Origin of the sequence: Enterococcus sp. DIV0774 (genome assembly GCF_050539095.1) — a bacterium.
Lineage (GTDB): Bacteria > Bacillota > Bacilli > Lactobacillales > Enterococcaceae > Enterococcus > Enterococcus faecalis.
The window spans coordinates 1,965,930-2,081,272 of the sequence record NZ_CP172923.1 but is presented as its reverse complement, the minus strand read 5'-3'; the positions used below and the strand labels follow the sequence as shown (position 1 = coordinate 2,081,272).

Here is a 115,343-nt window from a genome sequence, read left to right as displayed (position 1 = left end):
GGCTGGGTTACTGTCAAAATGTTAAATGATGGTGTTGATATCTTTGATGATGTGATGTCTTTCAAAGGACAATTTTCAACATTATTTAAAGCCATCCAAAATGCTAAAAAGAAATAATCGCTGTATCGATTAACTAGGATGAGACAGATTTAAACTTTTTTAAGTAATTCGTAGCAAATTTCCAAGGTTTTCGTCACAAATTATTCACAGGTTCTCGTTAATATATAAGCATACCAACAAAACACCCAACATAAACACTTTTCATTTTTACTCCTCAAGTAAAAATAACTCCTTTCCACTCAGTCTACCCAACTGAGTGGTTTTTTTGGCGAAAAAAGAGGGCGTTGAACAATTTGTTCAACGCCCTCTTTTAATAGATGGGGAAGTCATTTGTTAAGAATTATTTTTTCCATTCTGCTACTTGGTCTTTATGTGAATCAACCCAATCACGTGCAGCTTCTTGTGGGTCTTTGCCTTCGTTAATTTCTAACATGACAGATTCCATATCCTTAGTGGTCCAATGGAAATTATCTAACACTTTGTAAGCTTCTGGTTGATCTTCTTTTAGGCCTTGGCGAGCCATTGTGTGAATCGCTTCTTCGCCGCCCATAGTGCCTTTTGGATCAGCTAAATATTTTAAATCATATTTTGCAAACATCCAGTGAGGAGACCAGCCAGTAATAACGATGTCTTCGTTGTTTTTAATTGCTTGTCCTAAGGCGACAGTCATGGCACCTGATGAAGAAGTTTCAACAGACCAATCTTTCAAATTAGGATAAGCTTCTTTAGTTTTCTCTGCTGCTGCAACAACACCAGCCCCAGGTTCAATTCCAGTAATCTTTTTCCCAGCTTGATCAGATAAATCTTCGATAGAATCAACATCCATATAAGAAGGGACGACAATTCCTAGCTTCGCACCTTTAAGGTTTTCACCAAGGTCGTCTAATTTATCTTTATATTGTTTATATTGCTCTGCGTGTGTTCCTGGTAGCCACGCACCAACCATGGCATCTGTTTCACCTTTAGCTACAGATTCCCACATAATTGCGTTATCTAAAGGAGTCGTTTTAACATCATACCCCATATCTTTTAAGACTTCGGCAACCACATGTGTGGAGGCTACTTCGGTATCCCATTCCACATAAGAAAGGGAAATTTGCTTATCATTTGTTGTTGTAAAAATTGAAGCACCGACTAAGCCAGCGACAATTACAACAACCGCTGCAATAATCCCATATTTTTTCTTTTTAGAGGTGGCACCAGCTGCTTTAGGGGCTGCTTTTTTATTATTTAAATGTTGAGTAAAACGGTCAATGATAATCGCTAAAATAACTAAAGCCACACCATTTACGAAACCGTTCCCGACTTGCGCACGTTGTAAAGCAGAAAGGACGCCACGTCCTAATCCAGGTGCACCAATCATTGAAGCAATAACTACCATTGATAGGGCTAGCATGGTTGTTTGATTAACACCAGCCATAATCGTGTTTTTGGCTAAAGGTAATTCTAATTTGAATAATTTTTGCCAGCCAGTACTACCGTAAGAATCAGCTGCTTCAACAAGTTCATTTGGTACTTGTCGAATTCCTAAATTCGTAAAGCGCACGGTTGGTGGTAAAGCGAAGATAACAGAGGCGAAGACCCCAGGAACCATACCAATTCCGAAGAATGCAACGGCTGGAATCAAGTAAACGAAACCAGGCATTGTTTGCATGAAGTCCAAAATCGGTGTAATAATACTCTTGGCTTTTTCGCTTTTCGCCATTAAAATCCCTAGTGGCACACCAATGATAATGGAAATAACACTAGAAAGTAAAACTAACGTAACGGTACTCATTAAATCGTTCCATAAGTTTTGATTATAGATAAACATTAAGCCGATAAACGTGAATAAACTTAAGCCGATTTTTTTATTAGAAATAAAGAAAGCAGCAATCGTTAATAGCACGATCAGCACAAGTGGTGGTACGGCTGTTAGTAAGGCAGTAATGTTGTCCATTACACTTTGACCAATTGTTTGTAAAAAGCTGAATAATCCAGCAAATGTTGAAGTTAACCAATCAGTAAAACTTTCAACCCAAGACGCGACAGGTAATTGATACTTATTCATGTTCGTTCACCTCTGTTTCTGCAAGTGCTTCAAGTACGCTACCACGGATGACCACGCCTAATAGTTTGCCGTTATCAGTCACGGCAAGAGGTGTTTGTGCATCATAAATCAGTGGAAAAATATCATTCACTAACATATCTTTGTCGATTGTTTGAATTTCTGGATCCACACATTCTACAAGAGAAGTCCCGTTTTTACGCGCTTCTAAAGCTTTTTCTGCGCGTACAACGCCTTTTAGTTGGCGTTTTTTATCCACGGCAAGTAACATACTCACTTCTTCTTGACGCATCCGTTTTAAAGCAACAGTTGGGCCATCAATTTCAATGTTAGTAGTTAAAGCAGGTACCATAATATTTTGGGCAGTTAAGACTTTTGAACGATCCACATCTTCCACGAAGGTTCGCACATATTCGTTGGCTGGGTTGGTTAAAATTTCTTCTCCAGTCCCAATTTGCATAATTTGACCATCTTTCATCAAGGCAATCCGGTCGCCGATTCGTAAAGCTTCATTCAAATCATGTGTGATAAAGATAATGGTTTTTTTGACATTTTCTTGTAAATCTAATAGTTCGTCTTGCATTTCACGACGAATTAACGGATCAAGAGCAGAGAACGCTTCGTCCATTAATAAAATTTCTGGATCGTTAGCCAAGGCACGAGCAAGGCCGACACGTTGTTGCATCCCACCAGATAATTGACTTGGTAATTGGTCTTTAAAAGCAATTAAGCTAGAATTTTCTAAGGCTTTTTCAGCTTTTGCTTGGCGTTCTTCTTTAGGAACACCACGAATTTCTAAACCATATTCCGTATTTTCTAAGATAGTTCGATGGGGGAAAAGACCAAAGTTTTGGAAAACCATGCTCATTTTATTTCGACGTACTTCACGTAATCCTTCTTTATCTAAAGAAGAAATATCTTGTCCATCAATATAAATATTTCCTGAAGTTGGTTCAATCAAACGATTTAATAAACGAATTAATGTTGATTTCCCACTTCCTGATAACCCCATAATAACGAAAATTTCGCCTTCTTCAACTTCGAAATTTACATCATAAACACCGACTGTGGCACCCGTTTTTTCTAAAATTTCTGTTTTGCTTTTGTTGGCACGAATCATTTCAAGTGCCGGTTTGGTTTTCTTACCAAAGATCTTGGTAAGGTGATTTACTTTTACTTTTGGCAAATCATTGTTCCTCCTCATTAAAAAAAGTGACTACATCAGACTACTATAAAGTTGTCACTTTGTCAAATTAGATGAAAATCTTTCTGAAAATGAAGAAAAACAGTATTTTAACTAGGTTTTATAGTGGTTTTTTATGAAAAATAGAAATAATAAATAAAAAAAGTGACTATTTACCGCAAGATAAGTAGTCACTTTTTTGTTTAAGGATAAAAGAAATTCTGCACTCGTTGTAAGGTTGATTCGTCATGTCCAACAAAATAAAGTGTGTCGTTCAACGAAATCTTTGCATATGGACCAGGTGAGACCAGAAGCTCTTCTTTGTGTTTGATGGCGATAATCGTTGCCGAAGTGTTTTGCCAAAAATTCATTTCGCTAATCGTCGCCTCAAGATAAGCAGCTTCTTCTGTTAAAACTAATGAATAAGGATTCATTGGATTGAAAGAATCAAAACGCTTTGTTTGTTCAACAAGAGTATCTAGAATGCTAGAAAAATGAGTAAGTTCTTCTTTTTGTTTCGCTACGCTATCTAGCAATTCTTCTTTAATTTCAGCAATCGTTTGAACGTCTTGATATTGTGTCACAAAGTCCTGCGCTTTTTCTTTTGATGCCACATAGAAGCCGCTGCCGTGTTTGGCTTTAACGATTTCTAAATCGACTAAAACGATAATGGCTTTGCGAGCTGTTTCTGGCGACACTTGGTATTGGTTAGCTAGGGTGGAACGGGCATGGATTTTATCTCCAACATGTAATTTGCCTTCTGCAATTTTTTCCGCAACATCAACGGCGATTTGTTGATATTTGGGCTTCGTTAAACTGATTTTTTTGGAAGCCATAGTGAATCCCTCCGTTAATTGTTATTTTCCATTTCTTCTAATTCTAAACTGAAATTTTCCCATTGCTCAAGTAGTTCATCTTGTTGCTGACGAGCGTCATCTAATTGTTGGTTTAAAGCCAGCAATTCAACATGATTTTCTAGAATGTCTGGTTGACTCATTTGTGCTTCTAATTGTGCAATTGTCGTATCTAACTGAGCAAGATTTTCTTCGACTTGTGTTATTTTTCTTTGCAAAGTACGGAGTAATTTTTGTTGCTCCTTGTTTTGATAAAAGGTATTTTTGGCTGTAACTGGTTCGGGTTTTTTCGCCGCTTCTTCATTAGCTAAGAGGGCAGCGATTTCTTCTTCCTCTTGTTTCTTTTCTAAATAATAATCATAGTCGCCTAAATAAAGTTTGCTGCCTTTTTCAGAAAGCTCAACAACTTTTGTTGCAATTCGATTGATAAAGTAACGGTCATGGGAAACGAAGAGGATGGTTCCTTCATAATCAATCAGCGCATTTTCTAAAACTTCTTTATTATCGATATCCAAGTGGTTGGTTGGCTCATCGAGAATCAAGAAATTGTCACGATCCATCGCTAGTTTTGCTAATGCCACACGTGCTTTTTCACCACCGCTTAATAAAGGAATCGTTTTTTCAACATCATCTCCACTGAAGAGAAAGCCGCCTAAAATACTTCGAATCTCTTTTTCAGGTGTGGTTGGGTGTTCATCCCATAATTCCGCTAAGACCGTTTTATTGCCATGTAAATTGGCTTGCTCTTGGTCATAGTAACCTACAGAAACATTGGTGCCAAAAGTTTTACTTCCTTTAATGAAAGGAATGCGGTCAATAATTGATTTCAAGAGAGTGGATTTACCAATTCCGTTCGGTCCGACTAAGGCAATGGCTTCTTTACGACGAATATCCAAGTGAATAGGTTCGGATAAAATATGTTCTTGGTCGTAACCAATGGCGGCATCTTCGACTTGTAAAACAACATTTCCCGAGACTTTTTCACTATCGAAAAGAAAATGCGCCGATTTTTCATCTCCTTGAGGTCGGTCTAAACGGTCCATTTTTTCTAATACTTTTCGGCGACTTTGTGCACGTTTCGTTGTAGATGCACGAACCAGATTTTTGGCAACGAAATCTTCTAACTTATTGATTTCTTCTTGTTGCTTTTCATACGCTTTCCATTCACTGGCTAATTGCTCTGCTTTTAACTCTAAGTATTTGGAATAGTTTCCTTTGTAGTGAGTCATTTTTTTGCGACTCAGTTCATAAACTTCATTAACTACCTTATCTAAAAAATAACGATCGTGGGAAACAATCAATAGGGCGCCGGCATAGCTTGGCAAATAAGATTCCAGCCAAGAAAGCGTCTCGATATCTAAGTGGTTTGTAGGCTCGTCCAGAATTAAAATGTCTGGTTTTTGTAAAAGCATTCTCGCTAATGCAAGCCGGGTTTTTTGACCACCAGATAAGGTTTGAATATCTTTCGTGTAAAAGGATTCATCAAAGCCAAAGCCGTGAAGGACTGAGCGAATTTCATTTTCATAGCCGTAGCCATTTTTTTCAGAAAACGTATGTTGCAATTGATCGTACTCTTTTAAAATTCCTTCATAAACGGAAGTGGTTGGCTCCATTTCACTAATTTTGGTTTCTAATTCTCGCATACGCTGTTCCATTTCTAGGATGTCAGCAAAGGCTTTTGTCATTTCTTCCCAAACGGTTTTATCTGATTCTAAGCCGGTATTTTGAGCTAAATAACCTAACGTAGCAGTTTTATTTTTGGCAATGGTTCCGCTATCGGGAGCATCAATGCCTGCAATGATTTTTAAAAAAGTCGATTTTCCAGCACCATTACGACCAACTAAGGCAATCCGACTTTTTGTTGCAATTTCTAAATGTATGTTTTCAAACAATGTTTCCGAGCCAAAATGCCGGGCAACTTGATTTGCTTGTAATAAAATCATCAGTAGTCCTCATTTCTAAATTCATTGCCCTTAGTGTAGCATAAAATCTGCTAAAATAGCACGTATCAAAAAATGCTTTGTGAAGGTTTATACCTTTTATCACAAACTTTTGAAGAAAAATGCTATTTTTGAGCCATAGAATTGCTTTTTATTGTGAAAAACTGCTATTATGTTAATGGATAAGATTTAAGTGAAAGTATTGGAGGTCCAATTGTGAAAGATCAAGTTATTCCAAAAGCAACGGCGCGACGCCTTCCTTTATATTATCGCTACTTAAGAATGTTACATGATACAGGAAAAAATAAAGTCTCATCAACTGAATTAAGTGAAGCGGTACAAGTAGACAGTGCGACTATTCGTCGTGACTTTTCATATTTTGGTGAATTAGGTAAACGTGGGTACGGCTATGATGTTGAAAACTTAATGAACTTTTTTGCAAAAACATTGAATGAAGATGAGTTAACCAATGTCGCATTAATCGGGGTTGGTAATTTAGGAAGTGCTTTATTAAAGTACAAATTCCATCAAAGCAACAGTATTCGTGTAAGTTGCGCATTTGATGTGAATGAAGATATTGTGGGACGCATTGTTGACGGTATTCCGGTTTATCCAATGGAAGATATGATGGAACAAATTCGTGTTCAACAAATCGAAGTAGCTATTTTAACTATCCCAGCTCGCAAAGCGCAAGAAGTTGTAAACAAACTTGCCGAAGCAGGGGTTAAAGGAATTCTAAACTTTACGGCTGCGCGTTTAGTAGCGCCACCTGAAGTATTAATTCAAAATGTTGACTTAACCAACGAATTACAAACATTAATTTATTTCTTACATCATGACAACGAATTGATTGACGAAGAAGAATAAGCAAAAGAAAAGGGCCTAGTCGTTTAGACGAAGGCCCTTTTCTTATTGAATTGCACCATTATGCAAAAGTAATTGAACAATAATCACAATCGTATTCATGCCGCAATGGGCAATAATTGAGGTCCAAATTTTTCCAGTTTGCTTGTACAAAAGAGCAAAGAAAAATCCCATAAAGAAATAAACAAAAAAGTGACCATCGGCATGTGCGAGTGAAAAAATCGCCGAACTAACAGTAGCCGCAATCCAGAAATTTGTAAAAGGCTGGATTAAATGGATAAATGCATAACGAAAGACGAATTCTTCCATAATCGGACCACCGATAGTAGTTGCCAAAATAAATAAAGGATTTGCCAAAATCACCGCTACAATAGCTTGCGTATTTTGAGAAGTAGCTTGTTCTCCTGTGATGGCTACTTCAATGGCAAAAGTAACCCCTTGAATCAGCATGGCAATGAAAATCCCACTAACACCTAGTAAAAAAATAAAAATAGGTGATTTCAAGGTTGCGGTTTCCTCTAAAGGAGAAGGTTCTGTGGTTTTTAAAAAGATGCCAATCATTACAAGGGCGCCAATAATGTAGAGAGCAGTTGTCACATTAATCGCTGCATTGGGGGAAATACCCGAAAAAAGTAACGGCCCGAAAAAAGCGATAATGTATGTGACTAAAATAAATAAACTTGATTTTCTTAAGGTCATGGTTAATCCTTTCTATAATTATTTTTTACGATTATTGCGATATCCTAATAAAAGAAAAACGAATAAGAAAAAGAAAAGAGATTCCCAAAGTGTCGAAACAATTCCTTCTGTGACACTGAAAACAAGATTTCCTAAATTCGCTATCACAAAATAAACGAATGTTGCTATTAGTGCTGTAAGTAAACGTTGTTTCATTTTATTCGCCTCCAATCGTAGTCAACTTATTTTACCATGAATTAAAGGATTGGAAAAACATTCCATGAAAAAAAGAATACGCAATAAAAAATGCGTATCTTATAATTGACAAGAAAAAGAGAGAAAAGACTTGCATTTTTAGAGTGAAATGAGTATTATAAATAGTGTGAGTTAGCACTCTTGTGTATCGAGTGCTAAAATAAGCGAAAACTTTTTATTTGGAGGGATTTATTGTGTTAAAACCATTAGGCGATCGCGTCGTAATTAGAGTCGCGAAAGAAGAAGAAAAAACTGTTGGAGGAATTGTTCTTGCATCCGTTGCAAAAGAAAAACCACAAACAGGTGAAGTTATCGCAGTAGGTGAAGGTCGTGTGCTTGAAAATGGCACAAAAGTTCCGATGGAAGTAAAAATTGGTGACACAGTAATGTTTGAAAAATATTCAGGAACAGAAGTGAAATACGAAGGCGTAGAATACTTAATTGTATCAGCCAAAGACATTATTGCCACTGTTGAATAATAAACAACTTTTACAGAATAATATAATAGAAGAAAAAAATTATGAGGTGAAGAAATCATGGCAAAAGAGATTAAATTTGCAGAAGATGCACGTGCAGCAATGCTACGCGGAGTAGATGTATTAGCAGATACAGTGAAAGTGACATTAGGCCCTAAAGGTCGTAACGTTGTTTTAGAAAAATCATTTGGTTCACCATTGATTACTAACGATGGAGTAACAATTGCTAAGGAAATTGAATTAGAAGATCATTTTGAAAACATGGGCGCAAAATTAGTTTCAGAAGTTGCTTCTAAAACGAATGATATTGCTGGTGACGGAACAACAACAGCGACTGTTTTGACACAAGCCATTGTTCGTGAAGGCTTAAAAAACGTAACTGCTGGAGCTAACCCATTAGGTATTCGTCGTGGGATTGAATTAGCAACAAAAACAGCAGTAGAAGAATTACACAATATTTCATCTGTAGTTGATTCAAAAGAAGCGATTGCACAAGTCGCTGCTGTTTCATCAGGTTCTGAAAAAGTCGGCCAATTAATTGCTGATGCAATGGAAAAAGTTGGTAACGACGGCGTAATTACCATTGAAGAATCAAAAGGGATTGAAACAGAATTAGATGTGGTTGAAGGAATGCAATTCGACCGCGGTTATTTATCTCAATACATGGTTACTGACAACGATAAAATGGAAGCTGTTTTAGAAAATCCGTATATCTTAATTACCGACAAAAAAATCTCAAATATTCAAGATATCTTACCTTTATTAGAACAAATTCTACAACAAAGCCGTCCACTATTGATCATTGCGGATGATGTTGATGGGGAAGCTCTGCCAACATTAGTATTGAACAAAATCCGTGGTACATTTAATGTTGTCGCAGTAAAAGCGCCAGGATTTGGTGACCGCCGCAAAGCGATGCTTGAAGATATTGCTATTTTAACAGGTGGTACAGTAATCACTGACGACTTAGGATTAGAGTTAAAAGACACAACTATTGAAAACTTAGGAAATGCTAGCAAAGTAGTTGTCGACAAAGATAACACAACAATTGTTGAAGGTGCTGGTTCAAAAGAAGCCATTGATGCCCGCGTTCATTTAATTAAAAACCAAATCGGCGAAACAACGTCTGATTTTGATCGTGAAAAATTACAAGAACGTTTAGCTAAATTAGCTGGCGGGGTTGCTGTCGTTAAAGTCGGTGCTGCAACTGAAACAGAATTAAAAGAATTAAAATTACGAATTGAAGATGCGTTAAACGCAACACGTGCCGCTGTAGAAGAAGGCATGGTTTCTGGTGGTGGTACCGCACTTGTCAATGTAATTGGTAAAGTCGCTGCGCTAGAAGCTGAAGGCGATGTGGCGACAGGGATCAAGATTGTCGTTCGTGCATTAGAAGAACCAATCCGTCAAATCGCTGAAAATGCTGGTTATGAAGGATCAGTGATTGTTGACAAACTAAAAAATGTTGACTTAGGTATCGGATTCAATGCAGCTAACGGTGAATGGGTAAACATGGTTGAAGCCGGTATTGTTGACCCAACAAAAGTAACTCGTTCTGCCTTACAAAATGCAGCTTCTGTGTCAGCTTTATTATTAACAACCGAAGCAGTTGTTGCAGACAAACCAGAACCAGCTGCACCAGCTCCTATGATGGATCCATCAATGGGCATGGGCGGTATGATGTAAAAATAAAAAAGTATTCTAAAAGCTTACGATTGAAAAATCGTAAGCTTTTTTTTACATAAAGAATAAATAATCTAAATAATATCTTTACTTGTAGTGTTTTCTCAAATATTTACTCATTTAACAAAAAAGATGATAATTTAAAGGCCTCGTTTTAGCTAGACAGCCTTGTTTTTATTCGATAAAATTTAGTAATAACAATCATTTTTTGAAAACTAGTAGTTGGTAATTTTTATTTATTAATAGAATATAAATAAAAATTATTATATTTTGAAGGGGAATATTAGGAAGATTGAGGTGGAAAAATGGAAAAATATACAATTGGTGTCGTTCCTTTGACAATTGAAACAAAAGAATGCTGTCAAAATTGGTTTGTTAGTAATCAAGTAGAATGTCAGATCATCCAAGGAACAAATATACTTCTTCATTTGCACCATATTGATGGGTTAGTGATTGAAGTTACTGACCACCAGCAAGTAAATACTTGTTGTGAGTTATTAATGACGATTCGCAAACAGTCAGATTTACCGATTTGGTTATTTTCTCGGACAGAAGTAATTAGTAAAGTCAATCGAATTATTTATTTACAATTAGGTGCAGATGGTGTTTTTGATCATTCTTATGATCGTCAAGAATGCATGTTAAGCATGAGTAATTTATTGCAACGTGTAAAAAGACGTTTTTATCCTAAATTAGCTATTGCAAACGAGAAACAAACAGTTACTAAGAATCTTTCTGAGAGATTGTATTTAATTGCGCCAAACTTAAGTGTTTGCTTGGGAAGTGGAGAAGAAATTCTTTTAACAAAATTGGAATTTTTCACAATAGAGTATTTATACAAACACGCAGGACAAACAATTACATATGAAGAACTCTACAAAAATGTCTGGAAAGATACTGCGAATGAACGAAAATATCGTGTCGCTAATGTGATTTTCCATTTGCGTAAAAAAATTGAACAAGATGTGAACAAACCACAATATATCAAAACAATTCGCTCAAAAGGCTATATGTTAACGGTGTAAAAGGTACGAAGGAGGAGAAACAAATGTGGCAATTTTTGACTAAAAACAATGAAGATGAGGAGTATGAGAAGATGCCGGATTTTGAAAATGAACAATCGGAGAAAGCACAACCAAAGGTAACAGAAGAAGCAATCTTTGATGACGAGGTCGTTTATGCAAAAGAGCAAGCCGCAAAAATAAAACAGGTCCAGCAAGAAGTGCCGACTGAACTGTCAGAAGAGTCATTTTCTTTTGTTGAAAAACTAGAAGAAGAAAATCAACTATATCAGCAATCCATTAAAAAGCTAACGGAGCAATTATTAATGCAAACCAATGAAGTGGAAGCATTACAAAAACAAGTAGTCGAAAAAGATGTTCAACTTAAACATGTTAAAGAAACGTTAAGTGATAAAGAAGCAACTATCACTTCTTTACAGAAACAATTGTCTGAAGAAAAGATGCAACCGAGACAGACTAGCGAAGAGAACTTAGACACAGCCGTTACGCTTTCTCAAAAAGAAATTGGTGAAGTCTTATTAGAAGCCAAACGTCAAGCAAAAGAAACAATTGCTCAAGCTAACCAACAAGTTGCAACGGTTCATGAAGAAATGGAACAACGTTTAGCAACTTTAACGCGCATGAAGCAAGTGGCAAGAGAGTACCAAGCTTATTGTGAACAAATGCTAACCATCAAGAATGAATCAACAGGAATGTACCAACAGATAGAGCAATTATTAGCAGAAATAAAGAGGTAAATGAAGGAGAAATGCGATGAAAAAAAGAAAGGCAAGATATTTGAAGTTGGTATGTCTTGGAGTCTTAGGGACTTATGCTGACGCCAGTTACTACAATTCGGAACCATTAATCGCTCAAGAGGAGACCGAAACGAGTCACGAAAACCGACAGCTAGTGCTGGAAGAAAAAAGAGCGGACCAAGTCAATCAAGACCAAGGAACTCTTACTTCTTCAACGCTGAACGAAACAGTAATAAGTTCGTCTGAACAACAAGAAAGTTCAATACAAGATGACAGCAGTGACCATCAGGAAAATAATGTGGAACCTTCAGAATCTGAAAATAGTTTACCGCCACAAGAAAAGCCAATTGCTAGTACTAAACCAACCGAATCGTTACAAAATGAGCAACCAGTATCTGAAGAGCGTAAAGCGCTCACTGAGAAGTCACCTCATAATCAGGAACCACAAAATTCTACATTAACTGAAAAGACCAAAGAGCCGTTGGTACATTCAGAGATAGACAATAGTCAAGAAAAGGAAAAGCAAGCAGGAATTCAACAACAAGCCGAGGCAAATTTTGTTGTTCAAGAGAATGCTTCTACTTCTGAGTTTATTAGAAAAATCGGTGAAGAAGCACGAGTTATTGGTCAGCGGCATGATCTATACGCTTCTGTCATGATAGCTCAAGCTATTTTAGAGAGTGGCTCGGGTAATAGTGCGTTAGCGGCGCCGCCAAATTATAATTTGTTTGGCATTAAAGGCGCTTATCAAGGTCAAAGTGTCAGCTTTCCCACACAAGAAGATGATGGTAAAGGGAAGATGACCACCATTCATGCCGATTTTCGTCAGTATCCTTCCTATAAAGAGTCTTTAACAGACTATAGTAAATTAATCATCAATGGGCTGGCGGGTAATCCAACGTTTTATCACGGCGTTTTGAAAGCAAACACGACGAATTATCAGCAGGCAACAAAATTTTTAACAGGTCGCTATGCAACGGATACATATTACGATAAAAAATTAAATGCGTTGATTGAAACCTATCAATTAACTGAATACGATCAAGAAAAGAAGAAACCAGTAGTGACTAATTTGGCAGAAGAAAAGAAACCTTCGTTTGATAAGGAAGCAGTCAAAGAACAGCTAAAAAAAGAAGCAGTCATCTATGAAGTAAGCAAAGGAGATTCTCTCGCCACCATTAGCCAGACGTTTGGTGTGTCAGCAACAGCCATTTTAAAACAAAATTCAAAGACTCAAGAAATGTTTTATATTGGCCAAAAAATCACGATTCCTCAGCATACAGCGGCGACTTCTCTAGAACCGAAAGAACAAGCGTTACTTCAATCACTAATAATCAGTAAATCGGTGACTAATGCTTTGGAAACAGCAGAGCAATCAAATGCTACAGCGAATGACTCAAAAACAGAGTCTACTGAGTATTATGAAGTAAAAAGAGGAGAGACACTCGCAAAAATTGCAAAAAAAACGGGCTATTCCTTAACCGCCCTCAAGCAGGCAAATGACTTAACGTATTCTGTATTAACCGAAGGACAAACGATAGCACTTCCTAAGCTAAAGGACTAATGCTGATTTAACTTATCGGTCGATGGAGTCAATATATTATTAGAGTAAGAGTAGAGGGTAAGTTCATTCATGGATGAACTTTTCCTCTACTCTTATTATGTTTTTCATAAATACTTAATAAATAGTAAAATTAGCAAGAGAATTGTGTCTTTACGCAAAATAGATAGGTTTTCTTGCCGAAGTTTGATAAAATGATTAGTTGAAAGGATGCGTGAAAATTGAAAGAATTATTTCGTAAATACCGAGAAGTACTGGCTTATTTATTTTTTGGTGGTGCAACGACGGTCGTCAACTTAGTTGTATTTTTTGTTTGTCAAAATGTGTTAGGGCTGGATTACAAGATAAGTAACACAATTAGTTGGTTTTTATCTGTTCTATTTGCCTTTTTCACGAATAAATATTGGGTATTCGCAAGTAAGCATGAAAGCATAGCTGGTTTTTTTAAAGAAATGGGCTTATTTTATTGGTACCGAATTTTATCTTTTGTGGCTGATATGGGTTTAATGATTCTCCTAATTGATGGCATTCATTTTTCATCGTTTTGGGCGAAAATGATTACACAAGTTGTAGTAGTGATTTTAAATTATTTCTTCAGTAAATTTTTCATTTTTAAAGAAAAAGAGGTCTAAGCAGATTTTAGGCTAAAAAAATTTTTTTTGTTATAATATAAACAAGTTTTTAATACAAAGAATAGAGGTAGAAAACGATGGACTATACATATGCAGATGATAGTTTGACATTGCATACAGATATGTATCAAATCAATATGATGCAAACATACTGGGAATTAGGGAGAGCAGATTTACATGCTGTTTTTGAATGTTACTTTAGAGAGATGCCCTTTAATCATGGCTACGCAATTTTTGCAGGTTTAGAACGTTTAGTCAATTATCTCGAAAATTTAACGTTTACAGAATCTGATATTGCATATCTCCGAGAAGTTGAAGAATATCCAGAAGATTTCTTGACGTATTTAACAAATTTTGAATTTAAATGTACTGTACGCTCTGCTTTAGAAGGGGATTTGGTTTTTAATAACGAACCGTTAATTCAAATTGAAGGTCCTTTGGCACAATGTCAATTGGTAGAAACTGCCTTGCTAAATATGGTGAATTTCCAAACATTAATTGCGACAAAAGCGGCTCGAATTAAATCCGTGATAGGCGATGATCCTTTATTGGAATTTGGAACACGCCGGGCACAAGAATTAGATGCTGCCATTTGGGGCACAAGAGCCGCCTATATTGGTGGGGCGGACGCGACAAGTAATGTTCGTGCTGGTAAAATTTTTGGTATTCCGGTTAGTGGGACTCACGCCCATTCATTGGTTCAGTCGTATGGAAATGATTATGAAGCATTCATGGCGTATGCCAAAACACATCGGGATTGTGTTTTCCTTGTTGATACGTATGATACTTTGAAAGCGGGAGTGCCAAGCGCAATTCGAGTAGCTCGAGAAATGGGGGATAAAATTAATTTCCTAGGTGTGCGGATTGATAGTGGCGATATGGCTTATATTTCTAAACGAGTTCGTGAACAACTGGACGAAGCTGGCTTTACTGAAGCAAAAATTTATGCATCGAACGATTTAGATGAAAATACGATTTTGAATCTAAAAATGCAAAAATCAAAAATTGATGTATGGGGCGTGGGTACCAAGCTGATTACGGCCTATGATCAACCGGCTTTAGGAGCGGTGTTTAAATTAGTTTCAATTGAAGGTGAAGATGGTCAAATGAAAGATACCATTAAACTATCTAGCAATGCTGAAAAAGTGACAACACCAGGAAAAAAACAAGTTTGGCGTATTACACGTAAATCTGATAAAAAGTCAGAAGGGGACTATGTGACACTTTGGAACGAAGATCCTCGCCAAGAAGAAGAAATTTATATGTTCCATCCCGTTCATACCTTTATTAATAAGTATGTCCGTGATTTTGAAGCACGGCCAGTACTCCAAGATATTTTCGTTGAAGGAAAACGTGTGTACGAATTACCAACTTTAGATGAAATTAAACAGTATGCAAAAGAAAATTTAGATTCACTTTGGGAAGAATACAAGCGGGACTTGAATCCGCAAAAATATCCAGTGGACCTTTCAACAGATTGTTGGAACCACAAAATGAATTTATTGGAAAAAGTGCGTAAAGACGTTAAACATTTAACGGAAACGGTGAATAAGGAGGCCTAGAAATGACAACACTTCAAGAAAAAATCATTCAAGAGTTAGGTGTTTTACCGACAATTGATCCAAAAGAAGAAGTTCGTAAAAGTATTGATTTTCTGAAAGCTTATTTAACTAAACATCCTTTTTTAAAAACCTTTGTCTTGGGAATTAGTGGCGGACAAGATTCAACATTAGCCGGACGCTTAGCACAATTAGCGATGACCGAAATGCGCGAAGAAACAGGAGATATGTCGTATCAATTTATTGCGATTCGCCTTCCCTACGGTGAGCAAGCAGATGAAGCTGATGCACAAGCCGCGCTAGCCTTTATCCAGCCAGATGTTTCTTTACGAGTGGATATTAAACCAGCAGTGGATGCAATGGTTGGTTCGCTAGAAAACGCTGGCGTTCAAATTAGCGATTTTAATAAAGGGAACATGAAAGCACGTCAACGTATGATTACACAATATGCAGTAGCTGGCGAAAATGCTGGCGCAGTAATTGGCACAGACCACGCAGCCGAAAATGTGACAGCTTTCTTCACCAAATATGGCGATGGCGGAGCGGATATTTTACCGTTATTTCGTTTAAATAAGCGCCAAGGAAAAGCTTTGCTGAAAGAACTTGGGGCACCAGAAGCCTTGTATCTAAAAATACCAACAGCTGATCTAGAAGATGACAAACCGTTAGTTGCAGATGAAGTTGCCTTAGGTGTCACGTATGATGCCATTGATGATTATTTGGAAGGCAAAAAAGTCTCGGAAACAGATCAACAAACAATTGAAAACTGGTATAAAAAAGGACAACACAAACGGCATTTACCCATTACAATTTTTGATGATTTTTGGAAATAAAAACACAGACCATCGGCGAATGAACGATGGTCTGTGTTTTTTTTACATAACTACTTTTCAGAAAGTAAACGTTGCTACAGCAACTATCCTATGATAATGAAAGTCGTTTTCATTTAGGCGTTTTCACTTTCTTTTTCAAAACAGAAAAGGTACGCTCAATAATGTAAAGTGAATGATAGGAGAGAAAAAGAGATGAAGCATGTAACAAAATTGGGGATTACAATTATAACAGGAGTTTTGGCATTATTATTTGAATTTATTTTACATCAGCCGAATTGGGCGTATGGCATTATTTTAATAACAGGTTCTGTAATGGCGTTAATGATGTTCTGGGAAATGATTCAAACCTTACGTGAAGGAAAATATGGTGTCGATATTTTAGCGATTACCGCTATCGTTGCAACCTTAGCTGTGGGAGAATACTGGGCCAGTTTGATGATTTTAATTATGTTGACTGGTGGTGATTCATTAGAAGACTATGCCGCTGGAAAAGCTAACCAAGAGCTGAAGTCATTATTGGATAACTCGCCACAAAAAGCTCATCGCTTGAATGGCGAAAATTTAGAAGATGTTTCTGTTGAGGAAATCAATGTTGGCGATGAATTAGTAGTAAAACCAGGGGAACTAGTTCCAGTTGATGGCTTGGTAAAAACCGGGACATCAACAGTCGATGAATCTTCATTAACAGGAGAATCAAAACCAATTGAAAAAAATCCTGGTGATGAATTAATGTCGGGTTCCGTGAATGGTGATGGCTCTTTGAAAATGGTTGCTGAAAAAACTGTAGCCGACAGTCAATATCAAACGATTGTGAACTTAGTGAAAGAATCTGCGGCACGTCCAGCTCATTTTGTACGTTTAGCAGACCGCTATGCGGTACCTTTTACACTAGTTGCCTACTTAATTGCAGGTGTTGCTTGGTTTGTTTCAAAAAGTCCGACACGTTTTGCGGAAGTCTTAGTTGTTGCTTCGCCGTGTCCTTTAATTCTATCTGCCCCAATTGCTTTAGTGGCAGGGATGGGTCGTTCAAGTCGTCATGGGGTCGTTATTAAATCGGGAACGATGGTCGAAAAATTAGCTTCTGCAAAAACGATTGCGTTTGATAAAACAGGCACGATTACGCAAGGACAACTTTCTGTTGATCAAGTCCAACCAATCAATGCTGGAATAACTGCTGCTGAATTAGTGGGATTGGCAGCAAGCGTGGAACAAGAATCAAGTCATATTTTAGCTAGATCAATTGTTGCTTATGCCAGAAAGCAAGATGTCCCATTAAAAAATATTACAGATCTAGCGGAAGTTTCTGGTGCTGGCGTGAAGGCATTTGTGGATGGTGCTGAGATACGGGTAGGTAAAAAGAATTTTGTGACACAAGAGTCTCAAGCAACTGAAAAAATTGATAAAACGACCATTCATATTTCACGTAATGGCACATATTTAGGCCGAATTACTTTTACAGACACAGTACGACCAGAAGCAAAAGAGACTATGGAAAAATTACACCAATTACATCTTCAACGAATTTTAATGCTGACGGGGGATCAAGAATCCGTCGCAGAAACGATTGCTGCAGAAGTAGGAATTACCGAAGTACATGGGGAATGTTTACCACAAGATAAATTAACTATTCTAAAAGAATTGCCCAAAGAAAACCATCCAGTCATCATGGTAGGAGATGGTGTAAATGATGCACCTTCGCTTGCCGCTGCAGACGTAGGTATTGCTATGGGCGCTCATGGAGCTACTGCGGCTAGTGAAACTGCTGACGTTGTTATTTTAAAAGATGACTTAAGTAAAGTCAGCCAAGCGGTCGAAATTGCCCAAGATACCATGAAAATTGCCAAACAATCTGTATTAATCGGAATTTTTATCTGCGTTTTACTAATGCTAATTGCTAGTACCGGGATCATTCCGGCGCTAATCGGGGCTATGCTACAAGAAGTCGTGGACACTGTGTCAATCTTATCTGCTTTGCGTGCTCGTCGAATTGGCAAGTAAGGTGGAACAATTAATTGCCTGAATGTCCAGCTTAGTGGTAAAATAAAGGTACGTTTTTAATATTAATAAGTTACAGGGGAGAGATTGTGCAATGAAAGGAAACCAAATAGATGGGCAACCAGTCACGGAAGAACAACTATTAAAAGAAGGCTACCGTAAATATACGGGGGAAGGAATTGATATCTTTTATAATAAAGATATTTGTGAACATATTGGTAATTGTGTTCGTGGAAATCCAGAAGTCTTTGAAGTTGGTCGGAAACCATGGATTATTCCAGATAACGGAAGTGTTGAAAATGACATGATTGTGGTAGATTCATGTCCAAGTGGTGCTCTAAAATATATTCGGAAAGCAGGGAACGAATATGCAAATTAAAGAAGAAAACAATCGTTTTGCTCTATATAACGATGAAAACCAAGAAATTGGTGAAATGACTTGGTCAGATGCTGGCGAAAGCATGATGATTATTGATCATACGTTTGTTGATCCAACTTATCGTGGACAAAAATTAGCTGAAAAACTTGTTTTAGCCGGTGTTGAAAAAGCGAGAAAAGAGCATAAAAAAATTATTCCGCTATGTCCATTTGCCAAAAAAGAATTTGATACTAAACCTGAATACGGAGACGTATTGAGAAAATAAAAAATAAGTTAGCAACAGCCGCAAGTAGGAATCAGATTCCTACTTGCGGCTGTTGCTATTAGAGACAAATAAGGAAAGACATTAAATTTCACTGGTGTTTACAGATAAAATATGCTACATTAAAGTAGATGAATTTCGCATATTTGTATAAAAAGGAGAATTAACGCATGTATAATCTAATCTTAACGTTGGTCATCATTTTATCTGTTTTAATCGTCATTACTGTTATGATGCAACCAAGCAAACAAAACAGTGCAGCAAGTGCCTTCACTGGCGGTGCAGATAAATTATTTGGGAAGCAAAAAGCGCGCGGTTTTGAAGCTGTTATGCAACGCTCAACAGCAGTTCTTGGCGCAATTTGGATGATTTTATTATTTGTTTTGGCGTTCTTATCTTCAAAATAAGTACGTAATCTTTTAAAATGACAAGTTTAGAACAGAGAGATGAGTGCGAACACTTATTTTTCTGTTCTTTTTCTTTCTGAAAAAGTCTTTGAAACTTATCATTTCGGAAGGTTTTCTTTTGAGAATATGATAGAATGAAGCTGAGGTGAGCGAAGTGGCAAAAAAAATCAATTTACCGAAGCCGTTATTTTCAGAAAAAGGAAAACGGGCGGTCCTTTTATTACACGCTTATTCTGGCAGCAGTAATGATGTACGGATGTTAAGCAGACGTTTAGAAAAAGAAAATTATACTGTCTATTCGCCTAATTTTTCAGGACATGGCACGCTAGTTCCTGAAGATATTTTAGATCAAACAACGGAACAATGGTGGCAAGATACACAAGAAGCAGTCGCTTTTTTGAGAGAAAGAGGTTACCAAGAAATTGCCATTTTTGGTTTATCAATGGGCGGGATTTTCAGTATGCATGCATTAACGGAACAATTAACAGGATTAATTGGTGGTGGATTTTTCTGTTCACCGATCTACCCTGTCGAAAATAAAGTCCCAGAAAATTTTGTATTATACGCAGAAAACGTGATGAAAATCGCAGAAGTTCCTGCAGAGGAACAACAAAGCCGGTTGCAATCGATTGAGCAACGAGTCAAACAACAATTAGGAGCGATTGAAACAATTGCTAGTCAGACGGCAGACAAACTAAACAAAATCCACGCACCTCTTTTCTTAGCGCAAGCTGGCAAAGATGAAATGATTGAGCCAATGGGCGTCTATCAAACGGCCCAAGCGCTAACACAAGCACGTTTGACCTTACAATGGTACCCAAACAGCGGACATGTCATTACGGTGAGTGGAGAACACAAACAATTAGAGCAAGATGTGGTGCAATTTTTAGCAACACTACCTTGGAATGAGGAGAAATAATGACAAAACAAACAATTAAAGAGCAAATTTTACATTTCATGGAAAGCCAAAAAAAGAAAAGCTTTTCAATGGAAGAAATTGCACAAGGCTTGAATTTAGAAAAAAGTTCAGATTTTAAAATTTTAGTGCAAACCATTGCACAAATGGAACGAGAAAAGTCAGTTAGTTTCAACAAAAAAGGCAAAGTCCTGTTACCAATGAAAGACTTATTAATAGAAGGAACGTTTCGTGCAAATGAACGAGGCTTTGGTTTCGTGACCATCGATCCTGAAGAACCAGATGTTTATATTCCTAAAGAGGCAACGAACTTTGCAATGGATGGGGACACGGTTTTAATCGACGTGATCCAACATGCGGATCCTTTTTCAGATCGCGGCGCAGAAGGTAAAGTCAAAGAAATTAAAGAGCGAGCAGTGAGCCAAGTTGTCGGAGAATTTGTGGCATATAGTGAAGAAGAAATGGCAGAAATGGGACTGTATGGCTACATGATTCCCAAAGATAAGAAATTGAATCAGTATACTGTATCAATTGCACCTGAAGGGATTAAGCCAGTAGATGGTAGCATTGTCATTGCTGAAATTACCTATTATCCAGATCAAGAATATCCAACAAGTATGGAAGGACTAGTCAAACAAGTGATTGGTCATAAAAATGATCCAGGAATGGATATTTTATCAATCGTGGTGGCTCATGGAATTCCCACAGCATTTCCTGATGAAGTTTTGGCTGAAGCGGACCAAGTACCAGAAACTATTGCAGAAAGCGATTTAGTCGGTCGTCGGGATTTACGTGATCAGTTGATTGTGACGATTGATGGAGAAGATGCGAAAGATTTAGATGATGCAGTAACGGTACAAAAGTTAGCAAATGGCAATTTCTTTTTAGGGGTGCATATTGCAGATGTTTCTTATTATGTAACTGAAGGAAGTCAATTGGATATGGAAGCGTATGAACGCGGCACAAGTGTCTATTTGACAGATCGAGTTGTGCCAATGATTCCGCAGCGATTATCAAATGGGATTTGTTCGCTAAACCCACATGTTCCACGTTTAACCATGAGCTGTGAGATGGAAATTACACCAGAAGGAGAAGTTATTTCGCATGAAATTTTCCAAAGTGTAATCCAAACAACGGAGCGAATGACCTATACAGCAGTCAATGAAATTTTAGAAGAGCAAAAACCTGAAACGTTAGAACGCTACAAAGAGCTAGTTCCCATGTTTAAAGAGATGGGTGAGCTGCACCATATATTAGAAGAGATGCGTATGCGCCGTGGTGCGATTTCTTTTGAAGATCGTGAAGCCAAAGTCCTAGTTGATGAAAATGGTCATCCCCAAGATATTCTTTTACGCACGCGTGGCGTGGGTGAACGATTAATTGAATCCTTTATGTTGGCAGCCAATGAAACTGTGGCACGTCATTATCATGACTTAAAACTGCCATTTATTTATCGGATTCATGAACAACCAAAAGAAGAAAAAATGCAACGTTTCTTTGACTTTGCTGCAGTACTTGGCATTCTTGTTAAAGGAACAAAAGAAAACATTTCACCGAAAGATTTACAAAAAGTTTTAGAGCAAGTTGAAAATAAGCCGGAAGAAGTGGTTATCAATACGATGTTGCTAAGAAGTATGCAACAAGCGAAATACTCAGAAGACAACTACGGACACTATGGGTTGGCCGCTGAATATTATACGCATTTTACTTCACCAATACGTCGTTATCCAGATTTAATTGTGCATCGTTTGATTCGCAGCTATAGCCAAGATCAATCTGAAAAAAATCAAGAAAAATGGAACGAAGCATTACCAGAAATTGCCAATCATAGTTCAAGTATGGAACGTCGCGCAGTTGATGCAGAGCGTGAAGTGGACGCTATGAAGAAAGCCGAATTTATGGTAGATAAAGTGGGAGAAACGTATGACGGGATCATCAGCTCAGTCACAAAATTTGGTATCTTTGTGGAACTGCCTAATACAATAGAAGGCTTAATTCACGTGAACAACTTAAAACAAGATTATTTCCACTTTATTGAAAATCATATGGCGTTAGTTGGTGAACGGACGGGAATGACTTTGAAAATTGGTCAGAAAGTTCAAATCCGTGTTGAAAAAGCTGATCCAGAAACAAGAGAAGTTGATTTTGAATTGATTTCAGCTGAGGAAGTCGCACCAGTCGAAGGACCAAAAGGACGTAAAAAAGGTAAAGCCAATTCTTCAACTCGGTCAAATAATCAACGAAGAAATAAAAAAGATGAATCATTTGATGGTAAGAAAAAGAAAAATAAGAAAAAAGGCAAAGGCAAAAAACAACCTTTTTATAAAGAAGCAATGAAACAAAAAAATAAAAAAGGGAAAAAGAAGAAGTAGAGGAGGTCGCTTATGCCAAAAGGGGAAGGAAAATTAATCGCACAAAACCGCAAAGCTAGACATGATTATTCAATTATCGATACGGTTGAAGCTGGGCTTGTTTTACAAGGAACAGAAATCAAATCTATTCGAAATGGTCGTATCAATTTAAAAGATGGTTTTGCACGAATTCGAAACGGAGAAGCCTTTTTGTATAATGTTCATATTAGTCCATATGAACAGGGCAATATTTTTAATCATGACCCATTACGTACCAGAAAATTATTATTACACAAAAAACAAATTAATAAGTTAATCGGCGAAACCAAAAATACAGGTATCACATTAGTACCTTTGAAGGTCTATATTAAAGACGGCTATGCCAAAGTTTTGATTGGTTTAGCTAAAGGGAAAAAGCAGTACGACAAGCGTGAAGACTTGAAACGTAAGGAAGTTGACCGACAAATCAGCCGAACATTAAAAAATAACCGACGTTAAAAATGTAAATTTATTCTTTTTCGCATATTTGCTTGCCTTTCTTCGGATTAGGTGTAAAATCTGGTAAGTGTTGAGTAAATGAATGTAAATGATTCATTTTTTAATCGCTTCGGAAAGCAGTACCACCCTGCATTAGATTGGTTTATGGAAAAGGTTTTCCAACCAATTTTCAACACATGAAATTTTAAAAGTAAACTATTTGTAAATTATCAACAAGTGGTGGTACGATAGCTTTGCCAGGGATTATCACTCAGGAGTAGGATGAAACTTCTGAAAGATTGTTGGAAAAGAGGTGAATTGATTTGGAAGAGAAGAAATTACTCTTCAATATCGGACCAATTTGGTTTGATGGAACCATTGTTTTGATGGTGCTGTTGACGTGTATCATTGTTTTCGCCTTTGTCTATGCTTGTACGAGAAATATGAAGCTACGACCTAAAGGCAAACAAACGGTCATCGAATGGTTAGTGGATTTTATTCGTGGAATCATTACAGACAATTTACCTCGTAAAGAAGTGAGCAATTTTCATTTAATGGCGTTTACCCTTTTCATGTTTGTACTTGTTTCAAACATCTTGGGTCTCGTTACAAAAATCGTTGTGGGCGACGATCTCAGCGTTTGGAAAAGTCCAACCGCCGATCCAATCGTAACCTTAACGTTAGCGATGATGATGATTGTCTTAACACACTTCTTTGGTATGAAACGCTTTGGTTTTAAAGGCTATCTAGTTAATAGTTATTTAAGACCCGTTGGTTTCTTACTACCGGTAAAATTAATGGAAGAATTCACGAATCTATTAACATTAGGCTTGCGTTTGTACGGAAACATTTTTGCCGGCGAAGTTCTATTGGGCTTAATTGCTGGAACCGTAGCAAGCGTCGGATTATGGGTTATCCCACTAGCAATTCCGCTAGAAATGATTTGGGTAGCATTCTCAATCTTTATTGGATGTATCCAAGCGTTTATCTTTGTGACACTTTCAATGGTTTATATGTCACACAAAATTGAAACAGAAGAATAATCAAGAAATACGAAGGACAAAAATTATCTTTTAGGAGGATTTTACACAATGGAAGGATTAAATTTTATCGCAGCAGCAATTGCAATTTTCGGTTCAGCTATCGGAGCCGCTATCGGTAACGGACAAGTTATTTCAAAAACAATCGAGTCAATGACTCGTCAACCAGAAATGTCTGGTCAATTAAGAACAACAATGTTTATCGGGGTCGCTTTAATCGAAGCTGTGCCAATTTTAGGTGTCGTTGTTTCTTTATTACTTTTATTCAGATAAGCAATAAAATGGAGGCAGGACGCTGATTATTATCGGGACCGTCACTGCTTTCTTCTATCTTTAGCCTTTTCAATAGCTGGTGATAAAGCAGTTGAAGAAGCTAAATCGATTTTTGCAGGAAAGGAAGTTGAGACTTCATGCTACTTACTACATTGGTAGTCGGTGAAACGGCTCCTAGTACCACACTAGGCACGATGATTGTTGTCAGTGGTGCATTTTTAATCTTGATGCTCTTATTAAAGAAATATGCATGGGGAGCAATCGTAGATATTTTGACACAACGTGAAGAAAAAATTGCCAACGATTTAGACTCTGCAGAACAATCTCGCGTAGCAGCAGCGAAAATGGAAAAAGAACGTCAACAACAATTACTTTCTTCCAGATCAGAAGCAGCTGAAATTATTAAAAACGCGAAAGAAAGTGGAGAACAGACTCGCCAAAAAACATTAAAAGAAACAACTGCGGAAGTTACTCGCTTACGCGAAAAAGCTCGGACAGATATTTCTCAAGAACGTGAAGAAGCATTGTCTTCAGTAAAAAATGAAGTGGCAGATCTTTCTCTTCAAATTGCAGCCAAAATTTTAAATAAAGAATTAACACCAGATGCACATGAAGCATTGATTGATTCTTATATTGAAAGTTTAGGTAAAGCAAATGAAACTAGATAAATATACAGTTGGTAAACGCTACGGCAAGGCTTTGTTTGAGTTGGCAGTTGAAAAGAACCAAGCTGAAGCAATTTATCAAGAATTATTGACGCTTCGCGAAGTCTATCACCAAGTACCTGGTATTGGCGATATTTTAAGCGATGATCGCTTAGAACCTTATGAAAAAGACAGCATCATGGAAAAACTAGTAACAGGTTTTAGTGAAATGATGCAAAACTTTTTGCGAGTGGTTTACGAATATCGTCGCATGTACGATCTGCTCTTGATGATTGATGAATATGAACGACGTTATGATGAGCACCAAGGACTAATTTTGGGTTCAGTGACAACAGCCATTCCTTTATCAAAAGAACAACATCAAGCAATGGAAGAAAAAGCTGCCCAATTATTAGGGTATGAACAAGCGCATTTAGTCAATTTAATTGACCCGTCAATTGTCGGCGGAGTGGTTATTGAAGCAAACCATCAAGTAATCGATGGCAGCATCCGCAAACAATTAGAACATATGCAGCAGAAGTTATTAAAATAATCTTTAGGACTACAAAGAGGTGAATTGAATGGCTATCAAAGCAGAAGAAATCAGTGCCTTGATTAAAGAACAAATCGAAAACTATCAACAACAGCTTGCTGTTGAAGAAGTTGGAACAGTCACTTACGTCGGTGACGGAATTGCCCGCGCCCACGGTTTAGAAAATGCCATGAGTGGAGAACTTGTTGAGTTTTCAAACGGTTCATACGGAATGGCACAAAACTTAGAAACAAATGATGTAGGGATTATTATCCTTGGCGATTTTGAAACCATTCGTGAAGGAGATAAAGTACAACGCACAGGCAAAATCATGGAAGTACCCGTTGGGGAAGCTTTGATTGGCCGTGTTGTTAATCCATTAGGTCAACCATTAGATGGTTTAGGCGAAATTAAAACAGACAAAACACGTCCTGTGGAAGCAACAGCTCCCGGTGTTATGCAACGTCAATCTGTTGCTGAACCAATGCAAACTGGCTTAAAAGCCATTGATGCCCTAGTACCAATTGGTCGTGGACAACGGGAATTGGTTATTGGAGACCGTAAAACAGGGAAAACATCGATTGCAATTGATACAATTATTAACCAAAAAGGACAAGATGTAATTTGTATTTATGTAGCGATTGGTCAAAAAGAATCTACTGTTCGTAACCAAGTAGAAACACTTCGTAAATTTGGTGCCTTAGATTATACAATCGTTGTGACTGCAGGGGCTTCACAACCAGCACCATTACTTTACATTGCACCATATGCAGGAACTGCAATGGGTGAAGAATTCATGTATAACGGCAAACATGTCTTAATTATTTTTGATGACTTATCAAAACAAGCCGTGGCTTATCGTGAACTTTCTCTACTATTACGCCGTCCACCAGGTCGTGAAGCTTATCCAGGGGATGTCTTCTATTTACACTCACGTTTATTAGAACGTGCAGCTAAATTAAGTGATGAATTAGGTGGCGGTTCAATGACAGCCTTACCATTCGTTGAAACACAAGCAGGCGATATTTCTGCTTATATTCCAACAAACGTTATTTCAATCACTGATGGACAAATTTTCTTAGAAAGCGACCTGTTCTATGCAGGCACTCGTCCAGCCGTTGATGCTGGGTTATCTGTTTCTCGGGTCGGAGGATCAGCGCAAATCAAAGCAATGAAAAAAGTTGCCGGAACGCTTCGTTTAGACTTAGCTAGTTACCGTGAGTTAGAAGCCTTTACACAATTTGGCTCTGATTTAGATGCGGCAACACAAGCTAAATTAAACCGTGGTCGTCGTACGGTAGAAATTTTAAAACAAAAACTACATGCGCCACTGCCTGTAGAAAAACAAGTCTTAATTTTATATGCGTTAACACACGGCTTTTTAGATAGCGTGAGCGTAGATAAAATTTTACACTTTGAACAAGATTTATTCGATTATTTTGATGGCAAACATGCAGACTTATTGGAAACCATTCGTACAACGAAAGACTTACCAGATACTGATGCATTAGATGCAGCGATTACAGAGTTTTCTGAAATGTTTGCAGCGGCAAACAACAGCGGAGATTCAGCCAAAGAAGCTTTAGAAAAAATCGATAACGCATAAGAGAGGTGAGCAACATTGGGTGCTTCATTAAATGAAATCAAACAACGCATTGCATCAACAAAAAAGACAAGCCAAATTACCAAAGCGATGCAAATGGTTTCTGCAGCCAAATTGACAAAGTCAGAAGGCGCCTCTAAAAGCTTTCAAGAATATTCTTCAAAAATTCGTAGTGTCGTTACGCATTTAGTAGCTGCTCAGTTAAGTGAATTACGTGAAACAGAGCAATCTTCTCTTAGTGAAGGGAACTATCATGTGATGTTAGCACAACGACCTGTCAAAAAAACAGGCTATATCGTTATCACTTCTGACAAAGGGTTAGTTGGTGGCTACAATAGCTCAATCTTAAAACAAACCATGAGTATGATTCAAGAAGACCACGATTCTAATAAAGAATATGCCTTAATCGCCATTGGTGGTACAGGGGCGGATTTCTTTAAAGCACGCGGAATCGATGTTTCCTATGAGCTAAGAGGCTTAACGGATCAACCAACGTTTGAAGAAGTCCGTAAGATTGTGACAACGGCAACGACTATGTACCAAAACGAAGTGTTTGATGAATTGTATGTTTGTTATAATCACCACGTTAACTCACTAACGAGTCAGTTTCGTGTGGAAAAAATGTTGCCAATTACTGATTTAGATCCATCAGAGGCGACCTCTTACGAACAAGAATATCTTTTAGAGCCTTCACCTGAAGCAATCTTGGATCAATTATTACCACAATATGCAGAAAGCTTAATTTATGGGGCGATCATTGATGCGAAAACAGCAGAACATGCTGCTGGGATGACCGCCATGAAAACAGCCACTGACAATGCGCAAAATATTATTAGCGATTTAACAATTTCTTATAACCGTGCTCGTCAAGGGGCGATTACCCAAGAAATTACAGAAATTGTTGCTGGTGCAGCTGCACTAGAATAATCTAGTCTTACGTTTGAACGTGTATAAAAACGTTCAAAGCGTGTGACTTTATGAAGACTGGAGGAAAGAAATTATGAGTTCAGGAAAGATTGTTCAAGTAATCGGTCCCGTTGTTGACGTGGAATTTTCATTAGATCAATCCTTACCCGATATTAACAACGCTTTAGTCGTTTATAAAAATGGCGAAGCAAAACAAAAAGTAGTACTTGAAGTCGCTTTAGAACTAGGTGATGGAGTGATTCGTTCTATCGCCATGGAATCGACAGATGGTTTACAACGTGGAATGGAAGTTATCGATACAGGAAAATCAATTTCAGTTCCTGTTGGTAAAGATACATTGGGTCGTGTGTTTAACGTTTTAGGAGACACAATTGACTTAGAAGCGCCATTCCCTGCAGATGCTGAACGTAGTGGGATTCATAAAAAAGCGCCAGCATTTGATGAATTAAGTACCAGTAATGAAATTTTAGAAACAGGGATTAAAGTTATTGACTTATTAGCGCCTTATCTAAAAGGTGGTAAAGTCGGACTTTTCGGTGGTGCCGGTGTTGGTAAAACCGTCTTAATTCAAGAATTAATTCATAATATTGCCCAAGAACATGGAGGGATTTCCGTCTTTACTGGTGTTGGTGAACGGACACGTGAAGGGAACGACCTGTACTATGAAATGAAAGATTCAGGCGTTATTGAAAAAACAGCCATGGTTTTTGGTCAAATGAACGAACCACCAGGTGCACGGATGCGTGTCGCCTTAACTGGGTTAACGATTGCTGAATATTTCCGTGATGTGGAAGGACAAGACGTGCTATTATTTATTGATAACATTTTCCGTTTCACCCAAGCCGGTTCAGAAGTTTCTGCCCTTTTAGGTCGGATGCCGTCAGCCGTTGGTTATCAACCAACCTTAGCGACTGAAATGGGACAATTACAAGAACGGATTACTTCAACGAAAAAAGGATCAATTACCTCTATTCAAGCAATCTATGTTCCAGCCGATGACTATACCGATCCAGCGCCAGCAACAGCGTTTGCCCATTTGGATGCAACAACTAACTTGGAACGTAAATTAACCGAACAAGGGATTTATCCAGCGGTAGATCCGTTAGCTTCATCTTCTAGTGCCTTGGCTCCTGAAATTGTTGGAGAAGAACACTACGAAGTGGCTACCGAAGTGCAACATATTTTACAACGTTACCGTGAATTACAAGATATCATCGCTATTTTAGGGATGGACGAATTATCAGATGACGAAAAAGTACTTGTTGGTCGCGCACGCCGTGTTCAATTCTTCTTATCTCAAAACTTTAACGTTGCTGAACAATTTACAGGTCAACCTGGTTCTTATGTACCAGTTGCGGAAACAGTTCGTGGCTTTAAAGAAATTCTTGAAGGTAAACATGACAATCTGCCAGAAGAAGCCTTCCGTAGTGTCGGTAAAATTGAAGATGCCATCGAAAAAGCGAAACAATTAAACTACTAGAAAGGCGGCAAACACAATGGATAGTCTTACTGTGAATGTAGTAACGCCTAATGGTCTAGTTTATGACCACCATGCAAAAATCGTTGTGGCGAAAACAACAGATGGTGAAATTGGTATTTTACCAAAACATGCGCCAATCATCGTTCCGCTAGCGATTGATGAAGTCCGCATCAAACGGACCGATTCAGATACACATGTTGACTGGGTAGCTGTAAATGGTGGTATCATGGAAGTCCGTGATAATGTCGTTTCTATTATTGCCGATAGTGCCGAACGTGAACGAGATATCGATGTACCTCGTGCTGAACGAGCAAAACAACGAGCAGAACGTTTAATTGAAGAAGCCAAAGCAAAAGACGACCGCGATCAACTACGTCGTGCGACTGTTGCTTTGCATCGTGCAATCAACCGGATCAACGTATCGAAACATGGGTAAAAAAGGCTGAAGGATTCAGTCACTTTTGTAGAGTTTAAGGCGCTTGCTATTGAGTTAGGTGCCTTAAACTCTATTTCTTCGTATTTTTTAATAAATAGTGTCAAATTTTGGCATTTCAAGTGGATTAATTATCGGTTTTTATTATTTTGTGATAAAATGTTCCTACGTTAGAAAAAAGGAGGCTCCTTATGCAATACTATGGAGTAGATGCTATTGTTCGAATCGTTAGTCATCTTATGTTCATTTACATAAGTTTTTGGGCGTTGCAATCATTGCGTATTGAGCAATTTTTCAAAACCCAATTTACACCGCAAATTAGAATGTTGATGGTATTTTTCGCCATCGCTATCGGATACACAGTTAGCTCTTTTGCTTTAGAATTGATTGCGCTTTGTCGAAATCTTTTCATTGTGTATTTTCCTTAAAAATTGAAAAATAAAAAAAGGTACAATTTTTAGTTGAATAATGGTATAATAGTAAAGATTTTGAATAGGAATACCTATTCTCATTTTTTTGGGGGGAACAAAATGGAACAAATTATTGTTCATGGTGGTAATACAAAATTAGAAGGAACTGTAAAAATTGAAGGCGCCAAAAACGCTGTTTTACCAATTTTAGCAGCTACTCTTTTAGCTGAAGAAGGCGTTACTACTTTAAAAAATGTACCAATTTTATCTGATGTATTTACAATGAATCAAGTAATTAAGCATTTGAATGTAGCCATTGATTTTGATGAAGACGCGAATGAAGTAACAATAGACGCAACACAACCTTTAGGGATCGAAGCAAACTATGAGTACGTTAGTAAAATGCGTGCTTCTATCGTTGTAATGGGACCTTTATTGGCTCGTAATGGTCATGCCAAAGTGGCAATGCCAGGTGGCTGTGCCATTGGCAAACGACCAATTGATTTACACTTAAAAGGCTTCCAAGCATTAGGTGCAAAAATCATTCAAAAAAATGGTTATATTGAAGCAATTGCGGATGAACTAATCGGTAACACTATTTACTTAGACTTCCCAAGTGTCGGCGCTACGCAAAACATTATGATGGCTGCTGTTCGTGCGAAAGGAACAACCATCATTGAAAACGTTGCACGTGAACCTGAAATCGTTGACTTAGCAAACATTTTAAACAAAATGGGTGCCAATGTTATCGGTGCTGGGACAGAAACGATGCGTATCGAAGGCGTCGATAAATTACATGCCGTAGAGCATTCAATCGTTCAAGATCGAATTGAAGCAGGTACGTTCATGGTAGCTGCAGCAATGACTGAGGGCAATGTTTTAATTGAAGAAGCAATTTCTGAACATAATCGTCCGCTAATTTCTAAATTAACTGAAATGGGTGCAATCATTGAAGAAGAAGAAAACGGCATCCGTGTAATTGGACCAAAACATCTAAAACCAACAGATGTTAAGACAATGCCGCATCCTGGTTTCCCAACAGACATGCAAGCGCAAATGACAGCGATCCAAATGTTTGCTGAAGGAACAAGCATCGTGACAGAAACAGTCTTTGAAAATCGTTACCAACACTTAGAGGAAATGCGTCGAATGAACGCTGACTTAAAAATTGATGGCAACATCGCCGTTATTAATGGTGGCAACGAGTTACAAGGAGCAGCAGTGGAAGCCACTGATTTACGGGCAGCTGCCGCATTGATTTTAGTAGGGTTACGTGCAAATGGCATTACACGTGTCTCTAATTTGAAATATTTAGATCGTGGCTATTATGAGTTCCATAAAAAACTTCAAAAATTAGGCGCAAACGTTGAACGTGTCAATGATGAAAAAATTGAAGAAAAACAAGCAACGACAGTAATCTAAAGGAGTCAAACGTATGAGTTCATTTCGCTATATTTTAGTAACATTATTGAAAATTCTAGTGGTCATTTCGTTAGTCATTATCTTATTTGTTGTGGGAACAATGATTGGTTATGGTTTGATTGGAAATGGGAATCCGATGGATGTCTTTGATGAAAAAATTTGGACTCATATTATGAACTTCTTTAAATAAAAACTTATTTTAAGGCGGTGAACAAAAGTCAATTGACGATTGTTCATCGCCTTTTCTTTTTCCTGAATATCTATTTTATTCTATGCTATAATAATAGAAGTAAGATAATGAAGGAGTGGGATGGAAGATGCAAGCAACCGTAACAGAAATAGGCAAACATGCAATCGATGATTCAGAAAAAATGATTATTCTTTTTGGTGAAACTGCTACCGATACCTTGAAGCAACATGCAGTTATTCAATCATTCCCAGAAAAAGACCAAGTTACCTTGGCAGAAGGAGATCATCTGAAAATTGGCGATACAAACTATACAATTACAAAAGTGGGTTCTTTTGCCAATAGTAACTTGCAAAGTATCGCTCACAGCACTTTAATCTTTGCTGATGCACCAACCGATGAGGATGATGTTATCCGAAATGGTGTTTATTTAACGCCCCATCAGTTACCAAAGATAACGATTGGAACAACAATTGATTACTTAGTAAATGGAGCGTGAATCAATGGATAAAAAACAAACGACTGATAAACGCCTGTCTTGGTTTTGGCGTTGGTTTTTAAATAATCAAGTAGTAACAGCCTTACTGATTGTCTTATTGGTGCTGTTAATTATTCTAACTTTTACGAAAGTTTCTTATTTATTTAAGCCCGTCTGGCAGTTTTTTGGCGTTGTCGGCTTACCAGTAATTATGGCGGGGATTTTATATTATTTATTAAATCCGATTGTCGATTATTTAGAGAAAAAACAAATCTCACGTGTCTGGAGTATTATCGGCCTATTTATTTTAATTGTGGCACTACTCATTTGGGGTGGTATTGTAATCGTTCCTAAAATTCGTGAGCAATCTGTCAGCTTTGTAAATCATTTTCCTCAATATATTGATACAATTGATCAAAAATCGCAGGAAATATTAAGTGATCCACTTTTCGCGCAATTTAGAGAACAACTTGAAGCGGCAGGCGATAAAGTTGTCAGTTCGTTAGGTACCATCATTAAAAACGTCTCAACGTTCACAGTACAAGGAATTGGTAATTTCTTTGGGGCGGTGGCTACGATCTTTGTCGCCATCATTACGATGCCGTTTATTCTATTTTATTTACTGAAAGATGGCAAAAACTTAGCGCCATATTTAATGAAGTTTTTACCAGTGAAGATGCGTAAACCAACCTTAAAAGTTCTTGCAGAAGTCAATGATCAAGTCTCTTCTTATATTAGAGGACAGTTAACTGTCGCTTTCGCAGTGGCAATTATGTTTATGATTGGTTTTTCTGTCATTGGCTTAGATTATGCAGTCACTTTAGGTATTGCAGCAGGCTTTTTAAATTTAATCCCTTATTTAGGGTCATTTTTAGCCATGATTCCAGCAGTCTTTTTAGGAATTGTCAGCGGGCCAGCTTTGTTAATTAAAGTCTTGATTGTTTTTGCCATTGAGCAAACGGTCGAAGGTCGGTTTATTTCACCACTTGTCCTAGGCAGTCAGTTATCCATTCATCCAGTCACCATTTTGGTTGTTTTATTAACGTCTGGTAAACTATTTGGGATTGTCGGGGTGATTTTAGGAATTCCTGTTTATGCCGCAGCTAAGGTGATAATTACACACATTTTTGAGTGGTACCAAATTGTTTCCGGTTTGTATGATGAAGATAAGCCAGATCAACAAGAATCTACGTAACAAAAGAGACAAGCAGTGAACGAACTGCTTGTCTCTTTTTGCTGTAAATCACTCGGAAAATTTAGAATGTTTTACCGTATTCAGTTGCTTTGGTCATGGCAGTATTTAAAAGTTCTTCCGCGCGATCAGGGAAATGATCGATTCCTTCGATGAATAATCCGTCAACTTGATCAACGCCAATAAAGTTTAGAATCGCTTTAATGTATTGAGAAGCAAAATCTTTTCCTTCGTAGAAGCCGCCATTTGATTGGATGTGTAAGGCTTTTTTACCACTTGTTAGAGGTTTTGGTCCTTCTGCAGTATATTGGAATGTTTTTCCAGCAACGTTGATTGTATCTACCCAAGCTTTTAAGCGTGTCGGTACGTTTAAGTTCCACATTGGATTAGCAATTACTACTTTGTCTGCAGATAAAAATTGATCAGTTAATTCATTAAAACGAGCCACTTTTTGTTGTTGGTTTTCGCTTAATGTTTCAAATGCTGCGCCAGCGCGAAGTGCACCCCAAGCAGATAATAATTCTTCATCGATTTCCGGCATGTTTGTTTCTGGTGCATAAACATCTAAAATTTCGATTTCGTCTGATGGATTTGTTTCACGGTATGAAGCTAAAAATGTTTCTAACGCACGAACTGAGCGTGATTCTTCTTTTGTTAATGGATGTGCTTTAACAACTAATAATTTTGACATTGTGTAATCTCCTTAAAATAAATAGTTTAAAAATTCAACATCTCTATTTTACTAATAAAAAGTAAGAGAAAGCAAGTCTTTTTTTTACTTTTAGTAAACTTTTTTTTAAAATGGATCAACAGAGTAAAAAATAAATAAAAATATTTTTTTGGAAAGGCTTGCATATTAAAAAAAAGCATGCTATTATTACTTTGTAAATAAGGATTGTTACTGCTTTGCAGGCAAAACCAGAGTCTTCCATTAACACAATCAGTGGAGGGATTCTGGGCTTTTTTTATAAAAAAGTGAGGTTGCATTCATCATGAGGATTGAAAAAGTTTTAAATAATAATGTCGTGCTTTCAAGAAATGAGCAAGGCGAAGAAATTGTTTATATGGGACGCGGCTTAGCCTTTCAAAAGAAGATTGGAGACACGATCAATCCAGATTATGTTGAAAAGGAATTCGTGTTAAAGGACTCCGCTATGGCAGGACAATTCCAGCAGCTGTTTGAAGACGTCCCCACCAAAGAAGTAGAAGTCGTCAAACAAATCGTTGATTTAGCAGAAACAACGCTAGCGATTGAGCTTTCATCAAATATTTATTTAACTTTAACGGATCATATTCACTATGCGTTACTTCGAGCCAAAGAAGGAATTGATATTCCGAATCCTCTTGTATTCGAAACACGCAAATTTTATCCTAAAGAATTTGAAATCGCAAAGCAAGCATTAGCGATTATTGCTGAAAAGCTAGGGGTTCAATTTTCAGAAAATGAAGCGGGCTTCATTGCTTTTCATATTGTGAATGCTGAACAAGGAAATGGCAATATGGAAGTTACCATGGAAGCAACCAAGATGGTTCGTGATATTTTAACGATTATTAGTCGCTACTTTGGACAGGTGTTTGATGAAGATTCATTGAACTATCAACGAATTGTTACACATCTTCAATATTTTGCGCAACGTTATTTAAAACAAGAAGCGCATGATGAGGAGGACGAATTTCTTTTTGCATTGGTCCAAGGAAAGTATCCTAAGGCGTTTCAAGCGGTCCAACGTATTAATGAGTATTTATTAAAAAGCTATGATCGACCAATTGATCAAGCGGAAATGATTTATTTAACCATTCATATCCAAAGAGTGGTCAATGATAAAAAAGCATAACAACCAATAATCGCGGATTGTTACTGATAATGCAGGCAAAACCTAGATTGAAAAAACCGATAACAATTTTCGCAGACTGCGCAGCTGTGAAGAGAAGGATCTGGCTCTTTTTCAATGTAGGTTTTTTTGATATTAAAAATTAATGGAAATGAGGATCTAGAGATGAGTAAAAATCAAGAAATTGCAGCACGTGTGTTAAAAGCTGTTGGGGGCGAAGGCAACGTTAATAGTGTTGTTCACTGTGCTACACGCTTACGTTTTAAATTAAAAGATGAGAATAAAGCAGATACAGCTGCATTGAATGCTGACCCAGATGTTATTCAGGTAGTTCAAAGTGCAGGACAATATCAAGTGGTTATTGGCAGTCACGTTAGTGATGTCTATAAGGATTTGATGGCCAACAGTGGACTAGGTAATGATTCTGATAATAGAGAAAAAGAAAGTGGCGGAAATATCTTTAACCGTTTAATTGATATTATTTCTTCTATTTTTACACCGTTTTTAGGTGCAATGGCCGGCGCTGGGGTTTTAAAAGGCTTCTTAACATTGGCTGTAACTATGGGCTGGTTAGCTGACACTTCAGGCGTATATCTTGTTCTCTTTTCGATTGCAGATGGTTTATTTACTTTCTTACCAATTATGTTAGCGTTTACGGCTGCTAAAAAATTCAATACTAATCCCTTTTTAGCGGTTGCTTTGGCGATGGCCTTAGTTCATCCCAGCATTACTGCTTTAGCAGGCAAAACAATTAGCTTTGCTGGTCTTCCAGTGATTATTGGGCCAAGTGGCTATACTTCTTCGGTTTTACCAATTATTTTGGCTGTTTTTGCACAAAGTTATGTGGAACATTTCTTCAAAAAAGTAATTCCGAGTTTTCTACAAATTATCTGCGTTCCGTTAGCTGTTTTCCTTATTATGGCACCTGTTACCTTCTTAGCTATTGGTCCTATCGGGACGGTCATCGGCGATTGGTTGGGACAAGGATACAACGCAATTTACGCTTTTAGTCCAATTATCGCAGGGTTATTAATGGGTTCGTTGTGGCAAGTCTTGGTAATGTTTGGTATGCATTGGGGCTTTGTACCAATTATGATGTTAAACTTAACACAAGGTGGTGATACGATGGTACCAATGTTATTACCAGCCGTTATTGCACAAGGCGGGGCTGCTTTAGCTGTCTTTTTCCTAACAAAAAATGTGAAATTAAAAGGTTTGGCTTTGTCTTCAAGTATTACGACTATTTTTGGAATTACTGAACCAACTGTATATGGCGTGACTTTACCATTGAAAAAACCATTTATTGCAGCTTGTATTGGTGGCGGTATCGGTGGTGCATTTGTGGCTATGAATCACGTGAAAAACTTTACGTTTGGCTTGGTTAGTATGTTGAGTTTACCTGGGTTTATTCCTGCAGAGACAAAAGATACTGCACCGATGATTACTGGTGCGATTGGTGCCGGAATTGCCTTTATCATTGCGTTTGTCTTAACGTTTGTCTTACGCTTTGAAGATCAACCTAATCCAGAAACAGCAACTGAAAAAACAGAAACTGATAAGATGGTGGCACCTGTAAAAACGAATCAAGAAGACAAAATTATTTTAGCAAGTCCACTTCAAGGTGAAATTTTACCGCTAGAAAAAGTACAAGATCCTGTTTTTGCGTCAGGTGCTTTAGGAAAAGGTGTTGCAATTGAGCCGACTGAAGGCAAACTGTATGCACCCGCAGATGGTGAAATCACCACATTATTTCCGACAGGACATGCTGTTGGCTTGACGACAACAGAGGGCGTTGAATTATTAATGCATATTGGCATGGATACAGTCGAATTAGATGGTAAAGGATTTGAATTATCAGTGAAACAAGGTGATTCTGTTAAAAAAGGAGATTTGCTGGTTACTTTTGATATTGCTGCCATTAAAGAAGCTGGTTATCCAGTAGTTACACCGATTGTGGTAACGAATACGAATGATTATTTAGATGTTTTGGATATGAACCAAACAGACGTGTTACATGGTGAAGACTTTTTAGCCATTATTAAATAAAAGACAATTGGAGGAGGAACAAGTATGACAACAACGACAAAATTTCCAAAAGGATTTTTATGGGGCGGTGCGACCGCAGCCAATCAATTAGAAGGGGCTTACTTAGCCGATGGTAAAGGGTTATCTGTGGCAGATGCGATGCCTGGAGGAAAACAACGTTTCGCTATTTTAGGAGATGAAGCGTTTGATTGGACGATTGACGAAACGAAATATCGCTACCCTAATCATACAGGAATTGATCACTATGATCGCTTTAAAGAGGACATTGCGTTGTTTGCTAAAATGGGCTTCAAATGTTATCGCTTTTCAATTGCGTGGTCGCGTATTTTTCCACAAGGAGATGAAACACAACCGAATGAAGCCGGCTTGAAATTTTATGATGCGGTTATCGATGAATGTTTAAGCTATAACATTGAACCAGTAATTACGATTTCTCATTATGAAATGCCACTGCATTTAGCGAAAGAATACGGCGGGTGGAAAAATCGTCAATTAGTTGACTTTTATGAACGTTTTGCGGAAACTGTTTTAACACGTTACCACCAAAAAGTTAACTATTGGATGACATTCAATGAAATTAATTCAGCTTTTCATTTCCCAGCACTTAGTCAAGGATTGGTGAAAAGCAATGGAGCCAATGATTATCAAAACATTTTCCAAGCCTGGCATAATCAATTTGTTGCAAGTAGTAAAGCTGTAAAAATTGGCCATGAATTAAATCCAGAATTAAAAATTGGATGTATGATTATTTATGCAACAACGTATGGCATTGATTCGAATCCAGTCAATCAAGTTGCTACAATGATTGAAAACCAAGAGTTTAATTATTATTGTACAGATGTTCAAGTTCGTGGTGAATATCCAGCATACGCAGAACGCATGTATCAAAAATATGCTGTGAAAGACTTAATTATTGAAGAAGGAGATTTAGAATTATTAAAAGAATACCCAGTGGATTACATTGGCTTTAGTTATTATATGTCGACTGCTGTCGATGTTACTGGCACTACCAACGATACAGCAAATGGGAATCTTTTAGGCGGCGTTAAAAATCCCTTCTTAGAAGCAAGTGAATGGGGTTGGCAAATTGATCCCGAAGGCTTACGAATTGCCCTAAATGAATTATATAATCGTTATCAAAAACCTTTATTTATTGTGGAAAACGGCTTAGGTGCAATTGATAAAGTAGACGAAAATTTCTATGTGGCAGACGACTATCGGATTGATTATTTACGTCGTCATATTGAAGCAATGGCAGAAGCAGTTGCAGACGGCGTCGATTTAATGGGCTATACGCCGTGGGGCTGTATCGATTTAGTCAGTGCTTCCACAGGTGAAATGAGTAAACGGTATGGGTTTATTTACGTTGATTTAGACGATGAAGGAAATGGTACTAAAAACCGTTATGAAAAAAAATCGTTTAATTGGTACAAACAAGTTATCGAAACTAATGGACAAAACTTAGACTAGTTATTGTAATTAAACAAAACAAGATAAGCGTAGCAGGTTGTTGCTTCTGTTCCCGCCGTTTATTAATTTTTAAGCTTGGGCCAAAAATCCAAAGTGATTTTTGGCCCAAGCTCTTTTTTGTCAATTTTTCAAAATAGTGCACAATACGTTATAATAGAAACAACTGAGAGGAGCGTTTCTAATGATTAAGCAATTACAACATCCATTTTTTGTTATTATGGGTCCTAGTGGTTCTGGCAAGACCGCAATTACAAGTAAGGTTTTTCCGAAAAACTATAAAGTTATCTCGCATACTACGAGGAAAAAACGGTTGGATGAAGTGGATGGTGTGGATTACTATTTTGAAACAAAAGCAAGTTTTCAAACCTTGATTGAAACCAATCAGTTAGTGGAGTATGATTTTTACCATGGAAACTATTACGGTGTCGGTGTAGCTGCCATCGTTGAAACAACGAAAGAGCATCCAGCCTATAATGCGTTAACTTTTCCGGGCTTTCAAGCGGTCTTTGAGCGTTTCGGCGAGTCCGTCATTCCAGTTTTTTTTGACGTTTCAAAAGAAAATATTTATCAACGTTTAAAGCAACGGGAATCTGATCCTAAAATTATTGAAGAACGTTTAAACCTTTATGATCAAGAAATTCTTATCAAAAACCAATTGGAACAATATCCTAATTATCAACGAATAGATGCCAATGGACCTATAAAAGAGGTCGCTGGCTTGTTACAAGAATGCATCAAACACTATTATTAATCAAGCAACTGGTGAGACAGAATCTAACATCAATTTTGTCTTGCTAGGTGCTTGATTTTTTTTGTAAAAAACTTGCATTCTGAATAGAGAGTGCTATAATGACATGGTGTCATATGACAATGTGTCATAAAAGGGAGGAACACAAATATGCCTACGAATACGTTTTTTCATTTGCCAGAAGAAAAGCAACAACGCTTATTAGATGCTGCGCAAATTGAATTTTCACGCCATTCTTTACAAGAAGCGTCAATTGCAAATATTGTTAAATTAGCGGAAATTCCTCGCGGTAGCTTTTATCAATATTTTGAGAACAAAGAAGATTTGTATTTTTATTACTTTGCGACATTAAGAAAAAATAGTGAACGAGATTTAGAGAAACAAATTATTGCAGAAAATGGTGATTTAATCGAAGCCATGGATGTCTATTTCTCCAAAATGATTGTCGAAGTGCTAACTGGGGAGAATGCTTCTTTCTATCGGAATTTATTTGTCAACATGGACTATCGTGCTTCACGTCGGGTGACGGATAATTTAGCGACTGGGGAAGAGGAAAAAAATAGGAAACAGCACTGTCATAAGCATAGAGGAAGAAAAGGCCATGCTGCCTATGCAGAACATCTTTATCAAATAATTGATCGTTCGAAATTAACCATTGAAACGCCAAAAGAATTCACATGGTTTATGCAGACGGCGATGCATGCCGTTTTCTCAACAATTGTTGATGGGTATCGTCAACAAAGAGAAAATCCCGCCTATGATTCAACTGAAGCAGTCAAACAATTAAAAATGAAATTAAATTGGTTGAAAAATGGCGCTTATAAGTAACAAAAAGGAGGAGAAGTTAGTTGATTAAACTAGTCAAACGAATGTCGTTATGGTCGGTCTTTGCAGCAGTTTTATTTATGATTGTACAAATTATTGCAGATTTATATCTGCCCACTTTAACATCTAATATCATTAATGACGGTGTCGCTAAAGGAGATATTAACTATATTTGGAGTACAGGAGTTGTCATGTTAGGCTTTTCTTTGATTAGCATTGTCGCTTCTATTGGAAATACCTTTTTTGCCACCAAAGAATCACAAAGTTTAGGTAAAAAATTACGGACTGATATTTATCGAAAAGTTGAAAATTTTTCTAATAATGAATTTGACAAATTTGGGACAGCTTCGCTAATTACACGAACAACCAATGATGTCAATCAGATTCAAATGGTTATGCAAATGTTTTTACGTTTAATGATTAACGCACCTTTAACGTTAATTGGTGCAAGTTTTATGGCGTATAACAAGGACCCACAATTAACGAAAATTTTTCTATATGTTTTACCAATTATGGCTGTTTTAGTGGGTGGTATCATGTTTTTAGCGGTTCCGTTATTTAAAAGCATGCAAAAGAAAACAGACCGTTTAAATTTAGTTTTTCGTGAAGGACTGACAGGGGTTCGTGTGATTCGGGCCTTTGGCAAAGCAAACTATGAAGAACAACGTTTTGATGAAGCCAATAAGGATTATACACAAACGGCGATTAAAGTGAATACGATTGTCGCTTTGATGATTCCTTTAATGACACTCATTATGAGTGGTACCAATATTGCAATCACCTGGTTTGGCGGTCATTATATTGCGGAAATGCAACTAGAAGTAGGGAACTTAATCGCCTTTATGACTTATGCCATGCAAATTCTGATGAGTTTCATGATGCTATCCATGATTTTTGTCATGGTACCGCGGGCGCAAGCTTCTGCTGATCGGATTAATGAGGTGCTAAATACTGATTCAGAAATCAAAGATGTACCCAATCCAGAACTACTCTCTCTAAAAGGCGACAAAGCAACATTGGCGTTTGAACATGTTAATTATCGTTACCAGCATGCTGAAAACTTAGCACTGGAAGATATAGATTTTTCAGCAAAATCTGGGGAGACGGTCGCAATTATTGGTGGGACAGGTTCTGGGAAAACAACGCTGGTTAATCTTTTACCACGTTTTTATGATGTTGAATCTGGCAAAATTTTGCTAAATGGTAAAAACATTAAAGAAACGTCACAGCATAATTTACGAGAAATGATTGGCTTTGTACCGCAAAAGGCTGTTTTATTTACAGGAACGATTCGTGAAAATATGCAATACGGCGCCCCAAATGCGACCGATGAAGAAATTTGGCAAGCCTTAGAAATCGCGCAGGCGAAGGCGTTTGTTTCAGAATTGGCAGAAGGTTTGGATAGTCATGTCGAACAAGGCGGCGGTAATTTTTCTGGCGGACAACGCCAGCGGTTGGCTATTGCTCGTGCTTTAGTAAAACCAGCAGATGTCTATGTTTTTGATGATTCCTTTTCTGCATTGGATTTCAAAACAGATGCTAATTTAAGAAAAGCCTTAAAAGAGCAGATGACGGATGCAATTGTCGTTTTAGTAGCCCAACGTGTAAGTACGGTTATGGAAGCATCGACAATTTTAGTATTAGACGAAGGGAAATTAGTTGGTAAAGGAACGCATGAAGAGTTATTAGCGAATAACCAAACGTATCAAGAAATTGTACATTCTCAATTGAGAGAGGAGGACCTTGCATGAGTAGTCGACCAAAAGGCGGACCAATGGGCGGGGGACCAGGACGTAACATTGGCGCAAAAGGGCCAAAACCAAAAAATTTCTGGAAAACAGTGAAACGTTTATTTCGGTACATGTCTAAACGAATGCTGTCAATTATTGCTGTCTTAGTATTAGCAATCGCAGCCGTCGTTTTCCAAATTCAAACACCAAAAGTATTAGGACAGGCAACAACTGAAATTTTTAAAGGCGTCATGAAAGGCGCTGCTGAAATGAAACAAGGCTTAAAAATAACTTCTTTTCCAATTGATTTTGACAAAATCGGTCAAATTTTATTAATTGTTATTGCCATGTACCTTATTTCTGCTGTCTTTAATTTCTTGCAGCAAGTAATTATGACACGTGTTTCACAGCGAACAGTTTATGAATTACGTCAAGAATTAGAAGCGAAAATGAACAAAGTTCCAATTTCCTATTATGATACTCATAGTAATGGGGACATTATGTCACGGGCAATTAACGACATGGATAATATTGCGAGTACTTTACAACAAAACTTAACCCAATTAATTACCAGTATCGTGACATTTGTGGGTGTACTTTGGATGATGCTGACCATTAGCTGGCAGTTAACACTAATTGCTTTAGCAACAGTGCCATTAAGTTTAATTGTTGTGATGGTTGTGGCACCTCGCTCGCAAAAACATTTTGCGGCTCAACAAAAAAGCTTAGGATTATTGAATAACCAAGTCGAAGAAACCTACGGTGGTCACGTAGTAGTAAAAAGTTTCAACCACGAAGAAAGTGATCAAGAAGTATTTGAAAAAGAAAATGAAAAATTATATCATGCTGGTCGCAAAGCACAATTTATTTCAGCGATCATTATGCCTTTAATGAACTTTATCAAAAATCTAGGCTACGTGTTTGTTGCAGTCCTTGGTGGCGTAAAAGTAGCGAATGGTATGATGGATTTAGGGGATGTCCAAGCATTTCTTCAATATACCAATCAATTTTCACAACCGATTACTCAAATCGCTAATTTAATGAATACAATCCAAGCTACGGTGGCTTCGGCAGAACGTGTCTTTGAAGTATTAGATGAAGAAGAAATGGTGGATGAACCTTCTGGCGTACCAGTGGAAACAGATAGTCCTTATCGTGTTTCTTTTGAACATGTTGCTTTTGGCTATTCACCAGAGAAATTATTAATGAAAGATTTCAATTTAAATGTTAAACCTGGGGAAATGGTCGCAATCGTGGGCCCAACAGGTGCTGGAAAAACAACCCTAATTAACTTATTGGAACGCTTCTATGATATTAGTAGCGGCAGCATCAAATATGATGGCGTAGATACGCGCGATTTATCTCGCGAAGAGTTGCGAGCACACTTCTCAATGGTTCTTCAAGATACTTGGTTGTTCACTGGAAGTATCTATGACAATATTCATTATGGTAATGACCAAGCGAGCGAAGAAGAAGTGATCCGTGCGGCGAAAGCAGCCCATGTGGATGATTTTGTCAGAAAATTACCAGAAGGCTACCAAACGATTTTAAATGAAGAAGCCAGCAATATTTCTCAAGGTCAACGACAATTAATTACAATTGCTCGAGCATTCTTAGCAAATCCAGACGTTTTAATTTTGGATGAAGCCACCTCAAGTGTGGACACTCGAACAGAAATACTGATTCAAGCAGCAATGAATCGTTTATTGGAAAATCGGACCAGCTTTGTAGTTGCTCATCGCTTGTCGACTATCCGTGATGCTGATACGATTATCGTTATGGCAGAAGGTTCAATTGTGGAAACAGGAACCCACGATGAATTAATGGCGAAAAACGGTTTTTATGCTGATTTATATAACAGTCAGTTTTCAGAAGAAGTAGCCTAAAAGGCGAAGCAAAAAATAGTAATTCATGATGAGGCTTCAGGAACCATAGTCGTAAAGACTGGTTCCTGAAGCCTTATTTTTTTGACAAAAAGTTGGCGAAATTGAAAAATTTCTATTTTCTTTTGAGAAAAACAGGATATTACTTGATGAAATAGCAAGAGATGTATAAAATGGGAGAGAAGAAAATGGAGGTAACAGAAAAAATGACTGAATTTCAATTAGAAAAAGCTGCGACATTAAAAACAATTGCCATTCGTGCGAAAAAAGTTGGCGAAATGGTCGACTTTTATAAAAAAGTAATGGGTTTTGTTTTAAAGTCAGAAGAAAATAACCTGTCTATCTGGGGTACACGTGAAGCAGGAACGCAATTATTAATTTTAGAAGAAACTAGAAAAGCCGAAGATTTTCATAATGAAGAAAAGCAAATGGCTTATTTTTCAATTAAAGTTCCTACGGAAAAAGAATTTTTACAAATTGCTCAACGAGTGCTTGAGCAAGACTACCCAATTGATGAAAGTTTCCAAATTGGCACACGACAAAGCATGTTCATTACTGATCTTGAAGGTAATCAATTTGAGATTTTTCACGATGAAGCAACAGCAAATTCGACTTCTGAAAAGCAACCAATTGTGCTTAAAGATCTTATCAGTGAGGACTTAGAGCCACATCAAGGGTTAGCCGCTGGGTCATATTTAGCGCATGTGCAATTAAAAACAAACAATCAAAAAGAAATAAAAGCATACTATGAGGAAGTTCTGGGTTTAAAACGCAATGAAAAAGATCAATTTGTTTTAGAAGATGGCAAAGCAACTATTGGATTCCAAAAACCTGAAACAAGTGAAGTGGATCAATTACCTGATCCACACTTAGGTTTAGATTTCTTTACCATTAAGCTCTCTGATCAAGAACATATTTTAGCAATGGAGCAACAATTAACGGCAAAAAATCAAGAGTTCTTTATTGACCAGAAAAAAGCGATTGTCACTGTGTTTGATCCAATTGGCTTGGAATGGTGGTTTGTCTTAAAATAAACGCTTAGACAGACAAAATAAGCTTGTTTTAGCAAGTCTGGAATAAAGTCGGAATAAAAGTTTAACGCTACTTTTGTTCGGGACTTATTCTAGACTTTTCCTTTAATATTAAAAATAGAAGGTGAAAAAATGTACGAAAAAACAAAGTGGAAAATTCAAAAAATGATGAAAAAAGGTGTTTTTTCGGGGGCTAGTTTTTGTTTCATTGAAGGTGAAAAAGAGGAGAGCAATTGTTGGGGACTCGCACAAATAAAACCCACCAAAGAACAATTAACCTCGGCCATGCTGTTTGATGTGGCTTCTTTAACCAAAGTAGTCGGCACCACCACCGTTATTTTGCAATTAGTGGAAGAAGGAAAAATTATTCTAGATCAATCATTACAAACTTATTATCCCTCTTTTCAAGATTCTAATATTACAATCCGGCATTTGTTGACACATACGGCAGATTTACAAGGCTATATTCCTAATCGTGATCAGCTGAATGCCCAAGAATTAAAAGACGCCTACAATCATTCCTTTCACGCAGGCAAAGCAATAGGTGAAAAAGTCGTCTATACAGATGCAGGGACTATTTTATTAGGCTTTATGTTAGAAGAAATGTTCCAACAATCAATGATAGAAATTTTATCTGAGCGAGTATTGCTTCCTTTAGGGATGAACGAAAGTACGTTTCTACCAAAGAATCCTTTAAACTGTGTGCCAACAGAATTACATGAACAACGAGGGTTGATTCGAGGTGCAACCCATGATCCTAAGGCATTTGTTTTACGGGAACATGCAGGGAATGCTGGCTTGTTTAGCAATGTCTATGATTTAACAAAATTTGTTCGAATGTATTTAAATCGAGGCAGTTATCACAATCACCAATTCTTGAAAAAAGAGACAATTGATTTGTTACTAGTTAACCAAGTGCCAGCTGCAGATAAACCACGTTCTCTAGGCTGGGATTTTAAATATGATGTAGCTACGCAACGGCCATTATTATTCCATACAGGCTATACAGGCACTTTTTTGCTAATTGATGTGCGACAACAATCAGCGTTTATCTTTTTATCTAATCGAGTCCATCCAGAGGACCACCGGAATACTTATATCGAAGAAAGAGATCAGTTGTTGGCAACCTATTTAAAAGAGAAATCATCAGTTTCAGATGAAATGACTAGTTTTTAGTGATATAATGAGAGCGAATTCAATTTGGGAGGTCACAGTCAATGCAAGAACCATTATTTTTACAACCTGTTTTTCAAGAAAAAATTTGGGGCGGCAATCGTCTACACACGCTATTTGGTTTTGATTTACCGAGCGATAAAATTGGTGAAGATTGGGCCATCAGTGCACATCCACATGGCGTTAGTACTGTTTTAAATGGCGAATTTAAAGGAAAAAAATTAGATGAATTGTGGGCAGACCATCAAGAGTTATTCGGCCATGCAGGTGGCGCTGTCTTTCCATTATTAACGAAAATTTTAGATGCTGAAGATGATTTATCCGTGCAAGTTCATCCTGATGATGCATATGGTCAAAAACATGAAGGCGAGCTAGGCAAAACTGAATGTTGGTACATTATTGATGCAGAACCTGGCGCTGAAATCATTTATGGACATCACGCGAAAACAAAAGAAGAACTTGCAGAAATGATTGAAGAAGGTCGTTGGGACGATCTTTTAAGAAAAGTACCAGTGAAAAAAGGCGATTTTTATTATGTACCAAGCGGCACTATTCATGCCATCGGCTCGGGTATTTTAATTTTAGAAACGCAACAAAGCAGTGATACTACGTATCGGGTTTATGATTATGATCGAACAGATGATCAAGGAAAGACCCGGGAATTGCATATTCAACAATCCATTGATGTGACAACCGTTCCGGCGAAGGATCCTGACCTCTCTATTCAACAAGAAAATCAAGGACAATCAAGCATTGTTACTTATGTAAAAACAGATTTCTTTAATGTCTATGAGTGGCGTGTCAGTGGGATTCTAAAAGTTAAAAAACAAGCACCTTATACATTAGCAACAGTTATTGAAGGTGTGGGTCGATTGATTACAGAAGATGCTGCAAAAGCAGATGTGGCTACTTTTGATTTGAAAAAAGGTGATAGCTTTATCTTTCCAACAGATATTCCGAGCTGGCGTTTTGAAGGTGATCTAACGATTATAGCTTCAGAACCTGGTAGTCGCTAAAAAAAGAGGGGATCATCAACAGATGATTTCCTCTTTTTTTGGCATTAAAACAGTTTATTTTGTTATAAAGGAACGTTTAGGTAAGGCAGCGATAACAGCTGTGACGATGATGACTGATAGCAGACGATCCCCGTAATCTGTTATCAATTGAACCAACAGGACGCTTGCTAACTGATTTAAGCCTAAACCATATAAAAATTGGACAATTATGCTGGAGCCAGCAGAAGTAATTCCACCAAATAAACAAACTGTGATTAAGGAAGAAATCACTGTTCCTGGTATCGTTAACCACAACGTTTTAAATGGTAATTTGGTTACTTTTAACTGCTGATGAAGGAGCAAGCCTGCTAAAATTCCTGTGCAGAGTTGGACAGGTGAATAATACAGAGAAAAGATATCCGTTGTCAATCCAGTTAATAGACTTGTTAAAATACCTGTCAGTGCACCAAAGAGTGGGCCTAATAACGCACCTGTAAAAATAGTTCCCACGCTATCAAGATAAATTGGTAAACGAAGGAGTAACGCAATGGTACTGCCGAGGTAATTTAAAGCAACACTAAAAGCGATAATTGTAATGATTCGTGGTGTTATTTTTTTCATGGTTATCCCATCCTTAAATTTTTGAAATCTCTTTCGATCTCATCTATTTGTACATTTAAAAGAATGGATAGAAACTTCACGAAAAACTGTTGACTATCAACCGTAGTCAAGACATGACAATTAGCTGGTTGCTGCTGGAAATGATACTGATCGATCATTGATTGCCCCATAGCAATGCCGTCAGGAACAATTTGTCCGTAACTGGAAAAGCCTTGGCAGAGCGTAGGATCAATAAAATAAGCAACCGCTAAGGGATCGTTGATAACACACCCTAAAATACGTTCATATTTCCAATGAAAATCAAAATAAAATTGAGTAATCTCAGCGAGGTAATTCCCCATTTTGGGGTTGAGTCGTTGACAATAGTTGAGAATTGTTGGTGTAAAAACAATTTCTCGTGTGACATCTAAGCCGACCATCTCGATTTTTGCACCTAATTCCTCAAAAACCCAAGCTGCTGCATCAGGATCACACCAATAATTAAATTCTGCAACAGGAGAGCAATTGCCGTGGCTTTTAAAGGTACCACCCATTGAGACAAAACGTTGAAGATTTCGTCCCAGAAGAGGTTCTTTTTTTAAAGCCAACGCAATATTTGTTAAAGGACCAAGGGCAATGATTGAGCAATCGGTAGCTTGTTGAAAGGTTTGTGCTAAATAGTCAGCAGCGGAAAGCGCTTGTGCTTGGATTTTGCTAGTTCTGGGGAAATATGTTTCACCTAAACCATCCATGCCATGTGTATCTTGTGCACTAACAAATGGCCGTTTTAAAGGGCTAGCAGCCCCTTGGTAGACAGGAATATCTAAGCGATTAACTTTTTCCAAACATTTAAAAACATTTTCCACGCCAATCTCCACAGGGACATTTCCGCAAACAACTGTAATCGCTTGGACATCTAGCTCTGGTGAAGCAAGTGCATACAAGAGAGCAAGTGTGTCATCAATTCCGGGATCACAATCAATAATTACTTTTTGCATTTTTTCCAATCCTCCTTTTTCGTTAACTGCAAATGATAACTCTTGTTAAAAAAGCTATGACTTGAGTTAGTATTGAGAGATACTTAGTTTTTTATTCTGGGAAGTTTCCGAACCAGTCCGAGAAATTCTCGATTTTAAATGCACCTCTTTATCTTACTATATTTTGTAAAGATGTAAATAGTTGTCGGAGAAATGAAAAAGAATCTAGTCCTATATGTAGGAACTAGATTCTTTTTTTATTTATAAAGCGTTTCAGGAATAGCGATCGGTTCACCATATTTTTTCTCTAAAGCGGTCCGAATTAACCGAATCCCTAGATTTTTGTTGCGTGCTAAGATTGGACCGTGGAAGTAGGAGCCAAACACATTTTTATAGACAACGCCTTCGCCATTATCTTGACCGTTATTGCCTTTGCCTTGTTTGACTGTTCCTAAAGGTCGTTCACCTTCGCCTAAAAAAGTCATGCCGTTATGATTCTCAAAACCATAATACGTTTCATCAAATTCTTCATTATAAATTTCAATATCACCAATGAAACGATTGTTGTCTTGGCTCAAAGTGTAATGATCTAATGCACCGATTCCTTTAATTTTTTCGCCTTGTGCGCCGACATAGTAATGTCCTAGAAGTTGATAACCACCACAGATAGCTAACAAGACGCCGTCATTTTCAATATAAGAAGTCAAAGCTTCTTTTTTATTCTGAATGTCTTCTGAGATGATCAATTGCTCGAAGTCTTGACCGCCACCAACAAAGACTAAATCATATTTTTCGGGATCAAACGGTTCGTAGATACTGATAATTTCTGATCGGAAGGTAACGCCCATTTTTTCGGTTAAATATTTAAGCATCAATAAATTTCCGTTATCTCCGTAAGTATTTAATAAGTTGCCATATAAATGACAAACGACTAATTCTTTAGACACCATTCATTCCCCCTTGAATATACCCTTGGGCTGTTAATGATTTTCTTAATTGCAAAACAGCAGTATAGGTTGCCAAAATATAGACATGATCTGTCGGCAACGTTTTAATTTCTGAAATTACTTGCTCCAAATCAGGAATTTCTAGTAATTTTTCTTCAGGAATACCCGCAACTTTTAAACGCAAGGCCATATCTTCATGGCGATCACCGCCAGCAATTACTTTTGGAATGTCCATATCAGCAAAGGCTTCATGATTACCATCCCAAATCCAACTGACATCAATTCCATCTGCATAATTGGCATTTAATAATGAAACCAGCGAGAAAGAGTAAGGGGCTAAGCCCATCATATCAATGACCTGATTTAAACCAACGGGATTTTTTACTAAAACTAATGTACATTCTTTATCGCCAACTTTAATAGTTTCTTGACGCCCAAAAACTTTTTCATCATAAGCTAAGCCTGCTCGGATTTTATCTGGTGCCACCTGATAATATTCTGCTACCGCTGTGGCCGCTAGCGCATTATAAACATTATACATCCCACCAACAGCAATGCCGTATTCTTCGCCATCAATCACAAAATCAGCAGATGTGTTATCCATCCGGACCATTTCCGTTAACTGCACATCCAACTCAGGGCGTTTGAAGCCACAATTTGGGCAATAGTAATCACCTAAATTAGCATACGTAATCATTTTATAATGAAGAATATGATTACATTTTGGACATAAAACCCCATCTGTATTGTAATGAGCCAATTGCTCTTTCGGTGGTAAATGATTAAATCCATAGTATTTGCGAGGATTTACAGTTTCTTTTGAATTAAAAATTGGCGAATCACCATTGCACAAAATAGTTGCTTCAGGAGCAGCAGCGGCGCCTTCCATAATTAAGCGATACGTCGTATAAATTTCACCATAGCGATCCATTTGGTCGCGGAAAATATTCGTAAAAACAAATAATTTTGGTTGAATATATTTAGTGACACGGCTTAAACTTGCTTCATCAATTTCTAAAACCGCAAATTTCTTTTGTCCTTTTTTCGCCTTGGCATTTAAAAAAGTAGAGACAATTCCTTGCTCCATGTTAGCACCCGTTGGATTTGTTAATACCTCATCAAATTCTTGGCGTAAAATGTTAACAGTTAAAGCAGTTGTCAATGTTTTGCCGTTCGTTCCAGTGACTACGACAATTTCATAGTCTTTTGCCAATGTATCTAAAATTTTAGGATCGATTTTTAGGGCTAATTTCCCTGGGTAGCTACTGCCGCCTTTAAAAAATGTTTGTAAAACCCATTGCGAAGTTTTTCCTGCAGCAATTGCTAAATGACTTCGAATCCCCATTTGTTGTCCCCCAATTTCTATATCTTTAATTTTTCGTTATTTTAAATTAAACTCAATCTATCATACCATAACTAAAATAAAAAATTAATTCCTTTTACTTTTTCTTACTATTATTTAAAAAGTCTTTTAGAAAAAGTAGAATAGTGAAGGAAAAAAGAGAATAGACGACTTGTCTTAACAACAAATCGTCCATCGATTTCCATTTTTATTTCGCATCAATATAACTGTATAGCGTATATTTAGAAATATTGAAGAAGTTAGAAACTTTGTCTCCAGATTTAGTGACTAAGAAGGCGCCTTTATTATTTAAAAATTGAATACACTTGATTTTATCGTCCTTCGTCATTAATGGGACCGGCTTGCCAACTAATTTGACTGATTCATGAATTAAATCGTCTAACAACTCATTAACATCCTGAGGAATGTAATCAGGGTCTTTATCTTCTTCAGGTTCTGCAGTGGAAATCAAAGATTTTAAGTTTGACTCTGCAGCGATCAATGTAGTGATGTCGTAGTTAATAGCAAAAATACCATCGAGTTGACCATTCTCATCTTTAAAATACATTGTACTAGATTTTAAAATACGACCATCATGGGTACGGGTTAGATAGTTAATATGATCATTCAACTCACTGGGATCTTTTTTTAAGGCTTCTAAAACTACTTGAGAAGGTCCATCGCCCAGATGACGAGAAGAGACATGACCATTTTCGATGGAAACAATAGAATTGTTAATATTGTCTTCATTGATTTGGTGGATAACGACTTCGCAGTTTTCCCCAAATTGACCAGCTAAACCTTTAGCAATTTGTGTTAAAAAAGTAAGTTTTTCGTCGGATAACATAAATAAGCTCCTTTCTAATGTGCCTGGCACAAACAGTTTTTATAAGATTGTGTCAAATTTAACATAATATTTTTAAATGGAATAGGCAGGGCTAAATCCTTTAATGTCGCGTACTACCTGTTCTGAAAAATAATGATAGCATGATAAAAATAATAATACAAGATAACGGCTGTTAAAATTCTAAAAAATATTTTTTAGGTAGCATTGTTTTTTTTAAGGTAAGGTGATATACTTTAATCAAGTTAATGAGTTCGTTAGTAAAAAAATGCAAGCGCTTCAAATACTTTTCGTAGGGAATATAGATTAGAAAAGCTAGACAAGCTATATTCGTGAATGATTGAGCGATTGGTTTGTAAGCGTTTGCTACATGTGGGGAATAGGTTGGAAAATAGGAGGAGAATACATGTTATTAATTGGAAATGGGCGTTTAATCACTCGGGATGCGCAGAATCATTTTTTTGAAAATGGGTGTGTGGCGATTGATGGTCAAGTTGTGAAACAAGTCGGAACGACAGAAGAATTAAAACAAGCTTATCCAGAAGCGACATTTATTGATGCTAAAGGTGGAGTGATTATGCCAGGCTTTATTAACATGCACAATCATATTTATAGTACCTTTGCACGTGGGTTAAGTTTAACGAATTATCATCCTAAAAATTTCATGGATATTTTGGTAGATCAATGGTGGCGAATTGATCGTGCCTTGACATTAGAAGACACTTATCAAAGTGGTAAGGTTGCTTATTTAGATAGTATTCGCAACGGTGTTACAACTGTCTTTGATCATCATGCTAGTTACGGAGAAATTACAGGGAGTTTAACCCAATTATCTAATGCAGCGGACGAGTTAGGGATTCGAACCTGCCTTTGTTATGAAGTTTCTGATCGCGATGGTGAGCAGAAAATGCGGGAAGCAGTTCAAGAAAATGCCGCCTTTATTAAAGCCAGTTCCTTAAGAAATGATGATATGCAAAAAGCGATGATGGGTATGCATGCAGCATTTACTTTATCAGATGCTTCTTTAGAATTATGTGCAGCCAATACGCCAGATGGGATTGGTTATCATATTCATATTGCAGAGGATTTAGCCGATGTTCATGATTCTTTGAAAAAATATGGGAAGCCGATTGTGAACCGATTATTTGATTTAGGAATTTTAGGAAAACAGACAATGGCAGGCCATTGCATCCATATTGGCCCTCATGAGATGGAATTACTAAGAGAAACAGACACAATGGTGGTCACGAATCCAGAGTCGAATATGGGGAATGCGGTCGGCTGCCCACCTGCGATGCGTATGTTTAATGAGTATGGTATTTTGATGGGTCTTGGCACAGATGGTTATACGAATGATGTGACGGAATCTTATAAGGTAGGAAATGTTATCCACAAACATCATTTAGCTGATCCAAATGCGGCTTGGGCAGAAATTCCCACAATGCTGTTTGATAATAATCCGCAAATGGCTAATCGCTATTTTAAAACAAAGCTAGGCGTTTTAGAACCTAATGCAACAGCAGACGTCATTATTGTTGATTATCATGGCCCGACACCAATGACAAAAGAGAATTATAACATGCACATTTTATTCGGTATGAATGGTGGGATGGTCACTGACACGGTGATTAATGGAGAAATTCGGATGCGTAATCGTGAAGTTCAAGGAATTGATGAAGAGAAAGTTTGGCATGATGCGCAAACGCAAGCACAATCTTTCTGGAAACGAGTAAATCAATAGCTTTCATTATAAATAAAAGGAGTGACGTTAATGAGTGATATTATGCATCCCATCTCAATTGAGGCTTTATTAAATTGGATTTTTAGTGAGTATCAACAAGATGGCACAATTTTTGGCATTCGTAAATTTTATCATGCGGATCCTACAAAAACGATTTCGTTATTTGGAGAAAAAATGGAAACCCCTTGTGGTCCAGCAGCAGGTCCTCATACACAATTAGCACAAAATATTATTGCGGCCTATTTAACAGGTTCTCGTTTTTTTGAAGTTAAGACAGTCCAGATACTGGATGGAGAAGATTTACCGGTGAGTAAACCATGTATCGCAGCAGCGGATGAATGTTACAACGTTGAGTGGTCCACAGAATTGCGCGTTCCCCAAGCTTATGATGAATACGTCAAAGCATGGTTCGTTTTGAAGTTACTGAGTAAAGAGTTCGAGCTAGGTGACCCGAATGGTTTCATTTTTAACATGAGTGTTGGCTATGATTTGGCAGGGATTCAATCACCAAAAATTGATCGTTATATTAACGAAATGCAGAACGCAGAAGGAACGCCGATTTGGGCGGAATGCCAAGCAGCTGCCAAAAAATATCTATCTTATTTTAAAAAAGTAGATGACTTATATATCGAAGCAATTAGTCCTAAAGTCTGTCATTCTATTACGCTGTCGACTTTACACGGCTGTCCATCAGATGAAATTGAACAAATTGCGGCCTATTTATTAAGTGAAAAAGGGCTCCATTCCTTTATTAAATGTAATCCAACCATGTTAGGTTATGAATATGCGCGTCAAACGATGGATGAGCTAGGGTTTGATTATATGGTTTTTGACGATCACCATTTTAAAGAAGATTTACAATTTGAAGAAGCAGTACCGATGTTACAACGTCTGCAATTATTAGCCAATAGTAAAAATCTAAGCTTCGGAGTTAAAATTACGAACACTTTCCCAGTAACGATTGCAGCAAATGAATTACCTGGTGATGAAATGTACATGTCAGGACGTTCGCTATTTCCTCTTAGTATTTCATTGGCACAAAAATTATCAGAAGCATTTGATGGGAAACCACAAATTTCTTATTCTGGCGGTGCAGATATTTTCAATAGTAAAGAAATATTTGATGCTGGGATTTGGCCAATCACTATGGCAACGACTCTGTTGAAACCCGGTGGCTATCAACGAATGAATCAAGTTGCTAATGTATTAAGCGCAGCAGAATATCCTCAGATGGTTCATGTCAACTTGGATAAATTAGCCCAAGTTGTTGAGAAAGCTAAAACACAAGCGCGTTACCAAAAATCAATTAAATTACCAGAAAGTACCAAACTAAGAAAAACAGTTCCACTAACAGATTGTTATATCGCTCCTTGTCGAAGTGACGGCGGTTGTCCAATCAATCAGGATATTCCTGCTTACCTTCGTTATGTAAGTGAAGGCAATTATTTAAAGGCCTTGCAAGTAATTGTCGATAAAAATCCGTTGCCTTTTATTACTGGAACCATTTGTGCACATCCTTGTATGACTAAATGTACACGTCAATTTTATGAAGAATCTATTCATATTCGGGAAGTGAAGTTAGAAGCAGCTGAACATGCTTATGATGAATTATTGACGACACTAGAAAAGCCACAGCCAAAAGAAAATGCACCTAAAACAGCTGTTGTGGGTGGAGGCCCTGCAGGGATTTCTGCTGGGTATTTATTAGCACGTGAAGGCATGCCTGTTACTGTGTTTGAAAAATCCGAGACAATTGGGGGCGTTTGTAGCCAGATTGTACCAGAATTTCGAATTTCTATGGAATCTGTTCAAAAAGACGTTCAGTTAGCGGAATTTATGGGAGCCGAATTCCGTACAGGACAAGAGGCGCCATCATTGGCAGAATTGAAAAACCAAGGCTATACGAATGTTATTTATGCCATTGGTGCATGGAAACATGGGGTCCTTCGTTTAGAATCTGGTCGAGCATTGAACTCGTTAGAATTTTTAAAAGCAAACCGAGAAAATCCAACGATTAATCCCTACGGAGAACAGATTGTCGTCGTTGGTGGCGGAAATACAGCCATGGACTGTGCTCGTGCAGCCACAACATTACCTGGTGTTAAAAAAGTCTCAGTGGTTTATCGTCGGAATAAACGCAATATGCCAGCAGATGAAGAAGAACTTTATTTAGCCTTAGAAGATGGTGTCGACTTTTTAGAATTACTTTCGCCAATTAAACATGAAAATCAACAATTAACTTGTGAAAAAATGGTCCTAGGTGAACGAGATGCTTCTGGACGCCGTCGTCCGATTGGTACAGGAGAAATGATTGATATTCCTGCTGATACAGTGATTGCCGCTGTTGGTGAAAAAGTAGATACAGAGTTTTACCAAGCATTAGGCATTCACACAGACAACTATGGGAAAGTCGTTTCAAATCAAGAAACATTGGAAACAAATATACCAGGCGTCTATGTCATTGGTGACGCTAATTTAGGACCAGCCACAATTGTTGAAGCAATCGCTGATGCAACCAAAGCGGCCAATAATATTTGTCTTGTCCACAATCATCACTATGAAAAAGATAATTTAAATAGTGATGTCGCATTTGTTAGAAACAAACGGGGTATCCTTGTGACAGACGAGATGTCTTGTAGTCAAGCTAGTCGTTGCTTAGAATGCTCCACAATTTGTGAATCTTGTATGGATGTCTGTCCAAACCGAGCAAATATTGTTGTGTATGTCGAAGGAAAACCACAAATTGTTCATGTTGATCGGATGTGTAACGAATGTGGCAACTGTGAAACATTTTGCCCTTATGCAAGTGCCCCTTACAAAGACAAATTTACCTTATTTAACAGTGAAGCTGATTTTTATGACAGTACTAATTCAGGTTTCTATGTTCAAAATCCTGTGGATAAAATTTGTTTACTGCGTCTATGGGGAACGGTGTCAACGATTCAATTAACAGATCAAGGATTAGATGTACCAGAAGATTTAATCGCATTAATGGTAACTATGATTGAAGAATATGCTTATTGTATGCAAGCATAAAAGGAAATTTACGACTGGGGGATAAATAAATGTCTATTCTGCTCAAAGGTGGAACCGTCGTATCTGCATATAATCGTCGTCAATTGGATATTCGAATTGACGGCGAGCAAATTGTAGAGATGGGGGCAAATTTACCAGTAGAAAATTCTCAGATTGAGGATGTTACGGGGTGTTATGTATTACCAGGCTTTATTGATGCGCACACGCATCTGGAATTAAATAATGGCAAAGGTTCGTTAAGTACGGCGGATAACTTTACTACTGGCAGCCAAGCGGCGGTGGCCAAAGGTACGACTACGGTTATTGATATGGCTACACCTAATAAAGGTGGCTCATTGAAAGACTGTTTAGCTACTTGGAATCAATTGGCTGAAGGCAAGAGTTCATGTGATTATACTTACCATATGTCCATGATCGAATGGAACCCAACGATAGCTGCTGAAATTCAGGAAATGATTGCTGCAGGTATTACTTCCTTCAAAATGTATATGGCTTATGATAACTTGCGGACCACAGATGCGGAAATTTTTGAAGCGATGAAAGAAATAAAAAAAGTTAATGGAATGTTAGGCGTTCATTGTGAAAATGGTGATTTAGTAGATGAATTAATCCAATCATATGTTTCTCAAGGAAAGCTAACCCCGCACTATCATCCGTTATCAAGACCGGCGGCTGTTGAAGCAGAAGCGGTAGCAAGATATTTGATGATAGCGGAAATGGCTGATTTGCCGGTTAACATTGTGCATTTAAGCACAAAACGATCATTAGAAGCGGTGGAACGGGCTCGTCAAAGAGGACAATCAGTCTATGTAGAAACTTGCCCTCAATATCTTTTACTAGATGATCACTTGTATGATGCGCCTAATTTTGAAGCAGCAAAATATGTCTGCTCACCGCCACTACGCAAACGAGAGGATCAACAGGCTTTGTGGCAAGGGATTAAAGAGGGGGCAATCAATACAATATCGACAGATCACTGCAGTTTTAATTTTCACGGACAAAAAACAGTTGGCGAAGATGATTTTAGTAAAATTCCCAATGGGATGCCAGGTGTTGAAACGAGACCAGAATTAATTTACACGGAAGGTGTGGCGAAGGGCCGAATCACCTTGGAAAAAATGGTTGCTCTGCTTTCTGAAAATATTGCTAAACAATTCTCGATGTATCCACAAAAAGGTGTGGTGCAAGAAGGCAGTGATGCCGATTTAGTTGTTTGGGATCCTAGAACAACCGGCGTGATTGCTGCGAGAACGCAGTTACAAAATGTCGATTATACGCCGTATGAAGGATTTGAAACACAAGGACAGGCTCGAATGGTTTATTTAAGAGGTCAAAAAGTTGCTGAAGCTGGGCAAGTCATCTTGGCAAATCAAGGAAAATTTGTTTTTCGTAAAGCAACTTAAAAATAGAAGGAGGAGAAGTATTTTTGGAAAAAATTAAATGGACAGCAAATGAAATGCCGAAGACGGAGGATAAGTACTTACCTCTGATGTCTAAAGAAAAAATTGAGAAAGCTTTGGCTTTTCACAAAAGTTTTCCACAGTATTCAGAAACACCATTAGCAGAATTGAATCATATGGCCGCGTATCTGGGGTTAAATGATTTCTTTGTTAAAGATGAATCTTATCGCTTTGGTTTAAATGCTTTTAAAGTCTTAGGTGGTTCGTTTGCCATGGCTAACTATATTGCCGAAAAATTAAAGAAAGATGTTTCGGAACTAACATATGATGAATTAACTTCTGATCAATTACGATCAGCTTTTGGACAAGCTACGTTTTTTACAGCAACTGATGGCAACCATGGACGAGGAGTCGCTTGGGCTGCGAATAAATTAGGTCAAAAATCAGTTGTACTCATGCCGAAGGGTTCAACACAGACGAGAAAAGAAAATATTGAAAAAGAAGGCGCAACCGTCACAATCGAAGAAGTTAATTACGATGAATGTGTGCGAATGGCTAATAAAATGGCCGAAGAAACTGAAAACGGTGTCATGGTTCAAGACACCGCTTGGGACGGATATGAAAAAATTCCGACTTGGATTATGCAAGGATACGGAACGATGGCGTTAGAAGCCTCTCAACAATTAAGAAAATTTGGCTCTGAACGACCTAGTCATGTTTTTGTTCAAGCTGGTGTCGGCAGTTTAGCTGGTGCAGTGATTGGTTATTTTGCTAATGCTTTTCCAGAAAACCCACCGGTTATGGTCGTAGTTGAGGCACAGGCCGCTGACTGTTTATATCAATCAGCAATTAAAAAAGACGGAGAAATTCGCTTTGTCGATGGTGATTTACAGACAATTATGGCTGGCTTAGCATGCGGAGAACCTAATACGATTTCTTTTGATATTCTAAAAAATCATACATCCTTCTTTGTTTCAGCACCAGATTGGGTTTCTGAAAAAGGAATGCGTATGTTGGGCGCACCATTAAAAGGGGATCCGCAAGTTGTATCAGGCGAATCTGGGGCAGTAGCAATGGGCTTAGTAGCTACAGTGATGCAAGATCCCGACTATCAAGAATTACGTGAGGCATTGCAACTGGATGAGACGTCAAACGTTTTAATGTTTTCTACCGAAGGGGACACTGATCCAGACAATTATAAAAAAATTTTATGGAGGTAAAAGGAATGGATTTTAATGCAGTAAATGCAGCAGCAGAAGGTTACAGAGAAGATATGGTCAAATTTTTAAGAGACCTTGTCAAAATTCCAGGAGAAAGTGCAGAAGAAGGCAACAAAATTGCGCGAGCAAAAGCCGAAATGGAAAAATTAGGTTTCGATAAAATTGACATTGATCCTCAAGGGAATTTACTTGGTTATATGGGGTCTGGTGAAAAATTAATTGCTTTTGATGGGCACATGGATACTGTCGGAATTGGTGAAATGAGTAACTGGAAATTTGATCCTTACGATGGCTATGAAACAGAAACTGAGATCGGTGGTCGCGGTACGTCTGACCAAGAGGGCGGGATTGTTTCGGCTATTTATGGCGCTAAAATCATGAAAGATTTAGGTCTATTATCAGAAAAATACACTGCTTTAGTAACAGTTACTGTCCAAGAAGAAGACTGTGACGGCTTATGCTGGCAGTACATTATCAAAGAAGACGGTATCCGTCCAGAATTTGTTGTTTCAACAGAGCCAACAGATGGTGGGATTTATCGTGGTCAACGAGGCCGAATGGAAATTAAAGTTGATGTCAAAGGCGTTTCGTGTCATGGCTCAGCACCAGAACGTGGAGATAATGCCATTTACAAAATGGCGGATATCTTACAAGATGTTCGTGCCTTAAACAACAATGGAGATACAGAAAGCACAGCGATTCGTGGTTTAGTTCGTATGTTAGATCCTAAGTACAATCCAGAGTGGCAAGAAGCCCGTTTCTTAGGTCGTGGTACGGTGACTGTTTCGCAAATTTTCCATTCTTCACCAAGTCGGTGTGCTGTTGCGGATGGCTGTACCGTTTCACTAGACCGTCGAATGACTGCTGGAGAAACTTGGGAAAGTTGTTTAGAAGAAATTCGCAATTTACCAGCTGTTAAAAAATATGGAGATGATGTGACGGTTTCAATGTACAACTATGATCGTCCTTCTTATACGGATTTAACTTATGAAATTGAATGTTATTTCCCAACGTGGGTAATTCCAGAAAATCATGATGTAACAAAAGCCTTGATGGAAACGCACAAAAATCTCTATGGAGAAACACGGAAAGGCTCTGTAGAAACAGTGGAAATGCGTGAAGAACGCCCATTGTTAGATAAGTGGACCTTCTCAACAAATGGCGTTTCAATTATGGGACGTAATGGCATTCCTTGTATTGGTTTCGGGCCAGGGGCGGAAGCACAAGCACATGCACCAAATGAAAAAACTTGGAAAGATGATTTGGTTCGTTGTGCAGCCGTTTATGCGGCATTACCAACGGTCTATTGTGGTTAAGTAAAGGATTATTAGACAAGAAAAAAGGAGCAGATGGAATGGAAACGTTTAAAGAATATATTGAGAAATTAGATAAATTAGAATTTGAAAAAATGTACGAAAATGACTTTTTCCTAACTTGGGAAAAAACAAGAGATGAATTAGAAGCTGTTTTCACAGTTGCCGATACATTACGCTATTTAAGAGAAAATAATATTTCAACTAAAATCTTTGATAGTGGCTTGGGAATTTCTTTATTCCGCGACAACTCTACAAGAACACGTTTTAGTTTCGCTTCAGCGTGTAATCTTTTGGGCTTAGAAGTTCAAGATTTAGACGAAGGAAAAAGTCAAATTTCTCACGGAGAAACTGTTCGTGAGACAGCAAACATGATTTCTTTTATGGCTGATATCATTGGTATTCGTGATGACATGTACATTGGTAAAGGCAATGCTTACATGAACGAAGTATCAGAATCTGTCCAAGAAGGATATAAAGATGGGGTATTAGAACAACGCCCAACGTTAGTGAATTTACAATGTGATATTGACCATCCGACGCAAGCAATGGCGGATGCGTTGCATTTAATTCATGAATTTGGTGGCATTGAAAACCTGAAAGGGAAAAAAGTTGCCATGACTTGGGCGTATTCACCATCTTATGGAAAACCATTATCTGTTCCTCAAGGAATTGTTGGTCTAATGACCCGTTTAGGAATGGATGTCGTCTTAGCACATCCAGAAGGTTATGAAATTATGCCAGAAGTAGAAGAAGTTGCGAAGAAAAATGCAGCAGAATTTGGTGGAAACTTTACTAAAACGAATAGTATGGCAGAAGCATTCAAAGATGCGGATGTTGTTTATCCGAAAAGCTGGGCACCTTTTGCGGCAATGGAAAAGCGAACTGAATTATATGGCAATGGTGACCAAGCAGGAATTGATCAATTAGAACAAGAATTACTTTCTCAAAATAAAAAGCACAAAGATTGGGAATGTACAGAAGAATTGATGAAAACAACAAAAGACGGCAAAGCTTTGTATATGCATTGTCTACCAGCTGATATTACTGGCGTTAGTTGTGAAGAAGGCGAAGTGGAAGCTTCTGTTTTCGATCGTTATCGGGTCGAACTTTACAAAGAAGCTAGCTACAAACCGTATGTTATTGCGGCTATGATTTTCTTAAGTAAAGTAAAAAATCCGCAAAAAACCTTAACAGACTTAGCGGATAAAGCGATACCAAGAGAAGTAAAATAATGAATTTGGCATGAAGACAGATGCTTTTTCTTTACACAATGAATCATTAGAAGTTGCCTCTTCAACATGAACAAATAAGACCTTCCCAAGTCTATTCATGAATGTGTGATTGTCTCGAGTCAAGAACGCTTAGTCATGTGCGTTGACTTCATGCAACGACAACAGACAGTTAATACGAAAACTCGTTGTGAAAAAGAAAAAGCATCGTCCTTTTTATAAAACAGAAAATGAGGTGAAGCAATGGGCAAACGCGTCGTAGTAGCTTTAGGTGGCAATGCTTTAGGAAATAATTTGACGGAGCAGATGACTGCCGTAAAACAGACCTCCAAAGCGATTGCAGATTTGATTGAAGCAGGATATGAAGTTATTTTATCTCATGGCAATGGTCCTCAAGTGGGGATGATTCAATTAGCTATGGAAGAATTTTCCTTTAATAATCCACAATATCCAGTTGTTCCGTTATCCATGTGCGTAGCCATGAGTCAAAGTTACATTGGCTATGATTTAGAGAATGCGCTACAAGAAGAGTTGCGTCAACGAAATATAAGTAAAGCCGTCACCACCATAGTCACTCAAGTGGTCGTGGATGAAAATGATCCGGCGTTCAAAAAACCAACGAAACCAATTGGTCGCTTCATGACAAAAGAAGAAGCAGAACAATTAGTCAAAGAAAAAAATATACAAGTGATGGAAGATGCTGGCCGTGGTTATCGCCAAGTCGTCGCTTCTCCTAAACCAAAAAATATTGTCGAACTTCTCACGATTCAAACATTGGTTGATGCTGGCCAAACAGTCATTGCTGGCGGCGGTGGTGGCATCCCAGTCATTCAAGAAGGGAACCGACTAAAAGGTGTAAATGCAGTTATCGACAAAGATTTTTGTAGTGAACGACTGGCTGAACAAGTGGATGCTGATCTGCTCGTGATTTTAACAGCAGTTGAAAAAGTTTGTATTAATTTTGGTAAAGAAAATCAAGAAGCCCTAGGGAATATTTCAACAGAAAAAATGAAACAATATGCGCAAGAAGGTCAGTTTGCTCCAGGTTCAATGTTACCAAAAGTTGAAGCAGCGATTAAGTTTGCTGAATCTAAGACAGGTCGAAAAACATTGATTACGTTATTAGAAAAAGCCAAAGAAGGATTATCTGGAAAAACAGGGACTTTAATTGAAAATAAAGAATCATAGAATGGAGGAAAACGATGACAAACAAAATGATTAATTCTGCACAGGCACCAGCTGCTGTAGGTCCTTATTCACATTCTGTCTTAGCGGGAAATACGTTGTACATTTCTGGACAACTAGGATTAGATCCGCAATCGGGCGAAATGAAGACTACAGTGGAAGAACAAGCAAAACAAGCTTTTATCAATTTAGGTTCGATTTTAAAAGAGGTCGAGATGACCTATGATAATGTTGTGAAAACAACGGTGTTTTTACAACATATGTCTGATTTTAGCAAAATTAACGAAATCTATGGGAATTACTTTTCAGAAGTTTTGCCTGCACGTTCTTGTGTAGAAGTAGCCAAGTTGCCAAAAGATGGTTTATTTGAAATTGAAGCAGTTGCTGTCAAAGGATAATTTTTAAGATGTTTCTGAGGGAAAAAGGATTGCATTCTTTACTGATTAAGGGAAACAATCCTTTTAGAATAAAAAGAAGAAGGAAACGATCCTATGAATGAAAAAAAAGAGCAAGCATTATTTGAATATGATGCGAAACTATCAATTTCTGAAGCAATTCCGATGGGATTGCAACACGTTGTCGCAGCAGTAGTAGGGATTGTCACACCGGGAATTATGATTGCCAAAGTTTGCCAATTAAGTCCTAGTGATACGACTATTTTGATTCAAACATCATTGATTTTTTCAGCAGTTGCCACGTTAATTCAACTTTTCCCTATTTTTGGAAAAGTGGGTTCACGGTTACCAGTTATGATGGGGGCAAGTTTTGCGTATGTACCGATTTTGATGGCCATCGGAGCTGATTTTGGGATTGCAGCAATTTTTGGTTCCCAATTAGTTGGCAGTATTCTTGTTATTATTGTTGGTTTGTTCATTAAAAAAATCCGTGTGTTGTTTCCGCCTTTAGTAACAGGAACGGTTATTTTAAGTATTGGCCTATCCCTGTTTCCTGTTGCGATTAAGTATATGGCAGGAGGAGCTGGTAGTGCTGATTTTGGTTCAGCCCGGAATTGGTTAGTTGCATTATTAACCTTTGCGATTGTCTTTTACTTCAATTATTTTGCAAAAGGATTTTTGAAGTTATCAGCAATTTTAAACGGAATGGTTATTGGTTATTTGATTTCTTTAGCTTTAGGGATGGTTAGTTTTGAGCCAGTTCAAAATGCTAAAATCGTTCAGGTAATTACCCCGTTTCATTTTGGACTGGATTTTCAACTGGTGCCTATCTTTACGCTTGTGGTGATGTTTATTGTTGATGCTGTTCAAGCCATCGGTCAATTTACAGCAACAACGGTTGGGGCAATGGATCGGGATGCAACGGATGAAGAATTATCTGGCGGAATTATGGGGAGTGGTTTCACTAACTTTATTGGTAGTTTATTTGGATCAATCCCAGTGGCAACTTTTGGACAAAATGTTGGTCTGGTTACGGTAACAAAAGTGATTAATAAGTATGTTCTGGTTTTCGCTTCAGTTATATTATTAATTGCTGGTTTTGTTCCGAAAGTAGCTGCGTTATTAACTACGATTCCTTACGCGGTAATTGGTGGCGCAACGATTTCAGTTTTTGCTTCTATTTCTATAACAGGTATTCGGATGATTGCTTCGCAGGAAATGACTCCTCGAAATACTGGGGTTGTCGGAACAGCTCTAGCATTTGGAATTGGTGTCACATTGTCTACTGGAAGCTTAGCTGGTTTTCCAACTTGGGTAACAACGATTTTCGGTAATTCGGAAGTTATCTTAACCACTTTGGTAGCAGTCCTTTTAAATGTCATTTTAAAACCAAAAAAGCGCGTAGCACTTGAGTGAAGATTGCTTTTTTTGATACGAAAGTGAGTAAGCTTTCGTATCCTTTTTCCCTTACGTTATCTATAAAAAAATGAACGAATAAAGGAGGAGAAGATGTTTACGTATTCCTTAAACTTAAAATTAAAAACAGATCGGAACTTTTTTGGTCCTGGCGTTGTCGAAGTTTTACAAAAAATTCAGCAAACTGGGTCACTAAACTTAGCGGCAAAAGAGATGAAAATGTCTTATAATAAGGCATGGCGGATTGTGCGGGTAGCTGAAGAAGAGCTATCTTTTCCATTAATTATCAAAAGTGTTGGTGGTTGTAATGGTGGCGGGTCAATTGTTACGGATCAAGGAAAAGAGTTGATTGATCAATATCTTTTATTTGAGAAAAAAGTGTATCAACAGGTAGAGGCATGCTTTGAAGAAATATTTAAAGAACAGGATGTAGTATCGGAGGAACTGAAATGAGAGAAGTATTTCAGCGTTTGAAACAGGCAATATTGGAAAAGCAAGACACGATGTTATTAACGATTGGTACAAGTTCAGGATCTACACCACGAAGTCAAGGGGCTAGAATGCTGGTTTCCGCCGAAGGTAGAATAGCCGGAACTGTTGGTGGTGGCGCGGTTGAATTTCAGGCTGAACAAGTGGCAAAAAAGCTACTTATTGAGAAAGAAAATGCACAACGTCAATTTATTTTAGCCCCGAATAATATTGCTGATTTAGGCATGGTCTGTGGCGGAAATGTCACGATTTTTTTCCATTATCTTTCATGGGAAACGCCATTTTTAAAAGAGTTGTGTGAGTCCATAGAAACGCAATTTCAAAATAATCAACAAGGTTGGTTAATGACTGAACTAGATCAAAACAATTTAGGAAAAGTATCCTTTTATAGTGAAACAGGCGAATTGATTGGTTCCACTTCTTGGGAGGGGGAATTAAGTTTGCTACCTAAAGGTATCCATTGTGAGCAAAAAGAGGACATAATTTTTTTAACAGAAGCGATCCTCCAAGTAGGGAAAGTGTATATTTTTGGAAGTGGTCATGTCGCACGCGCATTGGTACCTATTTTAAACTATTTATCGTTTTATTGCGTTGTAGTGGACGATCGTCCAGAATTTTTAACGGCACAAGCTTTTCCACAAGCTGAGGAACTACGGGTTATTCCTTTAGAAAATTTAGCTGCGTTTATTGAAATAACGGCGGACGATTATGGTATAGTAATTACCAGAGGACACAATTTTGATTTCATCGTTGCCAAACAGTTATTGGAAACACCAGCCAAATATATTGGTGTGATGGGGAGCAAACACAAAATTGCTTCACAAGTTCGACGGTTAAAAGAGGTCGGTTATACAATGAATGAAATTGAAAGAATTTTCATGCCAATTGGCTTAGACATTGCAGCCGAAACACCAGAAGAGTTAGCGATTAGCATCGCGGGAGAATTAATTCAACAGCGCTATCAATAATGAGGACTTTTGAGTTAAATAAAAAAGTTTTTTTGCTAAAAAATAATTTTTAGAACGAAGATTTGTGGTATAATCTAGGTGATTGAACACTAAACTATATCAGAAATCGAGGTGCAAGAAATGTATTCAATTATTGTAAATGGTCAAAGTGAAACCTGTGAAACAAACAAAAAATTAATGGACTTTTTGCGGGAGGATCTGGGCCTAACTGGAACAAAAGATGGTTGTAACCAAGGCTCTTGCGGCGCATGTACGGTGCTAGTAAATGGAAAGGCTTCCAAAGCGTGTTTGTTTACTCTAGAAAAATTAGCTGGTAAAGAAGTCACGACAATCGAAGGTTTAAGCCAACGGCAAAAAGATGTTTATGCCTATGCGTTTGCAAAAACGGGTGCAGTTCAGTGCGGGTATTGCATCCCTGGGATGGTTATTTCGGCACAAGGATTATTGAACAAGAAACCCGAACCCACAAAAGAAGACATTCAAAAAGCTATACGAGGAAACATTTGTCGTTGTACAGGATATGTGAAAATAATAGAAGCCATTCAGTTAGCTGCTAAAATGTTTTGTGAAGAAACGAGCATTCCGGAAGAACATTCAAATGGTAAATTAGGGGAAGACTTCCAACGGGTCGATGCAGTAGAGAAAACATTAGGCACAGGGATTTATGTAGATGACATTGACATAGAAGGAATGCTTCATGCATCTGCTTTGCGGAGTGCCTATCCTCGTGCAAAAGTTCTATCAATCGATAGTACCCAAGCGTTGGCGCATCCTGACTGTGTGGCTGTGTTCACAGCTAAAGACGTTCCAGGAAATAATAAAATTGGTCATTTAGAATTTATTTCCGATTGGGATGTAATGATTCCAGAAGGAGAAATAACACGGTACGTTGGGGATGCAGTGGCACTCGTTGTTTCAAAAAGAAAAGAAACCTTACCAGAGATAAAAAATTTAGTGGAAGTTGATTACGAAGAAATGATACCGCTTACTTCTTGTGAAGCTGCTTTAGCAGAAGGTGCACCAGCTATTCATGAAAAGGGCAATATCTTGTCTCATGAACACTTGGTACGTGGCAATGCAGAGGAAGTATTAGCAAATTCTGCGTTTATAGTGACAGAACATTATTCCGTACCAATTAACGAACATGCCTTTATGGAACCCGAGTGTGCGATTGCACAGCCTGAAGGTGAGGGCATTTTGCTCTTTAGTGCGGGTCAAAGTATCTATGATGAACAACGGGAAGTGGCTCGGATGTTAGGACTGGACAAGGAAAAAATTCATGTTCAATCAAAACTTGTTGGTGGTGGTTTTGGTGGAAAAGAAGACATGAGTGTTCAGCATCATGCATCCTTAGCCGCTTGGTTATTGAAGAAACCAGTAAAAGTACTGCTAAGCCGTGAAGAAAGTTTGATGGTTCATCCTAAACGCCATGGCATGGAAATGGACTTTACGACCGGCTGTGATGAAGAAGGCAATTTAACTGCAATGAAAGCAGTGATTTATGCGGATACTGGGGCCTATGCTTCTTTAGGAGGACCAGTATTGCAACGGGCTTGTACACATGCGGCAGGTCCCTACAAGTATCAAACGATTGATGTGGAAGGGTTTGCTGTATATACTAATAATCCGCCAGCAGGTGCATTTCGTGGATTTGGTGTTTGCCAAACGGCTTTTGCAATTGAAAGTAATTTAAACTTGTTAGCAGAAAAAGTCGGACTATCACCATGGGAAATACGCTTTAAAAATGCCGTCGCCCCAGGAGATACTTTACCGAATGGACAATTGGTCTCGAAAAATGCGGCGTTAAAAGAAGCCTTGTTAGCAGTTAAAGACGTCTATGAACAAGCGGAAGTTGCTGGAATTTCTAGTTTCTTTAAAAATAGTGGCGTGGGTGTGGGGCTACCTGATACAGGGCGTTGTATTATTTCTGTTGAAGAAGGAAAAATACATGTCCGCACAAGTGCTGCTTGTATCGGTCAAGGGATGGCAACCGTTACGACGCAAATTGCCTGTGAAACATTAAATTTACCACCAGAAATGATTGTTGCGGAAGCACCTGATACGAGAAGAACGCCGAATTCAGGAACGACAACGGCTTCGAGGCAGTCACTCTTCACAGGAGAAGCAACTAGAAGAGCGGCAATGCAATTACGGTATGAGCTTGATATGGGACGTGCTTTAAGTGATTTGGAAGGCGAAGAATTTTATGGGGAATATTCAGCGAAAACGGATCCATTAATTAATGATAAAAAAAGTCCAGTTAGTCATGCTGGTTATGGTTATGCTGCTGAAGTAGCTATTCTAGATGACAAAGGAAAAGTAGCTAAATTTGTGGCTGCGTATGATATGGGGCAAGTGGTGAATCCACGAGCTGCTGAAGGTCAAATTGAAGGTGGGATTGCGATGGGCATGGGGTATGCTTTAACTGAAAAATTTGCCTTAGAAGAAGGCTATGTTAAAGCAAAATATGCAACGCTAGGATTAGTGAACGCCACTCAAGTACCACCAATCGAAACAATTTTGGTTCATGCTGACAATCTTCACGAAGGTTTAGCCTATGGAATTAAAGGCGTAGGTGAGTTAGCAACGATCCCTACCGCACCAGCTTTAGCAGGCGCATATTTTGCCTTGGATGGTCAGCTACGACCAAGTCTGCCTTTAGAAAATACCCCTTATCAAAAGAAAAAAAGATAAAAGGAGACAACTCATGTCACTCGTTAGTGTCATTATTCTAGCATCGGGCAATTCACAACGGATGGGCCAAAATAAATTGTTCTTAAAATATCAAGGAAAAACATTTTTAGAGCACACGTTAACCTTAGTGAATCAATTAGACGTATTAGAACGGATTTTAGTTGTTTCGCCTGAGAATCAGCCAGCGTTTCCTTTACCTAAGAACATTCAGGTGATTCTCAATCATCAATGGCAAGAAGGGCAAAGTAGCAGTATTCGTTTAGGAACCGAACAAGCTCGGGGAGCTGGCTATTTATACTTACCTAGTGATCAACCATTGTTAACACCTAAAATGCTACAACCCGTGTTAGATAAATGTCAGAGAAATAAAATTGTAGTGCCATTACAAAAAGATGGCTGTCCTAGTAGTCCAGTATTATTCGGTAATCAATTTCGACAAGAACTATTAACATTGACTGGTGAAAAAGGCGGACGCATGATTTATGAACGCTTTCCAGAAGCAGTTCAGATGCTGAGAATAGCGACTCCTGGCCGTTTGAAAGATATCGATACGCCAGAAGAGTACAGAAAATTAATTCAAGAAACCAATAGTTAGAGAGGAAAATCGTATGAAGGATTTGGTTTATTTAAATTATGCAGCGACTTCCTATAAAAAATTTCCAGCAACCATTGAGGCTTTGACTGCCTATTTAGCAGAAAATCAGTTCATGAATTACGGAAGAAATGCCCCTTTGCTGAGAGAGGGGCTTCCTCTTTTAGAGACACGTCAATTGTTAGCAGACTTTTTTCAGGCACCCAGTGCGGCTCAGATTACGTTTACGAATAACGCAACAACTTCCTTAAATCTTGCATTAGCGGGGATTTTACAACCTGGCGATCATGTGATTACGACCATGTTAGAACATCATGCAGTAGCTAGACCGCTTCACTTACTTGAGAAAGAACGAGGCATTTCAGTGACGTATGTTGCTTGTCAAAAAACGGGTCTGTTAGATGTAGAAGATATTCAGCGAGCCTGGCGAACGAATACAAAAGCCTTGGTGATGACACACGCATCCAATGTCTTAGGCACCATTTTACCCATTGAAGAATGTTTTCAATGGGCCAAACAGAAAGGATTATTAACCGTTTTGGATGCAGCTCAAACGGCGGGATTTTTACCAATAAAAATGACCCAGATGGCCATTGATGTGTTAGCCTTTACTGGACATAAAAGCTTATATGGATTAGCAGGTATTGGTGGGTTAGCTTTTAGTGAGCGAGGGGCTGAAGCGGTCAAACCACTGATAACGGGCGGCACTGGTAGCCATTCTAATTCCTTTGATCAACCCTCTTTTTTACCAGATAAATTTGAAGCTGGTACGTTAAACAGTTTAGGTATTCTAAGCTTAAATAGTTCTGTTAAAGAGTTGAATAAAATTGGTTTAGCAGCGATTCAAAAGCACGAACGAACCTTAATGCAGAATTTTTTAAATGGTTTATCAGGGTTACCTGTCACAATTTTAGGAACCAAGGACGTGGCACAAACTGTCCCTGTTGTTTCTATCACACTGTGGAATCAGGAAGAAACAGTGGTGGCACAGCAACTAGCAGAACAACATGGCATTATGACGCGCGCAGGTTTGCATTGTGCACCATTAGCCCATGAAACAGCTGGGACTTTAGCAACTGGCACCTTACGTTTTAGCTTTGGTTGGCAGACAACGCCTGAAGAAATTACTTGGACAATTCACGCTTTACAAGAACTACTAATTTGAGAAGGAGCGGACAGCATGGATTTTTTATCACAATGTACATCAGGTGGCTGCGGGGCAAAAATTGAATCCCGTGTACTGAACCAATTGTTGCAACACTTACCCGAAACACCGGCAAATGAGCGGCTACTCGTCGGATTTGAACATGCCGACGACGCCGCGGTTTACCAAATAACGCCTGAAAAAGCTTTGATTTCAACGGTTGATTTTTTTTCACCAATGGTCAATGATCCGTTATCATTTGGAAAAATTGCGGTCGCTAATGCTTTAAGTGATGTCTATGCCATGGGCGGTACAGTCCTTTATGCGCTAAATCTTGTTTGTTTTCCACAAAAGATGTCAAAAGAATGGTTGGAACAAATGCTCTTGGGTGGCAGTTTAAAATTAAAGGAAGCGGGTGCTTTACTGGCGGGAGGCCATTCGATTTATGACCATGAACCTAAGTATGGCTTAGCGGTAACTGGAGAAGTTCATCCAGAAAATTTGTGGCATAATAATACGCCACAGGTGGGGGATGTCTTGATTTTAACTAAAGCATTAGGTGTAGGAATTATTCAAGCGGCTGTTCGGGGGCAATTGGCGAAGCAGACGGAACAAAAAATCGCACAAGATTCGATGGAACGTTTAAATAAATATGCCGCTGCGAATGCTCGATCCTACGCAGTACATGCTTGTACTGATGTGACTGGGTTTGGTCTATTAATTCATGCAAAAGAAATGGCTGATAATCAGGTAACGTTACTGATTGATACAGAAGCGTTACCAACCATTACAGGAGCGTTGGCCTACGCCGGAGAATGTTTAGTCACTGCAGCTGGGCAAAGAAACCGACAAACAATCGGAACGACAATCGATTATTCAAAAATTTCTATGGAAATGCAAGAACTTTTGTTTGATCCACAAACATCTGGCGGACTGTTAATTAGTGTTGCTGCTGACGAAGCGGCAGCCTGTTTAGCAGCTATTCAAAAAGAGGACCCTGTTGCCAAAATTATTGGTGAGGTTCTGCCAAAAGAACAACAAGCAGTAGTACTTTTATAGAGAGAAGGGCCAAATATGAAATTAGTAGATGCATTGGGGAAACCTTGCCCAATACCTGTGATTGAAACGAAAAAAGCTTTGGCGGAGCTAGGTTTAGCTGGAGGCACTATCGAGGTTTTAGTCGATAACGAAGTAGCCATTGAAAATTTAAAAAAATTAGCTGCTAAAAAACAGGCCACTTTGACTGCGAAGCAGATAGAAGCCACGGTTTTCTCTGTCAAAATTACGGTACCTGAAGAAGCGACTCAACAAACAAGTCAGTCAGCAACAGATTTAGTAATTACGATTGGCTCCGATCAATTAGGTACTGGAGACGAGCAGCTAGGACGACTATTAATGAAAAGTTATCTTCAATCCTTATCAGAAGCAGAAACTGTTCCTACACAGCTATTATTCTTTAATCGAGGGGCGTTTTTAACGAATCAAGCAGCGAATACCTTAGCTGATTTGCAACAATTAGCGGAGAAGGGAACCACGATTCAAACGTGTGGGGCCTGTTTAGATTTTTATCATTTAACAGACACCTTAGCTATCGGCTCTATTACTAATATGTACGAAATTGTTGAAACAATGAATCAAGCGGCTAAAGTAATTACGCTTTAACAAAAAAAGAAGGTGAAAAGATGGAGTATTTGCTAACCTTTCCGAATACACATTATGCTGTTCAGGCGGAACAAGTACTATTGGCAAGAAAGGTGGCTGTTCGCGTCTTTACTTTGCCACCATCATTGACGGATGGCTGTGGGATCGGTTTACTCATTAATGAAGCGGAAATAACTCACAGTGTATGTTTTTTAGAAGAAGCAAAAGTACGCGTAGCCTCTATTTTTTCTGTGAAAAATGACCTTGGGGAAAGGAGGTACCAACTGTGGAGTCCTTAAAAAAGTGTTTTGATTTACAAGGAAAGGAGATTGTGTCGATTGTTGGTAGTGGTGGGAAAACAAGCTTAATGTGGGCGCTAGCAAAAACATATCGAAAGGAAGCTGTTCTGGTTAGTACAACTACAAAAATTGGGTTTCCCCAACGTCAATTGTATGATTATTTTTATACAAACCATTTTGAAAAAATAACGCCGAATATCTGCGGAATCACTTTAGCAGGAACCGCTATCAACAACCAAACAAAACTAACGATGCCTGCAATGACCTCGCTTCAAATATTGTTTCAGCACTTCACGAAAGTTTTTTTAGAAGCGGATGGATCCAAACAACGACCTTTGAAAGGCTGGTCCTCTTATGAACCCGTGATATTAAAAGAAACAACCACCACAATTGGTGTGCTTCCGATTTCTGTGATTGGTCAAAAGATAGATGAAACGACCATTCATCGGTTGCCGCTTTTTTTGGAATTAACCGATGCGCAACAACAAGAACCAATCACAGAAACATTGTTAGCTCAACTCATTGCTCATCCAAAAGGATTGTTTAAAGAGAGCCAAGGCAAACGAATTTTGTGTTTAAATCAAACCCATACGCGAAGAGAGTTCGTTCAAGCGATGAATGTCTGTCTTCAGTTACCCAAAAGCTGTTTTGAAAAATTAGACAAAATTATTGCTTGCAATATGGAATTAGAGAAAGGACTTATTTTATGGGAGAAATCAGTCAAAACATCCAAGAAAAATTAGTGATTGTTCGCGGAGGGGGCGATCTAGCGACAGGTGTTATCCAAAAATTATGGCACGTTGGCTTTAAAATACTAGTATTAGAAACAGAATGTCCTCTGGCCATTCGGCGGACTGTTTCAGTTTGTGATGCTATTTTCCAGAAAGAACAAAGAGTGGAAGATTTGGTTGCTGTTCGAATTACTTCATTAAAGGATTGCGCGAAATGTTGGCAGCAAAATAAGCTGCCTGTTTTTGTCGATCAAACAGCAAGTGCTATTCAACAATTGAAACCACTGATTGTTATCGATGCGATTTTGGCTAAGAAAAATTTAGGTACGCATCGAGGAATGGCACCGATTACGATTGCTTTAGGACCAGGCTTTTCAGCACCGCAAGATGTCGATGTTGTGATTGAGACAATGCGTGGACATAGGTTGGGACGTTTATACTTTGAAGGAACAGCTTTACCTAATACAGGTATTCCAGGTGAAATTGGCGGAAAAAGTGCGGAACGAGTTGTCCATGCCCCTGCTTCAGGACAAGTTATCCACCTTAAAAACATCGGGGATCTCGTGTTGAAAGGGGAAGCATTATTTTTAATCGATCAGGTTCCAGTTTATTCGCCTTTGACAGGGACTTTGAGAGGATTGATTTCAGAAAAGGTAATATGCTGTCAAGGGTTGAAGTGTGCAGATGTAGATCCTCGACCAGTTGAGAAAGTCGATTGCTTGACGATCTCCGACAAAGCTCGTGCATTAGGGGGAGCGGTTTTAGAAGCAATTTTTATGATTGGAAGAAGGAAAAATGTTTTATAAAAAAGAACCTAAATAATATTTTTTTTACCTTAAAAATATTGTTAAAACGGTTTGGAATGTGGTATAGTAAAGACGTAGTAAAAAATACTCTATCTCGAAAGGGGAAGAGTACATACTTAGTTAGATTAATTTGTGAATAAAATCATTTGTAAAAGTTATTTTTTTAGGAATTAATGTAAGGGGTTACAATTGCATTTGAATGCATTGAAATATTTAGGAAAAAAGAAAGGAAATGAATGAAGATGGCACTAGTAAAAATTGTTTATGCAAGTATGACTGGAAACACAGAAGAAATTTCCGAGATTTTGGAAGAACAGTTTCAAGAAGCTGGAGTTGAAGTAGAACGTGAAGAATGTTCAGAAGTTGATGTAGACTTCTTTGATGATGCAGATGCTTGTATTATCGCAACGTATACTTATGGTGATGGGGAACTGCCTTTTGAATTTGAAGATTTCTTTGATGAATTAACTGAAAAGGATTTAGCAGGTAAGCCATTTGGCGTTGTTGGTTCCGGTGATCGTGAATATGGTGAATTTTTCTGTAAATCAGCGCATGATTTTGTAGGAGCTTTTGAAAAAGCTGGTGCTAAAAAAGTAGCTGAAACAGTTGAAATTGAAAACAATGCAGAAGAAGAAGACATCGAAATGCTAAAAACATTTGTTAAAAGTGTTGCCACAACTTTATCTGATAGCGTTGCCTAAAGGTTTAAGAAAGTAGGAGTCAGAATGAAAAGGAATGATGAAGGTAGGTATTTCAATGTTTAATATTCTTCAGTCGACTCAATTATCTAGTAATACATTTGATTTTTGGCTGGAAGCGCCAAGAATAGCGACACATGCCCAGGCTGGACAGTTTGTTATTTTAAGAATTGACGAAAAAGGAGAGCGGATCCCTTTAACGATTGCGGAGACAAATCCACAAGCAGGCAGTATTCGAATTATTTTCCAAGTAATCGGTAAGACAACAGCTGCACTTTCCCAACTTAAAACTTCCGACTCTTTGTTAGATATCACTGGACCTTTAGGTATGCCCACAGAAGTGAAGCAATATGGAACGGTGATGGTTGTCGGTGGCGGGGTTGGCATCGCGGCTATTTATCCAATTATCAAGGCTTTAAAAGAAGCAGGCAACCGAGTGATTACGATTTTGGGGGCACGCACAGCTGAGTTAGTTCTGTTACAAGAAGAATGCCGTCGTTATTCGGATGAACTAATCATTACAACGGATGATGGTTCATTAGGTAAAAAGGGCTTAGTAACAGAAGCGATGGAAGAAGTTATTGCACGTGAATCTGTAGCGTGCAGTTGGGCGATTGGGCCCAGCATCATGATGAAATTTTGTACCTTGACAGCTGAAAAACATCAATTACCAATTTATGTTTCCTTGAATCCTATTATGATTGACGGAACAGGTATGTGTGGCGGTTGTCGGGTCACTGTTGATGGCACCATGAAATTTGCCTGTGTTGATGGACCTGAGTTTAAAGGCAATGAAGTAAATTGGGATGAATTCATTAATCGAATGAAGCAATATCAGGAAGAAGAAGCAGTTTGCTTTACAGATCGTTTGAAAGAGCAGGTGGAGAAAAATGGCTAGAAAAAGTCGTATAAAAACACCGATTGCGGAACAAGCACCTACTATCAGAAAGAATAATTTTGAAGAGGTTTGCTTAGGCTATACATTAGCAGAAGGGCAAGAAGAAGCGATTCGCTGTTTACAATGTAAAAATGCACCTTGTATTGCTAAATGCCCCGTGATGATTGATATTCCTGGATTTATTTTAGCTATTCGTGAAGGAAACATGGAACAAGCAGCCGATATTTTAAGTAAATATACGAATTTACCTGCTATTTGTGGACGCGTTTGTCCGCAAGAGAAACAATGTGAACAAGTTTGTAAATTAGGGAAAGCCAAAAACTTTGAACCAGTGGCAATTGGCAAATTAGAACGTTTAGTTGCCGATTGGGCATTAGAAAATCACAAGTTTCCTAAGAAAACAGCGGAACCAACAAAAGGGAAAATCGCAGTGGTCGGTTCTGGTCCTTCTGGGTTAACAGTTGCGGGGGATTTGGCAAAGCTCGGCTACGAAGTAATTATTTTTGAAGCGCTTCATGAAGCTGGTGGCGTATTAACCTATGGTATACCTGAATTTCGATTACCGAAAAAAATTGTTAAACAAGAAATTGCGAGTATTGAAGCCTTAGGTGTAACAATAGAAACCAATGTGGTAGTAGGTAAAACGATTACGATGGAAGAAATAATGTCAGAGTTTGATGCCTGTTATCTATCGGTTGGTGCAGGGGCACCAAACTTTATGGGAATCCCAGGAACTAGTTTAAATGGGGTTTATTCTTCTAGTGAATTTTTAACACGAATCAATTTAATGCATAGCTATGAGTTTCCAGAATATGATACACCGATTAAACGTGCTAAAAATGTTGTTGTGATTGGCGGCGGGAATGTTGCAATGGATGCCGCTCGTTCAGCCAAACGATTAGGCGCTGAAAATGTGAACATTGTGTATCGTCGTTCGTTAGAAGAATTACCAGCAAGAATTGAAGAATACCACCATTCCCTTGAAGAAGGAATTAACTATTATTGGTTAACGAATCCAATTGCTTATTTAGATGACCAACAAGGAAATCTAGCCGGTGTTGAATGTGTCAAAATGGTTTTAGGTGAACCAGATGCGTCTGGAAGACGACGGCCAGAACCGGTTCCAGACAGCACGTTTACCATTCCTGCTGATGCAGTAATCGAGGCAATTGGCCAAGGGGCAAATCGCGTCTTGTTATCAACATATCCAGAAATAGAACTAAACCAATGGGGTTACATTCAAGCTGATCCTAAAACAGGAGCAACATCAATACCTGGCGTTTTTGCTGGGGGCGATATAGTCACAGGTGCTGCCACCGTTATTTTAGCGATGGGCGCTGGGAAAATCGCAGCTAATGCAATTGATCAGTATGTCAAAACACAAAAAACAACAGTCACAAGCAATGTTTAGGAAAGATAAAAGGTGAAAAAATGAAAAAAACAATGGATGGAAACACCGCAGCGGCTTATATTTCATATGCGTTTACAGAAGTTGCCGCTATTTATCCTATCACACCAAGTTCAACAATGGCTGAGTTGGTAGATGAATGGGCGGAAAGTGGTTTAAAAAATATTTATGGTCAAAAAGTTCAAGTTATTGAAATGCAATCAGAAGCTGGGGCAGCGGGAGTAGTTCATGGTTCGTTAAAAACAGGTGCGTTAACCACTACTTATACTGCTTCACAAGGTTTACTGTTGATGATTCCCAACATGTATAAAATCGCAGGAGAATTGCTGCCTTCTGTGTTCCACGTGGCGGCTCGGGCAGTAACGACAAGTGCGTTGAGTATTTTTGGTGATCATGGCGATGTGATGGCTACCCGCCAAACAGGTTTTTGTATGTTAGCAGAATCGAGTGTTCAAGAAGTGATGGATTTGTCGGCAGTTGCTCATTTAGCTAGCTTAGAAGGTAGTTTACCTTTTGTAAACTTTTTTGATGGTTTTAGAACGAGCCATGAACTACAAAAAATCGAAGTGATTGATTATGATGACCTGAAAGAAATGGTGAATCAGGAAGCTGTAACTCGTTTTAGAATGGGAGGCATGAATCCTAATCATCCCACTGTTTCAGGGACCGCTCAAAATCCTGACATTCATTTTCAACAAAGAGAAACAGTCAATAAAAATTACGAAGAAATGCCAAAAATTGTTCAAAAATACATGAAAAAAATTAACAATCTTCGTGGAACAACGTATGATTTAACCGATTATTACGGGGTTGAAGATGCAACAGAAGTCATTATTTCAATGGGGTCGGCTTCGCCAGTAATCAAACAAACAGTCGACTATCTCAATCAACAAGGACGCAAAGTTGGTTTTATCAATATTCATTTATATCGTCCATTTCCTACCGAAAACCTTCTTGAAAAATTACCAGCTACAGTAGAAAAGGTTGCGGTTTTAGATCGAACAAAAGAATCAGGAGCCGAAGGAGAACCGTTATTGTTAGATGTTCAAAGCGCTCTTTATCAACATGAAAATCGCCCAATTGTGATTGGTGGACGTTATGGGTTAGGTTCTAAAGACGTAGCGCCTAATCAAATTAAAGCGATCTATGATCATTTGTTATTGCCATTTAAAGAATTAAAACAACGCTTTACGGTAGGGATCGTTGATGATGTAACCTATCAATCATTGCCAGAAGAACCTACTTTAGATTTAACGCCAGATACTACCTTCCAAGCAAAATTTTGGGGCTTTGGTTCTGACGGAACTGTGGGAGCAAACAAGCAAGCGATTAAAATTATCGGAGATCATACCGACCTTTATGCACAAGCTTACTTTAGTTATGATTCTAAAAAATCAGGCGGTTTAACCGTTTCGCATCTGCGTTTTGGTAAAGAGCCAATTACTTCCACGTATTTAATTGAACAAGCAGATTTCATCGCTTGTCATAATGCTTCCTATTTGCATAAATACGACCTGTTAAAAGGTTTAAAAGATGGCGGAACGTTTTTACTGAATACTATTTGGGATCAAGAAAAGGTTCATCGTTTATTACCGGCTAAGTTAAAAAAATATATTGGGGAGCACCAAATCAAATTTTATATTATCAATGCGGTTGAGTTAGCTCGCAAAGTAGGCTTAGGTCGTCGGATCAATACAGTGATGTCTACTGCCTTTTTTGAAGTAACAGATATTTTAACGAAAGAGCAATATTTACCGTTACTTAAAGAAGAAGTGAAAAAGACTTATGGAAAAAAATCAATGGAAATTGTTGAAAAAAATTACCAAGCGATTGATGCTACCTTTGAATCGCTGCAAGAAATTGTAGTTCCAGAAGATTGGGCAACCATTGTTTTAGAGCCAGAAAATAAAGAGTCGGAAGCTCCAGCTTTTGTGACAAATATTTTAGAACCGATCAATCGTCAAGAAGGGGATCAGCTGACCGTTTCAGATTTGATTGAAAACGGAATGAAGGGCGGTGCCATTCCAATGGGCACTGCGGCTTATGAAAAACGTGGCATTGCGTTAGAAGTGCCTGAGTGGCAAATGGATAAGTGTACGATGTGTAATGAATGTGCCTTTGTTTGTCCACATGCGGCTATTCGACCATTTTTAGCGGATGAAGAAGAACTGAAAGAAGCACCTGCAGGTTTTGCCATGCGCGAAATGCGTGGCACTGATGGATTGATGTATCGTATCCAAGTTTCTTTAGAAGACTGTACAGGTTGTGGTCTTTGTGTTCAGGCTTGCCCTGTGAAAGACAAGGCGATTTTAATGAAACCTTATGAAACTCAGAAAGAGCAAGCAATGAATTGGGCCTTTGCGATGACTCTTAAACAAAAAGCCAACCCAGTCAAAAAACTTTCTGTTAAAGGTTCCCAATTTAATCAGCCATTGATGGAATTTTCAGGTGCTTGTGAAGGCTGTGGCGAAACACCTTATATTAAGTTGTTGACGCAACTATTTGGTGATCGAATGATGATTGCTAACGCAACAGGCTGTTCATCAATTTGGGGTGGTTCGTCACCGGTGACGCCTTATACAACGAACGAATGTGGCCAAGGACCAGCTTGGAGTAATTCGCTGTTTGAAGATAATGCGGAATATGGTTATGGTATGTATATTGCCAATCGAACGAAACGGCAACATTTAGCTAGTCTGGTTGAAGAAAGTCTTGCTAAAAACGTCGGATCAGATTCACTTCAAGCCTTGTTAAATGATTGGTTGGAACACATGGCTGAAGGGGAAGGAACACAACAGCGAGCAACCAAACTAGCGGCGGCATTAAGTGAAGAAGCCGATGAAGATCCACTTTTAACAAAAATTTACGAACAAAAAGATTTACTAGTGAAAACGAGTCAATGGATTGTCGGCGGCGATGGTTGGGCCTATGATATCGGGTTTAGCGGCATTGATCATGTTCTTGCCAGTGGGGAAGATGTTAATATTTTTGTTATGGATAACGAAGTATATGCCAATACAGGCGGACAAACATCTAAAGCTACACCAGCTTCAGCCATTGCCAAATTCTCAGCGGGTGGGAAACATACCTCTAAAAAAGATTTAGGGATGATGGCAATCACTTATGGGAATGTCTATGTTGCACAAGTGGCTTTAGGCGCAAACTCAATGCAAACGATTAAAGCAATTGACGAAGCGGAGCGGTACCCAGGCCCATCAATTATCATTGGTTATACCCCATGTATTAATCACGGGGTCAAAGGTGGAATGGTTCGGACGTTAGATCAAGCCAAAGAAGCCGTTGAATCTGGCTATTGGCCACTTTATCGCTATAATCCAGAGTTAGTTAAGAAAGGCAAAGATCCGATGGTCATTGACTACAAGAAAACAGATTTTGACAAAATGCGTGATTTCCTTGAAAAACAAACACGTTACTCTGCGTTGCATACAATTAAACAGAATCAAGAAGTAGTCGAACATTTACTTGATAAAACTAAAGAAGATGCAATTGAACGCTCTGAAAGTTATAACAAACTAGTCACACACATGAAAAAATAAAAAAACAAAGCCTCTTACTTGAGAGGCTTTGTTTTTTTTATCCAATAATAATTTTTTCTGAAGGGTATTCGTAGCCTAAGTCACGTGTTTCTTTTGGTACAAAAATCATTAAGGTATAAAGCATACCAATACGTCCAATAAACATTAATAAGGCAATCATTAATTTACCTACTGTTGTTAAATCGTCTGTAATGCCTAAAGAAAGACCGGTTGTCCCAAAGGCAGAAGCGACTTCCACAATGATTGAAATCAAGGGCAGATTTTCAGTGGCTGACAAAAAGACGACAGCGAAAAAGCACATAATCAAAGATAACATGAAGACGACAATCGATTTTTTGACATCATCGTCATCTATTTTACGGCTAAAGACGCTAATATCATCTTCACTTTTTAAAAAGGCTAACAAATACAAACCAATAATCGCAACAGTCGTTGTTCGAACACCACCACCAACAGAGCTAGGACTACAACCAATAAACATTAACACAGAAAAAATAATCAATGTTGTGATTTGGAAGTCCCCTAAATCATTAATTTGGAGGCCAGCGTTTCGTGTAGTCATCGAATAAAACATCGAACTTACCCAACGGCCACTTTCATTCATTGTCAAAAATAGGTGATCTTTTTCTAATAAGTAAATCAAAATAGTCCCACCAATGAACAGAACAATAAACGCTAGCAAAGCAATTTTACTAAACAATGAAAAGCGGAAAGGCAAGCCTCGTTTCTTCTTGCGAAAGTTCTTTTTCTTAAAATGTAACCACTCATGAATTTCCAGTAAAACGGGAAATCCAATTCCGCCGATAAAAATTAAGAACATAATTGCCAGTAAAAAGAGATAATCATGAGCAAAAGGGATAATTGAATCACCTGAAATATCAAAGCCTGAATTAGTCACTGCAGAAATAGCTTGATAAAAGCCATAAAATATCGCATCTCGCCAGTTCGTATAATAACCACTTATATAAAAATAAAGCGAAAAGAGCGAGCCGAAGATTACTTGGAACCAAATTAAAATCAAAAAAGTGGTGCGGATCAGTCGAACAATTCCGCTCAGTCGCGGCTGATTCATGTCAGTCATAATTAACTGACGTTGCTTTAATGTGATTCGCCGTTTTGATAAAATAAAAAAGACCGTTGAAATCATCATAATCCCTAAGCCACCAACTTGGAAAAGAACCTCCAATAAGACAATCCCACGATCATTAAAAACCGAATTAATATCGACTGTGGTGAGTCCAGTAACACTGACTGTACTGATTGCTAAGAAAAATAAATCAATAAAAGGAACATGCGAGTCAGGTTCTCTGAAAATAGGGAGGCAAAACAATAAATAAGAAATAACCGTCATTAATATGTAGTAAGCGACGATGATTTGAATAGATGAAAAATTTTTGCGAATAAATCGATCGCTTTTTCGCTGTGCCAGCCACAGCAAACGTGTATGGTTCACTAGATAACCTCCCAATTCTAATTAAACTAAGTATACCAAAACTTTTCGCCTCAAACGAATAATTCTGCCAGAAAATCCTTGAAATGACAAATAAAAATAAGAAATTCGTTAGAAATAATTGGAAAACATCCACAAACAAGCGAGAACATGATATTTTATGAAAGAATAGAAAAATAGGTTGTTCCCCAAACAACTTATTGCTAATTGGTCAGTTTGTCTAACGATACAACTTTAAAAAGTAGTGGTAGCTTTTTTATTTCGGTTGATATGTGAATGTGTTCACTTTATGTAACAAACTGTTATTTTTATTCAAATGAAAAATAAGAAATTGTGTTGGTAGAAATCAATAGTTTATAAGGTGGGAAAACAATGAAAAAAGTGTTAATGGGAGTTCTTTCCCTAGGGTTATTATTAGGTGCAGCAACAGGTTGTACAAGCGATCAAGAAAAAGCTGCTGGTAAAACAAAAGCATCTTCTGAAAAAACAGAAGCAACATCTGGTGCCTCTGCTAATGGTTATACAGATCCAAGTGAACTAAAAGACAGTTATGATGTTGTTATTGTTGGTTCAGGTGGTGCGGGGATGACCGCTGCATTACAAGCCAAAGAAGCTGGCATGAATCCAGTTATTTTAGAAAAAATGCCTGTTGCAGGTGGGAATACAATTAAATCTTCTTCAGGAATGAATGCTTCACAAACAAAATTCCAAGAAAAAGAAGGCATTAAAGATAGCAACGATAAATTCTTTGAAGAAACACTAAAAGGCGGTAAAGGAACCAACGATCAAGAATTACTACGTTATTTTGTTGATCATTCAGCTGAAGCAATTGATTGGTTAGATACAAAAGGAATTACATTGAGCAATTTAACGATTACAGGTGGAATGAGCGAAAAACGCACACACCGACCTGCTGACGGATCAGCAATTGGGGGCTATCTAGTTGACGGTTTAGTACGTAACGTTCGCGAAGAAAAAATTCCATTGTTTGTTGATGCTGACGTGACAGACTTAGTTGAAGAAAACGGTCAAATTGATGGCGTAAAAGTGAAAATGAAAGATGATAAAGAAAAAACAGTTAAAGCAAAAGCAGTCGTTGTCACAACAGGTGGTTTCGGTGCCAACGAAAAATTAATTACACAATACAAACCAGAATTGAAAAACTATGTTACAACGAACCAAGAAGGAACAACAGGTGACGGTATCCAAATGATTCAAAAAGTTGGCGGTGCGTTAGTAGATATGAAAGAAATTCAAATTCACCCAACTGTTCAACAAAGCGATGCTTTCTTAATTGGTGAAGCAGTTCGTGGAGAAGGCGCAATCTTGGCTTCTCAAAAAGGAGAACGTTTTGTTAATGAGTTAGATACACGCGACAAAGTTTCCGCAGCAATCAATGCCTTACCAGAAAAATCAGCTTATTTAGTCTTTGACCAAGGCGTTCGCGACCGTGCAAAAGCCATTGATTTCTATGATCAAAAAGGTTTCGTGGAAAAAGGTGAAACGATTGAAGAATTAGCTGAAAAAATTGGCATGCCTGCCGATACATTGAAAGCAACGATTGATACTTGGAACCAAGATGTTAATGCCAAAGATGACAAACAATTTGGCCGGACAACTGGCATGGAAGCTGACTTAAGCACAGCCCCTTACTACGCAATTAAAATTGCACCAGGGATTCACCACACAATGGGTGGCGTGAAAATCAACACGAAAACAGAAGTTTTACGTGAAGATGGCACACCAATTAAAGGTCTATATGCTGCTGGTGAATTAACAGGTGGCTTACATGGTCAAAACCGTATCGGAGGCAATGCCATCGCCGATATTATCATTTATGGTCGTCAAGCAGGTACGCAATCAGCAGAATTTGCCTCTGCTCAAAAATAACTAGCATTAAAAAGTCTGAAATTGTAGTCAAATAACTACAATTTCGGGCTTTTTTATTGCATACTAGCAGGATCATTAGTTGTAGTATAAACAGCTCTGCTAAAATGACTTTGGCGTAGATTCTGTTTTTTTCAGAAAAATGCACGACCATTTTAGCTAAAAATACTGCTTTTTTGCTGAAAATATAGTAAAATACGTAAGGAACTAACGGAAAGGTGTAGTGAACATGGCTCAATTATTTTTCAAGTATGGCGCAATGAATAGTGGTAAAACCATTGAAATCTTAAAAGTAGCACACAATTACGAAGAACAAGACAAACCAGTTGTTTTGATGACCAGTGGACTAGATACACGTGATGGTGTCGGGAAAGTATCCAGTCGCATCGGATTACGCAGAGATGCTATTCCAATTTTTGAAGAAACCAATGTCTTTGACTTGATTAATGATTTGTCTTACAAACCTTTTTGCGTATTAGTCGATGAATGTCAATTTTTAAACAAGCATCATGTCATTGAATTTGCACGAATTGTTGACGAATTAGATATTCCAGTAATGGCATTTGGGCTAAAGAATGATTTTAGAAATGAATTATTTGAAGGCTCAAAGTATTTACTTTTATATGCAGACAAATTAGAAGAATTAAAAACGATTTGCTGGTTCTGTCATAAAAAAGCAACTATGAACTTGCACTATATTGATGGCAAACCCGTTTATGAAGGGGATCAAGTCCAAATTGGTGGGAATGAAGCCTACTATCCTGTTTGTCGCAAACATTATTTTCATCCAAAAACAGTGAATGAAGAACAGTAAGGAGAGACACTATGTACGATCAATTACAATCTATTGAAGATCGCTATGAGGAATTGGGCGAATTATTAAGTGACCCAGCAGTCATTAGCGATACAAAACGTTTCATGGAATTATCGAAGGAAGAAGCTAATACACGTGAGACGGTTGAGGTTTATCGCCGATATAAACAAGTTGTTGAAGGGATTAGCGATGCCGAAGAACTTTTAAGTGAAAACTTAGATGCGGAAATGGCCGAAATGGCGAAAGAAGAACTTTCTGATTTGAAAAAAGAAAAAGAAGTGTTAGAAGACCGCATTAAAATTTTATTATTACCAAAAGACCCAAATGATGATAAAAATATCATCATGGAAATCCGTGGTGCAGCCGGTGGCGATGAAGCCGCACTTTTTGCTGGCGACTTATTTAATATGTACCAAAAATATGCAGAAGCACAAGGGTGGAAAGCGGAAGTTTTAGAAGCGAACGTCACTGGAATCGGTGGATATAAAGAAGTAATTATGATGATTTCAGGAGATAACGTCTTTTCAAAATTAAAATATGAAAGTGGCGCTCACCGCGTGCAACGAGTTCCTTCAACAGAATCACAAGGACGGATTCATACATCGACAGCAACCGTTGTAGTTATGCCGGAAGCGGAAGAAGTCGAAATCGAATTAGCTGATAAAGATATCCGTGTCGATATTTATCATGCAAGTGGCGCTGGTGGACAGCACGTCAATAAAACCGCTTCGGCTGTTCGATTAACCCATTTACCAACAGGAATCGTAGTCGCAATGCAAGATGAACGTTCACAGCTAAAAAACCGTGAAAAAGCAATGAAAGTTTTGCGTGCTCGTGTGTATGACCAAATTCAACAAGAAGCACAAAGTGAATATGATGCTAACCGTAAATCGGCGGTGGGGACTGGAGATCGTTCAGAACGAATCAGAACGTATAACTTCCCACAAAATCGAGTAACGGATCATCGTATTGGTTTAACCATCCAAAAACTAGACCAGATTCTTGCTGGCAAATTAGATGAAATCATTGATGCATTAGTCTTATATGATCAAACATCGAAATTAGAAGAGATGTAAAATGGCTAAACGTTACTTTGAAGTCCTTAACTGGGCTTCTTCTTTTTTAGAGGCGCAAGGCAAAGAAGGCTATGCTATTCACTATGTTTTTTTAGAACGTAAAGGTTGGGATAAAACGCAGTGGCTCCTGCATATGCAAGAAGAAATGCCCAAAGAAGAAGAGGAACAATTAAAAACGGATTTAGCCCAATTATTGACAGATTACCCAGCACAATATTTACTAGGACAAGCTGAATTTTATGGACATTCCTTTATTGTTAATGAACATACTTTGATTCCTAGGCCAGAAACAGAAGAATTAGTCGAGCGTTGCTTAAAAGCCAATCCAGATACTCCTTTGACGGTCGTGGATGTCGGAACAGGGACAGGTGCCATTGCGATTAGCTTGAAACTGGCACGGCCCAACTGGCGAGTTATTGCCATTGATCTTTCAGAGAAAGCGTTGACTGTCGCTAAACAAAACGCGCAAGCATTAGGTGCTGGCATCGAATTTTATCATGGGAATGGCTTACAGCCAGTTGCTTCTGAAAAAATTGATCTGCTTATTTCTAATCCGCCCTATATTAGTGAACAAGAATGGCATTTAATGGATGCAAGTGTCCGAACGTATGAACCTAAAACCGCTTTATTCGCTGAAAATAACGGTTTGGCTTTATACCAACAATTAATTCATGAAAGTCAAACGATGCTTAAAGCAGACGGTAAAATTTATTTTGAAATAGGGTTTCAACAAGGCGCAGCCCTCCAAGAATTATTGAGCGCCGCCTATCCACAAAAAACAATTAAAATTGAAAAAGATTTATCTGGCAACGATCGCCTCGCGATAGCCGAGTAACTAAGGTTCTTCGTCGCCACTTTTCTAGAAGGAGCGATTTGCAATGGAAACAAAAAAATTAACCAAACAAGAAATAGCCCAAGCAGCAGCAGCCATTCAAGCAGGCGAGCTAGTGGCTTTTCCAACAGAAACTGTTTATGGCTTAGGTGCCGATGCCTTAAATGAAGCGGCAGTAAAAAAAGTTTACCAAGTAAAAGGCCGCCCCAGTGATAATCCATTGATTGTTCATGTGAACAACGTTGAAATGGTCAAAAAATACGTAGCGACCTTACCAGAAGTCGCTACAAAATTGGTGTCTGCCTTTTGGCCGGGACCATTAACTTTAATTTTTAATGTGCCTAGCGATACATTTTCTAAAACAGTAACAGGTGGTTTAGAGACAGTCGCTTTTCGTATGCCAGATAACCAAGCGACCTTAGCTTTGATTGAACAAGCCAATGTTCCATTGGTCGGACCAAGTGCGAACACTTCTGGCAAGCCTAGTCCAACATCTGCAGAGCATGTTTATCATGATTTGCAGGGGAAAATTGCTGCCATATTAGATGATGGCCCAACGCAGATTGGGGTGGAGTCAACGGTCTTAGATTTAACGGCGGAAGATGGTGTGCCAGTTATTTTACGACCAGGAGCAATTACCAAAGAGCAGTTGGAAAGCATTATTCCCCAAGTGAAAATCGATACACATTTAATTAGCGAAAATGCAGCACCCAAAGCGCCAGGGATGAAATACAAACACTATTCTCCTGATGCGGAAGTTTGGATTATAAGCGGTCAAACAGCAGAATGGCAAGCGGCGATTCAGCAAGCAAAAGAACAACAGGAAAAAATCGGCTTATTTTTAAGTGATGAACAGGCAGCACAACTAGATACAGAAAATGCGTTTGTTTATTCTTATGGTGCAGAAACGGTTGAAAATGCCACAAAAGAACTATTTGCAGGGTTAAGAGCGTTAGATGAGCAAGGAGCTACCACGATTTTTGCGCAAGGATTTGCAGAAACTGGTTTAGGCACTGCTTACATGAATCGCTTGAAAAAATCAGCTAATCAAAAATTTTTTGAAAAATAAGAGGTATTTGTAACGAAGCTGACACAGAAGTATGATACAATCAGACAAAAGAAAACAAAATGGAGTGTTGTTTGAATGGATTACAAAACGTATGACCCAGATTTATGGAATGCAATTGCAAGAGAAGAAGAGCGCCAAGAAAATAACTTGGAACTAATCGCATCTGAGAATGTCGTGTCAAAAGCAGTTATGGCTGCCCAAGGAAGTATTTTAACGAATAAATACGCAGAAGGTTACCCTGGCAAACGGTACTATGGTGGTTGTGAATTTATCGATATCGTAGAAAATTTAGCTATCGATCGTGCCAAAGAATTATTTGGTGCAAAATTTGCGAATGTACAAGCCCATTCAGGTTCTCAAGCCAATACAGCGGCATACCTTTCATTGGTTGAACCAGGTGATACCATTTTGGGGATGGATTTATCAGCTGGTGGTCACTTAACACATGGTTCGCCCGTTAACTTTAGTGGCAAAACCTATAATTTTGTCAGTTATGGAGTGGATCCTTCAACAGAAGTAATCGATTACGATGTTGTGCGAATTTTAGCAAGAGAACATCGTCCAAAATTAATTGTTGCTGGCGCAAGTGCGTATTCACGAACGATTGACTTCAAACGTTTCCGTGAAATCGCTGATGAAGTAGATGCCAAGTTAATGGTTGATATGGCGCATATTGCAGGCTTGGTAGCTTCAGGGTTGCACCCAAATCCAGTTCCGTATGCTGATATCGTAACAAGTACGACCCATAAAACATTGCGTGGTCCTCGTGGCGGTTTAATTTTGACAAATAGCGAAGAATTGGCGAAAAAAGTAAATAGTAGTATTTTCCCAGGCATTCAAGGTGGTCCATTGGAACATGTGATTGCCGGAAAAGCCGCAGCTTTTAAAGAAGCTTTGGATCCAAGTTTTGCTGAATATAGTCAGCAAGTGATTGCAAATGCACAAGCGATGACGAAAGTTTTCAATCAAGCGCCAGAAGCTCGTTTAATTAGTGGGGCAACAGACAACCACTTATTACTGATCGAAGTGACAGGTTTTGGTTTAAATGGAAAAGAAGCAGAAGCTATTTTAGATAGTGTAAATATTACTGTCAATAAAAATTCAATTCCGTTTGAACAATTAAGTCCATTTAAAACAAGTGGTATCCGTATTGGAACGCCTGCGATTACTTCACGTGGTTTTAAAGAAGAAGATGCGGTAGAAGTTGCTAAATTAATCGTTCAAGTTTTAAAAGATCCAGAAAATACAGCAGTTCATGATGAAGTCAAAGCAGCTGTAGCAGCGCTAACTAAAAAATATCCATTATATAACTAACATCAGGGATAGCTGAAGCGCGATTCTCTGTACAAATAAGAGTCGGAGCTTAGGATTTAAGGAATTCAACTTGTGTCCTAGGCTCTTTTGTTTTACAATAAGAAAGAATAAAATAATGAAGGAGAATAGATATGGGAAAATTTCAAGTAATTGATCATCCGCTAATTCAACACAAACTAACAATGATTCGCGAAAAGAACTGTGGGACAAAGGTTTTCCGCGAAGTTGTCAACGAAATTGCTATGTTAATGGCTTATGAAGTATCACGGGATATGCCTTTAGAGGATGTTGTCATCGAAACACCGATGGGTAAATCAACACAAAAAACACTTTCAGGGAAAAAAGTAGCAATCATTCCTATTTTACGTGCCGGAATTGGCATGGTTGATGGGATTTTAGAATTAATTCCAGCAGCGAAAGTTGGACACGTTGGACTTTACCGTGATGAAGAAACATTGCAACCACATGAATACTTCGTGAAATTACCTGAAGACATTGCAAGTCGTCAATTATTTGTTGTTGACCCAATGCTAGCAACAGGTGGTTCCGCAATTATGGCCATCGATTCCTTAAAAGAACGTGGTGCTAGCAACATTAAATTTGTATGTCTAGTGGCCGTTCCAGAAGGTGTGAAAGCTTTACAAGAAGCGCACCCAGATGTAGATATTTATACAGCAGCTTTAGATGAGCGCTTAAACGAAGACGGCTATATCGTTCCTGGTTTAGGGGATGCTGGTGACCGTTTATTCGGAACAAAATAATAACAAAAAACCGTTAGATAACCGATTATGGTTACTAACGGTTTTCTTTTGCTTAAAGAACTTTTCTAGGGGTATAATAAAAAATAAAAAAACAAAGGAGTAGCTATGAAAAAGAATAAAAAAGTCTTACACGCTATCGCTGTGATTGCTAGTGTGATGTCAGTTTTGATGTATGTTTCATATATTCCACAAATTTATGGAAATTTACATGGGGAAAAAGGCAATCCGACGCAACCATTAGTGGCAATGATTAATTGTATTTTTTGGACGATTCATGGGTTATATGGAGACGATGGAGAAACACGAGATAAGTCCATTATTTTTGCTAATGTTCCCGGAATTATTTTTGGGTTTTTTGCGTTTATTACAGCATTATAGTTTCCGACGAATTGGAAAGTATTCCAATTCTGTACATAAAAAAGAGCGGGGGAAATTTCCCACGCTTGAAGAATTAAATCTTTTTCAATTGTTTGTAATTAATAACAATCACACCATTGCTGTGCACCATTAAGTGATTGTTTTTTTGCGTTTCGTCAATTTCGACGACAGCGGCATTTTTTAATTGTTTCGTAACAACGCCTGTTTGTGGCTGTCCGTGAACAAGAAAAGTAACATGGGTGTCAACGGCGAAATCCTTACCAGCATCCGATGGAACAACAGGAGTAACCATACCATTAAAATTTGACATACAAAAAACCATCCTTTCTTGATATCTCTATTATACCACATTTTCAGAAAAAAGTTTGTAAAGTCGCTATTTGGCTTATTTTAAAGAGATTTTGCATAAATAAATAACAAACAGACTTTACAAATAAAGTAGAAAGTCCTATAATAGATTTGTTTCAGGCCAGCTTAGCTCAGTTGGTAGAGCAACGCACTCGTAACGCGTAGGTCACAGGTTCGATCCCTGCAGCTGGCATCTAAAAAAACAGACAGGCACTACCATCTGGTAGTGCCTGTCTGTTTTTTTAGATAAAATTTTGGATTAGTGCAAATGAAGCAATGCCTACCAGTACAATAAGCAATAAGTTTTTAGTAAGTATTGCGGCTAAAATGGTAGGAAATGAAGCGAATAAATAAGGAAGATTGAGGCTTGGTAAATGCCCAATTCTTTGTTCAAATAAGCTACTAAACCATAAGGCTGACATAATCACAATGGGAACAAAACTTAGATATTCTAATAATTTCTGTGGCAGACTGATTTTTTTTAAAAGTAAAAATGGCAGTATTCTTGAAAGCCAGGTTGCAACGGTACAGCCTAAAATTGTTAAAAAGAGATACTCAGAAGAAGGCATGTTTTATCATCACTCCTATTCCACACCCGATTAACGTGACAACTAAGACAATTAAATTACTGGGAATAAAAATTAGACCAATAGACATCAAACCAAAAGTAATCAGGACCATGATGAGTTGTAAAGCGATTTTCATGGAACGATCACTAATTATCTGCAGATAGAGTAAACCAATGAACATAGCCACGACCGCAAACTCAAGACCTAATGCTTGAGGGTTTGCAATAAAGCGCCCTAGATAGGCACCGATGATCGTCGAAAAAACCCAAGTCGCATAGGAAATCAAATTGGCAGCATTAAACCACTCAAAACTTAAACGTCCTTTGGTGTGGTTTAATTTATTCATTCCTAGTGCAAAACTTTCATCCGTCAGTAAGGTTCCCAACCAGAGATTTTTACCGAGAGATTCGGCTTTAAAGTAAGGCGCAATGGTCATTCCCATAAGAATCATACGCGCATTTACTAAGAAAGTCGCTAACACAATGGATAAAATAGGGCTGCCACCAGTCAACATACTAACTGTTACAAACTGAGCAGATCCTGCAAAAATAAAAAACGACATCGCACTAACAATAAGAGGGGAAAAACCTGCTGCTTGTCCTACGATACCAAAAGCAATGCCAATACCAATATAGCCAAAAACCGTTGGCAAGGCTTCACGAATGCCAGTGCGTGCATCTAATTGGTGGTTCATTCTCTTTTTTTCCTTCTTTCTGTATAAAATTTAAACACGTGTGTATGAAAATCTAGACCTTCGATAATAAGACACAACGAGCGAATGAGCGTTTTCATTATTAACCACTCCTTTTGAACAACTAAGATATATATTGTATAATACAATAAAGAATACTTTTGTTCAATATATTAAACTTTTGGATAATAAAAAGAAACAGAAGGAGCAACTATTTTGGAGATTAATACAATTATTGGCAATAATTTAAAAAAAATTAGACAAGAAAAAAAACTTACGTTAGATGAACTAGCTGGGATAACCGGAGTGAGTAAAGGGATGCTTTCGCAGATTGAAAAAGGAACCACCAATCCTACCATAAATACAATTTGGAAAATAAGTAATGGACTCAATGTTCCATATACGTATTTATTAGAAGATGACTATGTTAAAGAAAATCCCGTGGTTAAAAAAACTGAGACGGTAACACAACATTCTGAAGATCACTCCTATCGAGTCTTTAATTACTACTCGGACAACCAGGAAAGAAACTTTGAACTCTTTCAGTTTGAATTAGATCCAGGGAAAAAGTATCAAGCTGTTGGGCATTCAAAACGTTCGACAGAATATGTCATGGTTATTCAAGGAGCATTAGCTCTTGAAGTGGGCGGTCAGAGATACCTTCTTCCAAAAGACGCCGCTATGTATTTTGATGCTAATCAAGTACACACGTATATAAATGATGGAACAGAGAAAGTCCAAGCTGTCGTCATTAACTATTATACGTAACAGTGGAAAATAAATATTAGGAAATTGCTACATCTGTTATTTTATGGACAAAAAAAGTAAACAATGCTACCCTAAAAATAATAGAAAATGAAAGATAAAAGAAGAGGTCAAAATGAATAAAAAAATTGAAAGTCTTGGTAATACAGCATTAAGTTTACTAAGTAATACGATTATTGTTGTGCCTTATTTACTTTACATTCAATTGAGTGATGGACACAACCTTTTAACAATTTTACCATTTGTCTTATTTTATACATTGCGTATGACAGGCATTTTTCTGGTTCGAGGAATTAATTTGTCTTTAACTAGTCTAGGTCTACTAAAGATTTCTCTATTGTTAGGCTTGGCAGGCTCCTTAATTGGGATCGCCGGCGCTTTTTCTTTCCCGCTTTATAGTATTTCAGGAATGTTGTTAGGACTTAGTGGGGCATTGTTGCCACCAAGTAATCAATCAATTCGCTTTTTCTTAAAAGAAGAAGGTCAAAAAATCAGTCATAGCAATCTTTTAACGACAGTCTTATTGACCGCTGTTTTATTTGGCGCTTTATTTTTTAAAGCGACTGAGATTGGACTGGCGTTATTGGTGTACGCGCTCTATTTTCTGGTTGCTTTAGTAGCAATCAAGAGCTATCCTGTTTCATTAAACGAGCTAGAAGAAGAATCAGCAGAAGTTTCACGAAAAGAATTAATTCTGTTTGTTATCTTTTTTGTGTTATTACTTTTATTAAGAAGTGGTCGCTTATTAACGAATGCGGTGGAATTTGATTATGCGATTGTTGGCGCCTGCTGTTTCTTTGTGGTGGCTGTCCTTTTCGTTAGTCATTATGGCAAACGCGGTGCGTATAAAGTATCATTAGAAATGAATCTTGCGACCTTGCTTAACGGGATTGTCGGGAACTATTTATTTTTATTTGGTTCCATTTATGTTGCAGGGGTTTATGGCAGAGCTCATATGGGTATCTATCTCTATTTACCTTATGTTTTAGGGATGATTTTTGCAATGATTGTAGCTAGTAAAACGAAACAATGGTCAAACAACATACCAATGATTGGTCTGGCGGGAAGTTTGGGAATATTCCTTTTTACCTCGTGGACTATTTTAGGCCTGTTTCTCTTGAGTTTTTTCAAAAGCACATTGAATAGCTTTTTAGCTAGGCGATATTATCAAGAGACAGATTTGCCTAAAGATAGCCGCATCCTTATCAAATATACAACACAAACAAAAGGGAGTTTATTCCATCAATTTATTTTGATGGCGCTTATGTTAGTCACTGTAGTAGGCAAAGGTGGCACGACACAATTTTTATTAGAATTGACTGGCGGCAAAGGCATTTCAATGCAAACAAGTCAATTTTTAACTTTCATTAAAAATAGTAACTCGCTCTTAGTGTTATTGTTTATTGCAGTTTATTTCGTGGTCGTTTTTCGTCAAAAGAAACGATAATTTACAAATATTCATAAAAAAATACTTGGAAAAACAGTGATTGTGGCTGATTTTCCAAGTATTTTTTTATGAAAAGCTGTTTTTTTTTTTCGAAGATTCAAAAAAAATTAATCAATTGTTTCATTTTTAACAAGCTATTATTAGGTTATATGAATTTTATTGAAAGGGGATTAGTATGAAGAAAAAAACTTTTTCTTTTGTGATGTTGAGTATACTTCTCGCACAAAATTTCGGGTTTGCCGCAAATGCCTATGCTGTAACAACGACAGAAGCACAAACAGAGACCACTGATACAGCAAAAAAAGAGGCAGAGTTATCGAACTCAACACCATCTTTACCTTTAGCAACAACGAATACTTCAGAAATGAATCAACCAACTGCAACAACTGAATCGCAAACCACAGAGGCGAGCACAACAGCTTCCAGTGATGCTGCTACACCATCTGAACAACAAACAACGGAGGACAAGGACACCTCACTTAATGAAAAAGCCCTACCAGATGTTCAAGCGCCAATTACAGATGAACTACTTGACAGTATGAGTCTTGCGCCGATTGGTGGAACAGAATACAGCCAAACAGAGGTTCACCGCGAATTAAATACAACACCGGTAACCGCTACGTTCCAATTTGCTGTTGGAAACACAGGTTATGCACCTGGATCAGTTTATACAGTTCAATTACCAGAACATTTAGGTTATTCAACTGTTAGCGGAGATGTGACGGGCATTGGCGCAACTTGGGCAGTCGATGCGGCAACCAAAACATTAAGTATTACGTTTAATCAACGAGTTTCAGATACTTCCTTTAAAGTAGAACTAAAAAGTTATCTAACAACAGAGGCGGAACCATTAATCAAAATTGAAACTCCAGGAAAAAACAAAAAAACTTACTCGTTTGATTTATATGAACAAGTGGAACCAATTCAATATAACGAACGAACCAGAACGACAGGGTTAGATGGCGAAATTTTTTATAATTTAGACCGGACGTTAACTGGCAATCAAACATTAGAATTATTGACAACAGAGACGCCAGGCGCTGTCTTTGGAAAACAAGATAACTTGGAACCTCAAGTTTTCAGTTACGATGTCGACATTAATGGTCAAATTTTACCAGAAACGCAAACCCTGTTAACACCTGGCAAAGATTATACATTAAGCGATAATTCACTCGGGCGGATTGCTGTAACTGTTCCAAACATGAATCAACAAAAAGCCTATTCCTTATCGATTAATCGGACAATTTATTTAGAGAGTGCTTCGGACTATAACTACTTATATTCGCAGCAGTATCCAACCACAAAAATTGGTTCAATTTCTTTGAAAAGTACGACAGGAACTAAACAAACAACCGATTTTACTGCTAAGACGAGTCAAACAAGTAAAGTAATTGCTGATCGTGAAATGCGTAGTATGTCCTATATCAGTTTTCAAAGCAAAGGGAAATATTATGTAACAATTTATGGCACATTAACAGAAACAAAAGTGGGTCAACAAATCGTATTAGAGAGTACAAACGGTCAAGAAATTAAGAATCCTAAATTTACGGCGTATGGTCCTTTATATGAAAATGTAAAATTGGAAGACTATTTTGATATTAAAACTGAAGGTGGCAAGCTTACCTTAACGGCCACAAAAGATAGCTATTTAAGAATAAATATTTCTGATTTAACAATGGATTTTGACAAGAAGGACATTAATCTATCATTAAGTACACCTGTAATTGGTCCCAATAAAGCCATTCAATTAGTATCTGATCAATATATTGAACCAATTAGTGTTGTTAATCCTTTGAATGCTGAAACTGCTTGGGGTAATTATGATCAAAATGGTGCCTATTCATCAAGAACAACTGTCTCAGTTATGGGAAGCAAAGAGACACCGATTCAAAATTTAGAAATTAAAGTAAAGCATCCTAATTATCTTTCATTGCGAGCTACAAAAGAAATTTATTTTTATTACAAGTTAGGAACGGATTATACAGTAACGCCAACGTCAGATGGTTCAGTTATTAAGTTCACTACGCCAATAACCAACGAAATCCAAATTCCAATTGGTTTTAATTATGTGCCCGATAGTTTGCCAAAAGATAAAAGTATCCCAGTCGATACGATACCGATAACAATGAGTGCTGAAGGTTTAACTCCAGTTGATACGACAGTAACTACTAATAGTAAGCGTGGTTCTGAACGAACACTTCAAAGTAGTAAAAATCAATTCCTTGTCAATGCACGAAATGATTCTTTTGACTCACTAAGCGTCCGTACAAAAATTCCAGCTGGCGCCGATGTTCTTTTTGACATTTATGATGTTTCAAACGATCAGGTAGATTCAATTTATCCACAATACTGGGATCGTGGCTATTATTTTGATAAACCAATGTCACCAGACAGTCCTGGATACCCAACGATTACTTTTGACGAAAATACCAATAGTTACACGTTTGATTTTGGAAAAACCAACAAACGTTACATTATTGAGTATAAAAATGCCAATGGCTGGATCGACGTGCCAACTCTTTATATAACAGGGACAGCTAAAGAACCACAATCGAATAATAATGAAGGGTCTGCTTCGGTTTCTGTTCAAAATGAAGCGTTAGACATTTTGAGTGCAACACAAGCGGCGAATCCAACATTAAAAAATGTAACAAAAACAACAGTAACAACAAAAAATATTGATAATAAAACACATCGTGTGAAAAATCCAACGATTGAATTAACACCAAAAGGCACAACCAATGCTCAAATCGATTTGAATTCTATTACCGTGAAAGGCGTGCCAGAAGATGCTTATTCATTAGAGAAGACTACAAACGGTGCGAAAGTCATTTTTAAAGACTATACATTGACAGAAAACATTACGATTGAATACAATACTGTCTCTGCAAACGCTGGCCAAATCTATACAGAAACAACAATCGACTCTGAAACATTGAACCAGATGTCTGCTAGCAAGAAAAAAGTCGCCACTGCGCCAATCACATTGAAATTCTCAGAAGGTGATGCGGAAGGCATTGTTTATTTAGCAACTGCCACATTCTATACGCATAACATAGAGGATGAAAACCAAGCAATTGCGAAGGTTTCTTTTGAACTAATTGATAATGTCACGCATACAGCAACCGAATTTACAACAGATGAAAAAGGTCAATACTCCTTTGATGCCATCATGACAGGTGATTATACTTTGCGAGTAACGAATGTACCGCAGGAATATTCCGTGGATGAAGAGTATTTGACAGGAAAAGCTATTAAGCTGGTCAAAGGAGACAATCAACTAAAAATTCCATTAACGAAAACAATTGATCACAGTCGTTTACAAGTCAAAGATTCAACGATTTATGTCGGCGATTCATGGAAACCAGAAGAGAACTTTATCTCAGCAACAGATAAAACAGGTCAAGACGTTCCCTTCGAAAAAATCACTGTTTCAGGTCAAGTTGATAACACCAAAGCAGGCGTTTATCCAATCGTATACAGTTACGAAGGTAAAGAAGAAACAGCCCATGTGACCGTCAAACCCGACCAATCTAAGTTAGAGGTCAAAGATACAACAATTTATGTGGGTGATAAATGGGAAGCAGAAGATAACTTCGTTTCCGCGACAGACAAAACAGGTCAAGACGTTCCGTTTGAAAAAATTGATGTTCAGGGAACAGTGAATGTTGATAAAATAGGCGATTATGAAATTGTCTATAAAAATGGCACAAAAGAAGCGAAAGCAATCGTTCATGTCCGTGATGATAGTCGTTTACAAGTCAAGGATACAACGATTTATGTGGGCGATAAATGGAAACCAGAAGATAATTTCGTTTCGGCAACAGACAAAACAGGCCAAGACGTTCCCTTCGAAAAAATCACTGTTTCAGGTCAAGTTGATACTAGCAAAGCAGGCGTTTATCCAATCGTATACAGTTACGAAGGTAAAGAAGAAACAGCCCATGTGACCGTCAAACCCGACCAATCTAAGTTAGAGGTTAAAGATACAACGATTTATGTTGGTGATTCGTGGAAACCAGAAGATAATTTCGTTTCAGCGACAGATCGTGACGGTCATGCTATATCCTTTGATAAAGTTCAAGTGAAAGGGAAAGTTGATACAAAGAAAACAGGAGAGTACCAGATTTCCTATACCACTGAGCCAGTTAATGAAACCAAACCAGCTGTGCAGTCACGACTTTTCTCAATGTTTTCAAACGAGACACCTCGTCAATTGACGACAGTAGCAACTGTTCATGTGATTGATCGTAATCCTACACCACTACCAGATAAAAATGAGAACAACCAGACTAGTTCCTCAACGAATCAAACCACGATAAAACGTAGTCAGTATGTCACACATATTGTGAAACCTGACAAGCAAGGACGTTATCCAAAAACGGGAGAACAAACTAATGGTCTATATCGTGTGCTAGGACTTGTTGTGTTACTTATTGTGATTATTAGTGGTATAGTCATCAAGAAGAAACGAAAATAATTAAATGAGCGTGGGGCAAAAGTTTAAAGTAACTTTTGTTCCACGCTTAAAAGATGAATAAGTGCATGAATGAGGGTAGCTGTTTCCTTGGAAAATAGGAAGTTTTACAAGTGACTTTTATTTTAAGAACACCTATTAGCAGGTTTTTCTGTTAAGATAGTTATTTTTATGAAATAGTTTGGAGGAATAATAAACGAGATGAACCAGCGAACTATTTATTATGGTAGTATCGGCACAGCCTTATTTCTTTCTTCAGGAATGTTGATTGCTTCAGTGAATAGCTATGCAAACGAAGCGACAACACCAGGCAAATATACCGTGACTTATGAAGTGGATGGCAAAATTGAAACAGCAACCATTACGGTCAAAGAAAATCAAACGGAACTTAAATTAAAAGACACGTTTTTAGGAGTTAATCAAGCATGGTCACCCTTAGACAATGTCGTTTTTCTAAAAGATAAAGAGGGTCGCCCTTTAAATTTAGAAAATGTAATTATAGAAAATAATGTAAATCCTCAAAAAGTAGGCCTTTATTTTGTAACCTTCCGTTACGAGTCATACCTTTCTATTGCGAAGGTGTATGTCAACCCTACTAATTTTGCTGCAGAGGGGAATATGCTTGCAGAGCTTCCTTATAGTCAAGCAATGATTGGCCCAGAAAGACCAATTATTGCCTCGAGACAGGACAAGGAGCAACAAACAAAACAGGAGAAAAAGAAAAATAAAATTGAACAGGAACGAGTAAATAAAAAGGTGCTGTTAAATGATGAGTTGTTGAAAAAAATAGATACGATAGCCCCAGTGGAAATTACTGGAGGAGCGGCAAGTGGGTCCTCTCAATTTGGCACCACTTTAAGCTTCCTGTCAGGCTCACTTTTGTATGGAACAAGGAGAGTTTAAATGGAATTCTTGTTATTAGATGATCGGGAAAATTTAAAATTAGCGATTATTAGAAAGTTAGAGCAACAATATTCATTTTCTGAACGAAAAGATCGTTTATGTAAGCAATTAGCTATTTCTCCTTATTTGCTAGAACGGAACATAACAGAAATCAATGCAGATTTGCAACGCTTTGGTCTGATTAATGAGATGGAAATCAGTGAAAAAAATAATGAAATTTTGTTATCTCAAAGCCTTCGTATTTCTTCAAGTATTATTGAAGAATATTATTTAAAAGACTCGTTAGAATTTAATCTATTAAAAACGATTTTCTTTCATCAGTTTACCTCAATCAAAAAATACGGTGAAAAGCACGGGATGAGTCGAACGGTTGTGTACAAAATTGTTGACCATATCCGGAAAGAATTAGGTCAATACGGTATCAAGTTATCCAAAAATTTACAACTTAGCGGCAATGAAATGGCGATTAGACAATATTTTACTATGCTTTATTACCGAATTTACAAAGATTCTGAAGAAGTATATAATCAAACAGATCTTCGCGCAGTGAACCAATTATTGGCTCAATTGAAAGGCTCTTATGAAAATATCACTAATTTTCATTTATTTAAACATTATGTATTGGTGGCGTTAGAACGAACGCAAAGAAAAGCTAATTATTTTTTATCCCAAGAAGAAAATCCATTCGCTTTTGATGAAGAAAGTTCGATTTATCAAGAAATTCAATGTTGGATCAACGAAGTGATGAAGGCGACTCATGCAGAGAAAAACGCAGAAATTCAAGGAATTATCGGCAATTTATCGGTCTATCAAAGTGAACTTATTTCGGAACATTTGCTGAGTTCTCACAATGAGGCAATTACGGCTACGAAAACATTATTCTTTTCTTATATGCCGTTTACAATTTCGGACGAAGAATTTTATCAAGAAATTGTTCCGATTATTTATCAACATCGTTTTATTACGCCGTTTATCGATATCACCTTACGAATTATGGATTTAGAATTTTTTCAGGAACGCTACCCAATTGTTTTTGATAGCTGTCATCAGTTTTTATTTGCGTTGGACTGCTCGGCGTTTGAGTTTAGTAAGCTTTCTTTATTTTTTGATTTGCTATTAGTGTTATCCCGTCTTTATGACCAAAGGAATGAAAAAAGCACGATCAATCTTTATGTTAATTTTACGCAAGGAGAAAAATATACTCAGTTTATCAAAGAACAAATCAAAATATTCGAATCTTTCAGCATTCACTTTCATTCAGCGATTCGACCAGATACTGATTTAGTAGTTTCAGATTATTTACCAAAAACATTATTTTCAGTAAAATGTTTAATTTGGTTAGCGCCCCCGCGAGCCAGTGACTGGCAAAATTTTGGCAACGAAATTGTCCGAATTAATAAAGAGCTACAACAAACGAAACAAAGAAAAAGCGAATAAAAACAGTCGCAACGTGTTTTAGTTGCGACTGTTTTTTGTTACTGAATGATTATAGTAAACTTTCTCATTATCACTGATGTGAAAAATTTTAAATAAAAGCCAAATAGGATTGAAGAAAAAGAAAAAATTGCTAGTGAAGGACCAATTCTCTAAAGTTTTTCTCAAATATAGTAGAATTCCTTTCTTTTCTTCTGTGAGAAAGATATAATAAAAAACGTATGAACAAAGGAAAAGGGATGACGAATGAATAGAAAAGAGAAAACAAATTTAGATAGTCGAATTGATTACGGCGTGATATTACCAGTTTTTCTTTTATCACTAATTGGTATGCTATCGCTTTACGTAGCGCTTTACAATGATCCAAGCAAACCTAAAATTGGTAGCTTGTTAATGAAACAAGGACTGTGGTATTTAGTCGGAGGATTAAGTATTGTCATTATTATGCATTTTAGCTCAAAATTACTCTGGCGGTTAACGCCCGTTTTTTATGCACTTGGATTAGTATTAATGGGATTACTACTGAAATTCTATGACCCCGTGCTAGCAGAGCAAACAGGTTCTAAAAACTGGATTCGCTTTGGTGGCACCACATTCCAACCATCGGAATTGATGAAGATTGCGTTTATTTTGATGTTGGCCTATATAGTGACCATGCATAATGTTAAATATGTGGACCGAACACTCAAAAGCGACTTTTGGCTAATCGCTAAAATGCTATTAGTCGCGATTCCGGTAATTGTTTTAGTACTTTTACAAAAAGACTTCGGGACGATGTTAGTTTTCTTAGCCATTTTTGGGGGAGTTTTCTTAATGTCTGGCATTACTTGGAAAATTATTGTGCCAGTTTTTATTTTAGCTGCTCTAGTGGGGGCAGGAACTATTTACTTGATTACAACAGAAACAGGTAGAGATTTATTGTCTAAGTTAGGGGTCGAAGCCTATAAATTTGATCGGATTGATTTATGGCTAAATCCTTTCCATACAGATCCAGATCGCTCATTCCAACCAGCGCTAGCATTAACAGCAATTGGTTCTGGGGGCCTTTTCGGAAAAGGCTTTAACGTGAGTGATGTGTATGTCCCTGTTCGTGAGTCAGATATGATTTTTACAGTTGTTGGTGAAAACTTTGGCTTTATTGGTGGCTGTTTCATTATTTTGTTGTATTTTATTTTAATCTACCGCATGATTCGCGTTTGTTTTGATACAAATAATGAATTCTATGCCTACATTGCCACAGGAATTATCATGATGATTTTGTTCCATGTTTTTGAAAACATTGGAGCGAATATTGGTTTACTACCATTAACTGGGATTCCATTACCGTTTATTAGTCAAGGTGGTTCTTCCATTTTAGGTAACATGATTGGGGTGGGCTTAATTATGTCCATGCGTTACCAACAAGAAACGGTTCGTACCAGAAGTGGTCGTTAAAGAAAGAAGAAAGAAGGGGTAGAAATGTACACACTTTATGAATATCCTAAATGCTCAACTTGTAAAAAAGCGAAAGCGTGGTTAGACCAACAAGGCGTTAAATACCAAGCAATTGATATTAAAGCAACACCGCCTAGTAGTGAACAATTAGCAAAATGGATGAAAGAGACCGGCTTGCCTGTTCGTCGTTTTTTTAACACAAGCGGGGTTTTATATAGAGAACAAGGCTTAAAAGATCTGGTTGACAGTTTTTCTATTGAAGAAGCAAGTCAGCGTTTAGCTGCGGATGGCATGTTGATTAAGCGTCCAATTCTCTTAAAAGACAATACATTTCTAACGAATGGTTTTAAAGAAGCAGATTACGAAGGAGTGCTTGGAAAATGAGTGAAATGAAACAAATCGATCAATTATGGATTTTACCAACAGAAGCAGGTTATAAAATTGGTTTAACTGCCGAAGCCCAAGAGGATTTAGGGAAGATTACTTTTGCAACATTTCCAAAAGTCGGACAAACATTAGCTAAAGGTGATTCTTTAATTGAATTAGAAGCAGAAAAAGCAGTCAGTGAATTCAGTAGTCCATTATCTGGTAAGGTAGTTGCGATTAATGAAGCGGCTGATCAAGAGCCAAGTGCATTAGATGAAGAAAATGCCTGGATTGCTGTTTTAGCAGATGTTGAACCAACAGAATTTGAAAATCTTTAGTCTTACGTTGACAAGGTCAATGTTTATTGCTATAATTTTCTCAATCTAATCAAAAGAAAGCTTTGAAAAGAAGAGTACATGTTAAGGACGTTTGAAGAGAGCCCTGTTTGCTGAGAATGGGTAACAGATTTAAGATGGAAGATGGTCTTTGAGCAGAGTAAGTGAGCGAAGCAGTGAACTTACTACGGGGCGCCCGTTACAGCCAACGGTATGCGAAGAATCAAGTACCGTATGAGGTTATTATTGAGAAATAATAGCGAATTAAGGTGGTATCACGAAATGACAAACTTTCGTCCTTTTTGCTGTAATAGCAAAAGGATGGAAGTTTTTTTGTTTTTATTAAGCAAATTCGTTTCATAAAAAGTGCGAAACCTTCAAAATAAGAAAGTAGAACAGAAAGAAGAGGAGAACAAAATGGCATTAATTGAATTACGTCATGTAAAAAAAGAGTTTTCCGGTAAAGCGGGTAAAGTCACGGCTTTAAAAGATATTGATTTAACGGTTGAATCAGGAGATATTTATGGCATTATTGGCTATTCAGGTGCAGGAAAAAGTACGTTGGTTCGCCTATTGAATGGACTTGAAACACCTACAGAAGGTGAAGTAGAAATTCAAGGACAAGATATTGCATTGTTGCCAAATAAAGAACTACGAAACTTCCGTAAAAAAATTGGGATGATCTTTCAACATTTTAATTTATTATGGTCACGGACGGTCCTAGAAAATATCATGCTCCCATTGGAAATTGCTGGCGTTCCAAAACAAAATCGGAAAAGCCGCGCAGAAGAGTTAATCAAGTTGGTTGGTTTAGAAGGACGGGAAAATGCCTACCCAAGTCAACTCTCTGGTGGGCAAAAGCAACGAGTGGGGATTGCCCGTGCCTTAGCTAACAATCCTGATATTTTGCTTTGTGATGAAGCAACGAGTGCTTTGGATCCGCAGACAACCGATGAAGTGCTAGAATTACTACTAAAAATCAACCAAGAATTAAATTTAACGGTTGTATTAATTACCCATGAAATGCACGTGATTCGTAAAATTTGTAATCGCGTAGCCGTGATGGAATATGGTGAAATTGTTGAAGAAGGTAAAGTAATCGATATTTTCAAAAAGCCTCAAACAGAAATTGCGAAACGCTTTATCCAACAAGAAGCGGATAAAAACATTGAAGAAACGGAACTGGTTGTTGAAGAAATGTTGGAACAATATCCGAATGGAAAAATTGTTCGCCTACTTTTCCACGGCGAACAAGCGAAATTGCCAATTATCTCGCATATTGTCCAAGAATATCAAGTAGAAGTCAGTATTATTCAAGGGAACATTCAGCAAACAAAGCAGGGTGCAGTGGGTTCTCTTTATATTCAATTATTAGGCGAAGAGCAAAATATTCTAGCAGCCATTGAAGGATTACGTAAACTTCGTGTAGAAACAGAGGTGATTGGAAATGAATAATCGTGGCTTAGCAAGTTTCTTTGATTTTTCCCAAATTGATATAAGTAAACTACAAGAAAAAACGATTGAAACACTTTATATGACAGGGATTTCAATCATAGTGGTCGCCATTTTAGGGCTGATTTTAGGACTACTACTTTTTGAAACGTCAGGCAGAAAAGGGATTTTGAGCCGATTACTGTATTGGCTAGTGGCCATTTTTGTAAATATTTTCCGTTCGATTCCGTTTATTATCTTAATCGTTCTGTTAATTCCTTTTACAAAAATTATTTTAGGGAGTATGTCTGGTGTCAAAGGCTCCTTACCAGCATTGATTATTTCCGCAGCACCTTTTTATGCTCGCATGGTCGAAATTGCTTTTCGTGAAGTCGATAAAGGCGTGATTGAAGCAGCCAAAGCAATGGGGGCCAATCGTTTCCAAATAATTTGGAAAGTTTTATTACCAGAAAGTCTGCCAGCGCTTGTTTCTGGCTTAACCGTTACAACCATTTCTTTAGTGGGCTACACTGCAATGGCAGCTGCTATTGGAGCGGGCGGTTTAGGAAGTTTGGCGTATCAAGATGGCTTCCAACGTGGTCAAAATACAGTTACCTTAGTAGCAACGATTTGTATCTTAATTATTGTCTTTGCGATTCAATGGCTTGGGGATACAGTCGCTAAAAAAATAGATAAACGATAAATGGAGGGAATAAGATGAAAAAACGTACATTATGGTCAGTAATTACTGTAGCAGTAGCTGTCTTAGTTTTAGGGGCTTGCGGCAATAAAAAGAGTGATGACTCGGTCTTGAAAGTTGGAGCTTCACCAGTTCCACATGCAGAGATTTTAGAACATGTAAAACCTTTATTAGAAAAAGAAGGCGTAAAATTAGAAGTGACGACTTATACAGATTACGTGCTACCTAACAAGGCGTTGGAAAGTGGCGATATCGATGCCAACTATTTCCAACATGTGCCGTTCTTTAATGAAGCGGTTAAAGAAAATGATTATGACTTTGTGAATGCAGGTGCGATTCATTTAGAACCAGTTGGGCTTTACTCGAAAAAATACAAATCGTTACAAGAAATTCCTGATGGTTCAACGATTTACGTTAGCTCTTCCGTTTCAGATTGGCCACGTGTTTTAACGATTTTAGAAGATGCTGGTTTAATCACGCTGAAAGAAGGGGTAGACCGGACAACTGCTACTTTCGATGATATTGATAAAAATACTAAAAAGTTGAAATTCAATCATGAAAGTGATCCAGCAATCATGACCACTCTTTATGACAATGAAGAAGGGGCTGCGGTTTTAATTAACTCAAACTTTGCCGTGGATCAAGGATTAAATCCGAAAAAAGATGCGATTGCTTTAGAAAAAGAAAGTTCACCTTATGCCAATATTATTGCGGTTCGTAAAGAAGACGAAAACAACGAAAATGTAAAAAAATTAGTCAAAGTGTTACGTAGCAAAGAAGTCCAAGATTGGATTACGAAAAAATGGAACGGTGCCATTGTTCCAGTCAATGAATAAAAAGAAAAAGACAATAGAATAAAAACTTGAGGTCGGGACAGGCGTGTTAAGCTTCAAGAAATAAGAAGAAAGTTCTGAAAGATGCTTTTTGTCTCTCAAGGACGTTCAGCTTATTTCCGAAGAAGCTGCTCCTGTCCCGTTGTTTATTTAAAATTTTAGGGCTAGGCAGATACATCATGTTGATTTACCTGCCAAGTCTAAGTTTTTTTCTTTTAAAAAAGGACCATAAATGATAAAGTTACAAGGAATTTCTTAATTATCAGGAAAATTCAGGGACTATGCATAGGCATTTGCATTAGTTATTGTTATAATAATTAAGATAGATTTTTTGGAATGGAGGGAAAAAGATGTTACGTTTTTTTCCGCAAAAAAATAAATATGTAGAAGAAGCAAGCCAGTACGCCTTTGATAAAGAAGGCCAAATTCCGCAGCACATTGCCATTATTATGGACGGAAATGGCCGGTGGGCACAGAATCGAAGACTGCCGAGAATTGCTGGACATAAAGAAGGCATGGATACGGTTAAAAAAATAACGAAGCATGCTAGTCATTTAGGCGTTAAAGTTTTAACACTTTATGCATTTTCAACGGAAAATTGGAAGAGACCAACAGATGAAGTCAATTTCTTAATGCAATTGCCTGTTGATTTTTTTGATACATTCGTGCCTGAATTAATTAAGGAAAATGTTAAAGTCAATGTAATGGGCTACCAAGAGTTTCTACCAAGCCATACGCAAGATGCTGTTAAGCGGGCCATTGAGCAAACCAAGGACAATACGGGCATGGTTTTGAACTTTGCTTTAAATTATGGGGCGCGTGCGGAGCTACTAACTGCCATGAAACAGATTGCTGCAGAGGTTTCAGAAAAAACATATACGGCAGATGAGATTACAGAAGAAACGATCGCAGATCACTTAATGACTGGCTTTTTACCCACGGAACTTCGTGATCCAGAATTGTTGATTCGAACAAGTGGGGAAGAGAGAATTAGTAATTTCTTGCTATGGCAAATTGCTTATAGCGAGTTGTTTTTTACAAAAGCATTATGGCCTGATTTTTCAGGGGACACTTTAGAAACCGCGATTGCTTCTTTCCAAAATCGTAATCGTCGTTTTGGAGGTCTAAAAGAAACTACAGAAACAGAAGGGAGCGATCCGCAGTGAGACAACGTGTCATCACAGCTATCGTCGCATTAATCATCTTTATTCCAATTATCTGGTATGGTGGTTTTGCAATTGAGATTGCCGCTGTTGCTTTGGCAGTAGTCGGCGTGTACGAGTTATTCCGTATGAAAGGATTAACGTTATTAAGTTTTGAAGGTATTTTATCAGCATTAGGGGCCGTTTTTTTAGTTATCCCAACAATTAAATGGTTAAACTTTTTGCCGGAAATGCAAACAAATTTCATTTTATTTTATGTCACTGTAATGTTGTTGTTAGGTGCTTCGGTAATTTCTAAAAATACATATACAATTGAAGAAGCTGGCTTTCCAGTTATTGTCAGTTTATATGTAGGGATGGGGTTCCAGAACTTTATTAGTGCCCGTTCCGCAGGTTTTGAAGTCTTGTTATTTGCTTTATTCATTGTCTGGGCAACGGATATTGGTGCATATCTATTTGGACGCCGATTTGGTCGTCATAAATTGATGCCAGATGTTTCACCCAACAAGACAATAGAAGGTGCACTTGGTGGTATTTTATCAGCCGTCGTTGTAGCAGCGTTGTTTTTAGTTTTCACAGCTAATAAAGGGCTATTTCCTTATCCGATGCCGGTGATGCTTGTATTGACGGTTCTATTTTCTATAGTAGGTCAATTCGGTGATTTGGTTGAATCTTCTATCAAACGTCATTATGGCGTGAAAGACTCTGGTAACATCTTGCCAGGACATGGTGGTATTTTAGATCGTTTTGATAGTTTATTATTTGTTTTCCCAATTATGCACTTATGTGGATTATTTTAAATTGATTAACAAAATTTAAAAAAGTATCGTCAAATAAGCAAAAATCCAGAAGAGTCTCTCTTCTGGATTTTTGCTGTTTATTGAGATAATGCGTGAAACACTGACAGGGTATGTTTGAGATAAGTTTAATTTTAAACATGCGGTGGTTTTACTCTTTAATTGACAATAGCCTTCTCTTTAAAGAGAAGGCTATCTAACGAATCAATATTATTATTTTAAAGTTGGATCAGACTATTTCTAGTATTCAAGTATTTTTCATTTAAGCGATGTATTCCCTACCTCTAATACATCCTTGTGTCTCTCTAGACACGCCAGTTTTGAATAAAATCATCAAAACAATTGAATGGTTCGTTTAAAAATATTTTTCGTGTTCTAATTATTATAACATAAAACTCGTCAACTGACCACTAGCTGACGAGTTCATAATTTTTCCAGATAAATAGACAGCCGTTTTCCGCCGACTGTCTAAGATTAAGATAGATTTGTAAAGAAGTGAATAAATGCTTCCTACCCTCTCTTTATAACATGAGGAAAAGAAAACTGCAAAAGATAGCTGTGTTTTTTGAAAAAAAGATCAGCTGGTTTCCGCCAGCTGATCATCCGTTGAAAAGAGATATAAAGAAGTGAATAAAGCTTGCTTTACCTCTATTTTATACCATGTTTTGATTCAAATAACTATTCAGTATTAGTTATACTTAAATAATAAATATGTATACGGATGTATTATTTTGAGGTATAGTCATAGAGAAAAGAGGGAACGTTTATGAAAAAATTTTGTTTAAGTTATAGCTCTGGTAAAGATTGTTTATTGGCGATGGATCGATTGGTACAAGCAGGAAATCAGCCAGTTGCGTTAGTGACAACATTAAGTGATGAAATTAATCGTTCTTGGTTTCACGGGATACCAATCTCCGTCTTAGAATCAGCAGCCGAAGCGTTAGATTTACCACTTGTTATATCACATAACAACGAAACAAATTACACAGAAAAAGTGGTTGAGGCACTGCATGAAACTAAAAAATTGGGTGCAGAAACGGTTTGTTTTGGCGATATAGATATTGAACAAAATGGTGCTTGGGATCGCCAAGTTGCATTAAGTGCTGGGCTTGAGCCACAATTACCTCTTTGGCAGGAGAATCGCGAAGCACTTGTCAAAGAATTCTTGGCAAAAGGGTACACAGCAATTATCAAAACGGTCAGCAAAGAGGCAGGTATTCCAATAAAATTTTTAGGAGAACCGTTAAATGAAACATTTATCACGTACCTTAAAGAGCATCAATTAGATATTTGCGGAGAAAACGGGGAGTACCATACGTTGGTAATTGACGGCCCGCTATTTAAAAAGAGGCTCAATTATTATACTTCAGGAATTTATGAAAGTCCTTATGCTTATTCTTTGATTATTGATGCTTAAATGAAAGTAAAAGGACACAAGCTGCCACTTTTTCTAGCGATATGCTATAATTGACTTAAGAAAAGTAGAGAAAGTGAGTGGTTAATTATGGAAGAAACTGTCTTTTTTAATTTAGGAAATGCCCTTGCTTCAAAAAGAGATCAAAAAGAATTAATTAAAGAAGCCCAAATTGCGAAAGATACTCGAAAGATTCCAGGAAAACTGATTATCGTTGAAGATGAAGAAAATGGTACCCATATTTTATTTGAATTAGCTGATCAAACAGAACCGTCTGCTGAAACAAAAGAATTCAAAGTAAAAAAAGTGATTGATTAAAAAAAAGCAACGAATTTTTCTAAATTCGTTGCTTTTTTATATTTTTTTACACAAATGATACAAAAAGAATATCAAAATCAAATAAATGATTAGTATACTTGAAGAAACAAATAGGAAGCAAAGCAAACGTTTTGAGGTGTTCTTTCATGGAAAATCGAGGAATTTTATTTGATAAAGATGGTACGTGTATTCGTTTTGATACTCTTTGGCAAGCAGGTTTGAAAGCTTGTTTTGAAACACTAAGTATGTTAGTCCCTCATCATTCAGCAGAAATAAAAAAGACATTAGCTATTCAGAAGCAACGTTTTTTGCAAAAACATTTACTTGATGAAGTCCTTTATCAGGAACTTTATCAGGAATTGGCGCAATTTGAGGAATTAGTCGAACAGGGAATCAGCAGTCGATGGCTGGAGCAATTTTTTTATGATTATTTACGAAAAAATCTGAAAAAGATTGAACCAATTGGTGATTTAAAACAGTTATTTCTTGAGCTAAAACGGAAGAACTATAAAATTGGATTAGCAACTTCAGATACTTTGCCAGCGACTATGTTGATTATGGAATATCTTGGTTTAACAGAAATGTTTGATTTTATTGCGACAGGAGATCGTTACTTACCGAAACCAGATGCGGACATGCTCCAAGCCTTTTGTCAGTCATGTCAATTGAAGTCGACAGAAGTAATTATGGTGGGGGATTCGCTCGTGGATGTTTTCATGGGAACTTGTCATGGCAAAGCAGGAATTGGTGTTTTAACAGGCAACTGCCAGTCAACTGATTTTGAAAAGTTTGAAGTAGCCTATTTCCGTGATATCCATGAAATACCTTATCAAGAATTATGGGAAAATACCAAGAAGAAAAAAATCTATTATTTTTGATATAAGTATTGTGAAAAACGTTTCTTTTATTCGAGTATCTAAGCAAGCATACTAGTGTATTTCAATAAAATACCATGATGTTCATAGGTTTTATAATTTCAGCTCACAGATTTTTGTTCAATAAGAAAAAAATTACAACTAAAATAGAAAACGAGCGTGGGACAAAAACTGATAAACGGCGGGAACAGAAGCAACACTTTCGGAAATAATCCGAAAGTGACTTTCTCACACAAGTGTTCGGGATATCTTAATCCTTAACTACGTGGTTCTCGGAGTTAAGGATTAAGATATCCCGACTTCGTTGTTAATATTTTACAATGACAAGTTTTTCTTATTTTAATCCTGAACTTGATTTAGAAATTGCATTTCCATTAGAAAAAGAAACAGTAACAGTAGCACTTAAATCACCATCTAAGTTTTTCATCCAGATTAAAGTATCATTTTTTTCACCATTGATATTTGTAGAAGTAATCCCTGTTGGATCTCCTAAATCTTTTCTAGCTTGTTCTTCAGAATATGAACCATCAGTAGCAATGTTATTTACTTGGTCTGCAGTAACTTTATCATGTTTTGCAACCTTCAAGCCACTTACAGATTTGCTCGCTGCTTTGCCATCAGAGAATGAAACAGTAATAGATGCAAGAAGATCACCACCCTTGACATTTGTCCAAGATAGAGTAGTGGTAGAGATGCCTTGGATATCTGTTGTAGAAGAAGATGCTGGTTCACCTAAAATTGCTTTTACTTCATCTTCTGTAGAACCGCCTTCGCTGCTGTTCATAATATCACCGACATTAATTTTATCGTAAGTTGCTTTTAAATCAGAGTTATCTTTCGATTTATCTTCTGATTTCTTTTCAGAGCTTTCTTTTTTTGTATCATTTTTTGAACTATTCGTAGCTTTTGAAGAAGAGGCTTCTGTTTTCACTTCTTTGGTATCGTTGCTTGCTTTTTTATCCTCTTTGCCAAGACCACTACCAGCAATCCCCAGTACAATAACTACTACAACCCAAAACCAAATTTTCTTATAAAATGGTTTTTTTACTTTTCCTTCATTTGAATCATTTTTTTCATTTTCACTTTCCCTCCCATAGTTTAGTTAATGATTTGTAGCGCTTACTAAATAGTTGAAAACAATCCCCAATTAAATAACTTTGGACTACAAATCACTTAGTTTAAATGAAAATAAGTATACCGTCCTGTGTAAAAATAACACACCACAGTATACTTATTTTATCATTATTTCATAAAAATAACACCATTATTTTTATGAAATAATTAAAAAAGATAAAAAATCTAAAAACTTCGACCGCCGCCACCGAATGTGCCGCCGCCAGTTGAGTGGGTGGTGCTGCCACCACCGCCCATTCCGCCACTGCCGCCATTGTTTTTAGGAATACGACGCGTAGTGATGAAAGAGTTGGTTAACTGATCTGTGCGGGAGGTTAAGTTTAAAGTTGTTTTTTCCCTAAAAGGATATTGATAACTTGAAAATTTTAATTGATATTTAGAAATATTAATGCCTAAGAAGACCAAACTGAGTATCAGAGCAGCAGCAAAAGCAATTACCATTTCCAGCGGGGTAATGACTTTATAACGAGTGATTTTACCTGTTGCGCTGTCCACACGATAGTGCCCCCCAGGAACCCCTTTATTAACAAATGCTTGAGTTTCCTGAACAAAGGTTTGAGCAGCCGCGAAATAATTTCCTTGACTCATCCCATCCATTACTTTATCTAAGGTGTCATTAATTCGTGCATCCGTCATATAATCAATCATGTTTCCAGAAGTAGAGATGTAGACTTTCCGTAAGTCCATATCAATGAGAAAAAGAATCGCATTTTGGTCCTTGCCAACTTTATTTAAAAGATAATGATCTGCATATTCTTGTTCATCGCCATAGGTATTATTATTTGTGGTCACAATAAAGACAGAGGCTTTTGTTTTTTCTTCTAAAGGTTGTATCTCTTGCTTTAGTTGGTTGATTTGATCAGGTGTCAGTAATTGTGCGCCATCATCAATTGAATTTTCAGCCGCCGAAACGGGTAGGGCAAGGCCAAAGGTAAGAAGTATTAGGAAAAAAATAGGTAAAAGTCGTTTTTTCATAGGAAATAACCTCCTAATAAAAAGAGTGCTAAGAGTCCAGCGAAAATGCCTAACGTTGCTAGTCCTAAACGAGTGTAACTAATTGGAAGCACACCGCTTACTTTACCTGTTTGTCCATTCATGGCATAATAATAAACTTTTTTTGATTGTTCCTGACTGCGATAGGTGACTAACCAAATTGGCAAAAGCATATAGTGATTATTTTCTTGGTTTAGAGAAATATCCGTGCGAACATTTGTCAACGTAGTATAACCAGAAGCAGAGTCCCGTAACAATGATTCCGAATAATCTTGTAATTCTTGTTGGACGTGTTTTTTGATTGCTTCATATTCAATATCGCGTTTTTCTGCTTGAAAACCTGCTAGGTATTGGCTTTTGAAAGGCACCGCTTGATCAATTAAAAATGGTTGAACGCCTTCCACCATTTTTTGTTGGACGTTTTTTGACAAGGCATTTTTAACTAATTCTTTAAATGATAATTTTCCTGAACGTCCCACATTGAAACGTTTTGTTTCGGTGTATTCAATATCACCTACGCGCCAAATGCGAATACTTGTGCCAGTAGCTTGCAGTTGTCCATCGACTTCTGCATCAACGACCCAATAGGGGAAGTAAACCCCAGTTAATTTATCGATTTGATTTTTGCTGAAAAAATCTCGGGGAATGAACCATTTTTTCTTGGTCCAAGCGAGAAATTTTTCAATCGCTTCGTCTTTTTCAATTGTAAAGGGTAAGACGTTTTCTGGTAAAAATTCGCCACTTAATCGACCAGCCAAGACAACAGGATTATGGCAATAATAACAGTATGTGGCAGCCGTTGTTGCATCGGTGACAATTTGAGCGCCACAGCTTGGACAATTAAAAATTTCCATTGTGCCTGCATCTGCAGCTGCTTCATTCTCAGTGGTCTCTGTTTGTTGCGTAGCGGAGGATTCTTCTTCCGCCGTGAAAGTCAAATTTTCCTCGGCAGTCGTTGTTGAGGGATTCTCTAAATGCGCCTCATGTTGCTGTTGCTCATAACGAGTCACTTCTTCTTCCGTGTAAATATTTAAACAATATTCACAATGAAATTTTTGATCTTTGGGATTAAATAAGAGCGGGCCGCCACAGTTGGGGCATTTATGGGTAAATGTTGTTTCCATTGCAACCGTCCTTTCTAATAGAGTGAGTAAATAACAGGAATCTGATTCAAAGAAAAAGGGTAGACTTGTGCCTGACCCTTTTCTTTAATTGTTCACTACTTGCTTATAAAGGAACCCCTTGGAATGGTTTACCACAATGTGGACAGAACTTAGGAATACCATTACTTAAGTCAACAATTTCGCTACATTCACTACATTTCATTTCTAATTTTGGTTTCTCGTTTGTTGGTTTTGGTGTACCACAGTTTGAACAAAACTTCCCAGTGTTTTCAGTCCCACATTGTGGGCAAGTCCAAGTGTCTGTAGACCCTTGTGCGTTTTGCTGGTTTTGTTTTTCTTGCATTTGTTGTTGGTTTGTTTGAGACGCTTGCGCAAAGTAGTTGCCATTCGCATTCATGCCCATACCAACGCCCATAAAGCCGCTCATAGCGCCACCTTCATTTTTACCAGCAGCCTCCATACCACGAGCCAAGGAACCTTGAACATAGCCTTCGCGAACACCTGGATCGCTGAGCATAGCTCCTTCATTTCGCATGTTGATTAATTTTGTTGAATCATCTGTATAAGAAATGCTCGCAACTGCTACAGAAACAATTTCCATGCCGCGATTGGTGCGCCAATCCTCATCAAGCGCAGTTTGCATATATTTGCTTAATTCAACACTTTTTGAGGGAACATAAGAAATACGTTGCCCATCAGCAGACATTTGATTGATTGCTGCTTGCAATGCTGTAATGAACTCCGCCAAATATTGTTCATTAATATCATTAATATCTACTTGCGTTTGGTTTTTAGGAATCGCATTAGTATAAAATAGCAAAGGATCTGTAATTTTAATTGAGTAATTTCCGTGTGCACGTAAGAAAAGTTCGGCATTATAAAAATTATCAAAATAGTTTAATGGCGCAGGTGTTCCAAATTTAATGCCTTTAATTTCTTGCAAATTAATATAAAAAACTTGTTGTTTTTGTGGAGTTACGCCACCAAATTTGAAACGACTGAAGGTCTCTGCAATCGCATCTTTTAAAGAACCGTTAAACATTGAAGGCGCAGAATCATTTTTGACTGTATAATAGCCTTCTTCAGCAGTGTAATCGATGATTTTGCCACCAT

107 protein-coding genes, 1 tRNA gene, 1 riboswitch and 1 other annotated feature (2 of these 110 cut by a window edge) are annotated in these 115,343 nt (G+C 37.7%); of the genes, 88 read left to right on the top strand and 20 right to left on the bottom strand.

Annotation, left to right across the window (positions count from 1 at the left end):
- A protein-coding gene (locus IGL86_RS09955; protein WP_002384134.1) for a YcjF family protein crosses the window boundary here: on the top strand, positions 1–117 show its final stretch. It extends 618 nt beyond the left edge of the window; 117 of the gene's 735 nt are visible here — the last part of the coding sequence; its start codon lies beyond the left edge, outside the window; its stop codon occupies positions 115–117.
- Between the two features lie 283 nt (positions 118–400).
- Here IGL86_RS09955 and IGL86_RS09950 read toward each other — a convergent pair whose 3' ends face one another.
- The 4 genes from IGL86_RS09950 to IGL86_RS09935 all read right to left on the bottom strand — a co-directional run bounded on the left by IGL86_RS09950 (position 401) and on the right by IGL86_RS09935 (position 6,087).
- Positions 401–2,110: an ABC transporter permease/substrate binding protein gene (locus IGL86_RS09950; RefSeq protein WP_002356521.1), complete on the bottom strand. Its 1,710-nt coding sequence runs from the start codon at positions 2,108–2,110 to the stop codon at positions 401–403.
- Positions 2,103–3,293: a quaternary amine ABC transporter ATP-binding protein gene (locus tag IGL86_RS09945; RefSeq protein ID WP_002388977.1), complete on the bottom strand. Its 1,191-nt coding sequence runs from the start codon at positions 3,291–3,293 to the stop codon at positions 2,103–2,105. The genes IGL86_RS09950 and IGL86_RS09945 overlap by 8 nt, the downstream gene beginning before the upstream one ends.
- Before the next feature lie 200 nt (positions 3,294–3,493).
- Entirely contained in the window at positions 3,494–4,126 is a 633-nt protein-coding gene (locus tag IGL86_RS09940) for a GntR family transcriptional regulator (protein ID WP_002356525.1), read from the bottom strand.
- Between the two features lie 14 nt (positions 4,127–4,140).
- A complete protein-coding gene (locus IGL86_RS09935; protein ID WP_002365037.1) occupies positions 4,141–6,087 on the bottom strand; it encodes an ABC-F family ATP-binding cassette domain-containing protein in 1,947 nt (648 codons plus the stop codon).
- Positions 6,088–6,300: 213 nt separating this feature from the next.
- On the opposite strand from IGL86_RS09935, the gene IGL86_RS09930 reads away from it, so the two are divergent.
- The gene (locus IGL86_RS09930; RefSeq protein ID WP_002356528.1) at positions 6,301–6,951 is read left to right on the top strand and encodes a redox-sensing transcriptional repressor Rex; all 651 of its coding nucleotides are present in this window, start codon (positions 6,301–6,303) and stop codon (positions 6,949–6,951) included.
- Between the two features lie 42 nt (positions 6,952–6,993).
- On the opposite strand, the gene IGL86_RS09925 is transcribed toward IGL86_RS09930, so the two are convergent.
- Together IGL86_RS09925 and IGL86_RS09920 are read right to left on the bottom strand one after the other, a co-directional pair.
- Positions 6,994–7,647: a CPBP family intramembrane glutamic endopeptidase gene (locus IGL86_RS09925; protein WP_002356529.1), complete on the bottom strand. Its 654-nt coding sequence runs from the start codon at positions 7,645–7,647 to the stop codon at positions 6,994–6,996.
- 18 nt (positions 7,648–7,665) lie between these two features.
- A complete protein-coding gene (locus IGL86_RS09920; protein ID WP_002356530.1) occupies positions 7,666–7,842 on the bottom strand; it encodes a hypothetical protein in 177 nt (58 codons plus the stop codon).
- Between the two features lie 233 nt (positions 7,843–8,075).
- On the opposite strand from IGL86_RS09920, the gene groES reads away from it, so the two are divergent.
- The 28 genes from groES to IGL86_RS09780 all read left to right on the top strand — a co-directional run bounded on the left by groES (position 8,076) and on the right by IGL86_RS09780 (position 33,795).
- Complete coding sequence (gene groES / locus IGL86_RS09915) at positions 8,076–8,360, top strand: co-chaperone GroES (protein ID WP_002356531.1); 285 nt, start codon at positions 8,076–8,078, stop codon at positions 8,358–8,360.
- A gap of 57 nt (positions 8,361–8,417) precedes the next feature.
- The gene (gene groL, locus IGL86_RS09910; protein WP_002362559.1) at positions 8,418–10,043 is read left to right on the top strand and encodes a chaperonin GroEL; all 1,626 of its coding nucleotides are present in this window, start codon (positions 8,418–8,420) and stop codon (positions 10,041–10,043) included.
- Between the two features lie 302 nt (positions 10,044–10,345).
- Positions 10,346–11,065, top strand: a complete 720-nt coding sequence (locus IGL86_RS09905; RefSeq protein WP_033625406.1) for a response regulator transcription factor — start codon at positions 10,346–10,348, stop codon at positions 11,063–11,065.
- A 23-nt stretch (positions 11,066–11,088) separates the two neighbouring features.
- The gene (locus IGL86_RS09900) at positions 11,089–11,799 is read left to right on the top strand and encodes a hypothetical protein (RefSeq protein WP_010713169.1); all 711 of its coding nucleotides are present in this window, start codon (positions 11,089–11,091) and stop codon (positions 11,797–11,799) included.
- Between the two features lie 16 nt (positions 11,800–11,815).
- Complete coding sequence (locus tag IGL86_RS09895; protein ID WP_033625407.1) at positions 11,816–13,363, top strand: glucosaminidase domain-containing protein; 1,548 nt, start codon at positions 11,816–11,818, stop codon at positions 13,361–13,363.
- A gap of 218 nt (positions 13,364–13,581) precedes the next feature.
- Complete coding sequence (locus IGL86_RS09890; RefSeq protein ID WP_002356537.1) at positions 13,582–13,992, top strand: GtrA family protein; 411 nt, start codon at positions 13,582–13,584, stop codon at positions 13,990–13,992.
- A 77-nt stretch (positions 13,993–14,069) separates the two neighbouring features.
- A complete protein-coding gene (locus IGL86_RS09885) occupies positions 14,070–15,554 on the top strand; it encodes a nicotinate phosphoribosyltransferase (protein WP_010825460.1) in 1,485 nt (494 codons plus the stop codon).
- Positions 15,555–15,556: 2 nt separating this feature from the next.
- On the top strand, positions 15,557–16,384 hold the full coding sequence (gene nadE, locus IGL86_RS09880) for an ammonia-dependent NAD(+) synthetase (RefSeq protein ID WP_002356540.1): 828 nt from the start codon (positions 15,557–15,559) through the stop codon (positions 16,382–16,384).
- A 168-nt stretch (positions 16,385–16,552) separates the two neighbouring features.
- Positions 16,553–18,382, top strand: coding sequence for a heavy metal translocating P-type ATPase (locus IGL86_RS09875; protein ID WP_025191376.1), 1,830 nt, complete (start codon positions 16,553–16,555; stop codon positions 18,380–18,382).
- Between the two features lie 91 nt (positions 18,383–18,473).
- Positions 18,474–18,758: a (4Fe-4S)-binding protein gene (locus IGL86_RS09870; RefSeq protein WP_002356543.1), complete on the top strand. Its 285-nt coding sequence runs from the start codon at positions 18,474–18,476 to the stop codon at positions 18,756–18,758.
- On the top strand, positions 18,748–19,023 hold the full coding sequence (locus tag IGL86_RS09865) for a GNAT family N-acetyltransferase (protein WP_002356545.1): 276 nt from the start codon (positions 18,748–18,750) through the stop codon (positions 19,021–19,023). The genes IGL86_RS09870 and IGL86_RS09865 overlap by 11 nt, the downstream gene beginning before the upstream one ends.
- A 167-nt stretch (positions 19,024–19,190) precedes the next feature.
- Entirely contained in the window at positions 19,191–19,427 is a 237-nt protein-coding gene (gene secG, locus IGL86_RS09860) for a preprotein translocase subunit SecG (RefSeq protein WP_002356546.1), read from the top strand.
- A 145-nt stretch (positions 19,428–19,572) separates the two neighbouring features.
- The gene (locus tag IGL86_RS09855) at positions 19,573–20,346 is read left to right on the top strand and encodes an alpha/beta hydrolase (protein ID WP_033625408.1); all 774 of its coding nucleotides are present in this window, start codon (positions 19,573–19,575) and stop codon (positions 20,344–20,346) included.
- The gene (rnr, locus tag IGL86_RS09850; protein WP_002356549.1) at positions 20,346–22,715 is read left to right on the top strand and encodes a ribonuclease R; all 2,370 of its coding nucleotides are present in this window, start codon (positions 20,346–20,348) and stop codon (positions 22,713–22,715) included. Before IGL86_RS09855 ends, rnr begins: the two co-directional genes overlap by 1 nt.
- Positions 22,716–22,727: 12 nt before the next feature.
- Positions 22,728–23,192 (top strand): SsrA-binding protein SmpB, encoded by a 465-nt coding sequence (gene smpB / locus IGL86_RS09845; protein WP_002356550.1) that lies wholly within the window; start codon positions 22,728–22,730, stop codon positions 23,190–23,192.
- A gap of 302 nt (positions 23,193–23,494) precedes the next feature.
- A complete protein-coding gene (gene atpB, locus IGL86_RS09840; protein ID WP_002356551.1) occupies positions 23,495–24,214 on the top strand; it encodes a F0F1 ATP synthase subunit A in 720 nt (239 codons plus the stop codon).
- A gap of 48 nt (positions 24,215–24,262) precedes the next feature.
- The gene (gene atpE, locus IGL86_RS09835; RefSeq protein ID WP_002356552.1) at positions 24,263–24,484 is read left to right on the top strand and encodes an ATP synthase F0 subunit C; all 222 of its coding nucleotides are present in this window, start codon (positions 24,263–24,265) and stop codon (positions 24,482–24,484) included.
- 137 nt (positions 24,485–24,621) lie between these two features.
- Entirely contained in the window at positions 24,622–25,152 is a 531-nt protein-coding gene (gene atpF / locus IGL86_RS09830) for a F0F1 ATP synthase subunit B (protein ID WP_002365031.1), read from the top strand.
- A complete protein-coding gene (gene atpH / locus IGL86_RS09825) occupies positions 25,139–25,681 on the top strand; it encodes an ATP synthase F1 subunit delta (RefSeq protein WP_002356554.1) in 543 nt (180 codons plus the stop codon). The genes atpF and atpH overlap by 14 nt, the downstream gene beginning before the upstream one ends.
- A gap of 28 nt (positions 25,682–25,709) precedes the next feature.
- Positions 25,710–27,266, top strand: coding sequence for a F0F1 ATP synthase subunit alpha (gene atpA / locus IGL86_RS09820; protein WP_002356555.1), 1,557 nt, complete (start codon positions 25,710–25,712; stop codon positions 27,264–27,266).
- Between the two features lie 15 nt (positions 27,267–27,281).
- Positions 27,282–28,190: a F0F1 ATP synthase subunit gamma gene (locus IGL86_RS09815; protein WP_002359606.1), complete on the top strand. Its 909-nt coding sequence runs from the start codon at positions 27,282–27,284 to the stop codon at positions 28,188–28,190.
- 73 nt (positions 28,191–28,263) lie between these two features.
- Positions 28,264–29,670 (top strand): F0F1 ATP synthase subunit beta, encoded by a 1,407-nt coding sequence (gene atpD / locus IGL86_RS09810; RefSeq protein ID WP_002356558.1) that lies wholly within the window; start codon positions 28,264–28,266, stop codon positions 29,668–29,670.
- A 16-nt stretch (positions 29,671–29,686) separates the two neighbouring features.
- On the top strand, positions 29,687–30,106 hold the full coding sequence (locus IGL86_RS09805) for a F0F1 ATP synthase subunit epsilon (protein WP_002356559.1): 420 nt from the start codon (positions 29,687–29,689) through the stop codon (positions 30,104–30,106).
- 188 nt (positions 30,107–30,294) lie between these two features.
- Complete coding sequence (locus tag IGL86_RS09800) at positions 30,295–30,531, top strand: DUF1146 family protein (protein ID WP_002356560.1); 237 nt, start codon at positions 30,295–30,297, stop codon at positions 30,529–30,531.
- 102 nt (positions 30,532–30,633) lie between these two features.
- The gene (gene murA / locus IGL86_RS09795; RefSeq protein ID WP_002356562.1) at positions 30,634–31,935 is read left to right on the top strand and encodes a UDP-N-acetylglucosamine 1-carboxyvinyltransferase; all 1,302 of its coding nucleotides are present in this window, start codon (positions 30,634–30,636) and stop codon (positions 31,933–31,935) included.
- 13 nt (positions 31,936–31,948) lie between these two features.
- A complete protein-coding gene (locus tag IGL86_RS09790) occupies positions 31,949–32,125 on the top strand; it encodes a DNA-directed RNA polymerase subunit beta (protein ID WP_002356564.1) in 177 nt (58 codons plus the stop codon).
- 127 nt (positions 32,126–32,252) lie between these two features.
- On the top strand, positions 32,253–32,621 hold the full coding sequence (locus tag IGL86_RS09785) for a PTS glucitol/sorbitol transporter subunit IIA (protein ID WP_002356567.1): 369 nt from the start codon (positions 32,253–32,255) through the stop codon (positions 32,619–32,621).
- Positions 32,622–32,625: 4 nt separating this feature from the next.
- Positions 32,626–33,795 carry an AI-2E family transporter gene (locus IGL86_RS09780; protein ID WP_002381494.1) on the top strand — a complete coding sequence of 390 codons (1,170 nt, stop codon included), beginning with the start codon at positions 32,626–32,628 and terminating at the stop codon, positions 33,793–33,795.
- Positions 33,796–33,856: 61 nt separating this feature from the next.
- Here the strand turns inward: IGL86_RS09780 and IGL86_RS09775 are convergent, their stop codons facing one another.
- A complete protein-coding gene (locus IGL86_RS09775) occupies positions 33,857–34,483 on the bottom strand; it encodes an FMN-dependent NADH-azoreductase (protein WP_002367152.1) in 627 nt (208 codons plus the stop codon).
- Positions 34,484–34,784: 301 nt separating this feature from the next.
- Between IGL86_RS09775 and licT the strand changes: the two genes are divergently transcribed.
- From licT to manA, 10 genes are all read left to right on the top strand, one after another.
- Positions 34,785–35,627, top strand: a complete 843-nt coding sequence (gene licT, locus IGL86_RS09770) for a BglG family transcription antiterminator LicT (RefSeq protein ID WP_002359608.1) — start codon at positions 34,785–34,787, stop codon at positions 35,625–35,627.
- A gap of 162 nt (positions 35,628–35,789) precedes the next feature.
- Positions 35,790–37,670 carry a beta-glucoside-specific PTS transporter subunit IIABC gene (locus tag IGL86_RS09765; RefSeq protein ID WP_002381495.1) on the top strand — a complete coding sequence of 627 codons (1,881 nt, stop codon included), beginning with the start codon at positions 35,790–35,792 and terminating at the stop codon, positions 37,668–37,670.
- Between the two features lie 24 nt (positions 37,671–37,694).
- Positions 37,695–39,140 (top strand): glycoside hydrolase family 1 protein, encoded by a 1,446-nt coding sequence (locus IGL86_RS09760; protein ID WP_016618409.1) that lies wholly within the window; start codon positions 37,695–37,697, stop codon positions 39,138–39,140.
- 181 nt (positions 39,141–39,321) lie between these two features.
- Positions 39,322–39,891 (top strand): guanylate kinase, encoded by a 570-nt coding sequence (locus IGL86_RS09755; protein ID WP_002367148.1) that lies wholly within the window; start codon positions 39,322–39,324, stop codon positions 39,889–39,891.
- A 147-nt stretch (positions 39,892–40,038) separates the two neighbouring features.
- Positions 40,039–40,716, top strand: coding sequence for a TetR/AcrR family transcriptional regulator (locus IGL86_RS09750; RefSeq protein WP_010821042.1), 678 nt, complete (start codon positions 40,039–40,041; stop codon positions 40,714–40,716).
- Between the two features lie 20 nt (positions 40,717–40,736).
- The gene (locus tag IGL86_RS09745) at positions 40,737–42,464 is read left to right on the top strand and encodes an ABC transporter ATP-binding protein (RefSeq protein WP_002374237.1); all 1,728 of its coding nucleotides are present in this window, start codon (positions 40,737–40,739) and stop codon (positions 42,462–42,464) included.
- Entirely contained in the window at positions 42,461–44,329 is a 1,869-nt protein-coding gene (locus tag IGL86_RS09740; RefSeq protein WP_002356577.1) for an ABC transporter ATP-binding protein, read from the top strand. Before IGL86_RS09745 ends, IGL86_RS09740 begins: the two co-directional genes overlap by 4 nt.
- 161 nt (positions 44,330–44,490) lie before the next feature.
- Complete coding sequence (locus tag IGL86_RS09735) at positions 44,491–45,360, top strand: VOC family protein (RefSeq protein ID WP_002359617.1); 870 nt, start codon at positions 44,491–44,493, stop codon at positions 45,358–45,360.
- A 129-nt stretch (positions 45,361–45,489) separates the two neighbouring features.
- Positions 45,490–46,533, top strand: a complete 1,044-nt coding sequence (locus tag IGL86_RS09730) for a serine hydrolase domain-containing protein (RefSeq protein ID WP_033625409.1) — start codon at positions 45,490–45,492, stop codon at positions 46,531–46,533.
- Between the two features lie 41 nt (positions 46,534–46,574).
- The gene (gene manA, locus IGL86_RS09725) at positions 46,575–47,546 is read left to right on the top strand and encodes a mannose-6-phosphate isomerase, class I (RefSeq protein ID WP_002356580.1); all 972 of its coding nucleotides are present in this window, start codon (positions 46,575–46,577) and stop codon (positions 47,544–47,546) included.
- A 54-nt stretch (positions 47,547–47,600) separates the two neighbouring features.
- Here the strand turns inward: manA and IGL86_RS09720 are convergent, their stop codons facing one another.
- The 5 genes from IGL86_RS09720 to IGL86_RS09700 form a co-directional block, all read right to left on the bottom strand.
- Positions 47,601–48,146 (bottom strand): ECF transporter S component, encoded by a 546-nt coding sequence (locus IGL86_RS09720; protein ID WP_002356581.1) that lies wholly within the window; start codon positions 48,144–48,146, stop codon positions 47,601–47,603.
- A 2-nt stretch (positions 48,147–48,148) separates the two neighbouring features.
- Positions 48,149–49,123 (bottom strand): nucleoside hydrolase, encoded by a 975-nt coding sequence (locus IGL86_RS09715; RefSeq protein WP_002376589.1) that lies wholly within the window; start codon positions 49,121–49,123, stop codon positions 48,149–48,151.
- A gap of 77 nt (positions 49,124–49,200) precedes the next feature.
- Positions 49,201–49,245: riboswitch (PreQ1 riboswitch) on the bottom strand.
- Positions 49,246–49,359: 114 nt separating this feature from the next.
- A complete protein-coding gene (locus IGL86_RS09710) occupies positions 49,360–50,052 on the bottom strand; it encodes a type 1 glutamine amidotransferase (protein ID WP_002356583.1) in 693 nt (230 codons plus the stop codon).
- Complete coding sequence (locus IGL86_RS09705; protein WP_002362254.1) at positions 50,042–51,394, bottom strand: Mur ligase family protein; 1,353 nt, start codon at positions 51,392–51,394, stop codon at positions 50,042–50,044. Before IGL86_RS09705 ends, IGL86_RS09710 begins: the two co-directional genes overlap by 11 nt.
- A 205-nt stretch (positions 51,395–51,599) precedes the next feature.
- Positions 51,600–52,238: a helix-turn-helix transcriptional regulator gene (locus tag IGL86_RS09700; protein ID WP_002381503.1), complete on the bottom strand. Its 639-nt coding sequence runs from the start codon at positions 52,236–52,238 to the stop codon at positions 51,600–51,602.
- Positions 52,239–52,641: 403 nt separating this feature from the next.
- On the opposite strand from IGL86_RS09700, the gene ssnA reads away from it, so the two are divergent.
- The 23 genes from ssnA (at position 52,642) to nifJ (ending at position 81,098) form a co-directional block, all read left to right on the top strand.
- Positions 52,642–53,976 carry a putative aminohydrolase SsnA gene (gene ssnA, locus IGL86_RS09695; RefSeq protein WP_033625410.1) on the top strand — a complete coding sequence of 445 codons (1,335 nt, stop codon included), beginning with the start codon at positions 52,642–52,644 and terminating at the stop codon, positions 53,974–53,976.
- A 30-nt stretch (positions 53,977–54,006) separates the two neighbouring features.
- Positions 54,007–57,012, top strand: coding sequence for a putative selenate reductase subunit YgfK (gene ygfK / locus IGL86_RS09690; RefSeq protein WP_430605600.1), 3,006 nt, complete (start codon positions 54,007–54,009; stop codon positions 57,010–57,012).
- Between the two features lie 29 nt (positions 57,013–57,041).
- Positions 57,042–58,415, top strand: coding sequence for a dihydropyrimidinase (hydA, locus tag IGL86_RS09685; RefSeq protein WP_016616770.1), 1,374 nt, complete (start codon positions 57,042–57,044; stop codon positions 58,413–58,415).
- Positions 58,416–58,438: 23 nt separating this feature from the next.
- Positions 58,439–59,632, top strand: a complete 1,194-nt coding sequence (gene dpaL, locus IGL86_RS09680) for a diaminopropionate ammonia-lyase (protein ID WP_002382663.1) — start codon at positions 58,439–58,441, stop codon at positions 59,630–59,632.
- Entirely contained in the window at positions 59,623–60,948 is a 1,326-nt protein-coding gene (locus IGL86_RS09675; protein WP_002362247.1) for a YgeY family selenium metabolism-linked hydrolase, read from the top strand. Before dpaL ends, IGL86_RS09675 begins: the two co-directional genes overlap by 10 nt.
- A 38-nt stretch (positions 60,949–60,986) precedes the next feature.
- On the top strand, positions 60,987–62,180 hold the full coding sequence (ygeW, locus tag IGL86_RS09670) for a knotted carbamoyltransferase YgeW (protein WP_033625412.1): 1,194 nt from the start codon (positions 60,987–60,989) through the stop codon (positions 62,178–62,180).
- Between the two features lie 240 nt (positions 62,181–62,420).
- Entirely contained in the window at positions 62,421–63,365 is a 945-nt protein-coding gene (gene arcC, locus IGL86_RS09665) for a carbamate kinase (protein ID WP_010828946.1), read from the top strand.
- Between the two features lie 14 nt (positions 63,366–63,379).
- Complete coding sequence (locus IGL86_RS09660) at positions 63,380–63,760, top strand: RidA family protein (RefSeq protein WP_002362244.1); 381 nt, start codon at positions 63,380–63,382, stop codon at positions 63,758–63,760.
- 93 nt (positions 63,761–63,853) lie between these two features.
- Complete coding sequence (locus IGL86_RS09655; RefSeq protein WP_033625413.1) at positions 63,854–65,173, top strand: nucleobase:cation symporter-2 family protein; 1,320 nt, start codon at positions 63,854–63,856, stop codon at positions 65,171–65,173.
- 93 nt (positions 65,174–65,266) lie between these two features.
- Complete coding sequence (locus IGL86_RS09650) at positions 65,267–65,626, top strand: winged helix-turn-helix domain-containing protein (protein ID WP_002356595.1); 360 nt, start codon at positions 65,267–65,269, stop codon at positions 65,624–65,626.
- Positions 65,623–66,630: an XdhC family protein gene (locus IGL86_RS09645; protein ID WP_033625414.1), complete on the top strand. Its 1,008-nt coding sequence runs from the start codon at positions 65,623–65,625 to the stop codon at positions 66,628–66,630. Before IGL86_RS09650 ends, IGL86_RS09645 begins: the two co-directional genes overlap by 4 nt.
- Before the next feature lie 120 nt (positions 66,631–66,750).
- Positions 66,751–69,324, top strand: coding sequence for a selenium-dependent xanthine dehydrogenase (gene xdh / locus IGL86_RS09640; RefSeq protein WP_010707245.1), 2,574 nt, complete (start codon positions 66,751–66,753; stop codon positions 69,322–69,324).
- 13 nt (positions 69,325–69,337) lie between these two features.
- On the top strand, positions 69,338–69,919 hold the full coding sequence (gene mocA, locus IGL86_RS09635; RefSeq protein ID WP_010707246.1) for a molybdenum cofactor cytidylyltransferase: 582 nt from the start codon (positions 69,338–69,340) through the stop codon (positions 69,917–69,919).
- A gap of 13 nt (positions 69,920–69,932) precedes the next feature.
- The gene (gene sclA, locus IGL86_RS09630) at positions 69,933–71,081 is read left to right on the top strand and encodes a selenocysteine lyase SclA (RefSeq protein ID WP_010776030.1); all 1,149 of its coding nucleotides are present in this window, start codon (positions 69,933–69,935) and stop codon (positions 71,079–71,081) included.
- Positions 71,082–71,096: 15 nt separating this feature from the next.
- The gene (selD, locus tag IGL86_RS09625; protein WP_002356601.1) at positions 71,097–72,119 is read left to right on the top strand and encodes a selenide, water dikinase SelD; all 1,023 of its coding nucleotides are present in this window, start codon (positions 71,097–71,099) and stop codon (positions 72,117–72,119) included.
- Between the two features lie 15 nt (positions 72,120–72,134).
- On the top strand, positions 72,135–72,722 hold the full coding sequence (gene yedF / locus IGL86_RS09620; protein ID WP_002382672.1) for a sulfurtransferase-like selenium metabolism protein YedF: 588 nt from the start codon (positions 72,135–72,137) through the stop codon (positions 72,720–72,722).
- A 20-nt stretch (positions 72,723–72,742) separates the two neighbouring features.
- On the top strand, positions 72,743–73,000 hold the full coding sequence (locus IGL86_RS09615; RefSeq protein WP_002387137.1) for a DUF3343 domain-containing protein: 258 nt from the start codon (positions 72,743–72,745) through the stop codon (positions 72,998–73,000).
- Complete coding sequence (gene yqeC / locus IGL86_RS09610; protein ID WP_002367120.1) at positions 72,988–73,743, top strand: selenium cofactor biosynthesis protein YqeC; 756 nt, start codon at positions 72,988–72,990, stop codon at positions 73,741–73,743. Before IGL86_RS09615 ends, yqeC begins: the two co-directional genes overlap by 13 nt.
- On the top strand, positions 73,707–74,537 hold the full coding sequence (yqeB, locus tag IGL86_RS09605) for a selenium-dependent molybdenum cofactor biosynthesis protein YqeB (RefSeq protein ID WP_010707250.1): 831 nt from the start codon (positions 73,707–73,709) through the stop codon (positions 74,535–74,537). The genes yqeC and yqeB overlap by 37 nt, the downstream gene beginning before the upstream one ends.
- Positions 74,538–74,773: 236 nt before the next feature.
- Positions 74,774–75,238, top strand: a complete 465-nt coding sequence (locus IGL86_RS09600; RefSeq protein WP_002382673.1) for a flavodoxin — start codon at positions 74,774–74,776, stop codon at positions 75,236–75,238.
- A gap of 37 nt (positions 75,239–75,275) precedes the next feature.
- The gene (locus IGL86_RS09595; protein ID WP_002365019.1) at positions 75,276–76,133 is read left to right on the top strand and encodes a sulfide/dihydroorotate dehydrogenase-like FAD/NAD-binding protein; all 858 of its coding nucleotides are present in this window, start codon (positions 75,276–75,278) and stop codon (positions 76,131–76,133) included.
- Entirely contained in the window at positions 76,126–77,544 is a 1,419-nt protein-coding gene (gene gltA / locus IGL86_RS09590) for an NADPH-dependent glutamate synthase (protein ID WP_010776028.1), read from the top strand. Before IGL86_RS09595 ends, gltA begins: the two co-directional genes overlap by 8 nt.
- Positions 77,545–77,564: 20 nt before the next feature.
- Complete coding sequence (nifJ, locus tag IGL86_RS09585) at positions 77,565–81,098, top strand: pyruvate:ferredoxin (flavodoxin) oxidoreductase (protein ID WP_016622329.1); 3,534 nt, start codon at positions 77,565–77,567, stop codon at positions 81,096–81,098.
- A gap of 37 nt (positions 81,099–81,135) precedes the next feature.
- Here the strand turns inward: nifJ and IGL86_RS09580 are convergent, their stop codons facing one another.
- Positions 81,136–82,551 carry a Ktr system potassium uptake protein D gene (locus tag IGL86_RS09580; RefSeq protein ID WP_002385738.1) on the bottom strand — a complete coding sequence of 472 codons (1,416 nt, stop codon included), beginning with the start codon at positions 82,549–82,551 and terminating at the stop codon, positions 81,136–81,138.
- Positions 82,552–82,920: 369 nt separating this feature from the next.
- On the opposite strand from IGL86_RS09580, the gene IGL86_RS09575 reads away from it, so the two are divergent.
- The 8 genes from IGL86_RS09575 (at position 82,921) to IGL86_RS09540 (ending at position 90,679) form a co-directional block, all read left to right on the top strand.
- A complete protein-coding gene (locus IGL86_RS09575) occupies positions 82,921–84,438 on the top strand; it encodes a flavocytochrome c (RefSeq protein WP_002356617.1) in 1,518 nt (505 codons plus the stop codon).
- 226 nt (positions 84,439–84,664) lie between these two features.
- On the top strand, positions 84,665–85,249 hold the full coding sequence (locus IGL86_RS09570; protein ID WP_002356618.1) for a thymidine kinase: 585 nt from the start codon (positions 84,665–84,667) through the stop codon (positions 85,247–85,249).
- 11 nt (positions 85,250–85,260) lie between these two features.
- Positions 85,261–86,325 carry a peptide chain release factor 1 gene (gene prfA, locus IGL86_RS09565; protein WP_033625647.1) on the top strand — a complete coding sequence of 355 codons (1,065 nt, stop codon included), beginning with the start codon at positions 85,261–85,263 and terminating at the stop codon, positions 86,323–86,325.
- A 1-nt stretch (position 86,326) separates the two neighbouring features.
- Complete coding sequence (gene prmC / locus IGL86_RS09560; protein ID WP_010707255.1) at positions 86,327–87,160, top strand: peptide chain release factor N(5)-glutamine methyltransferase; 834 nt, start codon at positions 86,327–86,329, stop codon at positions 87,158–87,160.
- A 43-nt stretch (positions 87,161–87,203) separates the two neighbouring features.
- Complete coding sequence (locus tag IGL86_RS09555) at positions 87,204–88,226, top strand: L-threonylcarbamoyladenylate synthase (protein ID WP_033625648.1); 1,023 nt, start codon at positions 87,204–87,206, stop codon at positions 88,224–88,226.
- 75 nt (positions 88,227–88,301) lie between these two features.
- On the top strand, positions 88,302–89,540 hold the full coding sequence (gene glyA / locus IGL86_RS09550) for a serine hydroxymethyltransferase (protein ID WP_002356623.1): 1,239 nt from the start codon (positions 88,302–88,304) through the stop codon (positions 89,538–89,540).
- Between the two features lie 131 nt (positions 89,541–89,671).
- Positions 89,672–90,301 carry a uracil phosphoribosyltransferase gene (gene upp, locus IGL86_RS09545; protein WP_002356624.1) on the top strand — a complete coding sequence of 210 codons (630 nt, stop codon included), beginning with the start codon at positions 89,672–89,674 and terminating at the stop codon, positions 90,299–90,301.
- A gap of 105 nt (positions 90,302–90,406) precedes the next feature.
- On the top strand, positions 90,407–90,679 hold the full coding sequence (locus IGL86_RS09540; protein ID WP_002356625.1) for a membrane protein: 273 nt from the start codon (positions 90,407–90,409) through the stop codon (positions 90,677–90,679).
- Between the two features lie 73 nt (positions 90,680–90,752).
- Here IGL86_RS09540 and IGL86_RS09535 read toward each other — a convergent pair whose 3' ends face one another.
- A complete protein-coding gene (locus IGL86_RS09535) occupies positions 90,753–90,989 on the bottom strand; it encodes a hypothetical protein (protein WP_002381528.1) in 237 nt (78 codons plus the stop codon).
- 158 nt (positions 90,990–91,147) lie between these two features.
- On the opposite strand from IGL86_RS09535, the gene IGL86_RS09530 reads away from it, so the two are divergent.
- Positions 91,148–91,220, top strand: a tRNA-Thr gene (locus IGL86_RS09530).
- 49 nt (positions 91,221–91,269) lie between these two features.
- Here the strand turns inward: IGL86_RS09530 and IGL86_RS09525 are convergent.
- Positions 91,270–91,596, bottom strand: a complete 327-nt coding sequence (locus tag IGL86_RS09525; protein ID WP_002362235.1) for an AzlD domain-containing protein — start codon at positions 91,594–91,596, stop codon at positions 91,270–91,272.
- On the bottom strand, positions 91,583–92,290 hold the full coding sequence (locus tag IGL86_RS09520) for an AzlC family ABC transporter permease (RefSeq protein WP_002356628.1): 708 nt from the start codon (positions 92,288–92,290) through the stop codon (positions 91,583–91,585). The genes IGL86_RS09525 and IGL86_RS09520 overlap by 14 nt, the downstream gene beginning before the upstream one ends.
- Positions 92,291–92,503: 213 nt before the next feature.
- On the opposite strand from IGL86_RS09520, the gene IGL86_RS09515 reads away from it, so the two are divergent.
- From IGL86_RS09515 to IGL86_RS09440, 16 genes are all read left to right on the top strand, one after another.
- Positions 92,504–93,055 carry a helix-turn-helix domain-containing protein gene (locus IGL86_RS09515; protein WP_002362234.1) on the top strand — a complete coding sequence of 184 codons (552 nt, stop codon included), beginning with the start codon at positions 92,504–92,506 and terminating at the stop codon, positions 93,053–93,055.
- A 112-nt stretch (positions 93,056–93,167) separates the two neighbouring features.
- Positions 93,168–94,499, top strand: a complete 1,332-nt coding sequence (locus tag IGL86_RS09510; RefSeq protein WP_033625609.1) for a hypothetical protein — start codon at positions 93,168–93,170, stop codon at positions 94,497–94,499.
- Between the two features lie 175 nt (positions 94,500–94,674).
- A complete protein-coding gene (locus IGL86_RS09505; protein ID WP_430605599.1) occupies positions 94,675–98,979 on the top strand; it encodes a bacterial Ig-like domain-containing protein in 4,305 nt (1,434 codons plus the stop codon).
- Between the two features lie 198 nt (positions 98,980–99,177).
- A complete protein-coding gene (locus tag IGL86_RS09500) occupies positions 99,178–99,879 on the top strand; it encodes a hypothetical protein (RefSeq protein WP_010776022.1) in 702 nt (233 codons plus the stop codon).
- Positions 99,880–101,316, top strand: coding sequence for a helix-turn-helix domain-containing protein (locus IGL86_RS09495; RefSeq protein ID WP_033625894.1), 1,437 nt, complete (start codon positions 99,880–99,882; stop codon positions 101,314–101,316).
- A gap of 243 nt (positions 101,317–101,559) precedes the next feature.
- Entirely contained in the window at positions 101,560–102,747 is a 1,188-nt protein-coding gene (locus tag IGL86_RS09490) for an FtsW/RodA/SpoVE family cell cycle protein (protein WP_002356636.1), read from the top strand.
- A gap of 24 nt (positions 102,748–102,771) precedes the next feature.
- Positions 102,772–103,131: an arsenate reductase family protein gene (locus IGL86_RS09485; RefSeq protein WP_002359675.1), complete on the top strand. Its 360-nt coding sequence runs from the start codon at positions 102,772–102,774 to the stop codon at positions 103,129–103,131.
- Between the two features lie 5 nt (positions 103,132–103,136).
- Positions 103,137–103,451 carry a glycine cleavage system protein H gene (locus IGL86_RS09480; RefSeq protein ID WP_011109554.1) on the top strand — a complete coding sequence of 105 codons (315 nt, stop codon included), beginning with the start codon at positions 103,137–103,139 and terminating at the stop codon, positions 103,449–103,451.
- A gap of 53 nt (positions 103,452–103,504) precedes the next feature.
- Positions 103,505–103,752, top strand: a binding site (T-box leader).
- A 113-nt stretch (positions 103,753–103,865) separates the two neighbouring features.
- Positions 103,866–104,903, top strand: a complete 1,038-nt coding sequence (locus IGL86_RS09475; protein ID WP_002364465.1) for a methionine ABC transporter ATP-binding protein — start codon at positions 103,866–103,868, stop codon at positions 104,901–104,903.
- Positions 104,896–105,582 carry a methionine ABC transporter permease gene (locus IGL86_RS09470; protein ID WP_002356640.1) on the top strand — a complete coding sequence of 229 codons (687 nt, stop codon included), beginning with the start codon at positions 104,896–104,898 and terminating at the stop codon, positions 105,580–105,582. The genes IGL86_RS09475 and IGL86_RS09470 overlap by 8 nt, the downstream gene beginning before the upstream one ends.
- Positions 105,583–105,596: 14 nt before the next feature.
- Complete coding sequence (locus IGL86_RS09465) at positions 105,597–106,415, top strand: MetQ/NlpA family ABC transporter substrate-binding protein (protein WP_002359679.1); 819 nt, start codon at positions 105,597–105,599, stop codon at positions 106,413–106,415.
- A gap of 347 nt (positions 106,416–106,762) precedes the next feature.
- Positions 106,763–107,578, top strand: coding sequence for an isoprenyl transferase (locus IGL86_RS09460; protein ID WP_002356646.1), 816 nt, complete (start codon positions 106,763–106,765; stop codon positions 107,576–107,578).
- A complete protein-coding gene (locus tag IGL86_RS09455; RefSeq protein ID WP_002397120.1) occupies positions 107,575–108,375 on the top strand; it encodes a phosphatidate cytidylyltransferase in 801 nt (266 codons plus the stop codon). Before IGL86_RS09460 ends, IGL86_RS09455 begins: the two co-directional genes overlap by 4 nt.
- A gap of 763 nt (positions 108,376–109,138) precedes the next feature.
- Positions 109,139–109,789: a hypothetical protein gene (locus IGL86_RS09450; RefSeq protein ID WP_010823866.1), complete on the top strand. Its 651-nt coding sequence runs from the start codon at positions 109,139–109,141 to the stop codon at positions 109,787–109,789.
- 87 nt (positions 109,790–109,876) lie between these two features.
- Complete coding sequence (locus IGL86_RS09445) at positions 109,877–110,104, top strand: hypothetical protein (RefSeq protein ID WP_002362220.1); 228 nt, start codon at positions 109,877–109,879, stop codon at positions 110,102–110,104.
- Positions 110,105–110,250: 146 nt separating this feature from the next.
- Complete coding sequence (locus IGL86_RS09440; protein ID WP_033625892.1) at positions 110,251–110,982, top strand: HAD family hydrolase; 732 nt, start codon at positions 110,251–110,253, stop codon at positions 110,980–110,982.
- Between the two features lie 331 nt (positions 110,983–111,313).
- Here IGL86_RS09440 and IGL86_RS09435 read toward each other — a convergent pair whose 3' ends face one another.
- From IGL86_RS09435 to IGL86_RS09420, 4 genes are all read right to left on the bottom strand, one after another.
- Entirely contained in the window at positions 111,314–111,910 is a 597-nt protein-coding gene (locus tag IGL86_RS09435; RefSeq protein ID WP_033625897.1) for a DUF3862 domain-containing protein, read from the bottom strand.
- Positions 111,911–112,278: 368 nt separating this feature from the next.
- Positions 112,279–113,088 (bottom strand): TPM domain-containing protein, encoded by an 810-nt coding sequence (locus IGL86_RS09430; RefSeq protein ID WP_002362631.1) that lies wholly within the window; start codon positions 113,086–113,088, stop codon positions 112,279–112,281.
- Positions 113,085–114,230: a hypothetical protein gene (locus tag IGL86_RS09425; protein ID WP_002356655.1), complete on the bottom strand. Its 1,146-nt coding sequence runs from the start codon at positions 114,228–114,230 to the stop codon at positions 113,085–113,087. Before IGL86_RS09425 ends, IGL86_RS09430 begins: the two co-directional genes overlap by 4 nt.
- Before the next feature lie 103 nt (positions 114,231–114,333).
- On the bottom strand, positions 114,334–115,343 hold the 3' portion of the coding sequence (locus tag IGL86_RS09420) for an SPFH domain-containing protein (protein WP_002381543.1). 223 nt of this gene lie beyond the right edge of the window; only the last 1,010 of its 1,233 coding nucleotides appear in the window; its start codon lies off the right edge, out of view; its stop codon occupies positions 114,334–114,336.

What these genes read in the sequence shown, in the direction of transcription:
- IGL86_RS09950 (WP_002356521.1), bottom strand. Translation starts at nt 2,110, where the DNA reads ATGAATAAGTATCAATTACCTGTCGCGTCTTGGGTTGAAAGTTTTACT.
- IGL86_RS09940 (WP_002356525.1), bottom strand. Translation starts at nt 4,126, where the DNA reads ATGGCTTCCAAAAAAATCAGTTTAACGAAGCCCAAATATCAACAAATC.
- IGL86_RS09935 (WP_002365037.1), bottom strand. Translation starts at nt 6,087, where the DNA reads ATGATTTTATTACAAGCAAATCAAGTTGCCCGGCATTTTGGCTCGGAA.
- IGL86_RS09925 (WP_002356529.1), bottom strand. Translation starts at nt 7,647, where the DNA reads ATGACCTTAAGAAAATCAAGTTTATTTATTTTAGTCACATACATTATC.
- IGL86_RS09920 (WP_002356530.1), bottom strand. Translation starts at nt 7,842, where the DNA reads ATGAAACAACGTTTACTTACAGCACTAATAGCAACATTCGTTTATTTT.
- groL (WP_002362559.1), top strand. Translation starts at nt 8,418, where the DNA reads ATGGCAAAAGAGATTAAATTTGCAGAAGATGCACGTGCAGCAATGCTA.
- IGL86_RS09905 (WP_033625406.1), top strand. Translation starts at nt 10,346, where the DNA reads ATGGAAAAATATACAATTGGTGTCGTTCCTTTGACAATTGAAACAAAA.
- IGL86_RS09900 (WP_010713169.1), top strand. Translation starts at nt 11,089, where the DNA reads ATGTGGCAATTTTTGACTAAAAACAATGAAGATGAGGAGTATGAGAAG.
- IGL86_RS09895 (WP_033625407.1), top strand. Translation starts at nt 11,816, where the DNA reads ATGAAAAAAAGAAAGGCAAGATATTTGAAGTTGGTATGTCTTGGAGTC.
- IGL86_RS09885 (WP_010825460.1), top strand. Translation starts at nt 14,070, where the DNA reads ATGGACTATACATATGCAGATGATAGTTTGACATTGCATACAGATATG.
- nadE (WP_002356540.1), top strand. Translation starts at nt 15,557, where the DNA reads ATGACAACACTTCAAGAAAAAATCATTCAAGAGTTAGGTGTTTTACCG.
- IGL86_RS09870 (WP_002356543.1), top strand. Translation starts at nt 18,474, where the DNA reads ATGAAAGGAAACCAAATAGATGGGCAACCAGTCACGGAAGAACAACTA.
- IGL86_RS09865 (WP_002356545.1), top strand. Translation starts at nt 18,748, where the DNA reads ATGCAAATTAAAGAAGAAAACAATCGTTTTGCTCTATATAACGATGAA.
- secG (WP_002356546.1), top strand. Translation starts at nt 19,191, where the DNA reads ATGTATAATCTAATCTTAACGTTGGTCATCATTTTATCTGTTTTAATC.
- rnr (WP_002356549.1), top strand. Translation starts at nt 20,346, where the DNA reads ATGACAAAACAAACAATTAAAGAGCAAATTTTACATTTCATGGAAAGC.
- smpB (WP_002356550.1), top strand. Translation starts at nt 22,728, where the DNA reads ATGCCAAAAGGGGAAGGAAAATTAATCGCACAAAACCGCAAAGCTAGA.
- atpE (WP_002356552.1), top strand. Translation starts at nt 24,263, where the DNA reads ATGGAAGGATTAAATTTTATCGCAGCAGCAATTGCAATTTTCGGTTCA.
- atpF (WP_002365031.1), top strand. Translation starts at nt 24,622, where the DNA reads ATGCTACTTACTACATTGGTAGTCGGTGAAACGGCTCCTAGTACCACA.
- atpH (WP_002356554.1), top strand. Translation starts at nt 25,139, where the DNA reads ATGAAACTAGATAAATATACAGTTGGTAAACGCTACGGCAAGGCTTTG.
- atpA (WP_002356555.1), top strand. Translation starts at nt 25,710, where the DNA reads ATGGCTATCAAAGCAGAAGAAATCAGTGCCTTGATTAAAGAACAAATC.
- atpD (WP_002356558.1), top strand. Translation starts at nt 28,264, where the DNA reads ATGAGTTCAGGAAAGATTGTTCAAGTAATCGGTCCCGTTGTTGACGTG.
- IGL86_RS09805 (WP_002356559.1), top strand. Translation starts at nt 29,687, where the DNA reads ATGGATAGTCTTACTGTGAATGTAGTAACGCCTAATGGTCTAGTTTAT.
- IGL86_RS09800 (WP_002356560.1), top strand. Translation starts at nt 30,295, where the DNA reads ATGCAATACTATGGAGTAGATGCTATTGTTCGAATCGTTAGTCATCTT.
- murA (WP_002356562.1), top strand. Translation starts at nt 30,634, where the DNA reads ATGGAACAAATTATTGTTCATGGTGGTAATACAAAATTAGAAGGAACT.
- IGL86_RS09790 (WP_002356564.1), top strand. Translation starts at nt 31,949, where the DNA reads ATGAGTTCATTTCGCTATATTTTAGTAACATTATTGAAAATTCTAGTG.
- IGL86_RS09785 (WP_002356567.1), top strand. Translation starts at nt 32,253, where the DNA reads ATGCAAGCAACCGTAACAGAAATAGGCAAACATGCAATCGATGATTCA.
- IGL86_RS09780 (WP_002381494.1), top strand. Translation starts at nt 32,626, where the DNA reads ATGGATAAAAAACAAACGACTGATAAACGCCTGTCTTGGTTTTGGCGT.
- IGL86_RS09775 (WP_002367152.1), bottom strand. Translation starts at nt 34,483, where the DNA reads ATGTCAAAATTATTAGTTGTTAAAGCACATCCATTAACAAAAGAAGAA.
- licT (WP_002359608.1), top strand. Translation starts at nt 34,785, where the DNA reads ATGAGGATTGAAAAAGTTTTAAATAATAATGTCGTGCTTTCAAGAAAT.
- IGL86_RS09765 (WP_002381495.1), top strand. Translation starts at nt 35,790, where the DNA reads ATGAGTAAAAATCAAGAAATTGCAGCACGTGTGTTAAAAGCTGTTGGG.
- IGL86_RS09760 (WP_016618409.1), top strand. Translation starts at nt 37,695, where the DNA reads ATGACAACAACGACAAAATTTCCAAAAGGATTTTTATGGGGCGGTGCG.
- IGL86_RS09755 (WP_002367148.1), top strand. Translation starts at nt 39,322, where the DNA reads ATGATTAAGCAATTACAACATCCATTTTTTGTTATTATGGGTCCTAGT.
- IGL86_RS09750 (WP_010821042.1), top strand. Translation starts at nt 40,039, where the DNA reads ATGCCTACGAATACGTTTTTTCATTTGCCAGAAGAAAAGCAACAACGC.
- IGL86_RS09740 (WP_002356577.1), top strand. Translation starts at nt 42,461, where the DNA reads ATGAGTAGTCGACCAAAAGGCGGACCAATGGGCGGGGGACCAGGACGT.
- IGL86_RS09735 (WP_002359617.1), top strand. Translation starts at nt 44,491, where the DNA reads ATGTATAAAATGGGAGAGAAGAAAATGGAGGTAACAGAAAAAATGACT.
- IGL86_RS09730 (WP_033625409.1), top strand. Translation starts at nt 45,490, where the DNA reads ATGTACGAAAAAACAAAGTGGAAAATTCAAAAAATGATGAAAAAAGGT.
- manA (WP_002356580.1), top strand. Translation starts at nt 46,575, where the DNA reads ATGCAAGAACCATTATTTTTACAACCTGTTTTTCAAGAAAAAATTTGG.
- IGL86_RS09720 (WP_002356581.1), bottom strand. Translation starts at nt 48,146, where the DNA reads ATGAAAAAAATAACACCACGAATCATTACAATTATCGCTTTTAGTGTT.
- IGL86_RS09715 (WP_002376589.1), bottom strand. Translation starts at nt 49,123, where the DNA reads ATGCAAAAAGTAATTATTGATTGTGATCCCGGAATTGATGACACACTT.
- IGL86_RS09710 (WP_002356583.1), bottom strand. Translation starts at nt 50,052, where the DNA reads ATGGTGTCTAAAGAATTAGTCGTTTGTCATTTATATGGCAACTTATTA.
- IGL86_RS09705 (WP_002362254.1), bottom strand. Translation starts at nt 51,394, where the DNA reads ATGGGGATTCGAAGTCATTTAGCAATTGCTGCAGGAAAAACTTCGCAA.
- IGL86_RS09700 (WP_002381503.1), bottom strand. Translation starts at nt 52,238, where the DNA reads ATGTTATCCGACGAAAAACTTACTTTTTTAACACAAATTGCTAAAGGT.
- ssnA (WP_033625410.1), top strand. Translation starts at nt 52,642, where the DNA reads ATGTTATTAATTGGAAATGGGCGTTTAATCACTCGGGATGCGCAGAAT.
- ygfK (WP_430605600.1), top strand. Translation starts at nt 54,007, where the DNA reads ATGAGTGATATTATGCATCCCATCTCAATTGAGGCTTTATTAAATTGG.
- hydA (WP_016616770.1), top strand. Translation starts at nt 57,042, where the DNA reads ATGTCTATTCTGCTCAAAGGTGGAACCGTCGTATCTGCATATAATCGT.
- IGL86_RS09675 (WP_002362247.1), top strand. Translation starts at nt 59,623, where the DNA reads ATGGAGGTAAAAGGAATGGATTTTAATGCAGTAAATGCAGCAGCAGAA.
- ygeW (WP_033625412.1), top strand. Translation starts at nt 60,987, where the DNA reads ATGGAAACGTTTAAAGAATATATTGAGAAATTAGATAAATTAGAATTT.
- arcC (WP_010828946.1), top strand. Translation starts at nt 62,421, where the DNA reads ATGGGCAAACGCGTCGTAGTAGCTTTAGGTGGCAATGCTTTAGGAAAT.
- IGL86_RS09660 (WP_002362244.1), top strand. Translation starts at nt 63,380, where the DNA reads ATGACAAACAAAATGATTAATTCTGCACAGGCACCAGCTGCTGTAGGT.
- IGL86_RS09655 (WP_033625413.1), top strand. Translation starts at nt 63,854, where the DNA reads ATGAATGAAAAAAAAGAGCAAGCATTATTTGAATATGATGCGAAACTA.
- IGL86_RS09650 (WP_002356595.1), top strand. Translation starts at nt 65,267, where the DNA reads ATGTTTACGTATTCCTTAAACTTAAAATTAAAAACAGATCGGAACTTT.
- IGL86_RS09645 (WP_033625414.1), top strand. Translation starts at nt 65,623, where the DNA reads ATGAGAGAAGTATTTCAGCGTTTGAAACAGGCAATATTGGAAAAGCAA.
- xdh (WP_010707245.1), top strand. Translation starts at nt 66,751, where the DNA reads ATGTATTCAATTATTGTAAATGGTCAAAGTGAAACCTGTGAAACAAAC.
- mocA (WP_010707246.1), top strand. Translation starts at nt 69,338, where the DNA reads ATGTCACTCGTTAGTGTCATTATTCTAGCATCGGGCAATTCACAACGG.
- sclA (WP_010776030.1), top strand. Translation starts at nt 69,933, where the DNA reads ATGAAGGATTTGGTTTATTTAAATTATGCAGCGACTTCCTATAAAAAA.
- selD (WP_002356601.1), top strand. Translation starts at nt 71,097, where the DNA reads ATGGATTTTTTATCACAATGTACATCAGGTGGCTGCGGGGCAAAAATT.
- yedF (WP_002382672.1), top strand. Translation starts at nt 72,135, where the DNA reads ATGAAATTAGTAGATGCATTGGGGAAACCTTGCCCAATACCTGTGATT.
- IGL86_RS09615 (WP_002387137.1), top strand. Translation starts at nt 72,743, where the DNA reads ATGGAGTATTTGCTAACCTTTCCGAATACACATTATGCTGTTCAGGCG.
- yqeB (WP_010707250.1), top strand. Translation starts at nt 73,707, where the DNA reads ATGGGAGAAATCAGTCAAAACATCCAAGAAAAATTAGTGATTGTTCGC.
- IGL86_RS09600 (WP_002382673.1), top strand. Translation starts at nt 74,774, where the DNA reads ATGAAGATGGCACTAGTAAAAATTGTTTATGCAAGTATGACTGGAAAC.
- IGL86_RS09595 (WP_002365019.1), top strand. Translation starts at nt 75,276, where the DNA reads ATGAAGGTAGGTATTTCAATGTTTAATATTCTTCAGTCGACTCAATTA.
- gltA (WP_010776028.1), top strand. Translation starts at nt 76,126, where the DNA reads ATGGCTAGAAAAAGTCGTATAAAAACACCGATTGCGGAACAAGCACCT.
- nifJ (WP_016622329.1), top strand. Translation starts at nt 77,565, where the DNA reads ATGAAAAAAACAATGGATGGAAACACCGCAGCGGCTTATATTTCATAT.
- IGL86_RS09575 (WP_002356617.1), top strand. Translation starts at nt 82,921, where the DNA reads ATGAAAAAAGTGTTAATGGGAGTTCTTTCCCTAGGGTTATTATTAGGT.
- IGL86_RS09570 (WP_002356618.1), top strand. Translation starts at nt 84,665, where the DNA reads ATGGCTCAATTATTTTTCAAGTATGGCGCAATGAATAGTGGTAAAACC.
- prfA (WP_033625647.1), top strand. Translation starts at nt 85,261, where the DNA reads ATGTACGATCAATTACAATCTATTGAAGATCGCTATGAGGAATTGGGC.
- prmC (WP_010707255.1), top strand. Translation starts at nt 86,327, where the DNA reads ATGGCTAAACGTTACTTTGAAGTCCTTAACTGGGCTTCTTCTTTTTTA.
- IGL86_RS09555 (WP_033625648.1), top strand. Translation starts at nt 87,204, where the DNA reads ATGGAAACAAAAAAATTAACCAAACAAGAAATAGCCCAAGCAGCAGCA.
- glyA (WP_002356623.1), top strand. Translation starts at nt 88,302, where the DNA reads ATGGATTACAAAACGTATGACCCAGATTTATGGAATGCAATTGCAAGA.
- upp (WP_002356624.1), top strand. Translation starts at nt 89,672, where the DNA reads ATGGGAAAATTTCAAGTAATTGATCATCCGCTAATTCAACACAAACTA.
- IGL86_RS09540 (WP_002356625.1), top strand. Translation starts at nt 90,407, where the DNA reads ATGAAAAAGAATAAAAAAGTCTTACACGCTATCGCTGTGATTGCTAGT.
- IGL86_RS09535 (WP_002381528.1), bottom strand. Translation starts at nt 90,989, where the DNA reads ATGTCAAATTTTAATGGTATGGTTACTCCTGTTGTTCCATCGGATGCT.
- IGL86_RS09525 (WP_002362235.1), bottom strand. Translation starts at nt 91,596, where the DNA reads ATGCCTTCTTCTGAGTATCTCTTTTTAACAATTTTAGGCTGTACCGTT.
- IGL86_RS09520 (WP_002356628.1), bottom strand. Translation starts at nt 92,290, where the DNA reads ATGAACCACCAATTAGATGCACGCACTGGCATTCGTGAAGCCTTGCCA.
- IGL86_RS09510 (WP_033625609.1), top strand. Translation starts at nt 93,168, where the DNA reads ATGAATAAAAAAATTGAAAGTCTTGGTAATACAGCATTAAGTTTACTA.
- IGL86_RS09505 (WP_430605599.1), top strand. Translation starts at nt 94,675, where the DNA reads ATGAAGAAAAAAACTTTTTCTTTTGTGATGTTGAGTATACTTCTCGCA.
- IGL86_RS09500 (WP_010776022.1), top strand. Translation starts at nt 99,178, where the DNA reads ATGAACCAGCGAACTATTTATTATGGTAGTATCGGCACAGCCTTATTT.
- IGL86_RS09495 (WP_033625894.1), top strand. Translation starts at nt 99,880, where the DNA reads ATGGAATTCTTGTTATTAGATGATCGGGAAAATTTAAAATTAGCGATT.
- IGL86_RS09490 (WP_002356636.1), top strand. Translation starts at nt 101,560, where the DNA reads ATGAATAGAAAAGAGAAAACAAATTTAGATAGTCGAATTGATTACGGC.
- IGL86_RS09485 (WP_002359675.1), top strand. Translation starts at nt 102,772, where the DNA reads ATGTACACACTTTATGAATATCCTAAATGCTCAACTTGTAAAAAAGCG.
- IGL86_RS09480 (WP_011109554.1), top strand. Translation starts at nt 103,137, where the DNA reads ATGAAACAAATCGATCAATTATGGATTTTACCAACAGAAGCAGGTTAT.
- IGL86_RS09475 (WP_002364465.1), top strand. Translation starts at nt 103,866, where the DNA reads ATGGCATTAATTGAATTACGTCATGTAAAAAAAGAGTTTTCCGGTAAA.
- IGL86_RS09470 (WP_002356640.1), top strand. Translation starts at nt 104,896, where the DNA reads ATGAATAATCGTGGCTTAGCAAGTTTCTTTGATTTTTCCCAAATTGAT.
- IGL86_RS09465 (WP_002359679.1), top strand. Translation starts at nt 105,597, where the DNA reads ATGAAAAAACGTACATTATGGTCAGTAATTACTGTAGCAGTAGCTGTC.
- IGL86_RS09460 (WP_002356646.1), top strand. Translation starts at nt 106,763, where the DNA reads ATGTTACGTTTTTTTCCGCAAAAAAATAAATATGTAGAAGAAGCAAGC.
- IGL86_RS09450 (WP_010823866.1), top strand. Translation starts at nt 109,139, where the DNA reads ATGAAAAAATTTTGTTTAAGTTATAGCTCTGGTAAAGATTGTTTATTG.
- IGL86_RS09445 (WP_002362220.1), top strand. Translation starts at nt 109,877, where the DNA reads ATGGAAGAAACTGTCTTTTTTAATTTAGGAAATGCCCTTGCTTCAAAA.
- IGL86_RS09440 (WP_033625892.1), top strand. Translation starts at nt 110,251, where the DNA reads ATGGAAAATCGAGGAATTTTATTTGATAAAGATGGTACGTGTATTCGT.
- IGL86_RS09430 (WP_002362631.1), bottom strand. Translation starts at nt 113,088, where the DNA reads ATGAAAAAACGACTTTTACCTATTTTTTTCCTAATACTTCTTACCTTT.
- IGL86_RS09425 (WP_002356655.1), bottom strand. Translation starts at nt 114,230, where the DNA reads ATGGAAACAACATTTACCCATAAATGCCCCAACTGTGGCGGCCCGCTC.